This window comes from Streptomyces sp. NPDC001020, from assembly GCF_053599115.1.
Genome location: NZ_JBSFLQ010000008.1, coordinates 169,840 through 257,310 on the forward strand (window position 1 = coordinate 169,840; position 87,471 = coordinate 257,310).

At 70.6% G+C, this 87,471-nt stretch carries 78 protein-coding genes; 43 read left to right on the forward strand and 35 right to left on the reverse strand.

Features of this window, described 5'->3' with window-relative positions:
• Window positions 1-17: 17 nt before the first annotated feature.
• Window positions 18-794, reverse strand: coding sequence for a TrmH family RNA methyltransferase (locus ACWDEX_RS10085; protein WP_450462793.1), 777 nt, complete (start codon window positions 792-794; stop codon window positions 18-20).
• 380 nt (window positions 795-1,174) lie between these two features.
• On the opposite strand from ACWDEX_RS10085, the gene ACWDEX_RS10090 reads away from it, so the two are divergent.
• A complete protein-coding gene (locus ACWDEX_RS10090) occupies window positions 1,175-2,032 on the forward strand; it encodes a glycosyltransferase family 2 protein (protein ID WP_450462871.1) in 858 nt (285 codons plus the stop codon).
• 46 nt (window positions 2,033-2,078) lie between these two features.
• Here ACWDEX_RS10090 and ACWDEX_RS10095 read toward each other — a convergent pair whose 3' ends face one another.
• The gene (locus tag ACWDEX_RS10095) at window positions 2,079-3,776 is read right to left on the reverse strand and encodes a bifunctional 3'-5' exonuclease/DNA polymerase (RefSeq protein ID WP_450462794.1); all 1,698 of its coding nucleotides are present in this window, start codon (window positions 3,774-3,776) and stop codon (window positions 2,079-2,081) included.
• Window positions 3,777-3,921: 145 nt separating this feature from the next.
• Here ACWDEX_RS10095 and ACWDEX_RS10100 point away from each other — a divergent pair, with 145 nt between their 5' ends.
• On the forward strand, window positions 3,922-5,040 hold the full coding sequence (locus tag ACWDEX_RS10100; protein WP_450462795.1) for a DUF2786 domain-containing protein: 1,119 nt from the start codon (window positions 3,922-3,924) through the stop codon (window positions 5,038-5,040).
• A gap of 6 nt (window positions 5,041-5,046) precedes the next feature.
• Here ACWDEX_RS10100 and ACWDEX_RS10105 read toward each other — a convergent pair whose 3' ends face one another.
• Window positions 5,047-5,556, reverse strand: a complete 510-nt coding sequence (locus ACWDEX_RS10105; protein ID WP_450462796.1) for a DUF4232 domain-containing protein — start codon at window positions 5,554-5,556, stop codon at window positions 5,047-5,049.
• Window positions 5,557-5,698: 142 nt separating this feature from the next.
• On the opposite strand from ACWDEX_RS10105, the gene ACWDEX_RS10110 reads away from it, so the two are divergent.
• Window positions 5,699-7,885 (forward strand): FUSC family protein, encoded by a 2,187-nt coding sequence (locus ACWDEX_RS10110; protein ID WP_450462797.1) that lies wholly within the window; start codon window positions 5,699-5,701, stop codon window positions 7,883-7,885.
• A 14-nt stretch (window positions 7,886-7,899) separates the two neighbouring features.
• Here the strand turns inward: ACWDEX_RS10110 and ACWDEX_RS10115 are convergent, their stop codons facing one another.
• On the reverse strand, window positions 7,900-8,406 hold the full coding sequence (locus ACWDEX_RS10115) for a hypothetical protein (protein ID WP_450462798.1): 507 nt from the start codon (window positions 8,404-8,406) through the stop codon (window positions 7,900-7,902).
• Window positions 8,407-8,780: 374 nt separating this feature from the next.
• Here ACWDEX_RS10115 and ACWDEX_RS10120 point away from each other — a divergent pair, with 374 nt between their 5' ends.
• Entirely contained in the window at window positions 8,781-9,038 is a 258-nt protein-coding gene (locus tag ACWDEX_RS10120) for a DUF397 domain-containing protein (protein WP_450462799.1), read from the forward strand.
• Between the two features lie 23 nt (window positions 9,039-9,061).
• On the opposite strand, the gene ACWDEX_RS10125 is transcribed toward ACWDEX_RS10120, so the two are convergent.
• Window positions 9,062-9,589 (reverse strand): ATP-binding protein, encoded by a 528-nt coding sequence (locus tag ACWDEX_RS10125; RefSeq protein WP_450462800.1) that lies wholly within the window; start codon window positions 9,587-9,589, stop codon window positions 9,062-9,064.
• Between the two features lie 321 nt (window positions 9,590-9,910).
• Here ACWDEX_RS10125 and ACWDEX_RS10130 point away from each other — a divergent pair, with 321 nt between their 5' ends.
• The 3 genes from ACWDEX_RS10130 to ACWDEX_RS10140 all read left to right on the forward strand — a co-directional run bounded on the left by ACWDEX_RS10130 (window position 9,911) and on the right by ACWDEX_RS10140 (window position 13,074).
• Window positions 9,911-10,747 carry a helix-turn-helix domain-containing protein gene (locus ACWDEX_RS10130; RefSeq protein WP_450462872.1) on the forward strand — a complete coding sequence of 279 codons (837 nt, stop codon included), beginning with the start codon at window positions 9,911-9,913 and terminating at the stop codon, window positions 10,745-10,747.
• A gap of 152 nt (window positions 10,748-10,899) precedes the next feature.
• The gene (locus ACWDEX_RS10135) at window positions 10,900-12,360 is read left to right on the forward strand and encodes an aldehyde dehydrogenase family protein (protein WP_450462801.1); all 1,461 of its coding nucleotides are present in this window, start codon (window positions 10,900-10,902) and stop codon (window positions 12,358-12,360) included.
• A gap of 174 nt (window positions 12,361-12,534) precedes the next feature.
• On the forward strand, window positions 12,535-13,074 hold the full coding sequence (locus ACWDEX_RS10140) for a DinB family protein (RefSeq protein ID WP_450462802.1): 540 nt from the start codon (window positions 12,535-12,537) through the stop codon (window positions 13,072-13,074).
• A gap of 55 nt (window positions 13,075-13,129) precedes the next feature.
• Here the strand turns inward: ACWDEX_RS10140 and ACWDEX_RS10145 are convergent, their stop codons facing one another.
• Window positions 13,130-14,542 (reverse strand): glutamate decarboxylase, encoded by a 1,413-nt coding sequence (locus ACWDEX_RS10145; RefSeq protein ID WP_450462803.1) that lies wholly within the window; start codon window positions 14,540-14,542, stop codon window positions 13,130-13,132.
• Between the two features lie 161 nt (window positions 14,543-14,703).
• Here ACWDEX_RS10145 and ACWDEX_RS10150 point away from each other — a divergent pair, with 161 nt between their 5' ends.
• A complete protein-coding gene (locus ACWDEX_RS10150) occupies window positions 14,704-15,465 on the forward strand; it encodes a MerR family transcriptional regulator (RefSeq protein WP_450462804.1) in 762 nt (253 codons plus the stop codon).
• 45 nt (window positions 15,466-15,510) lie between these two features.
• Here ACWDEX_RS10150 and ACWDEX_RS10155 read toward each other — a convergent pair whose 3' ends face one another.
• Complete coding sequence (locus tag ACWDEX_RS10155) at window positions 15,511-15,876, reverse strand: YbjQ family protein (protein ID WP_450462805.1); 366 nt, start codon at window positions 15,874-15,876, stop codon at window positions 15,511-15,513.
• 156 nt (window positions 15,877-16,032) lie between these two features.
• Between ACWDEX_RS10155 and ACWDEX_RS10160 the strand changes: the two genes are divergently transcribed.
• Window positions 16,033-17,163, forward strand: a complete 1,131-nt coding sequence (locus ACWDEX_RS10160; protein ID WP_450462806.1) for a DedA family protein — start codon at window positions 16,033-16,035, stop codon at window positions 17,161-17,163.
• Window positions 17,164-17,185: 22 nt separating this feature from the next.
• Here ACWDEX_RS10160 and ACWDEX_RS10165 read toward each other — a convergent pair whose 3' ends face one another.
• Both ACWDEX_RS10165 and ACWDEX_RS10170 read right to left on the reverse strand, forming a co-directional pair.
• A complete protein-coding gene (locus tag ACWDEX_RS10165) occupies window positions 17,186-18,883 on the reverse strand; it encodes a threonine/serine exporter family protein (RefSeq protein WP_450462807.1) in 1,698 nt (565 codons plus the stop codon).
• A gap of 133 nt (window positions 18,884-19,016) precedes the next feature.
• The gene (locus tag ACWDEX_RS10170; protein ID WP_450462808.1) at window positions 19,017-19,508 is read right to left on the reverse strand and encodes an inorganic diphosphatase; all 492 of its coding nucleotides are present in this window, start codon (window positions 19,506-19,508) and stop codon (window positions 19,017-19,019) included.
• A gap of 79 nt (window positions 19,509-19,587) precedes the next feature.
• On the opposite strand from ACWDEX_RS10170, the gene dacB reads away from it, so the two are divergent.
• The 6 genes from dacB (at window position 19,588) to folE (ending at window position 27,421) form a co-directional block, all read left to right on the forward strand.
• The gene (dacB, locus tag ACWDEX_RS10175; RefSeq protein ID WP_450462809.1) at window positions 19,588-21,246 is read left to right on the forward strand and encodes a D-alanyl-D-alanine carboxypeptidase/D-alanyl-D-alanine endopeptidase; all 1,659 of its coding nucleotides are present in this window, start codon (window positions 19,588-19,590) and stop codon (window positions 21,244-21,246) included.
• Window positions 21,247-21,332: 86 nt separating this feature from the next.
• Window positions 21,333-22,457 carry a zinc-dependent metalloprotease gene (locus ACWDEX_RS10180; RefSeq protein WP_450462810.1) on the forward strand — a complete coding sequence of 375 codons (1,125 nt, stop codon included), beginning with the start codon at window positions 21,333-21,335 and terminating at the stop codon, window positions 22,455-22,457.
• A gap of 192 nt (window positions 22,458-22,649) precedes the next feature.
• Window positions 22,650-23,669, forward strand: coding sequence for a tRNA lysidine(34) synthetase TilS (tilS, locus tag ACWDEX_RS10185; protein ID WP_450462811.1), 1,020 nt, complete (start codon window positions 22,650-22,652; stop codon window positions 23,667-23,669).
• A gap of 219 nt (window positions 23,670-23,888) precedes the next feature.
• Window positions 23,889-24,449 carry a hypoxanthine phosphoribosyltransferase gene (hpt, locus tag ACWDEX_RS10190; RefSeq protein WP_450462812.1) on the forward strand — a complete coding sequence of 187 codons (561 nt, stop codon included), beginning with the start codon at window positions 23,889-23,891 and terminating at the stop codon, window positions 24,447-24,449.
• A gap of 216 nt (window positions 24,450-24,665) precedes the next feature.
• A complete protein-coding gene (ftsH, locus tag ACWDEX_RS10195; protein WP_450462873.1) occupies window positions 24,666-26,693 on the forward strand; it encodes an ATP-dependent zinc metalloprotease FtsH in 2,028 nt (675 codons plus the stop codon).
• Between the two features lie 122 nt (window positions 26,694-26,815).
• Window positions 26,816-27,421 (forward strand): GTP cyclohydrolase I FolE, encoded by a 606-nt coding sequence (gene folE, locus ACWDEX_RS10200; RefSeq protein WP_450462813.1) that lies wholly within the window; start codon window positions 26,816-26,818, stop codon window positions 27,419-27,421.
• Window positions 27,422-27,431: 10 nt separating this feature from the next.
• On the opposite strand, the gene ACWDEX_RS10205 is transcribed toward folE, so the two are convergent.
• The 6 genes from ACWDEX_RS10205 to ACWDEX_RS10230 form a co-directional block, all read right to left on the reverse strand.
• Window positions 27,432-27,929 carry a DUF3180 domain-containing protein gene (locus ACWDEX_RS10205; RefSeq protein WP_450462814.1) on the reverse strand — a complete coding sequence of 166 codons (498 nt, stop codon included), beginning with the start codon at window positions 27,927-27,929 and terminating at the stop codon, window positions 27,432-27,434.
• A gap of 80 nt (window positions 27,930-28,009) precedes the next feature.
• Entirely contained in the window at window positions 28,010-28,621 is a 612-nt protein-coding gene (gene folK, locus ACWDEX_RS10210) for a 2-amino-4-hydroxy-6-hydroxymethyldihydropteridine diphosphokinase (protein ID WP_450462815.1), read from the reverse strand.
• Window positions 28,618-28,977 (reverse strand): dihydroneopterin aldolase, encoded by a 360-nt coding sequence (gene folB, locus ACWDEX_RS10215; protein ID WP_450462816.1) that lies wholly within the window; start codon window positions 28,975-28,977, stop codon window positions 28,618-28,620. The genes folK and folB overlap by 4 nt, the downstream gene beginning before the upstream one ends.
• Before the next feature lie 242 nt (window positions 28,978-29,219).
• Entirely contained in the window at window positions 29,220-29,726 is a 507-nt protein-coding gene (locus ACWDEX_RS10220; RefSeq protein ID WP_450462817.1) for a nuclear transport factor 2 family protein, read from the reverse strand.
• Complete coding sequence (gene folP / locus ACWDEX_RS10225) at window positions 29,723-30,583, reverse strand: dihydropteroate synthase (RefSeq protein WP_450462818.1); 861 nt, start codon at window positions 30,581-30,583, stop codon at window positions 29,723-29,725. Before folP ends, ACWDEX_RS10220 begins: the two co-directional genes overlap by 4 nt.
• Window positions 30,584-30,707: 124 nt before the next feature.
• Window positions 30,708-32,558, reverse strand: coding sequence for a phosphatidylglycerol lysyltransferase domain-containing protein (locus ACWDEX_RS10230; RefSeq protein WP_450462819.1), 1,851 nt, complete (start codon window positions 32,556-32,558; stop codon window positions 30,708-30,710).
• A 206-nt stretch (window positions 32,559-32,764) separates the two neighbouring features.
• Here ACWDEX_RS10230 and ACWDEX_RS10235 point away from each other — a divergent pair, with 206 nt between their 5' ends.
• Together ACWDEX_RS10235 and ACWDEX_RS10240 are read left to right on the forward strand one after the other, a co-directional pair.
• Window positions 32,765-33,892 (forward strand): alpha/beta hydrolase, encoded by a 1,128-nt coding sequence (locus ACWDEX_RS10235; RefSeq protein ID WP_450462820.1) that lies wholly within the window; start codon window positions 32,765-32,767, stop codon window positions 33,890-33,892.
• 451 nt (window positions 33,893-34,343) lie between these two features.
• Window positions 34,344-35,420, forward strand: coding sequence for a hypothetical protein (locus tag ACWDEX_RS10240; protein ID WP_450462821.1), 1,077 nt, complete (start codon window positions 34,344-34,346; stop codon window positions 35,418-35,420).
• A 91-nt stretch (window positions 35,421-35,511) separates the two neighbouring features.
• On the opposite strand, the gene ACWDEX_RS10245 is transcribed toward ACWDEX_RS10240, so the two are convergent.
• Both ACWDEX_RS10245 and ACWDEX_RS10250 read right to left on the reverse strand, forming a co-directional pair.
• On the reverse strand, window positions 35,512-36,846 hold the full coding sequence (locus ACWDEX_RS10245) for a PH domain-containing protein (protein ID WP_450462822.1): 1,335 nt from the start codon (window positions 36,844-36,846) through the stop codon (window positions 35,512-35,514).
• The gene (locus ACWDEX_RS10250) at window positions 36,843-37,334 is read right to left on the reverse strand and encodes a PH domain-containing protein (protein WP_450462823.1); all 492 of its coding nucleotides are present in this window, start codon (window positions 37,332-37,334) and stop codon (window positions 36,843-36,845) included. The genes ACWDEX_RS10245 and ACWDEX_RS10250 overlap by 4 nt, the downstream gene beginning before the upstream one ends.
• A gap of 31 nt (window positions 37,335-37,365) precedes the next feature.
• Here ACWDEX_RS10250 and ACWDEX_RS10255 point away from each other — a divergent pair, with 31 nt between their 5' ends.
• Window positions 37,366-38,517 carry an NADH-quinone oxidoreductase subunit D gene (locus ACWDEX_RS10255; protein WP_450462824.1) on the forward strand — a complete coding sequence of 384 codons (1,152 nt, stop codon included), beginning with the start codon at window positions 37,366-37,368 and terminating at the stop codon, window positions 38,515-38,517.
• Here ACWDEX_RS10255 and ACWDEX_RS10260 read toward each other — a convergent pair.
• Entirely contained in the window at window positions 38,482-39,507 is a 1,026-nt protein-coding gene (locus ACWDEX_RS10260; protein WP_450462825.1) for an SAM-dependent methyltransferase, read from the reverse strand. The two genes, ACWDEX_RS10255 and ACWDEX_RS10260, sit on opposite strands and share 36 nt — an antisense overlap.
• A 238-nt stretch (window positions 39,508-39,745) precedes the next feature.
• Here ACWDEX_RS10260 and ACWDEX_RS10265 point away from each other — a divergent pair, with 238 nt between their 5' ends.
• A complete protein-coding gene (locus ACWDEX_RS10265) occupies window positions 39,746-40,954 on the forward strand; it encodes a sensor histidine kinase (protein WP_450462826.1) in 1,209 nt (402 codons plus the stop codon).
• Window positions 40,955-41,019: 65 nt separating this feature from the next.
• On the forward strand, window positions 41,020-41,691 hold the full coding sequence (locus ACWDEX_RS10270) for a response regulator (protein ID WP_450462827.1): 672 nt from the start codon (window positions 41,020-41,022) through the stop codon (window positions 41,689-41,691).
• Between the two features lie 39 nt (window positions 41,692-41,730).
• Here the strand turns inward: ACWDEX_RS10270 and ACWDEX_RS10275 are convergent, their stop codons facing one another.
• Window positions 41,731-42,837, reverse strand: coding sequence for a DUF5937 family protein (locus tag ACWDEX_RS10275; protein WP_450462828.1), 1,107 nt, complete (start codon window positions 42,835-42,837; stop codon window positions 41,731-41,733).
• Between the two features lie 126 nt (window positions 42,838-42,963).
• Entirely contained in the window at window positions 42,964-44,145 is a 1,182-nt protein-coding gene (locus ACWDEX_RS10280) for a threonine aldolase family protein (protein ID WP_450462874.1), read from the reverse strand.
• Between the two features lie 194 nt (window positions 44,146-44,339).
• Between ACWDEX_RS10280 and ACWDEX_RS10285 the strand changes: the two genes are divergently transcribed.
• The 10 genes from ACWDEX_RS10285 to ACWDEX_RS10330 all read left to right on the forward strand — a co-directional run bounded on the left by ACWDEX_RS10285 (window position 44,340) and on the right by ACWDEX_RS10330 (window position 52,802).
• Window positions 44,340-45,260, forward strand: a complete 921-nt coding sequence (locus tag ACWDEX_RS10285; RefSeq protein ID WP_450462829.1) for a Rossmann-like and DUF2520 domain-containing protein — start codon at window positions 44,340-44,342, stop codon at window positions 45,258-45,260.
• Window positions 45,257-46,276: a pantoate--beta-alanine ligase gene (gene panC, locus ACWDEX_RS10290; protein ID WP_450462830.1), complete on the forward strand. Its 1,020-nt coding sequence runs from the start codon at window positions 45,257-45,259 to the stop codon at window positions 46,274-46,276. Before ACWDEX_RS10285 ends, panC begins: the two co-directional genes overlap by 4 nt.
• Entirely contained in the window at window positions 46,273-48,045 is a 1,773-nt protein-coding gene (locus tag ACWDEX_RS10295) for an L-aspartate oxidase (RefSeq protein ID WP_450462831.1), read from the forward strand. The genes panC and ACWDEX_RS10295 overlap by 4 nt, the downstream gene beginning before the upstream one ends.
• A 5-nt stretch (window positions 48,046-48,050) precedes the next feature.
• Complete coding sequence (gene nadC / locus ACWDEX_RS10300) at window positions 48,051-49,031, forward strand: carboxylating nicotinate-nucleotide diphosphorylase (RefSeq protein WP_450462832.1); 981 nt, start codon at window positions 48,051-48,053, stop codon at window positions 49,029-49,031.
• A gap of 8 nt (window positions 49,032-49,039) precedes the next feature.
• Entirely contained in the window at window positions 49,040-49,837 is a 798-nt protein-coding gene (locus tag ACWDEX_RS10305; protein ID WP_450462833.1) for a type III pantothenate kinase, read from the forward strand.
• Window positions 49,838-50,050: 213 nt separating this feature from the next.
• A complete protein-coding gene (locus ACWDEX_RS10310; RefSeq protein ID WP_450462834.1) occupies window positions 50,051-50,701 on the forward strand; it encodes a hypothetical protein in 651 nt (216 codons plus the stop codon).
• A 100-nt stretch (window positions 50,702-50,801) separates the two neighbouring features.
• Window positions 50,802-50,978, forward strand: coding sequence for a hypothetical protein (locus tag ACWDEX_RS10315; RefSeq protein ID WP_450462835.1), 177 nt, complete (start codon window positions 50,802-50,804; stop codon window positions 50,976-50,978).
• Between the two features lie 181 nt (window positions 50,979-51,159).
• Complete coding sequence (locus ACWDEX_RS10320) at window positions 51,160-51,675, forward strand: BlaI/MecI/CopY family transcriptional regulator (RefSeq protein WP_450462875.1); 516 nt, start codon at window positions 51,160-51,162, stop codon at window positions 51,673-51,675.
• A gap of 9 nt (window positions 51,676-51,684) precedes the next feature.
• Window positions 51,685-52,218, forward strand: a complete 534-nt coding sequence (locus tag ACWDEX_RS10325; protein WP_450462836.1) for an amino-acid N-acetyltransferase — start codon at window positions 51,685-51,687, stop codon at window positions 52,216-52,218.
• A 248-nt stretch (window positions 52,219-52,466) separates the two neighbouring features.
• Window positions 52,467-52,802 (forward strand): histone-like nucleoid-structuring protein Lsr2, encoded by a 336-nt coding sequence (locus ACWDEX_RS10330; RefSeq protein ID WP_450462837.1) that lies wholly within the window; start codon window positions 52,467-52,469, stop codon window positions 52,800-52,802.
• Here ACWDEX_RS10330 and ACWDEX_RS10335 read toward each other — a convergent pair.
• Entirely contained in the window at window positions 52,781-53,446 is a 666-nt protein-coding gene (locus ACWDEX_RS10335) for an SCO3374 family protein (RefSeq protein WP_450462838.1), read from the reverse strand. The two genes, ACWDEX_RS10330 and ACWDEX_RS10335, sit on opposite strands and share 22 nt — an antisense overlap.
• A gap of 430 nt (window positions 53,447-53,876) precedes the next feature.
• On the opposite strand from ACWDEX_RS10335, the gene ACWDEX_RS10340 reads away from it, so the two are divergent.
• Window positions 53,877-56,405 carry an ATP-dependent Clp protease ATP-binding subunit gene (locus ACWDEX_RS10340; protein WP_450462839.1) on the forward strand — a complete coding sequence of 843 codons (2,529 nt, stop codon included), beginning with the start codon at window positions 53,877-53,879 and terminating at the stop codon, window positions 56,403-56,405.
• Window positions 56,406-56,484: 79 nt separating this feature from the next.
• Here the strand turns inward: ACWDEX_RS10340 and ACWDEX_RS10345 are convergent, their stop codons facing one another.
• On the reverse strand, window positions 56,485-59,604 hold the full coding sequence (locus ACWDEX_RS10345) for an NACHT domain-containing protein (RefSeq protein WP_450462840.1): 3,120 nt from the start codon (window positions 59,602-59,604) through the stop codon (window positions 56,485-56,487).
• A 323-nt stretch (window positions 59,605-59,927) separates the two neighbouring features.
• On the opposite strand from ACWDEX_RS10345, the gene ACWDEX_RS10350 reads away from it, so the two are divergent.
• Complete coding sequence (locus tag ACWDEX_RS10350; RefSeq protein ID WP_450462841.1) at window positions 59,928-60,647, forward strand: M23 family metallopeptidase; 720 nt, start codon at window positions 59,928-59,930, stop codon at window positions 60,645-60,647.
• An 8-nt stretch (window positions 60,648-60,655) separates the two neighbouring features.
• Here the strand turns inward: ACWDEX_RS10350 and ACWDEX_RS10355 are convergent, their stop codons facing one another.
• Complete coding sequence (locus tag ACWDEX_RS10355; RefSeq protein WP_450462842.1) at window positions 60,656-61,252, reverse strand: TetR/AcrR family transcriptional regulator; 597 nt, start codon at window positions 61,250-61,252, stop codon at window positions 60,656-60,658.
• Between the two features lie 165 nt (window positions 61,253-61,417).
• Here ACWDEX_RS10355 and ACWDEX_RS10360 point away from each other — a divergent pair, with 165 nt between their 5' ends.
• Window positions 61,418-62,992: an MDR family MFS transporter gene (locus ACWDEX_RS10360; protein WP_450462843.1), complete on the forward strand. Its 1,575-nt coding sequence runs from the start codon at window positions 61,418-61,420 to the stop codon at window positions 62,990-62,992.
• 76 nt (window positions 62,993-63,068) lie between these two features.
• On the opposite strand, the gene cseC is transcribed toward ACWDEX_RS10360, so the two are convergent.
• The 5 genes from cseC to ACWDEX_RS10385 form a co-directional block, all read right to left on the reverse strand.
• Entirely contained in the window at window positions 63,069-64,412 is a 1,344-nt protein-coding gene (gene cseC, locus ACWDEX_RS10365) for a two-component system sensor histidine kinase CseC (protein ID WP_450462844.1), read from the reverse strand.
• An 8-nt stretch (window positions 64,413-64,420) separates the two neighbouring features.
• Window positions 64,421-65,125 (reverse strand): two-component system response regulator CseB, encoded by a 705-nt coding sequence (gene cseB, locus ACWDEX_RS10370; protein WP_450462845.1) that lies wholly within the window; start codon window positions 65,123-65,125, stop codon window positions 64,421-64,423.
• 9 nt (window positions 65,126-65,134) lie between these two features.
• Entirely contained in the window at window positions 65,135-65,797 is a 663-nt protein-coding gene (locus ACWDEX_RS10375) for a hypothetical protein (RefSeq protein ID WP_450462846.1), read from the reverse strand.
• On the reverse strand, window positions 65,785-66,324 hold the full coding sequence (locus ACWDEX_RS10380) for a SigE family RNA polymerase sigma factor (RefSeq protein WP_450462847.1): 540 nt from the start codon (window positions 66,322-66,324) through the stop codon (window positions 65,785-65,787). The genes ACWDEX_RS10375 and ACWDEX_RS10380 overlap by 13 nt, the downstream gene beginning before the upstream one ends.
• A gap of 359 nt (window positions 66,325-66,683) precedes the next feature.
• A complete protein-coding gene (locus ACWDEX_RS10385; protein ID WP_450462848.1) occupies window positions 66,684-67,622 on the reverse strand; it encodes an A/G-specific adenine glycosylase in 939 nt (312 codons plus the stop codon).
• 257 nt (window positions 67,623-67,879) lie between these two features.
• Here ACWDEX_RS10385 and ACWDEX_RS10390 point away from each other — a divergent pair, with 257 nt between their 5' ends.
• Window positions 67,880-68,689 (forward strand): hypothetical protein, encoded by an 810-nt coding sequence (locus ACWDEX_RS10390; RefSeq protein ID WP_450462849.1) that lies wholly within the window; start codon window positions 67,880-67,882, stop codon window positions 68,687-68,689.
• A 46-nt stretch (window positions 68,690-68,735) separates the two neighbouring features.
• Here the strand turns inward: ACWDEX_RS10390 and ACWDEX_RS10395 are convergent, their stop codons facing one another.
• From ACWDEX_RS10395 to radA, 3 genes are all read right to left on the reverse strand, one after another.
• Window positions 68,736-69,095, reverse strand: a complete 360-nt coding sequence (locus ACWDEX_RS10395; RefSeq protein ID WP_450462850.1) for a DUF6204 family protein — start codon at window positions 69,093-69,095, stop codon at window positions 68,736-68,738.
• 103 nt (window positions 69,096-69,198) lie between these two features.
• Window positions 69,199-70,323: a DNA integrity scanning diadenylate cyclase DisA gene (disA, locus tag ACWDEX_RS10400; protein WP_450462851.1), complete on the reverse strand. Its 1,125-nt coding sequence runs from the start codon at window positions 70,321-70,323 to the stop codon at window positions 69,199-69,201.
• Window positions 70,324-70,405: 82 nt separating this feature from the next.
• Window positions 70,406-71,815 (reverse strand): DNA repair protein RadA, encoded by a 1,410-nt coding sequence (gene radA / locus ACWDEX_RS10405; RefSeq protein WP_450462852.1) that lies wholly within the window; start codon window positions 71,813-71,815, stop codon window positions 70,406-70,408.
• Between the two features lie 271 nt (window positions 71,816-72,086).
• Between radA and ACWDEX_RS10410 the strand changes: the two genes are divergently transcribed.
• Window positions 72,087-73,814 carry a BACON domain-containing protein gene (locus tag ACWDEX_RS10410; protein ID WP_450462853.1) on the forward strand — a complete coding sequence of 576 codons (1,728 nt, stop codon included), beginning with the start codon at window positions 72,087-72,089 and terminating at the stop codon, window positions 73,812-73,814.
• 59 nt (window positions 73,815-73,873) lie between these two features.
• Here the strand turns inward: ACWDEX_RS10410 and ACWDEX_RS10415 are convergent, their stop codons facing one another.
• Window positions 73,874-74,716 carry a hypothetical protein gene (locus ACWDEX_RS10415; protein WP_450462854.1) on the reverse strand — a complete coding sequence of 281 codons (843 nt, stop codon included), beginning with the start codon at window positions 74,714-74,716 and terminating at the stop codon, window positions 73,874-73,876.
• Between the two features lie 71 nt (window positions 74,717-74,787).
• Here ACWDEX_RS10415 and ACWDEX_RS10420 point away from each other — a divergent pair, with 71 nt between their 5' ends.
• The 3 genes from ACWDEX_RS10420 (at window position 74,788) to ilvD (ending at window position 78,728) form a co-directional block, all read left to right on the forward strand.
• Window positions 74,788-75,720 (forward strand): Ppx/GppA phosphatase family protein, encoded by a 933-nt coding sequence (locus ACWDEX_RS10420; RefSeq protein ID WP_450462855.1) that lies wholly within the window; start codon window positions 74,788-74,790, stop codon window positions 75,718-75,720.
• Window positions 75,721-75,889: 169 nt separating this feature from the next.
• Window positions 75,890-76,714: a sugar phosphate isomerase/epimerase family protein gene (locus ACWDEX_RS10425; protein ID WP_450462856.1), complete on the forward strand. Its 825-nt coding sequence runs from the start codon at window positions 75,890-75,892 to the stop codon at window positions 76,712-76,714.
• A gap of 160 nt (window positions 76,715-76,874) precedes the next feature.
• Window positions 76,875-78,728 carry a dihydroxy-acid dehydratase gene (gene ilvD, locus ACWDEX_RS10430; protein WP_450462857.1) on the forward strand — a complete coding sequence of 618 codons (1,854 nt, stop codon included), beginning with the start codon at window positions 76,875-76,877 and terminating at the stop codon, window positions 78,726-78,728.
• A gap of 243 nt (window positions 78,729-78,971) precedes the next feature.
• Here ilvD and ACWDEX_RS10435 read toward each other — a convergent pair whose 3' ends face one another.
• On the reverse strand, window positions 78,972-81,107 hold the full coding sequence (locus ACWDEX_RS10435; RefSeq protein WP_450462858.1) for a protein kinase domain-containing protein: 2,136 nt from the start codon (window positions 81,105-81,107) through the stop codon (window positions 78,972-78,974).
• A 177-nt stretch (window positions 81,108-81,284) separates the two neighbouring features.
• Between ACWDEX_RS10435 and ACWDEX_RS10440 the strand changes: the two genes are divergently transcribed.
• From ACWDEX_RS10440 to proC, 4 genes are all read left to right on the forward strand, one after another.
• The gene (locus ACWDEX_RS10440; protein WP_450462859.1) at window positions 81,285-81,611 is read left to right on the forward strand and encodes an SH3 domain-containing protein; all 327 of its coding nucleotides are present in this window, start codon (window positions 81,285-81,287) and stop codon (window positions 81,609-81,611) included.
• Window positions 81,612-81,702: 91 nt separating this feature from the next.
• Window positions 81,703-82,194: an EamA/RhaT family transporter gene (locus ACWDEX_RS10445; protein WP_450462860.1), complete on the forward strand. Its 492-nt coding sequence runs from the start codon at window positions 81,703-81,705 to the stop codon at window positions 82,192-82,194.
• Window positions 82,195-82,327: 133 nt separating this feature from the next.
• Window positions 82,328-83,098: a class I SAM-dependent methyltransferase gene (locus ACWDEX_RS10450; protein ID WP_450462861.1), complete on the forward strand. Its 771-nt coding sequence runs from the start codon at window positions 82,328-82,330 to the stop codon at window positions 83,096-83,098.
• Window positions 83,099-83,287: 189 nt separating this feature from the next.
• Window positions 83,288-84,100, forward strand: coding sequence for a pyrroline-5-carboxylate reductase (gene proC / locus ACWDEX_RS10455; protein WP_450462862.1), 813 nt, complete (start codon window positions 83,288-83,290; stop codon window positions 84,098-84,100).
• Window positions 84,101-84,123: 23 nt separating this feature from the next.
• Here the strand turns inward: proC and ACWDEX_RS10460 are convergent, their stop codons facing one another.
• Window positions 84,124-84,708 carry a cysteine hydrolase family protein gene (locus ACWDEX_RS10460; protein WP_450462863.1) on the reverse strand — a complete coding sequence of 195 codons (585 nt, stop codon included), beginning with the start codon at window positions 84,706-84,708 and terminating at the stop codon, window positions 84,124-84,126.
• A 75-nt stretch (window positions 84,709-84,783) separates the two neighbouring features.
• Here ACWDEX_RS10460 and ACWDEX_RS10465 point away from each other — a divergent pair, with 75 nt between their 5' ends.
• Window positions 84,784-85,788 (forward strand): GlxA family transcriptional regulator, encoded by a 1,005-nt coding sequence (locus ACWDEX_RS10465; protein ID WP_450462864.1) that lies wholly within the window; start codon window positions 84,784-84,786, stop codon window positions 85,786-85,788.
• On the opposite strand, the gene trpS is transcribed toward ACWDEX_RS10465, so the two are convergent.
• Complete coding sequence (gene trpS, locus ACWDEX_RS10470; RefSeq protein WP_450462865.1) at window positions 85,728-86,753, reverse strand: tryptophan--tRNA ligase; 1,026 nt, start codon at window positions 86,751-86,753, stop codon at window positions 85,728-85,730. The genes ACWDEX_RS10465 and trpS overlap by 61 nt on opposite strands.
• Window positions 86,754-87,471: the final 718 nt, after the last annotated feature.

An 87,471-nucleotide genomic window follows, 5' to 3' on the forward strand; every position in this document is an offset into this window, starting at 1 on the left:
CACGGGCATGCGGTCCCTCAGCGCCGCCGCGACGCCATGCGTTGCCGTACGGCCTCGTAGGTGAAGAGGGCCGCCGAGACCGCGACGTTCAGCGAGTCCACCTGACCGAACATCGGGATCTTCGCCTTGGTGTGGCTGCCCGCGAGCCACTGGTCCGACAGCCCGTACTTCTCGCTGCCGACGAGGATGGCCGTGGGCCCGGTCATGTCGAGGTCCGCCATCAGGACATCCGTGTCGGGAGTCGTGGCGACGACGTTGACCTGGTGCTCGGCCAGCCAGTTCATGACCTCTTCGGAGCCGGCCGAGGCGATCGGGACGGCGAACACCGTGCCCTTGCTGGCCCGGATCACGTTGGGGTTCCCCCAGTCGGTCACGGGATTGGCCGAGATGACGGCGGTGACACCGGCCGCGTCCGCGGTACGCAGCATCGAGCCCAGGTTGCCGGGCTTCTCGACGCTCTCGCAGACGAGGAAGAGGGCCCGGTCGTCGACCTCGATGCGGGAGAGGTCGGTCTCGATGTCCGGCACGACGGCGAGCCAGCCGTCCGGGCCCTCGCGGTAGGCGGCCTTGTCGAAGGCCTGCCGACTGAGGCTGTAGAGGGCGGCTCCCTGTTCGGCGGCACGGGCCAGGACGTTCCTCGGGTCCGATCCGTCGGTCAGCGCCGGGCAGAAGTACAGCTCGCGGGGGCGGACACCGGCGCGCAGGGCGAGGTCCAGTTCCTCATAACCCTCCACGAGGGTCACTCCGGAGTTCTGCCTGTTCCGCCGGCGGCGGAGGGCGGCGAGTTCCTTCACGTGGGGGTTGCTCGGGCTGGAGATTTCCTTGGGCGAACCAACCCGTGGGATGGACGGCATCGGCGGTGGGAATCACGGCGCCTTTCGGGCTCCGATCCTCCGCCCCCTTTCTCTGGTGCACTGCTCGCGGTCGTGGCCAGGGTACATGCGGGTCTCGCGCGGGGACCGCCCGCGCGGCGGCGTGCACGTCCTGCCGGTAGGCGTCGGAAAACCACCGGCCGTCCGGCGTTCGTCCCGGGTGGCGTGAAGCGGCGAACACCAAGCGTCCTCCCGGTGAACGGCTAGCATCGCCTGCACAGTCGTCGGCCGTGGATGAGGTGGAAGTCGTGTCACAGCCGGAGCCGCAGCCCGGGCCCCGTATCGCCGTCGCCGTGGTGACCATGGGCAACCGGCCCGCCGAGGTCGACGCCCTCCTCCTGTCCGTGGCCAAGCAGGACCTCCCCGCCTCCCGCATCGTCATCGTCGGGAACGGCTGCCCCTTGCCCGAGTTCGCCGAACGCCTCGGCCTTCCCGGTGATGTCACCCGCATCGAGCTCGACGAGAACCTCGGCTGCCCCGGTGGCCGCAACGTGGCCCTCGCTAAGCTGCGGGAGTTCGGGGACATCGACGTCGTGGTCGAGCTCGACGACGACGGACTGCTCGTGGACACCGATGTGCTGCGACGGGTACGCGACCTGTACGCGGCCGACCCCCGGCTCGGCATCGTCGGGTTCCGTATCGCCGACGAGCACGGCGAGACCCAGCGCAGGCACGTGCCGAGGGTCGGCGCCGCCGACCCGATGCGCGGCGGGCCGGTGACCGGGTTCCTCGGTGGTGGGCACGCGCTGTCCATGGCCATGCTCGCCGAAACAGGCGACTGGCCCGCGGAGTTCTTCTTCGCACACGAGGAGACCGATCTCGCCTGGCGGGCCGCCGACGCCGACTGGACCGTCCTGTACGCGCCCGAACTGCTGCTCCAGCACCCGAAGACCTCGCCCGCCCGCCACGCCATCTACTACCGGGTCACGGCGCGCAACCGGGTGTGGCTCGTACGGCGGCGACTGCCCCTTCCGCTCGTCCCGGTGCACCTCGGGGTGTGGATCGCCGTCACCCTCCTGCGGACGCGGTCGGCCGGTGGGCTGAGGGCCTGGTGGGGTGGGTTCGCGGAGGGGCTGCGGACCTCGGGCGGCGAGCGACGGCCCATGCGCTGGCGCACGGTGTGGCGGCTTACCCGGCTCGGTCGGCCACCGGTCATCTGATACCACGGTTAGTGCCTGCCGCGGCGCTAACGGTGAACCGCCGCCCTCACTTCGCGTCCGCGTAACACTCCACCACCGCCGTCGTGAATGGAATCCGCGCCGGTGTCTCGCCGAACGTCAGCCGCATCGCCAGGTCCGAGGCCTCCTGGATCGCCGCGACCACCGTGTCCGCCTCCTCGGCCGGGCAGTGCACGATCACCTCGTCGTGCTGGAAGAAGACCAGCTCGGCGGCGAGGTCCGCGCAGGCCCGGCGGAGGGCGGCGAGCAACAGCAGAGCCCAGTCTGCGGCGCTGCCCTGCACGACGAAGTTGCGCGCGAAGCGGCCGCGGGCGCGGGTGTTCGTGGAGGCGTAGCCCGGTATCCACTGCTCCGGTTCCCCGGACGGCACCGGCAGGCCGTCCTCCTGTGGAATGCCCGCCTCGTCCGTCGCCTCGTCGGACGCCCCGGCCGCCGGCGGGGACGTCCGCCCGAGCCAGGTCCGTACGAGTCGGCCCTCCTCTCCTGCGCGGGCCGCCTCGTCGACGTAGGCGATCGCACTGGGGAAGCGGCGGCGCAGCGCGGCGAGGTTCTTCAGGCCGTCTCCGGAGGTCTGACCGTAGATCGCGCCGAGCACCGCGAGCTTGGCCTGGGCGCGGTCGCCGGAGAAGGCGCGGTCCGACACCGACTGGTAGAGGTCGGTCGTACGGCCCGCGACCTCCATGAACGCCGGGTCGCGCGAGATCGCGGCGAGGACGCGCGGCTCCATCTGGGCCGCGTCGGCCACGACCAGCCGCCAGCCGGGGTCAGCGACCACGGCCCGCCGGATGACCTTGGGGATCTGCAGGGCGCCGCCGCCGTTGGTGACCCAGCGGCCGGTGACCGTGCCGCCCGGCAGGTACTCGGGCCGGAAGCGGCCGTCGCGCACCCAGTCCTGGAGCCAGGACCAGCCGTGGGCGACCCAGATGCGGTACAGCTTCTTGTATTCCAGCAGGGGCTTCACGGCGGGGTGGTCGATGGACTCGATCTCCCAGCGGCGGGTGGAACGCACCCGGAGCCCGGCCCGCGTGAACGCCTTGACGACATCGGCGGGCAGGTCGGGGCGGACGCGGCGGCCGAAGGCGGCCGACACCTCGTCCGCCAGCTCCGCCAGCCGCCGGGGCTCGCCGCCGCCCGCGTACCGCTCGCCGAGCAGGTCGTGCAGGACCTTGCGGTGGACGTCCGCGCTCCATGGCAGCCCGGACCGGTTCATCTCCGAGGCCACCAGCATGCCGGCCGACTCGGCGGCGGTGAGCAGCCGCATACGGCCCGGGTGTGTGGTGGCGTCGTGCCGGCGTTGCTGGTCCGCGTACACCGCGACGAGGTCGTCGAGGGGTACGTGGACGGGGGAGGGCTCGAAGAGGGAGGACTGCGCGCCGGGTTCGGCGGAGCGTGTCGGGGGATCCGGTGGTACGGGGCCGCCGCGCAGCCGGGCCAGCGCGGCGGCGGCCGACCGGGGCTCACCGAGGCGTCCCTCATGACCCAGGAGGAGGGTCTCGGCGGCCTCGACGTCGTAGCACCGCTCCACGCGCACCCCCGCGGCGAGCAGACGGTGCTGGACATGGGCGGTGGACCGCCACACCCACCGGGTGACCTCGGGTCGTGCCCGTACGGCCTCGACGAGATCCGCCTCCCTGACCACGGGCCCCGCGCGCAGCCCGTCCGGGCCGAGGGCGGCGACTTCCACGCCATTGTCCCCGGCCGGAGCGAGAGCCCAGCGTCCGGTCATGCCGCGAGTGTGGCAGGAGGGTCTGACAACGGGCACGGACGGCTGGCCGACCCGGCGGCCGGACTCACTGAAGGCGAGTCCGGACATTGTCAACCAATGGTTGACGTTAGGCGGGCCTACCCGCTTCCGTGTCACGATCGAACGCGTGAGTACGACGACCACCGTGGACCGCGCCTTCCGGGCCGCCCTTTACGACGACGCGGACACGGCCCTCGACACCGGCGCCTCGCTGCTCGCCGCCGACCCGTCGGCCGACGCCGAACTCTGGTGGCGGGGCGAGCAGTTCGTCGCCGCGGCCTGGCGGCGCGGCTGGCAGCCTGCCGATGTCGTACGCCTGGTGCGCCGCGAGCTGGACGACCTGCATGTCCGCCTCGTGTCGGCGCTGATCCGCAAGGAGGCGGGACAACGGCCGTCCCCCGGCCCGCGCTGGGCCGCCCAGCTCCAGGACCTCGACGCGGAACCTCCGCGGGCCCCCGACCGCTTCTCCTACGCCACCGCGGCCCTGGAGACGTACCGCCTGCTGCTGCGCCTGCCCGCCCTCGAACCCCTCGACGCGCCCCGGCGGTCCGCCGCCCCGCGGCAGCCGGAGTCCCGCATGCTCACCCGCATTCGCGCCCTGCTCGCCAAGGCGGAGGCGACCGGGTACCCGGAGGAGGCCGAGGCACTCAGCGCCAAGGCGCAGGAGCTGATGGCCCGGCACAGCATCGACGAGGCGCTGCTCGCGGCCCGCACGCACGCCGAGGACGCGCCCGGCGCCTGCCGCATCGGCGTCGACCCGCCGTACGAGACGGCCAAGGCCGTACTCCTGGACGCGGTGGCGGCCGCGAACCGCTGCAGGGCCGTGTGGCACGAGGCGATCGGCTTCTCCACGGTGGTCGGCTTCGAACCCGACCTGGAGGCCGTCGAACTGCTCTACACCTCGCTGCTGGTGCAGGCCACCGCCGCGATGACGACGGCGGAGGCGGCGCAGCGCAAGAGCGGCCGGAAACGTACGAAGACGTTCCGGCAGTCGTTCCTGGCCGCGTACGCGCACCGCATCGGCGACCGGTTGCAGGCCGCCGCCGAGGGTCAGACGGCCGGGAACGAGGGGGAGCTGCTGCCGGTGCTCGCGGCCCGGGACGTGGCCGTCGCGCAGCGAACGGAGCTGCTGTTCCCGGACACGGTCACCACCCGGCTGCGCGGGATCAGTGACGCGGCCGGATGGGAACAGGGGGCCGCGGCCGCCGACCGGGCCCAGGTCGCGGCACGGCGGCGGCTTCCCTGACGCGACTCAGTCGCCGGCGACCTGGATCGGGCCCACCGACGCGTCGGGGGTGTGCGCGTCCTTGAGCGCCACCTCCCCGTACGACCAGGGGTAGCTCCGGGCGTCACCGGCGCCAGGAACGGTGATCTTCAGGGACTTGGCCGGGGCGCTGAGCGAGCCGTTGGCCTTCCCTCTGACGTATGTGATGGTGAAGGTCGCCGTTTCGTTCTTCTGCAGCGTCACCTTCGCCGGCTTCACGTCCTTCTCGTCCGCGACGGTCCATGAGGTCTTGCCGTCGTTCAGTTCGATGCCGGGGAAGCCCTCGAAGGCGCACTCGTCGCTGCCGCTGTTCGTGATGGTGACCGGGACGTTGCCCGTGTCGCCGGCGGTGGTGGCCGCGTTGCCGGGGCCCACCTTGACGGTGATCGGGCACTTGGGGCTCTTCTCGGCGTCGTCGCCGCCCTTGCCCTCGCAGGCGGTCAGAGTCAGGGTCGCGGCGAGGGCGGTGAGGGCAAGGGGGACGCGAAGCGTACGCATGAGGGTCCTCTGAAGTCGAGACGGTCTTCCTGGATCATCACGCAGGCGGGAGGCCGTGTGGGGCGCGCCCCCCTGAACACCGCGTGCGCCGTCCGCCGGGGACGCAGAGATTTATCCCGTATGCCTCCCTTACGCTGACGGAATGAGCTGGATGCCGGCGCTGAAGGCGGCCGTGCGTTCCGGGCTGAGGATCGAGCGGAAGCGACTCGAACCGCTGGTCGCGGTGCGCGGTGCGGCAGGGCTCGCGCTGGTGATCGCGGCGAGCCTGTGGCTGTTCGGGCCCGTGGCGGCGGCAAGTTCGGCGTTGGGCGCGTTCCAGGCGGCGATCGCGACCTTCCAGCGCAGTTGGCGCCCGCGCCCCGAACTGGCCCTTGTCTCCGGCACGACTCTCGCCGTCTCAAGCTTCCTCAGTTACCTCACCGTCTCCCGTCTGCCGCTGTTCCTGGCGCTGCTCGTCGTCTGGACCTTCCTGGCCGGGTTGTGCTGGGCGGTGGACCCGACGGCCGGTCTGATCGCCTCCTCGAACGTCGCGATCATGCTGGTGACGGTGACCCTGCCGACGTCCGTGACACAGGCCGCGGAGCATTCCGCGATGATGATCGTCGGCGGTCTGGTGCAGGCCGCGCTGGTCGTGCTGTTCCCGGTACGACCCTGGGGCGCCCACCGCGACGCGCTCGCCGACGCGCTGGCCGCCGAGGCCGACTACGCGCGCCGGCTGCGCCACGACCCGGTCGCGCCCTTCGACCCGCTGCCGCTGATGGAGGCCCGTGACGCGGCCGCCGTCACCTCGCGCCAGGCCCGCCGCCGTCCCGCCCAGCTCCATGGCGCCCGCGGCCTTGCCGAGCGAGTCCGGCCGGTGCTCGCCTCGCTGGCCGACCCGGCCGTCGGCGTTCCGCCCGAGGGCCCGGCACGTGAGCGCGTGCGCGAACTGCTCGCCGCCACCGCCGACATTCTCGACGCCGGGGCACGCGCCATCCGCCACGGCACCCCGCTCGCACTGCCGCCGCACGCGGTGGCCGCCCTCAGGAGCCCGGACACGGAAGCGATCCTCACGGGATCCGGATACCGGGCGGCGGAGAGGCTGCGGATTCTGCTCCAGGACGTGCTGGAGGCGGCCGGGGGCACCCAACGCGAGAAGAGGGCCGTCAGCGGGGGCGCCCCACCCCCGTACCGCGTGCGCCCCGGTCTCTTCCACCTGGTCCCCGCCTTCCTGCGCACCCTGCGCGGGGCACTGCGCCCCGGCTCCCCGATCGCCCGCCACGCGGCCCGCGTCTCGGTGGTCGTCGCCGTGGGGTACGCCCTCGGCGACGTGCTTCCCCTCGGACATGGCTACTGGGCCCCGCTGACCGCGGTCATGGTCATGCGTCCCGACTTCTCCCAGACCTACAGCCGTGCCGTCGCCCGATTCGGCGGCACCCTCGTCGGCGTGGTCCTCGCCACCGGCGTCGTCCGGCTGTGGCCCGCAGACCCGGTCGTCTCGGGTGCCCTCGCCGTACTTGCCGCCGCGTCGATGTACCTGATCAGGCGCACCGGACAGGTCGCGGCCCAGGCCTGTATCGCCGCGTACGTCGTCTTCCTGCTCGGCATGGCAGGCCAGCGGTGGACCCAGACCGTGCCCGAACGCGTCCTGCTCACGCTGGTCGGTGGTCTGCTCGCCATGCTGGCGTACGCGGTCTACCCGGCCTGGGAGACCCCGCGGCTGCGGGGCCGCCTGGCCGACTGGCTGGCCGCACAGGGCCGGTACGCCGCCGCCGTCATCCGCCGCTACGCCGAACCCGTGGGCACGAGCGCCCCCGATGTCCGCGAGGCCCTCCTCGGCTCGCGCACCGCACGCGCCGCCTGGCAGATGGCCGTGGACCGGGCCCGCAGCGAGCCGGTGCGCCACCGGGGGCTGTCCCGGACCGCTGCCGACCAGGCCGAGGACGCGCTCGCCGAGACGGGCCGCGTCGCCATGCTGCTGGAGGCCCACCTCCCGGACCGCGGCGCCGTCCCCGTCCCGGCCGCGGCCCGCTTCGCGGACACTCTGCGCACCGCGACGGAACAGGGCGCCAAAGCCGTACGGGGACGCCGTCCGCCGTCGTGGGACACCATGCGCGAGGCGCTCCGGGCGTGGGAAGCAGAGGAGGAAACGGGGGGCGACGATGTCTCCGGCGCGCTCGTCAGGCGAGGCGCGAGAATGATCCTTCGGTCCCTGGAGGACCTCACCGAGGCCCTCGACACGGCCGTGCCTTCGAAGGTGGCGGACGGAAACACACGGGAGTCCGCGCCCGCCGCACGGCCCGGACCCGCCGACGGACCACGGAAACCCGGGGGCTCCACCGCCCGTTGAGCTGGTGCCCCAGGTCAGGAGCCGAGGCTCGGCAGACCGCTCGGCAGCTTGCCGCCCTCGGACTTGGTGTACGTCTCCGCGCCGAGGCCGCCCTCCCACGTCACCTTCATGCTCGTGGAGTCCACGGAGTCGACCATGCCGGTTCCTCGGTCCTTGCTGCCGTTCGTGCAGTTGAGGTGGATCATCTGCATGCCCGTCTCCTCGCCGGCGGTCCCGCTGCACACGGTGCCGCCCGTCACGAAGAGCGCGGCCTGCTTACCGGTGATCACCAGCGCCACGGCCTTGCCGTCCTTCGTGGCCAGCCAACTGCCTTCCAGCTTCCCGGCCTTGGCGTCCGGTGCGCCGGAGCCGCCGCCGGTGTCCGCCGTAGCAGTGGACGTGGACGTGGGCGTGCTCGGTGTCGAGTCCGCGCCGTCCCCGGAGTCGCTGCTGCAACCGGTCAGCAGGAGCGCGGTCGAAACACCTGCGGCCGCGAGCGCGATGCGAGCCTGTCGGCGTGTGACATGGGTTGCCGAAGTCACTGGAGTCCCCCCAGGGTGCTGATGACGTCGTCCGGACGATCGCAGCAAGCTACCAGGAGGACGTGTGACGCCGGACGGCGTACGCGTGCCTCATGACCTTTACCCGGAGTGTGGAACACGAAGGCCGTCGTACGCGTCTCTTCCAAGAGCACGAAGGACCGGGCCGGGCGGCCCGGCGCAGTCGACGCTTCACCGGCGGTAGTCAGCACATGGTCAGGCGGTGGCCAAGCGACTGCAAAAGCTGTAACCGCGGGACCACCCCTCGTGCACGTGCATCTGCCCATGCAGATGCACGTGAACGACGTTATGATCCGGGTCAGTTGACTATTGCATCAATGGCCACACCAGCCACAGCACCATCCGGGGAGCGACCTGTGGACCACGACGTGTACGACGTGGACGACGTGTACAACGGCATGGCTGCGACCGAGCTGCACGGAGTGGCCTGGCAGAAGAGCCGGCACAGCAACTCACAGGGGGCGTGCGTGGAGTTCGCCCGGCTGCCCGGAGGGGACGTGGCGGTACGCAACTCCCGCTTCCCCGAGGGGCCCGCGCTGGTCTACACCCGCGCGGAGATCGAGGCGATGCTGCTGGGCATCAAGGACGGCGAGTTCGATCATCTGATCGTGTGAACCCGCGGAGGACGGCGGCGTCCTCAGAAAGCGTCGCGGGGTGTTTCCGTGCACACCGGTGTGGACGGCAGCCGGAACAGCGCCCAGACAGCCTTGCCGCTCAGCGTGCCCGCCAGTGGGTGCCAGCCCCAGCTGTCGGCGAACGAGTCCACCAGGAAAAGCCCGCGGCCCGACTCCGCGGAGAAGTCCTCCGAGTCGCCGGCGACCGGGCCCTGGTGGCTGGGGTCGCGCACAGCGCACACCAGGCGTGCGGTCCAACGCATCAGATGCAGCCGGACCGGCGGATCCTGGTCCTCCGCGAGCATGGTGGTCGCGGGAAGGGCGTGCCGTAGCGCGTTCGTCACGAGTTCGGAGACCACGAGGCAGACGTCGTCGAAGCGGTCGCCCACATCCCACTGGCCGAGCGTGCTGCGGGTGAACTGCCGTGCGTCGCGTACCGCTTCGAGGCGGGCGGGCAGGGCGCAGGAGGCGGCGCTGGACACGGCCGCGGGGTCGAGCGGCGGAAGTCCCTGCCGTAAGGGCTCGAGCATGGTCGATCCATTCGTCCCCATGCGAGGCACTCCCGGGTGTTCGCGGTCGTGGCGATGCAGCGGTGGCGCGGGACCATGGTTTCGGATGCGCCAAGCAGATGCAAGGGCAGATGCACGTGCACGCGCCGGAATTGGCCCTTGCCGTACAGCTTTCTGGCCGTTTCTTCTGCCAGTTTCTTCTCTCTTGCTCGCCCTTCCCGATCCTTTCCACGTGTCTCAACTTGACTGGTTCCTCTGTCTGTAACCGAACGAGTACTGCTCGAAGTGTTTTAGTGGCAGACTGCGCGGTCGAGGACGTTGGGGAGGCGGACGGAAGTGAGCGCTGGGGACTCGAGTGGGTCGGTGGTGCGGCGCATTCTGCTGGGATCCCATCTCAGGCGCCTGCGGGAGGCGCGCGGCATCACCAGAGAGGCGGCCGGCTACTCGATCCGGGCCTCGGAGTCGAAGATAAGCCGCATGGAGTTGGGACGGGTTAGCTTCAAGACGCGCGATGTCGAGGACCTGCTGACGTTGTACGGAATCACCGACGAGGCCGAACGAACCTCCCTGCTCTCCCTCGCCAAGGAGGCCAACGTCGCGGGGTGGTGGCACAGCTACTCGGACGTCCTGCCGAGCTGGTTCCCGACGTATGTCGGCCTGGAGGGTGCGGCGCACCTGATCCGGTTGTACGAGGTCCAGTTCGTGCACGGCCTGCTGCAGACCGAGGCGTACGCGCACGCGGTCGTGTCCCGGGGCATGAAGGGTGCAGACGCCGCCGACATCGACCGACGGGTGGCGCTGCGGCTGGAGCGGCAGAAGTGCCTGGTCTCGGAGAACGCCCCGGAGTTCCACGTGGTTCTCGACGAGGCCGCCCTGCGCCGCCCCTATGGCGACCGGGCGGTGATGCGCGGCCAGTTCCAGCATCTGATCGACGTCTCGGAGCATCCGAACGTACGACTTCAGGTCATGCCGTTCAGCTTCGGCGGACACTCGGGCGAGAGCGGCTCCTTCACGATCCTGAGCTTCTCCGAGTCCGACCTGTCCGACGTGGTCTACCTGGAACAGCTCACGAGCGCGCTCTACCTGGACAAGCGCGAGGACGTCAGCCAGTACGAAGTGGCGCTGAAGCAGCTGCAACAGGACAGCCTCGGGCCGGCCGAGAGCCGCGATCTGCTGCGGGGGCTGCTCCAGCTCTCCTGAGGATCACCTCTCCCGAGGGCCTTCACGAAGTGCCCCGAGACGATCTCCAACTCGCCCTGCACACAAGTACGATGACGTCCGATCAGGTCACGGCGTGATCACACGTGCGTGGAACGGGTGCCTGCTTCGGCTGCAAGGGATTGAGGGATCACATGTCGTCCTACTTCACCGATCTTGCTCAGCAGTACATCGGCGGCGAGTGGCGCCCGGGCAACGGCTCTTGGGACATCATCGACGTCAACCCGTACGACGGCGAGAAGCTGGCGTCGATCACGACGGCCACGGTCGACGAGGTCGACGAGGCGTATCGGGCCGCCGAGGCCGCCCAGAAGGAGTGGGCCGCCACCAACCCGTACCTCCGTCGCGCCGTGTTCGAGAAGGCGCTCAGGATCGTCGAGGACCGCGAGGCCGAGATCACCGACGTGATCATCGCCGAACTGGGCGGCACGCGCCTGAAGGCCGGCTTCGAGCTGCATCTCGTCAAGGAATTCCTGCGCGAGTCGATGCAGTGGGCGCTGCGTTCCGAGGGCAAGATCCTCCCGTCGCCGGTCGACGGCAAGGAGAACCGTCTCTACCGCGTGCCCGTCGGGGTCGTCGGCGTGATCAGCCCGTTCAACTTCCCCTTCTTCCTGTCGATCAAATCCGTCGCCCCGGCGCTGGCGCTCGGCAACGCGGTGGTTCTCAAGCCGCACCAGGACACGCCGATCCTCGGCGGCACTCTGATCGCGAAGATCTTCGAGGACGCGGGGCTGCCCGGCGGCCTGTTGAACGTCCTGGTCACGGACATAGCGGAGATCGGCGACGCGTTCCTCGAGCACCCGATTCCGAAGGTCATCTCCTTCACCGGTTCCGACAAGGTCGGCCGCCACGTCGCCACCGTCTGCGCCTCGCACTTCAAGCGGTACGTCCTCGAACTCGGCGGCAACAGCGCGCTGGTGGTGCTGGACGACGCGGACATCGACTACGCGGTCGACGCCGCCGTCTTCAGCCGGTACGTGCACCAGGGGCAGGTCTGCATGGCCGCCAACCGTGTCCTCGTGGACCGTTCGATCGCCGACGAGTTCACCGGGAAGTTCGTCGCCAAGGTGAAGTCGCTGAAGGTCGGGGACCCGCGCGACCCGCAGACGATCATCGGCCCGGTGATCAACTCGGCTCAGGCGAGCGCGGTGTCCGGCGTGGTCGAGCAGGCGATCGCCGAGGGCGCGACGGCGCTGGTGCACGGCACGACCACCGACAACCTGGTCGCTCCGTCCGTCCTGACGGATGTGCCCGCCGACTCCGCCCTGCTCGAGCAGGAGGTCTTCGGCCCGGTCTCCTTCCTCATCGCGTTCGACGGCCAGGAGGAGGCGGTCCGGATCGTCAACGAAACCCCGTACGGCCTCAGCGGCGCGGTCCACACGGGCGACATCGAGCGGGGCGTCGCCTTCGCCCGGCAGATCGACACGGGCATGTTCCACGTGAACGACGGCACGGTCCACGACGAGCCGCTGGTCCCCTTCGGCGGCCAGAAGCACTCGGGCATCGGCCGCCTGAACGGCGAGACGACGATCGAGGCGTTCACCTCGCAGAAGTGGATCTCGGTGCAGCACGGGCGGAGCCGCTTCCCGTTCTGAGTCTCCTGGGCGTGAAGGTCGGGCCGGCTCGGGCGCCGGCCCGAACTGCCCCGGCTCGGCCGAGGTCAGCCGTCGAAGGAGGCGGGCCATTGCGGCCAGCGTCTGACCTATATGACCCCTAGCGTCATGGTCGTCAGCGGGAGACCCGATGAACCCGACGAAAGGCGGCCGGTCGTGGTCACTCATGTGCGAGCCGAGGAACAGGGCGACGAGCGTGGCGCACTGCTGGCGTTCCTCGAGGAGCAACGCGGCGCGCTCCGACGGGCGGTGCTCGGGCTGACCGAGGAACAGGCCCGGATGCGCCCGAGCGCGAGCGAGTTGTCCCTCGGTGGGCTGGTCAAGCATGTTGCCGAGACCGAGCAGGGCTGGATCGCCCGGGCGCGTCAGGAGCCGCCGGCGGTCAAGCGCGACCAGTCGAACTGGCACGAGTGCTTCCTGCTCGGTGGCGACGAGACCGTCGCCTCGCAACTGGAGTACTGGGAGAAGGTCGCCGCTGGGACGGAGGCGTACGTCCGGTCGGTGCCGAGCCTCGACGACACCTTCCCGCTGCCGAACGACCCCTGGTTCCCGCCCGCCGAGCGCGTCTCGGTGCGCTGGCTGTGTCTGCACCTGATCCGGGAGACCGCCCGGCACGCCGGCCACGCCGACATCATCCGCGAGTCGCTGGACGGGAAGACGGCGTTCGAACTGGTGGACATGGAGCGGGCGGACTGAGTTCCGGCGAAGACCCGGAGCCCGTCGGTCCCGCCGGCCGTACGACGCGGTGGCGTCAGTGGTGGAAGCTCGTGGCCGCCACCTTGTCGCGGGTCAGCGGATGCTCCTGCCGCCGCAGGTCGGGCAGCAGTCGGGTCAGGTCGTCGACGAACAGATCGGCGAGGTCCGTCGAGAAGCCGTTGCGGCACACGATCCGCAGCACGGACAGATCCTGGCGGTTGGCCGGGAAGGTGTAGGCGGGTACCAGCCAGCCGTGCTCGCGCAGGCGCCGGGACACGTCGAAGACGTCGTACGCCGTCACGTCCGGTGCGGTCGTGAAGGCGAAGACCGGCAGTTCGTCGCCGCGGGTGAGGAGGCGGAAGTCGCCCAGCGCCTCCACCCGCTCGGCGAGCGTACGCGCGACGTTGCGCGTCGTCTGCTGGACCGCCCGGTAGCCGTCGCGGCCCAGTCGCAGGAACGTGTAGTACTGCGCGACGACCTGGGCCCCGGGCCGGGAGAAGTTCAGCGCGAACGTCGGCATGTCGCCGCCCAGGTAGTTGACCCGGAAGACGAGTTCCTCGGGGAGGGCCTCCCCGTCGCGCCACAGCACCCAGCCCACGCCCGGGTAGACCAGTCCGTACTTGTGGCCGGAGGTGTTGACCGACGCGATGCGCGGCAGCCGGAAGTCCCACACCAGGTCCTCGTCGAGGAACGGCGCGATCATCGCCCCGGACGCGCCGTCCACGTGCACGGGGATGTCCAGGCCCGTGCGCTCCTGAAGGGCGTCCAGCGCCGCGCACAGGTCGGCGATCGGCTCGTAGGACCCGTCGAACGTGGAGCCGAGGATGCCGACGACCCCGATCGTGTTCTCGTCGCACAGGTCGGCGGCGGCCTGCGGGTCCAGGTGGAACCGGTCGCCCTCCATGGGCACCTGACGTGCCTCGACCTCCCAGAAGTTGCAGAACTTCTCCCAGCAGACCTGGACGTTCACCCCCATGACCAGGTTCGGGCGGGCGTCCCTGGACGGGTAGCGGTCCGCGTTGCGCTGGGCCCAGCGCCGCTTCAGCGCCATCCCGGCGAGCATGCACGCCTCGCTGGAGCCGGTGGTCGAACAGCCCACGGCGGAATCGGGGTCCGGGGCGTTCCACAGGTGGGCGAGCATCGCCACACAGCGGCGCTCGAGTTCGGCGGTGCGCGGGTACTCGTCCTTGTCGATCATGTTCTTGTCGCGGCACTCGTTCATCAGCACCGTGGCCTGGTCCTCCATCCACGTGGTGACGAAGGTGGCGAGGTTCAGCCGCGAGTTGCCGTCCAGCATCAGTTCGTCATGGACCAGTTGGTACGCGGTCGAGGGCAGCCTGGGCCCCGAGGGCAGCCGGTTCTTGGGCGGCGCCTCGGTCATCTCCTCGACCGGGTTCGCCTCTCCGAAGAAGGGGTTGATCGACGTGGGGCGCTCGTCGTGCTTCCTCGGGCCTGTCTGGAGCGGCATGGTCTCTCGTCTCCCATCGCGTCGACGGTGCGTGCGGCTACCGTCTCACCGGACCCGCGGTCTCCACCGGTTCACGGCGTCCGGCGTTTCGCAGGAGTTCGGCTTGCACCTCACGTGGCGTGAGGCCCCAGCCTTGAGCGCGTACCCAGAAGGGAGCGGAAGTGAATTACTCGGTGGGACAGGTCGCCGGTTTCGCCGGAGTGACGGTGCGCACCCTGCATCACTACGACGAGATCGGCCTGCTCGTCCCGGGCGGGCGCAGCCACGCAGGTCACCGGCGCTACGACGACGACGACCTCGACCGGCTGCAGCAGATCCTGTTCTACCGGGAGCTCGGCTTTCCGCTCGACGAGGTCGCGGCGCTGCTCGACGACCCGGACGCGGACCCCCGCGCGCACCTGCGCCGGCAGCACGAACTGCTGAAGGTCCGGATCGAGCAGCTGCAGAAGATGGCCGCGGCCGTGGAGCAGGCCATGGAGGCACGAAGGATGGGCATCAATCTCACGCCCGAGGAGAGGTTCGAGGTGTTCGGGGACAAGGACCCCGATCAGTACGCCGAGGAGGCTGAGCAGCGCTGGGGCGGCACGGAGGCCTACGCCGAGTCGCAGCGCCGCGCCGCCCGCTACACCAAGGAGGACTGGAAGCGGCTGCAGGCCGAGGTCGACGACTGGAGCGAGCGCTACACCGCCCTGGTGGCCGCCGGTGAGCCCGCGGCCGGCCAGGCCGCCATGGACATGGCCGAGGAACACCGGCAGCACGTCAGCCGTTGGTTCTTCGAGGTTCCCTACGAGATGCACCAGTGCTTCGCGGAGATGTACGTCTCCGACGAGCGCTTCAAGGCGTACTACGACGCGATGCGCCCCGGACTCGCCGAGCATCTGCACGACGCGATCGTGGCCAACGCCGCCCGCCACGAGGGATGACGGTGAGGGGCGCCGGCCACGAGCCGGCGCCCCTCACCGGTCGGGCTACTGCTGGACGACGACCACGGCCGTCCCGTACGCGCACACCTCCGTGCCCACGTCGGCCGCCTCGGTCACGTCGAAGCGGAAAGCCAGCACCGCGTTGGCGCCACGCGCGCGTGCCTGCTCGATGAGCCGCTCCATGGCCTGGTTGCGGGTCTGCACCAGCGTCTTGGTGAGCCCCTTGAGCTCACCGCCGATCATCGACTTCAGTCCCGCGCCGATCTGGCTGCCCAGGTGCCGCGAGCGCACCGTCAGCCCGAAGACCTCGCCGACGACCTTTTCCACGCGGTAACCCGGTATGTCGTTCGTCGTCACGACCAGCACGTCCGACTGGGGGGTCTGCCCGCCGCCGTATTCCTCAATGCTCATGGTGGACAGCCTGGCACAGCCCGAACCGTGAGGCCCAGGGCCCTTCGGCACCCATGGAACCGGGGGGAGTACACCATCCGTTGATAGCTTTGTGCGGCAGAACCACGGAGGGCGGAACGCCGCCGTCCGTCCTCACCCCCTCAGGAGCCCGGAACCGTGACGACGCTTGCCCTCGGCCCGAGCTGGCTGGATCCGAACTATCTCCTCGACACGTGGGGTATCTGGGGCCTGCTCCTCATCGTGTTCGCCGAGTCCGGTCTGCTCGTCGGTTTCTTCCTGCCGGGCGACTCCCTGCTGTTCACCTGTGGACTGCTGATCACGTCGGATCAGTTGGACTTCCCGCTGTGGGGAGCCATCGCGTTGATCTGTCTCGCCGCGATCCTCGGCGACCAGGCCGGTTACATGTTCGGCAAGAAGGTCGGTCCCTCGCTCTTCAACCGCCCCGACTCCCGCCTGTTCAAGCAGGAGAACGTCACCAAGGCGCACGAGTTCTTCGAGAAGTACGGCCCCAAGTCCCTGGTCCTGGCCCGCTTCGTGCCCATCGTGCGTACGTTCACGCCGATCATCGCCGGCGTCAGCGGCATGCGGTACCGCTCGTTCCTGGTCTTCAACGTCATCGGCGGCGTCCTGTGGGGCGCGGGCGTGACCCTGCTCGGCTCCTGGCTGGGCAAGATCGACTTCGTCAAGAACCACATCGAGGCGATCCTCATCCTGATCGTCCTCGTCTCGGTGGTCCCGATCGCCATCGAGTTCCTGCGGGCGCGCTCGAAGGCCAAGAAGAACCCCACTCAGACGACGGAGCACCCGGGGGCCGCACCGGCCCCGGAGGCCTGGCAGCAGCCGTCCCCGTGGCAGCAGCCCCAGGTCATGGACGACGCGACGACCCAGTTGCGGCCGGTGGGACCGGCCGACCCGCAGCAGAACCAGGCGTACGGCGACCAGGGCCAGGGAGGCCACGCGCAGGGGCAGCAGCCCTACGGCCAGGACCAGTACGGACGCCAGCAGGCCTACGGTCAGGACCAGGCGGCGTACGGCCAGCAGCAGGCTTACGGCCAGCAGCAGGCTTACGACCGGAACCAGGCCTACGGCTACCAGCAGTACCCTCAGGGCTATCAGCAGCCCGACGGTTACCAGCAGCCCGACGGTTACCAGCAGCCCGACGGTTACCAGCAGCCCGACGGTTACCAGCAGCCCCAGCAGCCGTACGGCGCGGACCAGGACTACCAGGGATACGGTCGGCCCCAGCAGTACCCCGACGGCTACGACCAGGGCTACCGCGCCCAGTAGGGCGCGTCAAAGTCCTTGGGCTTCAGAAGCCCCGGGTGCGCTTGGCGGCCCGCCGGCCCTCGGCGGAGCCGCCCGGCACCTTCAGGAACAGCCGCGAGATCTCCGAGCCCAGGTTCACGCCGATGGCGATGGCCATCGCCAGCGACGCGGCCTTGGCCAGGGACACCAGGCCCTTGTCGACGCCGCCCTGCGCGATCGACAACAGCCCGAAGTAGGTCGCCGAACCGGGCAGCAGCGGCCCGATCGCCGCCGTGGTGTACGGCAGCGCGGACGCGAAACGGTAGCGCGACAGCAGCTGCCCGAACAGGCCCACCAGGCCCGCCGCGACCGCCGTGGAGGCGACCGGCGAGATATGGCCCGGATAGTGCATGGCGCCGAACACGCTCCAGGCGACGCCACCGTTGAGCGTCACCCACAGCACGGTGGAGCGTTCCTGCTGGAGCAGGATCGCGAAGGTCAGCGACAGGAGCATCGACGCCGCGATCTGCACGAGGGGTCGCTGGGTCGGGTTCAGCGCCGTGCCGGGGCTGAGTTCGGCGCCGAGCTTCACACCGAAGTACAGGACCACCAGGACGCCGATGACGATGCCGGCGAAGAAGTACATGACCTCCAGCAGGCGCGCCGCCGCGGTGATGTAGAAGCCGGTCAATCCATCCTGCACGCCCGCCACCAGGGCCCGTCCGGGCAGCAGCGCGAAGAGCCCACCGGTGATCACCGCGGACGCCTTCACGTCCACATTGGCGACCGTCAGCGCGACGCCGATCGCGGCCGGGGGCATCGCGGCCACCGTGAACTGGTAGAACTCCGGCAGTCCACGCCCGGCGCACAGCCACGCCAGCCGGTCGCCGAGCATCGCGCCGAGCGCCGCGGCGAAGAAGACGATGACGTCACCGCCGACGAGCACGGAGGCCGCGCCGGCGAGCAGCCCGCTCGCCGCGGTCAGGACCCAGCCGGGATAGGGGTGCCGGTTACGGCGTATCGCGGCGAGCCGCCGGTAGGCCTCCTCAAGGGAGACATGGGTCTCCGGATCGCTCAGGTCGTCCACGAGCCGGTACACGGTCGCCAGACGCGTGTAGTCCGTGCCGCGGCGGCGTACCGTCCGGGAGGCCGTCACCGGGTCGTCGACCAGGGACGGCTGGTACGAGATGGACAGCAGGGTGAAGGTGGCGGTCGGCTCGCAGCGGTCGAGGCCGTAGGAGTGGCAGACCGCGAACATCGCGGCCTCCACGTCCTCGGCACCCTCGCCGCCCGCCAGCAGCAGTTCGCCGATACGGAGGGTCAGGTCGAGCACGCGCGGCACGGCCGGACCCGCCTCGTCGGCCTTCACGGGCTCCGGGGCGGGCCGCTCGGCCACCGGCATGCGCAGCATCGTGCGCATCCGGTCCTGCCAGGGCGCCTCCGCGGCCAGCCGGACCGCGGGGGTCCCGGTGGCCGGTGTGAACGCGTGCGGGGCCCTGCCCGCGCTGTAGGTGTTCGGCCGGCTGAACGCCGACCCCTCCGACTCCGCGGCGGGCGGCGGCGAGACCTCCAGCCCCTTGGGGACGGCGAACTCCGACGTCGTCTCGGGCTCGACACCCGCCGCCGGTGCCACGTCGAGCCCTGCGGGAACGGCGAACTCGGAGGTCGTCGAGGACTCGCTCTCACCCCTCACCTGGGGCGGATACGCGCTCCTCGCCTCGTCCGACCGTGGCTTGCGGTCTTCCGTGTCCGGCTGCGCCACCAGTTCCGCCTCACTTCTCCTTGCGTGTGTTCTCCCGTACGTACCTCCCGTACGCCCCAGTATGCGCACCGGCACGAAAACGGGCCGCGTCGCCCCCGGGAGGGTGACGCGGCCCGCGAGAGGGCGAGGCGGGTCAGTGACCGCCGTGCTCCTCGAAACGCTTGTACGAACGCTCGATCTCGGCCTCCGCGTCCGTGCGACCCACCCAGTCGGCGCCCTCGACGGACTTGCCGGGCTCGAGGTCCTTGTAGACCTCGAAGAAGTGCTGGATCTCCAGGCGGTCGAACTCGGAGACGTGGTGGATGTCGCGCAGGTGCTCCACCCGCGGGTCCGACGCCGGCACGCACAGCAGCTTGTCGTCGCCACCCGCCTCGTCCGTCATCCGGAACATGCCGATGGCGCGGCACTTGATCAGGCAGCCGGGGAAGGTCGGCTCCTCCAGGATGACGAGCGCGTCCAGCGGGTCGCCGTCCTCGCCGAGGGTGTTCTCGACGAAGCCGTAGTCCGCCGGGTAGCTGGTCGAGGTGAAAAGTCGACGGTCAAGGCGGATACGACCGGTCTCGTGGTCCACCTCGTACTTGTTCCGCGAACCCTTCGGGATCTCGATCGTGACGTCGAATTCCACCGGTGGCTCCTCCATGATCAGCACATAGTTCTGGTGATTAAGTGTCCCTCACGCAGATGTGTGGTCGCGAAAGGGGCTGGTGGTCGTGCCGGAGCTGAGGGCTTGGCGGGCCGCCAGGCCGCATCTTGTGCGCGTCAAGCAGGCCGTGGTGCCGCGCCTGGTTCGGGCGGCCCGAACCGTGAAACCCCGTGCGGTACGGGTCACCGAGGCGGTGAGGCCGCGCGTGACACGACTCACCGGAGTGGTGAAACCGCACGCCGCGCGGGTCGCACGCGCCGTGCGCCCGCGTTCCGGGAGGCTCACGACCCCGCAGTTGACGGCCGTCGCCGCCACAGTGGGCCTGGCACTCGCGGCCGGGGCTGCGACCGCCGCCGGTCCCTGGGACTCCGTCGGCCAGCGTACGGCCGAGCGCGACCGGGCCGAAGCGTGGGGCCGCGAGGGTGGCGCAGATCACGGCGGCAATTCCGGCACGACGCCCGAGGCACCCGCGCCCGCGCCGAGCGCCGCGTCCGTGCTGACCGCCCTCGGCGCCGTCAGGGACACCACCGGATCCGCCCCGGCCGGGCGAGCCCTGGCCGGTGTCCTCGACCCACTCCTGCGTGACGCCTCCCTCGGGTCCCGGCGCGCCGCCGTGGTCGTCGACGTGGCCACCGGCAGACGCCTGTACGGCAAGGGCGCGGACGACGCGCTGACCCCCGCATCCACCACGAAGATCGCAACGGCCGTCGCAGTGCTCTCCGCGGCCGGTCCCGACCACCGTTTCACCACGCGCGCGGTCCTGGAGCCGGGCACCGACAGGCTCGTGCTCGTCGGGGGCGGCGATCCGACCCTGACCGCCCGTAAGAAGGCAGGGGGAGGATGGGCGAGCCTGCGCACCCTTGCCGACGAGACCGCCACCGCCCTGAAGAAGCGGCACCTGGGCTCCGTGTCGCTCTCCTACGACACTTCCCTGTTCACGGGCGAGGCACTGCACCCCATCGGGGTCAACCCCAACCTCGCCCTGATCACCGCGCTGACGGCCGACGAGGGCCGCACGGACGACTCCACGAGCGGCCCGGCCGGGCGTGTCGCGGACCCGGCGGCGGACACGGCCCGCACCTTCGGCAACCTGCTCCGGAGCCACGGGATCAAGGTCTCGGCACCCGGTTCGGCGAAGGCCACGCCTCGCGCGCGGACCGTGGCCTCGGTCCAGTCGCCGCCCCTGTCCGCCGTGGTCGAGCGAATGCTCACCACCAGCGACAACGACATCGCCGAGGTCCTCGCCCGCCAGACCGCGCTCGTCACCGGCGGCCGACCGAGCTTCGACGGGGGCGCGGCCGCGATCGCCACCCAGCTCAGAAGGCTCGGCCTTCCGCTCACCGGCGCGCGGTTCCGCGACGGCAGCGGCCTGAACCGCGAGGACAGGATCACGGCCGACCTGCTGACGGCCCTGCTGGCCACCGCGGGCTCCCCCTCCCATCCCGAGCTGCGTACGGTCCTGACGGGCCTGCCGGTGGCCGGTTTCACGGGCACCCTCAGCGACCGCTACGACAACGCCGCCGAGCGCTCCGGCATCGGCGTGGTACGCGCCAAGACGGGTTCCCTGACGGGCGTCAACACCCTCGCCGGCACCGTGGTCGACACCGAGGGCCGCCTGCTGGCCTTCGCCTTCCTGACGGACGGTTCGATGAACCAGACGACCGCCAGGGCGGCTCTGGACCGCATGGCGGCGGCGCTGGCGGGCTGCGGCTGCCGGTGACAGCGGCACCCCGGGCCCCGTATCCGGGGTGCGATCCGGTGTCGCACCCCTCACCGCACCCGCGCACGACCACGTACCGTTGACGCATGACGAGCATCGGTGGTGCCGAGATGGTCGACTGGAATCTCGCGGTGGCGACCGCGACCCGGCTCCTGCGGCCGGGCCCCGAGGTGAGCCGCGACGAGGCCAGGGCCGTCGTCGCGGAGCTGCGTCGGCACGCGAAGGCCTCGGAGGAGCACGTCCGGGGCTTTACTCGTATGGGCGAACACGGCGCGCACGACACTCCGGTCCTCGTCGTCGACCGCCCCGGCTGGGTGCGGGCGAACGTCGCCGGGTTCCGGGAGATCCTCAGGCCCCTCCTCGACAAGATGCAGCAACGACGCGGGAGCACCCCCGGCGCAGCCGTCCTCGGTTCCGTGGGCGGCAAGGTCACCGGCGTGGAGCTGGGCATGCTCCTGTCGTTCCTGGCCTCAAGGGTCCTCGGCCAGTACGAGACCTTCGCCCCGGCCACCCGCGACCTCCCGGCCGGTGCGAACGGCGGCGGTCGTCTCCTGCTGGTGGCGCCGAACATCGTCCACGTGGAGCGCGAACTCGACGTTCACCCCCACGACTTCCGGCTCTGGGTCTGCCTGCACGAGGAGACGCACCGTACGCAGTTCACCGCGGTGCCCTGGCTGCGCGACCACCTGGAGGGCGAGATCCAGTCCTTCCTGGCGGAGACCGACATCGACCCCATGACCGTCCTGGAGCGCGTCAGGGAAGCCGTCCAGTCGCTCGTCGGCGGCCGCCCGGAGGGCGAGGAGGGCGATGACGGCCACTCCCTCGTGGAACTCGTGCAGACGCCGGCCCAGCGGGAGATCCTCGGCCGGCTGACCGCGGTGATGTCCCTCCTGGAAGGGCACGCCGACTTCGTGATGGACGGTGTCGGTCCGGACGTCGTCCCGTCCGTCTCCGAGATCCGCGAGAAGTTCCAGCAGCGCCGGGCCAGGGGTGCCTCCCGCCTCGACCTCGCCCTGCGCAAACTGCTGGGTCTGGACGCCAAGCTCAGGCAGTACCGCGACGGCGAGCGGTTCGTACGGGCGGTCGTCGAGCAGGTCGGCATGGACGGCTTCAACCATGTCTGGACCTCCCCGAACACCCTCCCGACGAAGGCGGAGATCGCCAAACCGGCGGACTGGGTCGCGCGGGTGCACCGCAAGGCGGAGTCGTGAGCCCGCGCGAGCGCCGTGAAACGAGTCCGGCCGTCGGCAGCAGAACGCCCCGCCAATCACTCGTCCGAGGGACCGTGAGTCATGGATAGGCGTGCGATGCTCGGGGAACGGCCCGTCTCTGTCACCATCGAAACACTCTGAGTGACCGCATCGGGCTCACCCCCCGAAAAAACTTCATGAAGGGAACCGGACATGGGTCCCCATCCTGCGGTCGCGGCGATACGCCTGGCGGTCCGCCGCGTCCTCCACGACATCCTCATCGAGCAGACAACCGACCGGAAAGCCCGCGAGCGCCCCTCCACGCCGCTCGTGCTCGTGGCGTGCTCCGGTGGCGCCGACTCCATGGCGCTCGCCTCCGCCCTCGCGTTCGAGGCCCCCAAACTGGGCATCCGCGCCGGCGGTATCACCGTCGACCACGGACTGCAGCCCGGCTCCGACCTGCGCGCCGAAGAAGTGGTGCTGCGCCTTCGCTCCCTCGCCCTGGCCCCGGCCGAGTCCGTCGCCGTTTCTGTCGGCCGCGCGGGAGGCCCTGAAGCAGCCGCCCGTGACGCGCGCTACGGCGCCCTGGACGCCGCCGCCGAACGCCATGGCGCCGCCGCCGTCCTCCTCGGGCACACCCGCGACGACCAGGCCGAGACCGTCCTGCTCGGCCTCGCCCGCGGCTCCGGCATCCGCTCCCTGTCCGGAATGGCCGCGGTCTCGGGGGCCGGCGGCCGTTACCGCCGCCCCTTCCTGCACCTCGACCGGCAGACCGCACGCAGGGCCTGCATGGTCCAGTCCCTGCCCGTCTGGGACGACCCGCACAACACCGACCCCGCCTACACGCGCTCCCGGCTGCGCCACGAGGGCCTGCCCGCCCTCGAGAAGGCGCTCGGCAGGGGCGTCGTCGAGGCCCTCGCCCGCACGGCGCAGCTCTCCCGTGACGACGCCGACGCCCTCGACGCCTGGGCCGGTCAGGCCGAGACCTCCGTGCGCGACGCCTCCGGCCTGCTGGAATGCGCCAAGCTCTACGTTCTGCCCCCCGCCGTGCGCCGCCGGATCCTGCGGCGCGCCGCCATTGAGGCCGGTGCTCCGGCGGGCTCGCTCTTCGCCCGCCACATCGAGGAAGTCGACCGGCTGATCACCGGCTGGCGCGGTCAGGGAGCCATCAATCTCCCGGGCAAAGTCGTCGCCCAGCGGCAGGGTGGCAGACTTGTGATTCGGCAAGGCTGACAGCGCGCCTCCGGAGGGAGGCGCCCGGTCCCCCTCCGGGGAGGGACCGGTCAGCCACGCGAGCGAGCCGAAGGGCCGCGCCGCCGTCGCAAGGGACGGTGCGCGGGCGTGGGGTGTGGCCGGACACGGCCGCCGTCGCGCGGTCGTCCGGGTACGGGCGACCGCGGAGAGCGGCACCCCGGAGGCGAGCGAGCAACAAGTGCGGGACGACCGAAAGTGATGCGGGTGGACGCGAAAGACATGGGTGCCGACCTCGAGAAGGTGCTCATCACCAAGGATGAGATCGACGCCAAGCTGGCCGAACTGGCCGCGAAGGTCGACGCGGAGTACGCGGGCAAGGACCTGCTGATCGTCGGTGTCCTCAAGGGCGCGGTGATGGTCATGGCCGACCTCGCCCGGGCCCTGTCCACCCCCGTCACCATGGACTGGATGGCGGTGTCCTCCTATGGCGCGGGCACCCAGTCCTCCGGCGTCGTGCGGATCCTCAAGGACCTCGACACCGACATCAAGGGCAGGCACGTCCTCATCGTCGAGGACATCATCGACTCCGGCCTGACCCTGTCCTGGCTGATCTCCAACCTCGGCTCCCGCGAGCCCGCCTCCCTCAAGGTGTGCACGCTGCTGCGCAAGCCTGAGGCCGCGAAGGTCGCCATCGACGTCGAGTGGGTCGGGTTCGACATCCCCAACGAGTTCGTCGTGGGCTACGGCCTCGACTATGCCGAGAAGTACCGCAACCTTCCGTTCGTCGGTACGCTCGCGCCCCACGTCTACGGCGGCTGACCCCTCCCCGGGTTCGGCCGACGGCCGAACCCGGGATCCCGGTCCTCGCAAGACGTTCGGGAACCTCAGCGGGTTTCGCGCCGTTGAGAGGATGCGTGGGCGGTATCGCGGGCAGTCCCCTGCGGCTATGGGCGACAATCCTGGGGTACCGTCAGAAGAACTGTCTTTATCAAACTCACTATGGCAGGAGGGACGGGGCGGCACCGCTCCGTATGGATGGACGTGAAGCGATACTTCCGTGGGCCGGTCATGTGGATCGTGCTGGCCGTCCTCGCCGTGGTCGTGTTGATGCAGGTCGTCGGCTCTTCCGGCGGCTACAAGACGGTGGACACCGGCCAGGTCGTGGCGGCGATCAATGCCAACAAGGTCAAGTCGGCCAAGCTGACCACCGGCGACGAGCAGGTCGTCAAGGTCTCGCTCAAGGACGGCGAGAAGGTCGATGGCAGCTCCAAGATCCAGGCGAGCTACATCGGCGACCAGGGCGTGAACCTGGCCAACACCCTGCAGGACAAGTACCAGCACAAGCAGATCCCCGACGGCTACACGGTGTCGCCGTCCAAGCAGAATCCCTTCGTCGGGATCCTGCTCTCCCTGCTGCCCTTCGTTCTCATCGTGGTCGTCTTCCTGTTCCTGATGAACCAGATGCAGGGCGGCGGCTCCCGGGTCATGAACTTCGGGAAGTCCAAGGCGAAGCTCATCACCAAGGACACTCCGAAGACGACGTTCGCTGACGTCGCCGGCTCGGACGAGGCGGTCGAGGAGCTCCACGAGATCAAGGAGTTCCTCCAGGAGCCGGCCAAGTTCCAGGCCGTCGGCGCCAAGATCCCCAAGGGTGTGCTCCTGTACGGGCCTCCCGGTACGGGCAAGACGCTGCTGGCGCGCGCGGTGGCCGGCGAGGCGGGCGTCCCCTTCTACTCGATCTCGGGTTCCGACTTCGTCGAGATGTTCGTCGGTGTCGGTGCCTCCCGGGTCCGTGACCTGTTCGAGCAGGCCAAGGCGAATGCCCCGGCCATCGTCTTCGTCGACGAGATCGACGCGGTCGGCCGTCATCGCGGCGCGGGCCTCGGCGGTGGTCACGACGAGCGCGAGCAGACCCTGAACCAGCTGCTCGTCGAGATGGACGGCTTCGACGTCAAGGGCGGCGTGATCCTCATCGCCGCCACCAACCGCCCCGACATCCTCGACCCGGCCCTCCTGCGCCCCGGCCGCTTCGACCGCCAGATCGCGGTCGACCGCCCGGACATGCAGGGCCGTCTGGAGATCCTCAAGGTTCACCAGAAGGGCAAGCCGGTCGCCCCGGACGTCGACCTGTCGGCGGTCGCCCGCCGCACCCCCGGCTTCACGGGTGCCGATCTCTCCAACGTCCTGAACGAGGCCGCGCTGCTCACGGCCCGCAGCGACCAGAAGCTGATCGACAACAAGATGCTGGACGAGGCGATCGACCGCGTGGTCGCCGGCCCGCAGAAGCGGACCCGGATCATGTCGGACAAGGAGAAGAAGATCACCGCGTACCACGAGGGCGGCCACGCCCTGGTCGCGGCGGCCTCGCCGAACTCCGACCCGGTCCACAAGATCACGATCCTGTCCCGCGGCCGCGCACTCGGCTACACGATGGTGCTCCCGGACGAGGACAAGTACTCGACCACGCGCAACGAGATGCTCGACCAGCTCGCCTACATGCTGGGTGGTCGCGCGGCCGAGGAACTGGTCTTCCACGACCCGACGACCGGCGCCGCGAACGACATCGAGAAGGCCACGGCCACGGCTCGCGCCATGGTCACGCAGTACGGCATGACCGAGCGCCTCGGCGCGATCAAGTTCGGCGGTGACAACACCGAGCCGTTCCTCGGACGTGAGATGGCTCACCAGCGCGACTACTCGGAAGAGGTCGCGGCGCTCGTCGACGAAGAGGTCAAGAAGCTCATCGAGAACGCGCACAACGAGGCCTGGGAGATCCTGGTCGAGAACCGCGACGTCCTCGACAACCTGGTGCTCCAGCTGCTGGAGAAGGAGACGCTGGGCAAGGAGGAGATCGCCGAGGTCTTCGCCCCCATCGTCAAGCGCCCGCCGCGGCCCGCCTGGACCGGCTCCTCCCGCCGTGCGCCCTCCACTCGCCCGCCGGTGCTCTCCCCGAAGGAGCTGGCACTGACGAACGGAGCGAACGGCGCGACCCCGACGCTCGCCAAGGCGACGGACGCCGCCCCCGCCACGGACGCGGTTCCGGAGGACCGCCGGGAGAGCTGAGTCAGGTCTCACAGGGCCCGGAATTTCTGCCGCGCCCCCTGGGCTCTAGCCTGGGGGGCGCGGCATTTCCGTAGGCCGCGCATGAGACGCGTGATCCGTAAGGCGCAGGAGCGAGGCATCAGATGACCGACCCGGTGACACTGGACGGCGAGGGCACGATCGGCGAGTTCGACGAGAAGCGCGCGGAGAACGCCGTACGAGAACTGCTCATCGCGGTCGGGGAGGACCCGGACCGAGAGGGGTTGCGCGAGACACCGGGGAGGGTGGCGCGTGCGTATCGGGAACTCCTGGCGGGGCTCAGGCAGCAGCCCGAGGATGTCCTGACGACGACGTTCGATCTCGGTCACGACGAGATGGTTCTGGTCAAGGACATCGAGATCGTCAGCCTGTGCGAACACCATCTCCTGCCGTTCCACGGCGTGGCCCATGTCGGGTACATCCCCGCCGAAAGCGGGAAGATCACCGGCTTGTCGAAGCTGGCGAGGCTCGTCGACGTATTCGCTCGTCGTCCCCAGGTCCAGGAGCGGCTCACCACGCAGATCGCCGACTCGCTGATGCGCATCCTCGAGGCGCGCGGCGCCATCGTGGTCATCGAGGCGGAGCACATGTGCATGTCCGTACGCGGCATCCGTAAGCCCGGCGCCAAGACGACGACGTCGGCTGTGCGCGGTCAGCTCCGGGACGCCACGACCCGGGCCGAGGCGATGAGCCTGATACTGGCGCGCTGACCCGAGTCGTTCACCTGGCCGACGGCGCCGTGCCGCCGTTGTGTTCGTTGTGCTCGTCGTCTTCCGGGAGCTTGCAGACTCGTTCCAGGAAGAGTGCCGCCACTATCACCGCGATGGCTGCCAGGACCGAGAAGCCGGCGTAGATGGCCTGGTCGCGGCGGCTGGGGAGGTCCAGGGACTCCAGGAGAACGACGCCCGTGCCGCCGTACAGGCCGGCGACCAGAGCCGCGACCAGGGCGCTGGCCTGGCCGAAGACGACGGCGCGGGCCGCCATCAGCGGGTCGACCCCCTTGGCGTCGGCGCGGCGCTCCCGCTGGGCCTTGAGGCGGGAGCGGAGGGAGAGCGCCGTGGCCAGCAGGACCACGGCGATCAGGGCGAGGACGACGGGTGCGGCCAGGGGAACGCTGGGCAGCGAGCCCACCGCGTTCCACAGGCGGGCGCCCGCCCAGGACAGCACTCCGGCCACCACGAACACCGCTGCCAGTGTCCGGATGCGCAGCTCTTTCACGATGTCCCTTCGTCGGCCCGGCCGCGGGGGCCGCGCATGGTCATGGGCCGGGGAGATCCCGGCCCGGTAGACCTTAACGACTACTCGGGCAGCCGGAGTTCCAGATCGGGGCGGGGCGTGACACCGGCGCGGGTGACGGCGGCGAGCAGGTCGGCCACCGAGCCGTGGCCGGGGAGCTGTGCCTCGGGGTCCAGGTCGTACCACGGCGCGAGGACGAAGGCCCGCTCATGGGCGCGCGGGTGGGGCAGCGTCAGCGCCGGGTCGTCGGAGAGGACACCCGCGTACGTGACGATGTCCATGTCGAGCGTGCGCGCGCCCCACCGCTCGTCCCGCACCCGGTGGAAGGCCTCTTCCACGGCGTGCGCCCGCTCCAGGAGCGACGAGGGGGGCAAGGTCGTCTTCACGACGACCACGGCGTTGAAGTAGGACGGCTGGCTGCCCGGCGCCACGCCCCAAGGCTCCGTCTCGTACACCGGCGAGACGGCCTTGACGCGGACGCCCGGGGTGTCCTCCAGGGCGTCGATGGCGCCCTGGAGCGTCTCCAGGCGGTTGCCCAGGTTCGACCCCAGTGAGATCACCGCGCGCTTGGGGTTCTGCAGGGTCGAGTCTGCGGCGTCGACCCGCTCCACCACGGAGGCGGGTACCGGCTGTACGGTCGGGTCGCCCTGACCTTCGGCGAAGAAAGCTGTCATGCTCGGCTCCGGGTGATGGTGACGGTCACGTCGTCGAAGGGGACCGTGATCGGTGCTTCCGGTTTGTGGACGCACACCTCGACCTCCTTGACCGGGGCGTGCTTCAGGCAGGAGAGGGCGATGCGCTCGGCGAGCGTCTCGATGAGGTCGACGGGCTCTCCTTCGACGAGTGCCACGACCTCCTCCGCCACGACTCCGTAGTGCACGGTCTTCGTCAGGTCGTCGGTGGCCGCGGCCGGCCGGGTGTCCAGGCCCAGGACGAGGTCCACGACGAAGGTCTGGCCCTCCTCGCGTTCCTCGGGGAACACCCCGTGGTGTCCTCGGGCCTTCAGGCCGCGCAGCGCGACACGATCCACGCGAATCACTCCTGCAATCGTCGGTAGCGGCGGGTACTCACCGAGCGCGGTCGGAACACCACCTCGGACGAATCTACCTGCGAGCACTGACAGCGATAGCCCCCGGAGGCATATGCCGACAAGACGGCCACGACGGTTCATCGGGCGTTTTCCCGGTGAACACGATGGCTCACGGGGAGGCGGCCGCACATACCCATGGGTAGGTGATTCCGGCCACTTCGGGGGAGAGGCCGCCCGCCCGCTCAGGAGGGGAAGTCCTCATCCTCGTCTTCGTCACCGGACTCGGCCAGGACGGGGGAGGCGTGGTGTGCCCAGAGCTTCCAGCCGTCCGAGGTGCGCTGGAACACGTTCGTGGCGACCACCAGTTGACCGACGAGCGGGCCCAGCTCGTCGCTGTCGTCGGGGGCGGGGCCACCGCTGAGGATGTTCTCGGTGCAGGTCACCAGCGCGGTGTCACCGGTCACGGAGACGTGCACGTCGGTGAGGAAGAACTGGATGTAGTCGGTGTTCGCCATGATCAGCGCGTACGACCGGAGGACCTCGCCGCGGCCGGTCAGGGCGGGCCAGCCAGGGTGGACGCAGGAGATCACGCCGGTGTCGGCCGGGTCGTGGTACTCCTCGTCGACACCCAGGTCGGAGGGCGTCAGCCAGAGTGCGGACAGCGCCTCGAAGTCGCCTTGCTCCATGGCCTCGTAGAAGGCGGTGTTGGCCTGTTCGACCTGTTCGACGTCGGTGTGGGCAGCGCTCACCGCGCTCCTTCGATGGCGCGTGCGACGCGCACCGCGTCCGCTGTCGCGTGCACCTCGTGTACGCGTACGGCCCACGCGCCGGCCTGTGCGGCGAGTGCGGAGACGGCGGCCGTGGCGGCGTCGCGTTCCCGCGCGGGTGGTGGTGAGCCGTCCGGACCGGCCAGTACGCGTCCCAGGAAGCGCTTGCGGGAGGCCGCGACCAGCAGTGGGTGGCCCAGGGCGTGCAGGCGGTCGAGGTGGGCGAGGAGCGCCAGGTCGTGCTCGGCCTCCTTGGAGAAGCCGAGGCCGGGGTCGACGACGATCCGGTCGGGGGCGATGCCGCCCTCAAGCACTGCCTCCACGCGTGCGTGCAGTTCGCCGACGACTTCGGCGACGACGTCCTCGTAGACGCCCTTGACGCCGTCTCCCTGCAGGATGCCGCGCCAGTGCATGACCACGAAGGGGGCGTCGGCCGCCGCGACGACCGGGATCATCGCGGGGTCGGCGAGGCCGCCGCTGACGTCGTTGACGAGGGCGGCGCCGGCGGCGAGGGCCTGTTCGGCGACGGAGGCGCGCATGGTGTCGACGGAGATCGTGACACCCTCGGAGGCGAGGCCGCGGACGACGGGGACGACACGCCGGAGCTCCTCGGCCTCGTCGACGCGGGTGGCGCCGGGGCGGGTGGACTCGCCGCCTACGTCGATGAGGTCGGCGCCCTCGGCGACCAGATCGAGGCCGTGCTTGACGGCGGCGGTGGTGTCGAACCAGCGGCCGCCGTCGGAGAAGGAGTCGGGGGTGACGTTGACGACCCCCATGACCGCGCAGCGGTCCCATGTCGGAAGGCCTGCCACGTGGCCCCGCCCGGTCTTCGTGCTCATGTGTTCAGCGTAGGCCCCCGCCGGTCCCGCACCCGGCTCGCGGGGTGGGGCAGCGGAGCCGGGGCCTGACGGAGGCCCCGGCTGTGCACGGCAGGGAAGCGGGTTGTGGACCGCCCCGCTTCCGTCAGGCCCTGATCGTGGCTTCCATCCCCCGTTCCGCTCGCCCGTGCGCGCACGGCCGGGCGGAACGGGACCTGCGGCGCAGGAAGCGCGGGAGCGCCAGGTTCACGAAGCCCTCCGCCTGCATGGCCGCCAGCCCGATGCGCGGGAGGTCGCGGGAGGACGCGTAGACCACGAAGCGCGGCTCCCAGCGGGGCTGGAACTTCGCGTTGAACTTGTACAGCGACTCGATCTGGAACCAGCGGGAGAGGAAGAGCAGCAGGCCCCGCCACGCCCGCAGCACCGGGCCCGCGCCGATCTTCTCGCCGCGTGCCAGCGCCGAGCGGAAATTCGCGAAGTTCAGCGAGACGTGTTCGATGCCGAACTTCGGGGCGGCCTGGAGCGCGGCCACGATCAGCAGTTCGTTCATGCCCGGGTCCGCCGAGCGGTCGCGGCGCATCAGGTCCAGGGAGACCCCGTTCGTGCCCCACGGAACGAAGTGCAGCACGGCTTTCAGGTCGCCGTAAGGGCCCGCTTCCGCCGTGCCCTGCCCGTCCATCCGGTGGGCCGTGGCGATCAGGCAGTCACCGTCGGCCGGGTCGCCGAGGCGGCCGAGCGCCATGGAGAAGCCGCGCTCGGTGTCTGTACCGCGCCACTCCTCGGCGGCGTGCCGTATGCGTTCCAGCTCGCCCTCGCCGAGGTCACGGATGCGCCGTACCCGGGTTTCGTATCCCGCGCGCTCGATGCGCTTCACCATCTGGCGCACGTTGCGCATCGCGCGCCCGGTGAGCGAGAAATCCGCTACGTCCACCACCGCCTCGTCGCCCAGCTCGAGGGCGTCCAGGCCGGTCTCGCGGGTCCACACCTCGCCGCCCGTCTCCGAGCAGCCCAGGACCGCCGGTGTCCAGGAGTGGGACTTCGCCTCGTCCATGAAGCGCTCGATGGCGCCGGGCCACGCCTCCACGTCACCGATCGGGTCGCCGCTGGCCAGCATCACGCCTGACACGACGCGGTACGTCACCGCCGCCTTGCCGCTCGGCGAGAAGACGACCGCCTTGTCCCGGCGGAGCGCGAAGTGGCCGAGGGAGTCCCGGCTGCCGTGCTTCTCCAGCAGGGCGCGCAGGTGGGCCTCGTCCTGCTCGGTGAGCTGGGCGGCCGGGTGCTCGGGGCGGAAGGCGAGGTAGATCGTCGTGACCGCGGTCAGCAGGCCGAGTGCGCCGAGCGAGAAGCCCACGGTCCAGGAGGTGTTGCCGGTGTAGTCGACCGGGCCCTCGAAACCGAAGAGGCCGTACAGGACGTGCGCGATGCGGTCGGACAGGCTCGGGTCGCCGACCACGCGGTGCGGGTGGACGCTGACGATGATCAGGCCGAGGCCCAGCGAACTCGCGCCCATGAGGACGAAGTTGGCGAGCGCCCGCCAGCGGCTGCGTGGATCGGGCAGGGCCGCGAACTCACTGCGGTGGCGCACCAGCGGCAGCAGCAGCGCCAACGAGATGAGTGCGCCGATGACCGAGTGGCGGTAGGCGAACTGCGCCACCGCACCCGCCGGAAGGAGCACCACGGCGGCGCGCCAGGCCCGGCGCTTGCGCCGCCGCAGCCCGTGCGCGAGGAGCAGCAGCAGGATGCCGGTGCTCAGCGACAGGGCCGCCGCGAAGGGGCCGAGCGCACCGGGCAGGACCTCGGCCATGCGGTGCATACGGCTGTGCCGGAAGCGAGGGAACACACCCGCCGTGATGTCCAGGACACCTACGAGCGTGCACGCCCTGGCGACCAGCGCAGGGACGACCTCTGGGCGCGGGCCGTGGAGTATGCGCCGCACTGCACGCGGCCGCTCCGGAACCTCACCCGACTTTTCCCCATCTATCCTGACAGACATCGCGTTCCGTAGTTCTTCGAGAGACCTTGAGCCTGGTGCCGATTGGGGCATCCGGCGACATTGCGCCCTCTAGGACGGTGTCTCGGGGAGAGAGGTTCACTCCCCATCACAAAGCCGTTTCAAAGCCGAAGAAAAGTCCGGGACAAACCCTCGCGAAGGAGTGGAGGCGGCTCCCGCGGACGGAAAGCGCAGGCAGGGAAGAGCCCATGGGTCTCACGAGCAACAAAGTACTGGCACTGGCGGTCGCGGCCGCCGTGCTGCTGTTCATCGGCACGGTGTGGTACTGGCCGCGGCTTGCGCGGCGGAACTGGTGGGCCGTCGGCGGACGCATCGGTCTTCTGTTCGTCACCCAACTGGCGATCTTCGCGTCCGTCGGGCTCGCCGCCAACCAGGCGTTCGGGTTCTATGCCAGTTGGGCGGACCTGTTCGGCCAGGAGAGCGGTCAGGGCGTGGTGGTCGACCACAACGCCGCCGGGTCGAGCGCCGGCCCGCTGCAGGTGATAGACACCCAGCAGGTGAACGTGGCGGGCGGCGCGCGGCCGCAGGTCGGGGGCCAGATCCAGAAGGTCGACGTCGTGGGCCGCACCACCCACATCGCCTCGCCCGCGTACGTGTACCTGCCGCCGGAGTACTTCCAGCCTCAGTACCGCACGCGGACGTTCCCCGCGACCGTGGTCCTCACCGGCTACCCGGGTACGGCCCAGGCGCTCATCAAGGGGCTGCACTACCCGCAGACCGCGCACGAGCTGGCCAAGACCGGGAAGATGCAGCCGATGATCCTGGTGATGCTGCGGCCGACTGTGGCGCCGCCGCGCGACACCGAGTGCGTGGACATTCCGGGCGGGCCGCAGACCGAGACGTTCTTCGCGAAGGACCTGCCCGACGCGATCGGGGCCCATTACCGGGTGGGCAAGAAGCCCGGCAGCTGGGGCATCATCGGTGACTCCACGGGTGGGTACTGCGCGCTGAAGCTGGCGGTGCACCACCCGAACGCGTACGCCGCCGCGGTGGGTCTGTCGCCGTACTACAAGGCGCCGATCGACCCGACCACGGGTGACCTCTTCCACGGGGACACGGCACTGCGGAACCGTGCGGACCTGCGCTGGTACCTCAAGTACATGCCGGCGCCCGACACCTCACTGCTCGTCAGCAGCAGCAGGGTCGGCGAGACCGACTACAAGGCCACGCTCAAATTCATAGAGCAGGTGCAGGCCAAAGGGCTGACGCGGATCTCGTCGATCATCCTCGACAGCGGCGGCCACAACTTCAACACCTGGCGACGGGAGATCCCGGCAGCGCTGCAGTGGCTGAGTGGGCGGCTGAGCGACCGCTGAGCGGGAGAATGCGCGGAAGAGCACGGTGAATTCCGCGCAATCCGAAGGAGGTCGGCCCTCTCGTGGGTCGGCCTCCTTCGACGTTGTCGTGGGTCCCTTCGGTGCTGTCGCAGGCGGACGTGAATTCCGGGGGACGGACAGCCCTGAGAGCCTTTCGGAGCCGGGTGGGCAGGGGCTGGAGAGCGAGGCCGGCCGACTGGCGAGAATTGACCTCGTAAGCGGTCGTCACGGTTCTCGGCAGGGCCCTGCGGAGCGTCAGAAGCCCTGCGCTGTGGCGACGATGTGGTGCTCGGGCGTCCGTGCCCCCTCCGCGTTCGAGGGAATTGCGCCGGATTCGGGACGCGGATGTTCCGTTTCCGGTACTCGTCAGGGGCGTGTGAAGGCTTCGACTCGCCCGTGTTTTTACCAGGTGGGGCACCATCATTCGCCTACGCGCGGTAAGTTTCTGGCCATGCCACGTGGACGTCACCGCCATTCTCCGCCCTTGCACAGGACGCTGCCTCCTTCGGTGATCGCCGGCGTCTCGATCGTCTGCGCCGTGGGGCCCTGGCTGTTCACGGAGCCACTGCTGCTCCGTGGGCTGGCCGCGGGTGTCGCGGTGACGACGACCGTCGGTGCTTTCGTCATGCGCCGTTGGGACCTGGCTGCGGGTAAACGCGTCGCCGATCTCACGCGCGCGCGGGCAAGCGACGAGTGGCGCCATGAGGAACGGGTCGCCGAACTGGAGACCGACCTGGAGGAGTCGCGCGAACTGCGCACCAAGCTGGAGAACAAGCTGCGGGCCAAGCGCACGGAGCTGGCGAAGCTGCGCAACGAACACGCGGCGCTCCTGCGGCGGTACGCCACGGCGGAGACCGAGCGGGCCAGCGCCCTGGAGGGTCGCCGCCTGCTGGCCATAGAGACGACTGCTCCGGTCAGGGCGCTGCCGTCGGCGGAGACCGGGGCGCAGGGTGCGCGGGAGACGGCCGATGCCGCCCGGGACACGGCTGCCGGGGCGGACGTCGAGAAGGGCACCGGGTCCGGGTCGTCGGCTCCGCGTGCGTTCACCGCGGAGGGCGCATCGCTCTTCGCGCGGGCCGACTCGGCGCTGGCGCGGCTTGCCGGGCGCGACGCCGGCGTGACGCCTGAGCCCGGTATCGAGGCGACGGACGACGCCGTGGAGGCGAGTGCTTCCGTGCAGGCGGACGACGCCAAGGAGACGGACGCTCCCGAGTGGAGGAACGCTCACTCCACCGTGCCGGCCGCCGTGGCCGTCGTACCGGCGGCTCCGCGACGGCGCCCGGCCGTAGCGGGCGGTTTCGACTACTTCGGCACGCAGAAGTCGAAGGAGGCCCTGGACGCCGTGCAGAACGAGGACCTCGCGGACGTCGTCGGCCAGGAGGCGCTCGCCGTGCACAAGGCGGAGTCCGAGTGCGGCGTCAAGCCCGCGGACCCGCAGACGCGCGCCGTGAGCCAGGTCATCGACCTGACGGCCCATGACGAGACGGAACGCATCGACATCCAGGGGCTGCGCACCGCGGCGTCCTGAGTCCGGCCGGTACGGGTGAGGGGCGGCGGCACATCACGTGCCGCCGCCCCTCACGCGGTTGGGCCCGTCCTTGCCCACCGGATGCGGGCCGTCATGCCATCCACCGGTCAGGCCGGGCGGCCCGCCGCCCCGTACGCGACCGGTCGGCCTGGGCGTACAGCAGCGCCGCCGCCTCCTCGGCGTCCCGTAGACGCGCCGTCACCGTCTTGTTGGCGCCGGTGTCCACGTGCACGTCGGCGACCCGCAGGAGCCGCTTCCACGGCCCCTGGGTCAGCCGTACGCTCTGGACCTTCGCGTGCGGTACAAGGGCGAGGCTGCGGCGCAGCAGGCCGTGCCGGGCGGCGAGGACCATGTCGGTGACGGCGAGCCGGTGGCCGCGCCACCAGAGCGGCACGCACCAGCCCGCACGGCGTGGCGGCCGGGGCAGGGACGCGGGCACGGTCACCCCCGGCAGCACCCGGGCGATCACCGCCTCGGCGGCCTCGCGCGGGGCGACCGGTATCAGAACCGAGTGGGCGGAGCCCGCCACGTCCAGTTTGACCTGTACCCAGCCGAGCCGCCGCCACAGGAGCGGCTCCACGATGTGCACGGTCTGCACCCGGCCGGGAGGCACGGTCTCATGGACGCGGTCGAGCAGTCCGTGGTCGATGCGCAGTCCGTCCGGCGATTCGCCGACCGTCCAGTCGTAGGCCTGAACGAACCTTCCCACGCTCCTGGTGGCCGCTCCGCCGAGCAGCGGCAGCCCGATCGCGAACACCGTCCACAGGCTGTGGGCGTTGAACCACAGCACCGACGGAATGACGAGCGCGGCGAGCAGCGAGCCCCAGGTCGCGCCGGTGAGCAGCAGGGAGAAGGCCAGCACGCCCGGGGGCACGCGCAGCAGCCGCCGGGCGGGCGCCTCGCCCACCTCGTGGGCCGTCTCGGGAGCGAAACCGGCGGCGCGGGCGAGGAGTTCGGCCCGCAGCTCCCGCGCCTCGCCCTCACCGATGAAGGCGAGTTCGTCCTTCTTGTCCGTGCCGATGATGTCGAGCTTCAGCTTGGCGACGCCCGCGACCCGGGCCAGCAGCGGCTGGGTGACGTCGACGGCCTGCAGCCGGTCCAGACGGATGTGCGCGGTGCGGCGGAAAAGCAGGCCCGTACGGATGCGCAGTTCGGTGTCGGTCACCGCGAAACGCGTGAACCACCAGCTCAGGAAGCCGTACAGGGAGGCGGCCGCGACGAGGATCGCGAGGCTCGTCAGAAGGGTGGTCGCGGTCAGCCTCGTCAGCTGTTCGTGGGCCTGGCTGGGGTTGTGCACCGCCCATCCGGCGATCAGGGTGACCGGCGCCCAGCCCCGCCGCAGGGGGGTCACGGGGTGCAGACGCCGTCCCGCGACCTCCTGCCCGGTCTCCTTCTGCCCCTCGGGCTGCTCCCCGGACGTGCTCACAGCCCCGCCGATCGGGCCTCGCCCAGTTCGGTCAGCCGGTCGCGCAGCCGTGCCGCCTCGGCCGGGTCGAGGCCCGGGATGGTGGCGTCCGTCGCCGCGGCCGCGGTGTGCAACTGGACGCTCGCCAGCCCGAAGTGCCGCTCCAAGGGCCCGGAGGTGACCTCGACGAGCTGCATGCGCCCGTAGGGGACCACGGTCTCCTCACGCCACAGCACGCCCCGGCTGATCAGCAGGTCGTCGGCCCGCTCGGTGTACCGCCAGGAGCGCCAGTTCCGGCCCAGCAGCACCCAGCCCCACGGCAGCACCGCCGGCGGCAGCAACGCGAAGAGCGCCCAGCGGGGCCCGGCGAGCAGGCCGAGCAGCAGCCCCACCGCGACGGCCAGAAGCCCCAGCCACACCACCAGCAACAGCCGCCGCATCCGCAGCAGGCCCGGCGGCAGCCCCGTCCAGACGCGCTCGCCGCTCCCCGCCCCAGTCCCCGTATCCATCCCGCAAGCGTACGTACGAGAGACTGGGGTCATGACTCCTACGACGGAGACCATGGTCGGGATCGGCGGTGCCGCGGAGAGCACCGACATGGTGCTCAACATCGGCCCCCAGCACCCTTCCACGCACGGCGTGCTGCGGCTGAGGCTCGTGCTGGACGGGGAGCGGATCGCGCACGCGGAGCCCGTCATCGGCTATATGCACCGCGGCGCGGAGAAGCTCTTCGAGGCGCGGGACTACCGCCAGATCATCATGCTCGCCAACCGCCACGACTGGCTCTCCGCCTTCTCGAACGAGCTGGGTGTGGTCCTGGCCGTCGAGCGGATGCTCGGCATGGAGGTCCCCGAGCGCGCGGTGTGGATGCGTACGCTCCTCGCGGAGCTGAACCGGGTGCTGAACCACCTGATGTTCCTCGGCTCTTACCCGCTGGAGCTGGGCGGCATCACACCGGTGTTCTACGCCTTCCGGGAGCGCGAGGAACTCCAGAACGTCATGGAGGAGATCTCCGGCGGGCGCATGCACTACATGTTCAACCGCGTCGGCGGCCTCAAGGAGGACCTGCCCGCCGGCTGGACCACGCGCGCGCGGGGCGCTGTCGCCGATGTGCGCTCCCGGATGGACCGGTTCGACGACCTGGTGCTCGGCAACGAGATCTTCCGCGGCCGCACGCGGGGCGTGGGCGTCCTCACGCCCGAAACCGTGCACGCCTACGGCGTGAGCGGGCCGATCGCGCGCGGCAGCGGCGTGGACTTCGACCTGCGCCGGGACGAGCCGTACCTGGCGTACGGGGAGCTCCAGGACACGCTGCGGGTCGTCACCCGGCGGGAGGGCGACTGCCTGGCCCGCTTCGAGTGCCTGCTGGAGCAGACGCACAATGCGCTCGACCTGGCGGACGCGTGCCTGGACCGGCTGGCGGAGCTGCCGCCCGGCCCGGTCAACCAGCGGCTGCCGAAGGTGCTCAAGGCCCCCGAGGGCCACACGTACGCCTGGACCGAGAACCCGCTCGGCATCAACGGCTACTACCTCGTCAGCAAGGGCGAGAAGACCCCGTACCGGCTGAAGCTGCGCTCGGCCTCGTACAACAACATCCAGGCCTTGACCGAACTGCTGCCGGGGACCCTGGTGGCGGACATGGTGGCGATCCTGGGGTCACTGTTCTTCGTGGTCGGGGACATCGACAAGTAGCTCCCCGAGTGAGACGTCCGCGATCCCGACGGGCTGCAGCAGCCAGCCGAAGTCACCTAGGCCGCCCGCCGCGATGAGTTCCGCGGCGGCCCCGGCGTGCGCGAGGGCGCGTACGTATGCCGCGGGGTCGGCGGAAGCGAGTGCGAGCCGCGGGCGTGCGCCGGTGATGCCCAGCGCGCGCAGGGCGGCGCGCTGGGTCAGCAGGCGGGCACCCGGCAGGGCGCACGCGTCCAGCGCCACATGTGCCGTGATGTCGCACGAGCCGTCGGGCACGGGTACGGTCTCCCGGCCCGCGCGGAATCCGGTGAGCGTTCCGAAGGGCGGCCGGGTGTCCGCACGGTGCGCGTAGTCGGCGGCGACGGCGAGCCCGCGGTCGACGGTGGCGACGGCGGCGGCCCAGGCGGCGTCCCTGGGCAGGCCGATCTCGGCACGCATTCCCTCGGCCAGCAGCGGCCACCAGCGTGCCAGCCACTCCGCCTCCGGGCCCGTGACCGGATCACCGAGGCGCTCGGTCCCGTCCTCCCGTACGAGGACCAGGCGCGGTACGCCGTCGGAGCCCGCCTCCGCGACCTCGACCGGCACGTTGTCCAGCCACTCGTTCGCGAACAGCAGCCCGGTGATCCGCCCGGGAGGCGCGTCGAGCCATTCGATCCGGCGATCGAGGCCCTCGGGGCGGTCGGCGATCTCGACGGCGTACACGCGCACCCGGGCGCTGACGTCCGGAGGCAGTGCGTCGAGCACGCCGGTGGCCAGCTCGCCGCGACCGGCCGCCATGTCGACGAAGGCAAGCTCGGCGGGCCGTCCCAGTGCCTCGTCGACCCGGCACAGCAGCCGTGCCACGGAGGCGGCGAACAGGGGCGAGGCGTGCACAGACGTACGGAAGTGCCCCGCGGGCCCCTCGGGCCGCCGGTAGAACCCGGCCGCCCCGTACAGCGCCTCCCGGGCAGCCGCCCGCCAGCCACGCCAGTCACCGTTCGCCTCGTCTGCCACGGGGTCAGGCTAGGCCTGGTGGACGAGGGGCGGGGAAGCGGAGGGGCGGTGGCGCGGGCGGGGGAGTGGGCGTGCGCGGTGAGCGGTGCGTGCCCGGAGCCCGGCTCTCGTGATCTCCTCCGGTGCGCCCCTCACCGCTCGGGATCAGGGAGCATCCACCTTGCGGAGTATGCGTGTGCGCCCCGGATCGGCCCTCCGGTTGACCCCGCACACGCTGCACTTCCCTACGCTGGGTTACGTGCAGCGCCTCTATGACTTCCTCCGCAGACACCCGACGTGGGTCGACGGCTTCTGGGCCGCCATCCTGTTCGGGCTTGCCTGCGTGAGCGCGACGAACATCAACGGGGCGCCGGACCGCCATGGGTCGCTGCCGGGCGGGATAGCGATCTCGGTCGTCCTGTCCCTGGTAGTCGCGCTGCGCCGCCGCATGCCCGAGAAGATGCTCCTCGCGGCCGTGGCGGCCGGGCTGGCGCAACTGGTGCTGGACGAGCAGTCGACGATGATCGCGGACTTCGCGATGCTGGTGATCATCTACACGGTCGCCGCTGTCGGCGCCCGCTGGGCCTCCCGCGTCGCCCTGATCGGCGGCCTGTGCGCCGGCACACTCGCGCAGATGCGCTGGCCGCATGAGGACACGAGTGCTCTGGGCAATGTCGCGATAGCGCTGTTCCAGACCGTCCCCTTCGCCCTCGCCTGGGTCCTCGGCGACTCCCTGCGTACCCGCCGTGCCTACCTCGCCCAGCTGGAGGAGCGCGCCTCCCGCCTGGAGAAGGAGCGCGAGGCGCAGGCCAAGGTCGCGGTCGCCGCGGAACGCGCCCGCATCGCCCGTGAGCTGCACGACGTGGTCGCGCACAACGTCTCGGTGATGGTGGTGCAGGCCGACGGCGCCGCCTACGTCCTCGACGCCGCGCCCGACCAGGCGAAGAAGGCCCTGGAGACGATCTCGGGGACCGGCCGACAGGCCCTCGCCGAGATGCGCCGCCTGCTCGGCGTGCTGCGCACCGGCGAACACAAGGAGGCCGGCGAATACGTCCCGCAGCCCGACGTCGAGCAGATCGACGACCTCGTCGAGCAGTGCCGCAACGCGGGCCTGCCCGTCGACTTCAGGGTGGAGGGCACTCCCCGCCCGCTGCCCAGCGGTGTCGAGCTGACGGCGTACCGCATCGTCCAGGAGGCGCTCACCAACACCCGCAAGCACGGGGGTCCCAACACGGGCGCGAGCGTACGGCTGGTGTACTTCGACGACGGCCTCGGACTGCTCGTCGAGGACGACGGCAGGGGCGCCCCGCACGAGCTGTACGAGGAGGGCGGCGTCGACGGCCAGGGTCACGGCCTGATCGGCATGCGCGAGCGCGTCGGCATGGTCGGGGGCACCCTGGACGCGGGTCCCCGCCCCGGCGGGGGCTTTCGCATCAGTGCCCTGCTGCCGCTGAAAGCGGCCCCCTGACACGTGCCCCTGTCCGCGACACGACCCAGCCACCCGACCCAAGCCCGACTGTGAGGACCCCCGCCATGCCGATCCGCGTGATGCTCGTCGACGACCAGGTGCTGCTGCGCACCGGGTTCGGGATGGTGCTGGCAGCCCAGCCGGACATGGAGGTCGTCGCGGAGGCGGGCGACGGCGTCGAGGCCCTTCAGACGCTGCGCTCCACCCAGGTCGACGTGGTCCTCATGGACGTCCGTATGCCGAAGCTCGACGGCGTGGAGGCCACCCGCCTCGTCTGCGCGGAGCCCAATCCGCCGAAGGTGCTGATCCTGACCACCTTCGACCTCGACGAGTACGCCTTCTCCGGGCTCAAGGCGGGCGCCTCCGGCTTCATGCTCAAGGACGTGCCGCCCGGCGAGCTGCTCGCCGCCATCCGCTCCGTGCACAGCGGTGACGCCGTGGTCGCGCCCTCCACCACCCGCCGGCTCCTCGACCGTTTCGCGCCCATGCTGCCGAGCGGCGCCTCGGAGCCCCGGCACAAGGAGCTGGCACGGCTCACCGACCGTGAACGCGAGGTCATGATCCTGGTCGCACAGGGCCTGTCGAACGGCGAGATCGCGGCGCGGCTCGTGCTCTCCGAAGCGACCGTCAAGACGCACGTGGGCCGCATCCTGACCAAGCTGGGGCTCAGGGACCGGGTGCAGGTGGTCGTCCTCGCCTACGAGACCGGTCTGGTGCGTGCGGGCGGGCACGGTTGAGTCGAGGACGCCCTGACGCGCATCCGCTTCGGCCGACGGCTATCTGAGGATCCCTTCCAGGAAGTCGCTCCCCAGCCGGGCCACCGCGGAGACGTCCAGCTGGTGCAGCACATACCGGCCGCGGCGGCGGGTGGTGAGCAGGCCCGCCTTCTTCAGGGTGCTCAGGTGCCGGGATATCTCGGGTGCCGTCATGCCGTGCACCTGGGCCAGCTCGCCCGTGGTGAACGCGCTGCGGGCGAGACTGCGGCACATACGCATCCGTACCGGGTGGGACAGGGCGGCCATCCGCAGGGTCAGCTGCTCCACCGACGGCGGGGCCGCGGGCTCCGGGGAGCTGACCGGGTAGTGCAGCACCGGCTGCCAGCCGTAGCGGTGGAGCACCATCAGGTGCGGCCACCCCAGACTCGTGGGCACGAGCAGCAGGCCGCCGTCCAGCGTGGCGGTGCGGCCCTCGCCGAGCTTGTCGACGGTGATCCGGTCCGCGGTCCGGTCGAGCGTCACAGCGGACGACACCGACGCCAGTGCCTCGGCGAGGCCTTTGCGTCGCAGGAGGTCCGTCTTGTGCCGGGCGTCCGCCGCCAGTTGGTGGCGCAACCGGGACCAGGTGCCGGCGAAGAACGCCTCGTCGCAGTCCTGGAGGAACTGCCGCAGCCAGGCCCGGATGCGCGGTGGGTCGGCCAGCAGCCGCTCACTGAAACGCAGTTGCTGGGGGCCGCGCGCCGCGGCCAGCTCCAGGGCGCGCCGACGGGTACCCGCGTCGGTGAGCGCGTCGGGACCGGGTGCGCTGTACGGCAGCGCGCACGTGAACTCAAGCGCCGTGTCCACGAACTGTTCGTCGTTGAGCTTGTCCAGCAGGTCCAGCTCCTCGCCGAGCGTGGCACCGGGGAGCGTGTCCCGGCCCGGTAGGCCCGCGCACGGCAGGAAGAGGTCCGAGAACGTGGTCCGCCACAGGAAGTCCGCCTCGCACATCCGGTCGGCCAGGTGCGAGTCGAGGCCCGCGGCCACGGTGGTCGCCCAGCCCTGCAGCCCGGGATGGTGGCCGGGCTCGGCCAGCGCGTGCAGGGCCATCCCGAGCTCGGCCAGCGGCGAGGGCACGACAGCGATCCTTTCCTGCCGCAGCCCGGTGACGTCGATCTCCACGCTCATGGCCTTCATGGTGCACCCCGCCACCGACAACGCCGCCGACGATTGACGACGGCCGTCAATCGGGACGACGCACGGCCGGGGCGGGGACAGGCTGGAGCACCGCTGCCCGGCCGTCACCCGCACCCCCTATTGCCCCGGCAGCCGCCCCACGAACTCCGTCACGGCCGCCTTCACGTCGTCCGCCGTCCACAGCAGCCCATGGGCCTTCACGGAGACCTCCGTGAAGGCCAGTCCGGGGCCGCCGCGGTCCCATGGGTTGGCGAACAGCAACGTCCCCGTCTCCTCCGCCTGCCGGATCGCGGCCTGTTCGAGGACCTCGGCGTCGTACGGCAGCCAGACCTGGAACTCGTGCGTGTGCGGCTCTGCGGGGTGCAGGTGCGCCCACGGCACCCCAGCCGCCGCGAAGCCCTCGCGCAGCGCGGCGGCGACCACGCGCGCTTGGCGCACGTACTCCGGCAGCCGGGGCAGCTCCCGCTCCAGGCCGACGAGGGCCGACAGCGCGGCCGGGAACTGCTGGAAGGCCAGGCCGCCATAGCGGTGCCGCCAGGCCTTCGCCTCCTGGACGAGCGCCCCGGGACCCGCGAGCGCGGCGCCGCCGTACCCGTCGAGGGACTTGTAGAACGACACGTAGACGCTGTCCGCGAGATCCGCGATCTCGTCCAGGGGGCGGCCGAAATGGACGGTGGTCTCCCACAGGCGTGCGCCGTCGAAGTGCACCACCGCGTCGCGCTCACGCGCGGCCTGTACGACCTCGGTCAGTTCCTCGAAGGAGGGCAGGACGAAACCGGCGTCCCTGAGGGGGAGTTCGAGCATCAGCGCCCCGAAGGGCTCCTCGAACCCGCGCACCTCGTCCGCGGTCGGCAACCGGGGCTCGCTCGTCACGTGCACCGGCCGCAGTCCGCCGACCTGGCTGAGCGCCTTCCGCTCATGGACTTCGGGGTGGGCGAGCGCGTGCAGGGCCACCGTGGGGTTCCCCGTGCGGCCCGCCCAGCAGCGCAGCGCCACCTGCTGGGCCATGGTGCCCGTCGGAAAGAAGGCGGCGGCCTCCTTGCCGAGCAGCCCGGCGACCTTCTCCTCCAGGGCTTCCACGACCCCGCTCCCGTAGATGTCCCCGGTCTCGTCCAGGTCGTACACGTCCTGCGCGTCGTCCAACAACGCCAGCCGCTCCCGGAGCGTTCCCAGGAAGCCCGGGCGTGCCAGGACGCGCTCCGCGCGCCGGTAAGCGGCGATCCGGTGCTCCCTGCGCTGGCGCCACCCCTCCTCGTAGGCCGCCGTCGGCTCCTCGCCCTGTCCCGTCGTCTGCGCCATGTCCCCCTCCGCCCTCGTGTTCATGCCCGGATCATGCCGCCCGGCCGTCGCCTTGGCACCCACCTTCCGCATCCCCGCGGTCTGTGGCAGCCCACAGCCTGTGGACAGCCGGCCGACCTGTGACCCGATCGCGTTAACATGACGAGAAATCGTCCGGTACCCAGAGCGGACTGGAACGGGAAGGCCACCGTCGAGTGAGTACATTCCAGCAACCTGACCCCAGGGACCGCCCCGCGCGGCTCAGAGTGGGCGTGGTCGGAGCCGGCCGGGTCGGCCCCGCGCTCGCCGCGTCCCTGCAACTCGCCGGGCACCGACCGGTCGCCGTCTCCGGGGTCTCCGACGCGTCCAGACGGCGGGCGGCGCTGATGCTCCCGGACGTTCCCCTCGTCCGGCCTGCCGAGGTACTGGAACGCGCGGAACTGGTCCTGCTGACCGTTCCTGACGACACGCTGCCGGGCCTCGTGGAGGGCCTCGCCGAGACAGGCGCCGTACGACCGGGACAGCTACTGGTGCACACCTCCGGGCGGTACGGCGCGAAGGTGCTCGACCCCGCCCTGCGCGCCGGAGCGCTGCCCCTCGCCCTGCACCCGGCGATGACCTTCACCGGCACCCCTGTGGACGCCCAGCGCCTGGCCGGATGCTCCTTCGGGGTCACGGCGCCCGAGGAGCTGCGGCTGGCCGCCGAGGCCCTCGTGATCGAGATGGGGGGCGAGCCCGAGTGGATCGCCGAGGAGATGCGGCCGCTCTACCACGCGGCCCTCGCCCTCGGCGCCAACCACCTGGTCACCCTGGTCGCCCAGTCCATGGAGCTGCTGCGCGCGGCGGGCGTCGAGGCCCCCGACCGCATGCTCGGCCCGCTGCTCGGCGCCGCCCTGGACAACGCCCTGCGCTCCGGTGACGCGGCCCTCACCGGCCCCGTCGCGCGCGGGGACGCGGGCACGGTCGCCGCGCATGTGGCCGAGTTGCACAGGCACGCCCCACAGACCGTCGCCGGCTATCTGGCGATGGCCCGCGCGACCGCCGACCGGGCCCTGGCCCACGGACTGCTCAAGCCGGAGCTCGCCGAGGAACTTCTCGGGGTACTCGCCAACGGGACCGAAGGGGAGCCCCGATGACCACCGTTCTGCTGCGCACCGCCGACGAGCTTCACACGCGCGTGAAACACGGCCGCCGTGCAGTCGTGATGACCATGGGCGCCCTGCACGAGGGCCACGCCACCCTGATCCGCGCCGCCCGCCGGATCGTCGGGCACGGCGGCGAGGTCGTCGTCACCGTCTTCGTGAACCCGCTCCAGTTCGGCAAGGACGAGGACCTCGACCGCTATCCGCGCACCCTGGACGCCGACCTGAAGGTCGCCGAGCAGGCGGGTGCGGACGCCGTGTTCGCCCCGGCCGCGGACGAGGTCTACCCCGGCGGCGAGCCCCAGGTGCGGATCACCGCGGGGCCCATGGGCGGGCGCTTCGAGGGGGCTTTCCGCCCCGGCCACTTCGACGGCGTGCTCACCGTCGTAGCCAAGCTGCTGCACCTCACCCGGCCCGATGTGGCCCTGTTCGGGCAGAAGGACGCCCAGCAGGTCGCCCTGATCCGCCGAATGGTGCGCGACCTGAACTTCGGCGTGGAGATCGTCGCCGTGCCCACCGTGCGCGAGGACGACGGCCTGGCCCTCTCGAGCCGCAACCGCTACCTCTCGCCCCAGGAACGGCACACCGCGCTCACCCTCTCCCGCGCCCTGTTCTCGGGCCGAGACCGGCACGCAGCCCAGGAGGCCCTGCGCGCGAGGGCCCGTGAGGTGCCCGCCACGCACGCGCGTGCCGAGGCCCTCAGCGCGATAGGCGAGTCGCGCGCCGCCGCCGACGCGCATGCGGTCGCGAAGGCCGCCCCCGGTGGTCCCACCGCCGTCCGTGCCGCCGCCCAGCTCGTCCTCGACGAGGCCGCCCACCTGGATCCGCCCCTGGTCCTCGACTACCTGGCGCTGGTCGACCCGTCGGACTTCACCGAGATCCCCGACGACTTCACCGGCGAGGCGGTCCTCGCCGTCGCCGCCCGGGTCGGAACGACCCGGCTCATCGACAACATTCCCCTCGCCTTCGGAGTCCCCGAACCCGTCGACCCGTACGGAGCCGCCTCGTGAACCAGCGCAGGCACACCAGCACCGGCATACGACTGCACGCGCCCGCTCCGGGCTGGTCCCTCTCCGCGGACGTCGTGGTCGTCGGCTCCGGCGTCGCCGGCCTCACCGCGGCCCTGCGCTGCGAGGCCGCCGGCCTGAGGACGGTCGTCGTCACGAAGGCCCGCCTCGACGACGGCTCCACCCGCTGGGCGCAGGGCGGCATCGCGGCGGCCCTGGGCGAGGGAGACACCCCCGAACAGCACCTGGACGACACGTTGGTGGCGGGCGCGGGCCTGTGCGACGAGGAGGCCGTACGCCTTCTGGTCACCGAGGGTCCGGACGCCGTACGCCGGCTCATCTCCACCGGCGCGCAGTTCGACACCGACGACGAGGGCGGCATCGAGCTCACCCGCGAGGGCGGCCACCACCGCCGCCGTATCGCGCACGCCGGCGGCGACGCGACCGGTGCGGAGATCTCCCGCGCGCTCGTCGAGGCGGTCCGCGCACGCGGGATGCGGACGGTCGAGAACGCGCTGGTCCTGGATCTGCTCACGGATGCCGAGGGACGTGCCGCGGGCGTGACCCTGCACGTCATGGGCGAGGGCCAGCACGACGGCGTGGGCGCCGTGCACGCGCCCGCCGTGGTCCTCGCGACCGGCGGTATGGGCCAGGTCTTCTCCGCCACCACCAACCCGTCGGTGTCCACAGGTGACGGCGTGGCGCTCGCCCTGCGCGCCGGTGCCGAGGTCAGCGATCTGGAGTTCGTGCAGTTCCACCCGACCGTGCTGTTCCTCGGACCGGACGCGGAGGGCCAGCAGCCGCTGGTCTCCGAGGCGGTACGCGGCGAGGGCGCCCACCTGGTGGACGCGGACGGGGTGCGCTTCATGGCCGGGCAGCACGAGCTGGCCGAGCTGGCGCCCCGGGACATCGTCGCCAAGGGCATCATGCGCCGCATGCAGGAGCAGGACGCCGAGCACATGTACCTCGACGCCCGCCACTTCGGCGCCGACATGTGGGAGCACCGCTTCCCGACGATCCTCGCCGCCTGCCGGGCCCACGGCATCGACCCGGTCACCGAGCCCATCCCCGTCGCCCCGGCCGCCCACTACGCCTCCGGCGGCGTCCGCACCGACTCCCACGGCCGGACGACCGTGCCCGGCCTGTACGCGTGCGGGGAGGTCGCCTGCACCGGCGTCCACGGCGCCAACCGGCTCGCCTCCAACTCCCTCCTGGAGGGCCTGGTCTACGCCGAGCGCATCGCCACCGACATCGCGGCGGGCCGGACGGAACACGGCCTGCCCGCGCGCGTGCCCGAAACCGTTCCGTACCCCGAGCAGCCCGCGCACCCGCTGCTCGCTCCCGAGGACCGGTTCACGATCCAGCGGATCATGACGGACGGCGCCGGCGTGCTCAGGTCCGTGCAGTCGTTGCGGAAGGCCGCGGACCGCCTCCAGCGGCTGGACACCGACGCGCGGGACTGCCTCGACGAGAACGGCAAGACCTCCGAGCCCGGCGTCGACACCTGGGAGACCACCAATCTCCTCTGTGTGGCCCGGGTCCTGATCGCCGCCGCCCTGCTGCGCGAGGAGACCCGCGGCTGCCACTGGCGCGAGGACCACGCCGGGCGCGACGACACCGCATGGCGCCGCCACGTCGTCGTACGGCTGAATCCGGACCGATCGCTGGCCGTACGCACCACCGACACCGCAGACTTCCCCCCGACCGTCCCCCAAGCTCTCGGCTTCGCCCGAGCGGGGGATACACCCGGCCCGTGCCCTCAGGAGCAGTGACAGAAGTGAGTACTCCCGACCTTCCCCTCGTCCCGAGCGACGGCTGCGGCGACGGCTGCGCCTGCGGTGCCGACGGCGACCAGGACGCGTACATGGAGTGCGGGCTCGATCCCGCTCTCGCTCAACTGCTGGCGGACGCCGGACTCGACCCGATGGAGGTCGAGGACATCGCCAACGTCGCCATCCAGGAGGACCTGGACCACGGCGTGGACGTGACGACGGTCGCGACGATCCCCGAGGACGCCGTCGCGACGGCCGACTTCACCGCCCGTGAGGCGGGCGTGGTGGCGGGCCTCAGAGTCGCCGAAGCGGTCATCTCGGTGGTCTGCACGGACGAGTTCGAGGTCGAGCGCCATGTGGACGACGGTGAGCGGGTCGAGGCCGGACAGAATCTCCTGTCCGTGACCACCCGCACCCGCGACCTGCTCACCGCCGAGCGCAGCGCGCTGAACCTGCTGTGCCGCCTGTCGGGTATCGCGACGGCCACACGCGCGTGGGCGGACACCCTGCAGGGCACCAAGGCACGTGTACGGGACACCCGCAAGACCACGCCGGGCCTGCGTTCCCTGGAGAAGTTCGCCGTCCGCTGCGGCGGCGGCGTCAACCACCGCATGTCCCTGTCGGACGCGGCGCTGGTGAAGGACAACCACGTTGTGGCGTCCGGCGGTGTGGCGGAGGCCTTCGAGGCGGTCCGCGCGATGTTCCCGGGTTTGCCGGTGGAGGTCGAGGTCGACACCCTGCACCAGTTGCGCGAGGCCGTGGACGCGGGCGCGGACCTGATCCTCCTGGACAACTTCACGCCCGGCGAGTGCGAGGAGGCGGTGGCCATCGTCGACGGCCGCGCCCTGCTGGAGGCGTCGGGCCGGCTGACCCTTCAGAACGCCAAGGCGTACGCGGACACGGGCGTCGACTTCCTGGCGGTCGGAGCGCTGACGCACTCCGCCCCGATCCTGGACATCGGCCTGGACCTACGAGCGGCGGAGTAGGTAGAACCATGCTGCTGACCATCGACGTAGGCAACACGCACACGGTCCTCGGCCTGTTCGACGGTGAGGACATCGTCGAGCACTGGCGCATCTCCACCGACGCGCGCCGCACGGCGGACGAGCTGGCGGTGCTCCTTCAGGGCCTGATGGGCATGCACCCCCTCCTCGGCGAGGAGCTGGGCGACGGCATCGACGGCATCGCGATCTGCTCGACGGTGCCGTCCGTCCTGCACGAACTGCGCGAGGTCACCCGCCGCTACTACGGCGACGTACCCGCGGTCCTGGTCGAACCCGGCATCAAGACCGGCGTCCCGATCCTGATGGACAACCCGAAGGAGGTCGGCGCCGACCGCATCATCAACGCGGTGGCGGCCGTCGAGCTCTACGGCGGCCCGGCGATCGTCGTGGACTTCGGCACGGCGACGACGTTCGACGCGGTCTCGGCACGCGGCGAGTACGCGGGCGGCGTCATCGCACCCGGCATAGAGATCTCCGTCGAGGCCCTCGGCGTCCGCGGCGCCCAGCTCCGCAAGATCGAACTGGCCCGTCCGCGCGCGGTGATCGGCAAGAACACCGTCGAGGCGATGCAGGCGGGCATCGTGTACGGCTTCGCGGGCCAGGTCGACGGTGTGGTGAGCCGCATGGCCCGCGAGCTGGCGGACGACCCGGACGACGTCACGGTCATCGCGACGGGCGGCCTGGCCCCGATGGTGCTCGGCGAGTCCTCGGCGATCGACGAACACGAGCCGTGGCTGACCTTGATCGGTCTGCGCCTGGTGTACGAACGAAACGTGGCACGTATGTGAGGAGGCTGGGCCCAGACCGGGGGCGCGGTCCCGCGAAGCGGTGGGCCTGCGGCACGGGGGCGCGAGTAAAGGCACACGAGAGCCGCACGCGTCGTCGATCCGGCACCGCCAGGGCGAACCGGCGTGCGTACATCGCCCCCACCTGAGGGAACCCGGCGGCGACACGGCACCCCAACGAGGTCGGTTTTGTCCGATTAGCGGTAGCGTCCCCGCATGCCCACGCCACACGGATCCCGCGGCGGCCTGGCGTTCGGCGCGGAGGAGCTGCGTGTGCTCCGCCGTGCCCTCGCCCTCGCCCTCCAGCCCCGTACCGCCTCCGCCGAGGACGTCCAGGACTGCCTACGCCTCGCCGAGTCCGTCGACGCGGCGGTGCGCGAGGGCGCCCGTCTCAGGGCCTTCCTACTGGCCGACCTCGCCCGCTACCGTGCCACCCTCCCGGGCGCCGCAGCCGGCTACTTCGCCCTCCTGGAGGAGGCTCTGGGCGTCGGTTACCAGCCCGTCCCGGACGACCTCGCGGCCCTGGGCGCCCTGCGCGGCACTCCTGCCGCCGCCGCCCTCCTCGACCGCTGCCGCGCCCTCGCCGGACGCGACGCGCGCGCGGTGCTGCGTACGGCCAATATCCCCGCATCCCGGGCCCGTCTCACGGCGCTTCCGGGGGGCCTTGCGGCCGCGGCGGACCCGCCCCGGGAACCGGCCCGCAAACCCGCCGAGAAGCCGGCCGAGAGGCCCGAAAGGCCCGGCCCCCGGCCGGAACCGCAGAGTCCGCGTCCGTCGCGCCCCATTCCGACCCCCGGCGAGGTCTTCCCTCCGAAGCGGAAACCGGCCCCTCCCGCGCGTTCCGTGCAGCGGCTCGCCGCGGTCTGACCCGGCGGCGGGCGGCGCCGAACCCGCCCGTACCTGCCCCAATCCGGTAATGCCCACCCGAGGGGGACCCCTCCGGGAGGCCCTGGCTACTCTGGGACACATGGACTACGTCTCCGCGCTCGTGCCGCCGGTCGTGATGGCCGCGTTCTTCATCGGGCTGATCAGGGTGATCGTGAAGACCCAGGGCGGTGCCAACAAGGCCAAGGAGGACGCGGTCGTCGACGCCCTCGCGCGCTCCGAGGACAACCGCCCGTCCGCCCAGGACGCAGGGGTCTGACCCAGGGGCGGGCTTCACCGACGCCCGCGCCATCCGGCGTACGACTCACATGCTTTTCGAGTCGTACGCCCTTTTTGTTGCCGTTTCACGGTGAAAGTGCACGTTCGGCAGGCCGTGAGTGAGATCTCCCACTATTCTGCTGAGCGTGCCTCGCCCATTGGGAGAACTCGAAGACGCGGTCATGACGCGGGTGTGGAAGTGGAACCGCCCGGTGACCGTTCGAGAAGTCCTGGAAGATCTCCAGCAGGAACGGTCCATCGCGTACACCACCGTGATGACCGTTTTGGACAATCTCCATCAGAAGGGCTGGGTCCGTCGTGAGGCGGAAGGCCGGGCCTATCGATATGAGGCGGTCTCCACCCGCGCCGCCTACGCCGCCGCTCTGATGAACGACGCATGGTCGCAGAGCGACAACCCGGCCGCGGCACTCGTCGCCTTCTTCGGGATGATGAGCGACGAACAGCGGCAGGCGTTGCGTGACGCTGTACGCATCGTCCAGGGACCGCAGGGCGTCCGTGAGTCCGAAGGCGGCGAATCGAGGGCCGCACCCGAGGCGGAATCCCCTGAATCAGGTGCACCTTCCGAAGGCCCGACCACGGACCCCGGCGAGAAGGCCGAGGGGAACCCACGGGAGAACGCCGCGGAGAAGGGCGACGAGAACAACCCCGCTCCGACCGAGGACCGCTCTGGGCGATAGCGTCCGCTCATGCCAGCACAGAGTCCGGAAGCCGCCGCAAAAGCCCTCACCGTCCGACGGGCGAGGACGAGTGATGTCCCGGCGGTGCGCCGCCTCCTCGATGCCTACGTCCGGCGCGGCATCCTGCTCGACAAAGCGACGGTCACGCTTTACGAGGACATCCAGGAGTTCTGGGTGGCGGAACGCGACGACAACGGCGAGGTTGTGGGCTGCGGTGCGCTGCACGTCATGTGGGAAGATCTCGCGGAAGTCCGCACTCTTGCGGTGACGTCCGAGGCCAAGGGTCTCGGTGTCGGACACCAGTTGCTGGAGAAGTTGCTGCAGACCGCCCGCTGGCTCGGGGTTCGCCGTGTTTTCTGTCTGACCTTCGAAGTCGACTTCTTCGGGAAGCACGGGTTCGTCGAGATCGGTGAGACTCCCGTCGACACCGATGTGTACGCCGAGCTGATGCGTTCCTATGACGAGGGCGTGGCGGAGTTCCTCGGTCTCGAACGAGTGAAACCGAACACCTTGGGCAACAGCCGGATGCTTCTGCATCTGTGATCGTCGGCGGATCGCCCGGACTATTCGGCCGCCTTCAGTCGGACACGCTTGCCTCGCGTTCCCTATGTCCGAAACGCGCATGTTTCCGGTCTTCCTCTGCCCTCGGTCTCTCCCTAGGGGTTTGTGTTTTTCCGGCAAAAGCGGTTTGCTTTCCGACGTACTGCAGTACTGCATATAACAGGGGCGCGAAACAAGCGGACACAGCCCGCGTACCCCGGCCCCTGAAGTTATCGATGAAAGGAAATCCGGTGGCACAGAAGGTTCAGGTCCTTCTTGTCGATGACCTCGACGGCGGCGAGGCGGACGAGACCGTGACGTTCGCGCTGGACGGCAAGACGTACGAGATCGATCTCACGACCGCCAACGCGGACAAGCTCCGCGGCCTTCTCGACCCCTACTTGAAGGGCGGTCGTCGTACCGGAGGGCGTGCGTCGGGCGGGCGTGGCAAAGCTCGCGCCGCTTCCGGAGGCAGCCAGGACACCGCGCAGATCCGCGCCTGGGCGAAGGAGAACGGTCACGAGGTCAACGACCGTGGTCGTGTTCCCGCGAAGATCCGTGAGGCCTACGAGAAGGCGAACGCCTGAGCACTCGGGCGTCGCAGCCGGATCCGGTGGCAGTGCGTCGCCATCGTGGCGACCAGCCGCGCCAGATCGGGGGCGTCCCCGGCGCCCCCCAGGGTCGACAGTGTCGGCAACTGGAATTCGACCTCGCACCCCGGCTCAGGGGGCCGCAACCAGACGGCGGCCCCCTGTGAACCGAGGAAATCGATCCTGCCCGGAAGAAGCGGCGGGAACCCCGGGGTGTCGGCCGGCCTCTCGGGACCAGGAGCCGGGGCCCATCCCGGCGGCAGGGGTGCCTCGACGCATCCGCCCGCGCCGTTCGCTGTGAGATCCAGGGCGAGATCGCCCCACTCCAGCCAGTCGAGCAGCCCTGGCAGCTCCTCCGCGCTGCCCGCGGCCACCAGCAGCCGCATCCGTCCCGCGTGCAGCGCCACCGGGGACGCGGGCCGCAGATGACGCAGCCCGGCGAACCCGGCCTCCGCGGGGACCTCCAGGACGTCGAAGCGCTCTCCCGTGACCAGTCGCACCGGCTTGCCCGGCACGGTCGCCCAGCCCAGTCCGCTCTCGTACCACTGCCGCACCGCGTCGCTCGGGTCGAGCGGCCTTCGCGCCGGGAGTACCCCGGCGGACGCGGGCGGGAAGGGGCAGTCGGGTGACGGGCGGAGCATGCCAGGAGCAACAGCCGGAGTCGATTCCGAGTTACGCTGGGTTGGGTAGCGAGTGCACAGAGTGTCGGAAAAGGGGGCGTGCGGGGGTACGCGGAGGCGCAAGGTTGTTCGCCCGTAGCGGAGGAAACCGGTGCGCGCGGCATGGAGTGTCCGTGCGGACGGGTAAGACATCCCTAGTGGGAGGGGGCGACACGCAGGATGGGTCGTCTCGCGTTCGCCATGGGCGTACTGGCGAGTGGGATATCTGCCTGGCCTGCGGGAACATCGTCTCGCACCATCGGGTTGGAGCAGATGTCGGCGTTCGGGGTCAGGAGGCCAAGGACGGTGTCGGCAGTTGGAATGAGCGGTCCCCGCTTGCGGGACTAAGCTGCGGAAGGACAGGGAGGGGAGCGTCCCCTTACTGCCTGACCGCTCTGAGGAGCGATTAACGATGTTCGAGAGGTTCACCGACCGCGCGCGGCGGGTTGTCGTCCTGGCTCAGGAAGAAGCCCGGATGCTCAACCACAACTACATCGGCACCGAGCACATCCTCCTGGGCCTGATCCACGAGGGTGAGGGTGTCGCCGCTAAGGCCCTGGAGAGCCTCGGGATTTCGCTCGAGGCGGTCCGCCAGCAAGTGGAGGAGATCATCGGCCAGGGCCAGCAGGCCCCGTCCGGGCACATCCCCTTCACCCCCCGTGCCAAGAAGGTCCTGGAGCTGTCGCTCCGCGAGGCCCTGCAGCTGGGCCACAACTACATCGGCACGGAGCACATCCTGCTCGGCCTGATCCGTGAGGGCGAGGGCGTCGCCGCCCAGGTCCTGGTCAAGCTGGGCGCAGACCTCAACCGTGTCCGCCAGCAGGTCATCCAGTTGCTGTCGGGCTACCAGGGCAAGGAGGCCGCCACCGCCGGCGGCCCGGCCGAGGGCACCCCCTCGACCTCGCTCGTCCTGGACCAGTTCGGCCGGAATCTCACGCAGGCCGCTCGCGAGTCCAAGCTCGACCCGGTCATCGGGCGCGAGAAGGAGATCGAGCGGGTCATGCAGGTGCTGTCCCGCCGTACGAAGAACAACCCGGTCCTCATCGGCGAGCCCGGCGTCGGCAAGACGGCGGTCGTCGAGGGGCTGGCGCAGGCCATCGTCAAGGGCGAGGTGCCCGAGACCCTCAAGGACAAGCACCTCTACACCCTCGACCTGGGCGCGCTGGTCGCCGGCTCCCGCTACCGCGGTGACTTCGAGGAGCGCCTGAAGAAGGTGCTCAAGGAGATCCGAACCCGCGGCGACATCATCCTGTTCATCGACGAGCTGCACACGCTGGTCGGTGCGGGTGCCGCCGAGGGCGCCATCGACGCGGCCTCGATCCTGAAGCCGATGCTGGCCCGCGGCGAGCTGCAGACCATCGGTGCGACCACGCTGGACGAGTACCGCAAGCACCTGGAGAAGGACGCGGCCCTGGAGCGCCGCTTCCAGCCCATCCAGGTCGCGGAGCCGTCCCTGCCGCACACCATCGAGATCCTCAAGGGCCTGCGCGACCGCTACGAGGCGCACCACCGTGTCTCCATCACGGACGAGGCCCTGGTCCAGGCCGCCACCCTGGCCGACCGGTACATCTCCGACCGCTTCCTGCCGGACAAGGCGATCGACCTGATCGACGAGGCCGGTTCACGGATGCGCATCCGTCGGATGACCGCACCGCCGGACCTGCGCGAGTTCGACGAGAAGATCGCGGCCGTCCGCCGGGACAAGGAGTCGGCGATCGACTCCCAGGACTTCGAGAAGGCGGCTTCCCTCCGTGACAAGGAGAAGCAGCTGCTGGCGGCGAAGGCCAAGCGGGAGAAGGAGTGGAAGGCCGGCGACATGGACGTCGTCGCCGAGGTCGACGGCGAGCTGATCGCCGAGGTCCTGGCCACCGCCACGGGCATCCCGGTCTTCAAGCTCACCGAGGAGGAGTCCAGCCGGCTGCTGCGCATGGAGGACGAGCTCCACAAGCGGGTCATCGGCCAGGTGGACGCCGTCAAGGCGCTCTCGAAGGCGATCCGGCGTACGCGTGCGGGCCTGAAGGACCCGAAGCGTCCGGGTGGCTCGTTCATCTTCGCGGGCCCGTCCGGTGTCGGTAAGACCGAGCTGTCCAAGGCGCTGGCGGAGTTCCTGTTCGGTGACGAGGACGCGCTGATCTCCCTCGACATGTCGGAGTTCAGCGAGAAGCACACGGTGTCGCGTCTCTTCGGTTCGCCCCCCGGATACGTGGGCTACGAGGAGGGCGGCCAGCTGACGGAGAAGGTGCGCCGCAAGCCGTTCTCGGTCGTCCTCTTCGACGAGGTCGAGAAGGCCCACCCGGACATCTTCAACTCGCTGCTGCAGATCCTGGAGGACGGTCGCCTGACCGACTCCCAGGGCCGGGTCGTGGACTTCAAGAACACGGTCATCATCATGACGACCAACCTCGGCACCCGGGACATCTCCAAGGGCTTCAACCTGGGCTTCGCCGCCGCGGGCGACACGAAGACCAACTACGAGCGCATGAAGAACAAGGTGTCGGACGAGCTGAAGCAGCACTTCCGGCCCGAGTTCCTCAACCGTGTCGACGACGTCGTCGTCTTCCCGCAGCTGACCCAGGCGGACATCCTGGCGATCGTCGACCTGATGATCGGCAAGGTGGACGAGCGGCTCAAGGACCGGGACATGGGCATCGAGCTCGCCCAGTCCGCGAAGGAACTGCTGGCGAAGAAGGGCTACGACCCCGTGCTGGGCGCCCGGCCGCTGCGCCGCACGATCCAGCGCGAGATCGAGGACACGCTCTCCGAGAAGATCCTCTTCGGCGAGCTGCGTCCGGGCCACATCGTGGTCGTCGACACGGAGGGCGAGGGCGAGTCCAAGACCTTCACCTTCCGCGGCGAGGAGAAGTCGGCCCTGCCGGACGTCCCGCCGATCGAGCAGGCGGCCGGCGGTGGCGCGGGCCCGAACCTGAGCAAGGAGGCGTGAGCGCTCGGCGCTCGGCCTGAACGGAAGGGGCTGCCCCGGGACTTCGGTCCCGGGGCAGCCCCTTTTGCCGGTGTGCCGTTCAGAGCACGCTGTCGGTCCTCTCCACGACAGGAGGAACAGGGAAGAGATCGAGCAGGTGTTCCGGTATGTCGGGCGCGTCCGGGGCGAGGTGAACGGTGATGGCACGGACCCCGGGAAAGAGGGTGCCCAGTGTCGAGAGGTCCTCGTTCCCGGTGAACTTGTTCAGACGGAGCTCGGTGACACGGGGCAGAACCGGGCCCTCCTCCCATCCCGTGGCATTCCAGTTGAGACGCAGGGCCTCCAGTGCGGGCATGGCGGCGATCTCCTCGAAGTCCTCCGGGGTGAGCTTCTGGGGAAGTGAGCCGAGGCTGAGCTTTTTCACGGTGCCCATGCGCCGCATACCGCGCAGTCCCGTGAGCCGGAGAGCGTTTCTGGTGAACCGGAGGTATTCCAGGGGCAGCTCGCGGGGGAGTGCGGCGTCGACGGAGTCGCCGTGCAGCGGGATACCGAGGTCGAGGGAGTTCAGGGTGGCCGAGGCGCCGAGCGGGGCCAGGGCACCCGGCCTGTCCAGGCCGGACATGCTGTCCAGTGACAGCCAGGTGAGCGGCAGCGCGGCGAGCGCTGTCACGTTGTCCACGTGTGGGTTGAAGCCGCTGAAGTCGAGGTGGGTGAGCCGCCCCTGATCCGACAGAAAGCCCAGGTCGTTCAGGGCGCGATTGTCGCGTACGTAGAGCTCCTCCAACTGGTCGGGGAAGAGCGCCGCGCGGATGTCGGCCGAGGTGATGTCGCCGACGAGCTGGAGCCAGGACGGTGCGCCCAGCTCCCGCAGGACATGGAGTGCGGCCGCCGAATGCGCCGTGAAGTACAACCCCTCCGTCGGTAGATGCGCGATCACCTCCTCCGCGTACCGCTCGGTGTCGAACCGGTGCCAGGTCCAGGTCAATTGCGCCCGCACCGAGAGGGCGGGGTGCGAGCGGAAGCGGGCCAGGACCGCGATGGCAGCATCCGTGCCGATCAGTGAGGCGGTGATGACGACCGCACGGGCCTCGGCGTCGGTGAGTCCCTCCGGGCCGGGCAGCAGCTCCAGGACGAGGGGCCCGGCCTCGGCGAGCGCCCGCGCCTCCGCCGTCGTACGCGGCGGGATGAGCGCGGCGGCGTGGGCCTCCACCCGGGTGCGGATACGGGGATCGAGTTCCGTCGCTTGTTCCAGCGAGGCGAGCGCGAGGAGCCGTATGCGCGTACCGGCCGCTCCTTGCGTCCGGTCGGCCGACTCGTTCAACCCGGTCAACAGCTCGGCCCGCTCCCGCGGCCGCGCGTGCGCCACCGCCATCCGGATCACATCCGCCCACTGCTCGTCCGCGGCGCCCCGCACCAGCAGACCGAGGTCGCCGTCCTCGACCGCCGCCTTCGCGCCCAGGTGGTCCTGAAAGGTGCGGTGGACGAACTCGACCGTCCCGAGGGCGGGTTCGCGGAGCAGACCGCTGCGGACGAGGAGATGGCGCAGGATCTGCCCGGCGTCACCCTGGGCCGCCGCGGACGGCAGCGACGGCAGGGCGTCGGCGATGATCCGTTCCGCGCGCTCGCGGTCCATTTCGGACTGGTTGTTGCGGATCAGCCAGTACGCGAGGCGCTGCAGTAGCTGGATCTGCGGTGTCTCGGTGAGGTGGATGCCGTCCTGCTGGACGAACATGTCCCGCTCCTCGTCCCGGCGGGCCAGAAGCATCGACAGCGCCGCCTCGTACAACTCCCGCCTGCCGTGCGGCAGATATCCGCGCCGGTCCCGGTGGAGGGCGCAGATCAGCCCGCACATCAGGGGGTTGGTGGCGAGCCGCCCCAGGTCCGGTTTGGTGCGTACGGCGTCCAGGAGCGAACGCTCGTAGTCGTCCAGGCGATCGGTGTCGGCGGCGTCGATACGGGCGGCGGTGTGCCAGCGGTGGACGAACGCGGCGACGTCGTCGCCGCTCATGGGGGAGAGCGCGAGTTCGGTGAAGCCGTCGGGGACGAGCCAGTTCTCGCGAACGGCGGAGGGGCGGGAGGTCACCAGCCACTGGTTGCCGGGATAGACGTCGAGCAGCTCGCGCAGCCGGCGCCGGGTGCGCTCCCGGTCGCGCTCGGGGATCTCGTCGATGCCGTCGATGAGCAGGAGGGCACGGCCGGCGGTGAGGACGCGGTCGGCCCAGCCGGGCGGCTGGGCGGAGTGGAAGGGCACGCGGACCGCTTCGAGGAATCCGTCGGGCGCGGGGAGGCCGCCTGGGCGACGTATGAGGGTGCGCAGGGGCAGGACGAACGGGACCCGGTCGCCGCGCTCTCCGCGGGCCGCGGTCACGGCGAGCCACTGCACCAGCGTGGTCTTGCCGGAGCCGGCAACCCCGCGCAGCAGCACCCGGTCGTGGTCGGCGAGGACCTGTTCGGCGGGGAGCGCCGCGGCGGCGGTGGCGATGCCGGCCGTGGTCTCCCCGTCCTCCGCGGGCCGCAGCGCCTGGAGACTGAGGTAGGCGGCGTCGAGGGGCCAGCGTTCGGGGGAGTTGGCGAGGTCGATGCCGTAGATCGTGAGATGGCTGTGCCTGGTGGCGATATAGGCGAGATAGCGCTGTTCGAAGGCGGGGTCGGTGCCACCCGTGGGCGGGGTCCTGGCGATCAGCTCGTCGACCTTCGCGATGAGATCAGCCTGCCGACGGGTCTGTTCGACCAGGGCGCGGGGGACGAAGGCGGAGCGCTGGGTGAAGAAGTGCAGGATGTGCAGACAGGCGACGTCGAGGACGCGTTCGTAGAAGACGGTGGCGTCGAGGGAGAGGTGGCGGTCGGGGTTGCCGCCGGCCGCGCGCAGTTGCCGGGCGAGGGCCCGGTGACCGAGTTGCACGGCCTGGACGTCGGTCATGTCGAGGTCGCCGAGGGCGTGCAGCGTGTGGGCGAGGGCGAGAACCACGGCGGGTGTCTCGTCCTCGGGCAGCGGGCGTTCGCCGTCCGCTGTGACGGCCCGCGCGACCAGCGCCGCGGCGAGCTTGTGGAGGTCCTTTTCGGTGAGGCCGCGTTTCTCGCCGCGGAAGGAGACGTACTCCGAGACGCGCACCGGCTTGTCGACGAGCCCTGCCCCGGGCCCCTCCGTGACGAAGAGCCGCTTCACAAGCGGGGCCACCACGCTGGAGGCCACTTTGACGCCCATGGCCGCTGGATCCATCTTGCTCCCCCGTAGCCGGTCCGTAACCCATGGTCAGCCTAGCGGGGGGCTGCCGTGAGGTGCCGCACAGGCGAAAAGGGGGGTACTAGGCGAGCTAGTGAAGCAAGCCGCCGGGGCGCAAGGGGCGTTCCTCGAAGATCCTGGGGCGAAATCAATACCCAAAATCTGCCTGTTCAGGGGGAGTGTCCGAATTAGTGGTACCTGAAAAACATCAGTCATCTTGGGGGTGATGTACTAGAAAACGTCGTAGGTCACATATTTGAGTGATCTGGGCGGGTCGGGTTACCAAGGATGAGCCAAGTCCCCGACTCCCTGAGGTCTTCATGTTCAACCGCGTCACGTCCCGCTCCTTCCGTACGGCCCGTATCCGTAACCGGGCCGCCATGCTGGCCGCCGGTGCCGGAGTCACGGCCGTGCTGGGAGTCGGGGTCGCGCACGCCGCTGGTTCGCATGCGGCTCCGAAGGCAGCGAGCTCTGCTTCGCAGGAGGCCGGCTCCAGCACGAAGGCGGCCGGCTCCGGCACGAAGGCGGCCGGCTCCGGCACGAAGGCGGCCAGCCCTGCTATGGAGCCGGTCAGCGCCAATAAGAAGGTCGCCGGCCCCAGCATCAAGGCAGTCAGTGCCGCGGGCTGGGTCAGCCCGGTCAAGCAGTACGCGCTCTCCGCGAGCTTCGCCCAGGCCGGCGGCATGTGGGCACACAAGCACAGCGGTCAGGACTTCGCCATCCCGAGCGGGACGGCCGTCCATGCCGCGAGTGCCGGCACCGTCGTCAAGGCCGGCCCCAACGGTGCCGGTGACGGGCCCGCGTACGGCAACGCCGTCGTCATCAAGCACCCGGGTGGCACGTACACCCAGTACGCCCACCTCTCGCGGGTCGACGTGCAGGTCGGCCAGGCCGTCGGCGCCGGGCAGCACATCGCGAAGTCCGGCAACACCGGTAACTCCAGCGGTCCCCACCTGCACTTCGAGGTCCGGACGACCCCCAACTACGGGTCTGCCGTCAACCCCGTCGACTTCCTGCGCGCCAAGGGTGTGACCCTCTGACGCGCTCCCTATGACGCAGGCGTGCCGGTGTGCGCCTGCGTCACCAGATCGATCGCGACCTCCAGGACAGCCTTGCGCTTGTCCTCGGGGTCGCATTCGGTTTCCTGGAGGACGAACATCCCCGCGTGCATGGTGAACAGCGCGCTGACGCAGCGGACCTGGTCGGTCAGGGACGCGTCCGGGTCCCTGATGATGTCCCGCATCTCCAGCATGCGGTCCTTGAACTGGTGGCCGATGCTCAGTTCCCGCATCGTGGCCTGGTTCTCCTGCATGAAGCGGAAGAGCGGAGCCGCGCCGGTCAGGGCCTCGCTGTAGCGGCGCAGCACCTCCTGCTTGGTCTCCAGGCTGTGCGGCTGCGCCTTGCCCCACTCGATCAGCTCGTCCATGGGGCGGGTCAGATCCTCGAAGATGCCGACCAGGATCTCTTCCTTGGTCTTGAAGTGGTAGTACAGCGCTGCCTTGGTGACGTCCAGACGCTCGGCAATCTCACGCAGCGAGGTCTTCTCGTACCCCTGCTCGGCGAAGAGCTCGAGCGCCACGTCCTGGATGCGCTGGCGGGTGTCCCCGCGCCGCTGTCGCTTGGTGCCGCCCATGGTGCCGTTCATTCTCGCACTCCTCGCACTCACGGAAATACCTGCCGGCCGGCCGAGGCGCAGGCCCACGAAACTTACTTGACGCCCGGCTAGTTGCGGGGCTATTTTCCAGTCTAGACAACTAGCCGGTCGGCAAGTAAGTGTCGGACGGCGAGCAGTACCAGGGAAGTGGGGGCCATGGCGGACAGCGCGGCACCAGTCGGAAGCGGCAAACAACCACGGAGCGTGCGGGTCGTCCTGCTCGCGCTGATGATCACGATGATGCTCGCGATGCTCGACAACATGATCGTGGGCACGGCGATGCCGACGATCGTGGGCGAGCTCGGCGGGCTGCAGCACCTGTCATGGGTGGTGACCGCCTACACGCTCGCGATCGCCGCCTCCACCCCGCTGTGGGGCAAGCTCGGTGACATGTACGGGCGCAAGGGCGCCTTCATGAGCTCGATCGTGATCTTCCTGATCGGGTCGGCGCTCAGCGGCATGGCGCAGAACATGGGCGAGCTCATCGGGTTCCGGGCCCTGCAGGGTCTCGGCGGCGGCGGCCTCATGGTCGGCGTCATGGCCATCATCGGCGATCTGATACCGCCGCGGGAGCGCGGCAAGTACCAGGGCATGATGGCCGGCGTCATGGCGCTGGCCATGATCGGCGGACCGCTGGTCGGCGGCACCATCACCGACCACTGGGGCTGGCGCTGGGCGTTCTACATCAACCTGCCGCTGGGCGTCGTCGCCCTCCTCGCCATCAGTGCCGTACTGCACCTGCCGAAGAAGCGCTCCAAGGCCCGTATCGACTTCCTCGGCGCCGCGCTGCTGACCGTCGGCATCACCTCGATCGTGCTGGTCACCACCTGGGGCGGCACCGAGTACGCCTGGACCTCCCCGCGGATCATGGAGCTGATCGGGGTCGGCGTCGTCACGCTCGTCGGGTTCGTACTCTGGCAGGCCAAGGCCGCCGAGCCGGTCATGCCGCTGCACATCTTCCGCAACCGCAACTTCACGCTGATGTCGTTGATCGGCTTCATCACCGGGTTCGTGATGTTCGGTGCGACGCTGTTCCTGCCGCTGTACCAGCAGGCGGTGCAGGGCGCGTCCGCGACCAACTCCGGACTGCTGCTCCTGCCGATGCTCGGCGCGATGCTCGTCGTGTCGATGATCGCGGGACGGGTCACCACCAACAGCGGACGGTACAAGGCCTTCCCGGTGGTCGGCAGCGTGCTGATGGTCGTCGGCCTGTTCCTGCTCGCTCAGATGGACACCGGCACCAGCCGGTTCACCTCGGGCGTGTACATGGCGGTCGTGGGTGCCGGGATGGGCTGCCTGATGCAGATCACCATGCTGGTCGCGCAGAACAGTGTGGAGATGAAGGACATGGGCGTCGCGTCCTCGTCCACGACCCTCTTCCGTACGCTCGGCTCCTCCTTCGGTGTCGCGATCATGGGTGCCCTGTTCAACAACCGGGTGCAGGACGTGATGGCGCAGCGGGCGGGTGCCCTCGGGTCCAAGATGACCGAGCAGTCCACGACGCTGGACGCGAAGAGCCTGGAGAAGCTGCCGGCGATGGCCCGTGAGGCCTACCAGCACGCGGTGTCGGCGGGCACGCACTCCGCGTTCCTGCTCGGCGCGGTGGTGGCCGTGGGGGCGCTGGTGGCCGCGGTGTTCGTGAAGGAGGTTCCGCTGAAGGGAGCGGGGCCGGACAAGCGGGCGACCGAGGACGCCGTGGATGCGCAGCCGACGGTCGCAGAGGCCGTCTGACTCGCGCCCGACCCCGGTCCGAAGGCCCCCGACGACGTCCGCCGGGGGCCTTCGCCCGTCCGCACCCCCGGTTTCCTCACTTCCCCGACGGCGGCAGGATCGGGAAGCTGCCCGTGCTCGTCGGGGAGTGCTCCGGCAGCCACAGTACGGCGACCGCGCCCTCGGCCGGTATGTGCTTCGGGGCTCCGGTGGGGCGTACGTTGCGGAAGGTCAGGCGGGCGCCCATGACCCGTGCCTGGCCCGTCGCGATCGTCAGGCCCAGGCCATGACCGCGCCCCGAGCGGTCCGAGCTGCCCGTGCGGAAACGGCTCGGACCCTCGGCGAGCAGGTCCTCGGGGAAACCGGGGCCGTGATCCCGTACGCGGATCACCCGGCCCTCGACCGAGACCTGGATCGGCGGTTTTCCGTGCCGGGCCGCGTTCGCCAGCAGATTGAACAGCACGCGCTCCAGACGGCGGGGATCCGTGGTGACCTCCGACTCATGGATCACCCGGACCTCGATGTCCGAGTCCTTCGCGGCCACGCGTCGGCTCACGAACTCGCCGAGCATGATGTCCTGCAGCTCTGCCCGCTCGGAGGCGCTGTCCAGACGCGCGACCTCCAGGACGTCCTCCACCAGTGTGCGCATGGCCTTCGCGCGGTCCAGCACCAGCTCGGTGGGGCGACCCGGCGGCAGAAGTTCCGCGGCCGTCAGCAGACCGGTGACCGGGGTGCGCAACTCGTGCGCGATGTCCGCCGTCACCCGGCGCTCCGCCTCAAGACGCTCCTGCAGCGCGTCCGCCATCGCGTCGACCGCGCGCGCCAGATCGTCCGTCTCGTCGCGCACCACGCCGCCGATCGCGTCCCGTACCCGCACATCGGTCTCGCCCTGCGCGACCCGGTTCGCCGCTGCCGCCGCCTTGCGCAGACGCCGCGAAAGCTGCCCCCCGATCAGCACACCGAGCGCCGAGCCCCCGAGGACCACCGAGATCGAGCCGATGATCAGCGCCTGGTCGAGGTCCTGCATCACCTCGGCGCTGTGGTCCGTGAAGGGAGTGTGCAGGGACAGCACCCGGCCGTCCTTGAGCGGTACGGCGGCCCAGATGTCCGGTACACCGTGCGGGCCCTCGGACACATAGGTGGCGCGCCGGCCCGCCATGATCTTCTCCAGCAGGTCCCGCGGTATGGCCGGGTCGTCGACCTTGACCCCGAGGGTCCGGGTGCGCCCGGACTCGTACATCCGCTGGGCGAGCTGTACGCGCGAGTCGGCGACGTCACGCGCGCTGTTGAGCATCGACACGCGCGCCGCGCTGTGCACGACCAGGCTCAACGCGATCGCGACCAGCGCGCCGACCATGGCGATCGCCGCGCTGAGCTTCCAGCTGAGATTGGTCCGTATGGCCGCGTCGTCCGGGACCAGACGCCTGAGAATCCGCCGCATACCCCTGTTCAGGCCTTCAGCTTGTAGCCGAAGCCACGGACGGTCTCGATCCGGTCCTGGCCGATCTTCGTGCGCAGCCGCTGGACGTGCACGTCGACGACGCGGGTGTCACCGCCCCAGCCGTAGTCCCACACGCGCTCCAGCAGCTTGTCGCGTGACAGCACCGTGCCCGGCGCCGACGAGAACTCCAACAGCAGCCGCATCTCGGTCGGCGTGAGCCCTACCGGCTGCCCCGACCGTCGTACCTCCATGCCCTCGGTGTCGATCTCCAGGTCACCGAAGGTGAGCACTCCGCTGTCCCCTGAAGAGGTGTCCTCGGCCAGTCGGTGGGGGCCGCTCGCGTGTCCGAAGCGGCGCAGCACGGCGCGGATGCGTGCGACCAGTACGGCGCCGTCGAACGGCTTGGTCACGTAGTCGTCGGCGCCCGCCTCCAGGCCGAGCACGACATCGATCGAGTCGGCACGCGCGGACAGCATGATCACTGGCACGGTCGACTCGTCGCGGATGCGGCGGCACAGGCTGACACCGTCGAGGCCGGGGACCATCACGTCCAGCAGGGCGATGTCCGGACGGTCGGCGCGGAACGCCTCCAGGCCCGACAGCCCGTCGGGCATGGCGGTGACCGCGAAGCCGTCCCGCTCCAGCGCGAGCTGGGTGGCCTCGCGGATGACGTCGTCGTCCTCGACGAACAGGACGTGGGTCTGCTCTGCCATCCGATGCCCTCAGTTCCCGGTCGGGGCGGCCGTGGCGCCGTTGCCCACCGCGTTGCTGTACTCGTTGTGCGTGCGGGACTCCTCGGTGAAGCGCTTCGACGTCCAGCGGTAGGTGATCACATCCTCGCTGGAGGGGTAGGCCACCGAGTCACCCTTGCCGTACACCTGCTGTGTCACCACCAGGTCACCACGGTCGATCTCCGCGTAGACCGGCGGCTGCTCGGCCGTGAACACATTCTGGTACCTGTGGCCCGCCATCCGGTACACGTACGAGCCCACACCCACGCCCACGGCATCGCCGCAGGTCATCACGTTGACCACGATGTCGTTCGCCGAGCCGTGGGTCAGATCTCCGTAGGACACGTCGACCGGGTACTCGTCGGCCACGCACGGCTTCAGCTCGTCCTTGACCGTTTTCGAGACCTCGGGGTCGTCCTTGACCATCCTCACCACGTCCATGCGCGTGGGTTCCTTGGTGGTCGGCGACGAGGAGGGAGCGGGGGTGGCCGTCCGCACCGGCTTGTTGCTCGCCGGCCCCTCGTCGCGTGCCCCCGTGCCGCCGGTGGCGCACGCGGAGGCGAAAAGGCCGAGGGCGGCGATCGTGGCCAGCGCCGCGATCGCCGCCTTGAGGGCTCCGCTGAACCGTATGGCTCCCGTGCCTAGGCCGCGCAACGCTCCCGCTCCTCACGCTCCAGCGCGCGTGCGTCCAGGTCGCGCGCCTCCAGCTCCTCGCGGAGCCGGGCGAGCGCCCGATGCAGCGTGCTCTTGACCGTTCCGGCCGACATGCCGAGGGCGGCGGCCGTCTCCTCTGTGGACATCTGCTCCCAGTGTCGCAGCACGACGACACTGCGCTGCTTCGGAGCGAGCACTTTCAGGATGTCCATCAGCAGGGCGCGGTCGGCGTGCTGTTCGGTGGAGTCCTCGACACGCGCGTCGGGAAGCTGCTCGGTGGGGACCTCCTCCAGCTTGCGGGCCCGCCACCACTCGGTGCGCGTGTTGATCATCACCCGGCGCAGGTAGGCGTCCGCCAGGCGCTTGTCCGCGATGCCGTCCCAGCGGCCGTAGGTGCGCACCAGTGCGGTCTGCAGCAGGTCCTGGGCGTCGGTCGGGTCCGGAACCAGCCGACGGGCACTGCGCAGCAGCGCGTCCTGCCGGGTGCGTACGTACTCCTCGAATGCAAGCACCTCGCCGTGCGCCATTCCAACCGCCTCCGTTCCCCGTTTTCGATCCGGTATCCGGCTGCGTCCCACAGCCGGATACCGGGTCTCCTAACCTGCGCGCCGCGCCGTACGCGGTACGCATATGAAGCTACGGAGGGCTTGTCACGGGGTTGTCCGAGGCAGCCTGCGGGAAGCGCTCGGCTGTCCGTCGGTTGTGTAACGGAAGTAGGAACGGGGTAAGGCCAAGCGGGAGTTGGGGATGGTATGGGGGGATTTGCCTCACTGGGACTGGGGGGAGCTGTTACAGGGCGAGGCGCGGGCTGTGGTCGCGCTGAGAAGTCCCTGTGCGTGATCCGCCCGGGCGCCATGGGGTGGCGGGCGCCCGAGCGGTGGCACTACTAGGTGAGCGGTAGGCGGTAGAGGCCCCCGGGGAGGGGCTCCACCAGGCCGTCGGAGACCAGTCCGTCCAGGGCGCGGGCGCGCTGCACCGGCTCGTCCCAGACGCGGTCGAGGACCGACTGCGGAACCGGGTGCGTAGCCTCCCGCAGCACGGCCAGGAGCCGACCACGCACCTGGCGGTCCGTGCCCGCGTACGTCTGGCCGCGGCGCGGCGGGCCGTCGTGTTCCGGCTTCCCGGCCAGCTGCCAGGCGCACTGCCCGGCGATCGGGCAGCGGTGGCACGTCTCGTTCTTCGCGGTGCACACCAGCGCGCCGAGCTCCATGGACGCGGCGGCCCAGCGGGAGGCGGTGCTCTCGTCCTCGGGCAGCAGTGCGCGGGCGAGCTTGCGCTCGGCGGCGGTGGTGGCGTTGGGCGGGTACTGCACACCGGTGACCGCGCGTGCCAGGACGCGGCGCACATTGGTGTCGAGGACCGCGTGCCGCTGGCCGTACGCGAAGGAGGCGACGGCCGCGGCCGTGTACTCGCCGATGCCGGGCAGCGCGAGCAACTGGGTGTGATCGGTGGGCACGTCGCCGCCGTGCCGCTCCGCTATGGCGACGGCGGCGCCGTGCAGGCGCAGGGCGCGGCGCGGGTAGCCGAGGCGGCCCCAGGCGCGGACGGCCTCGCCGGGCGGTTCCTTGGCGAGGTCGGCGGGGCGCGGCCAGCGGGCGAGCCACTGCTCGTAGACGGGCAGGACGCGGTTGACCGGCGTCTGCTGCAGCATGAACTCGCTGACCATCACGCCCCAGGGCCCGGCCTCCGGGCGTCGCCAGGGCAGGTCGCGGGCGTGCTCGTCGAACCAGGCGATGACGGGGGCGTGCAAGGCCCTGCCGGAAGCTTGGCCGGTGGGGTCATCGGCGGGGGCGGGGGCGGGAGGGGAGCTGGTGGGTGCAGTCATGACGCCTTCGATCCTGCCACGGGAGGGGTGGGGGGGTGGGGGATCGGCTCGGGGTGAGGTGGTTGTGTCGGCCGACGGCCGCCATGCGGGCATGCCGCCGCACGGCGGATGAGCGGGCATCCGTGTTCCGTAGGTGCAGGCCCGCCGGCTCCGGGAGCGGGAAGCCCGGTGCCGTGCGGGATGATGATCCGGAAAAGTTGGGGCTACGGCGGCGGGTGGGGCAAGGCGAGGCTCCGATCTCTCGTACAGTTTGGGCCGTGGGATCTCTGCGCAATCCGGTCGGGCCGCTTCCCTCCTCCATCTACTGGCGACGGAGGGCCGTACTGCTGTCCATGGTCGCCCTGTTGGCGTTGCTCGTCGTGTGGGCGGTCATCTCCTCCGGCGGCGGCAGCGGGAAGAACAACGCGGGCGGTTCCAACGGGAAGCACCCCACGTCGTCGATCACGCCGGGGCCGTCCGGTAGCGGGCCGGCGATCAGTCAACACCCGGGCGGACGCGACGAGTCGAGCGGCGGGGACGGTTCCGGTACGTCCGGGCCGTCGGGATCCGAGGACTCCTCCGGTGTCTCGGGCACCGGATCCGACGGGGCGGACGAGGGAGCCAACGGCGGTGACGGCAAAGGCTCTTCCGGCGGACTGCTGGAGGCGGGTGCCGCCACGGCCCTGCCCAACTGCACAGCGAAGGCAGTGAAGTTGACGCTGCGGAGCGTCCACAACACCTACGCGCCCGGGGACACCCCCGCCTTCGAGCTGACCGCCGAGAACTCCTCCGGCAGCGACTGCAAGGTCGATCTCGGCCCGAAGAGAGCAGTGCTGACGATCACTCAGTCGGACAGCGACAAGACCATCTGGTCCTCGGCCGACTGCCCGAGCGGCTCCGGAAGCGTGCTGTACCGCGTGCCCGCGGGCGGCCACGCCACGTACACGGTGAAGTGGGACCGCAAACCGAGCGCCCCGAAGTGCGCCACTCCCCCCGCGGGCTCGGCGTCCGCGGGCACATACCTGGTGGAGGCGAAGGCCTCGGGCTTCCCGAAGGTACCGACGTCGTTCGTGCTTTCGAAGGATTAGTGCCCGTCGAACACGCAGGCGTCCGGCACGGGCTTCAAGGTCCCGCTCAGGAGGACGCCCCCCTCATGGCCCGGCGCTGCCGCTTGCCGAGCGGCGCCTGGGAGAGGTCCTCAGCCGTGGAGCGAAGGTTCTTGTAGCCGTATCCGCGTTCGGCGAGCCAGGCCTGTGCGGCTTCCTCGGCGCGTTCCGTCGCCGCCAGGATGTCCTCCTCGGCCTCGCCCGAGTCCAGGAAGCGGAAGGTGAAGGCGGGGCGGGCGGCGAGGTCGTAAGTGAGGTGGCCCTCCGGGGTGAAGGCCGCGCGCAGTACGTCGTGCTCCGCGGCCCGCTCCAGGAGTTCGGCCCGTTGTCCGTCGTCGAGGCCGTCGAAGACGCCGCGGACCATGATGCGGAAGGTACGGATACTCATCCTGCGAACGTAGTCGCGGGGGCCGGGGTGTCTCCACCGGGTTTCCGGCGGCGGCGCGACATCAGGCGACCGGGAGTCCGGGAGTGGCCGCCGCTCTGCAGCCTCAGACGTACCGCTCCAGGATCGACGACTCCGCCAGCCGTGACAGCCCCTCGCGTACGCTGCGGGCCCGCGCCTCGCCGACGCCGTCCACTGTCTGCAGGTCGTCGACGCTCGCGGCGAGCAGTTTCTGGAGGCCGCCGAAGTGTTCCACCAGCCGGTCGATGATCGCGCCGGGCAGCCGCGGGACCTTCGCCAGCAGGCGGAAGCCGCGCGGCGACACCGCCGAGTCAAGGGTCTCGGGGGAGCCGGTGTAACCCAATGCGCGGGCCACCGTGGGCATTTCGAGGAGTTCGCCCTGGTGCAACGCGTCCAGCTCGGACAGCGCCTCCTCGACCGTGCGGGAGCGCTTCGCGGTCGGCTCGGGCACGTAGTCGCGCACCACCAGCTCCCGCTCGGGCTCCACGCCCGCGATCAACTCGTCCAGCTGGAGGGAGAGCAGACGGCCGTCCGTGCCCAGCTCGACCACGTACTCCGCGATCTCGGTGGCGATACGGCGGACCATCTCCAGTCGCTGTGCCACGGCCGAGACGTCCCGGACCGTCACCAGGTCCTCGATCTCCAGCGCGGACAGCGTGCCCGCCACCTCGTCCAGGCGGAGCTTGTAGCGCTCCAGGGTGGCAAGGGCCTGGTTGGCACGGGACAGGATGGCCGCCGAGTCCTCCAGGACGCGGCGCTGACCATCGACGTACAGCGCGATCAGGCGCATCGACTGGGAGACGGAGACCACGGGAAAACCGACCTGCTTGCTCACCCGGTCCGCAGTGCGGTGGCGCGTGCCCGTCTCCTCCGTCGGGATCCTGGGGTCGGGCACCAGCTGCACTCCGGCTCTCAGGATCTTCGACAGGTCCGAGGAGAGCACGATGCCGCCGTCCAGCTTGCACAGCTCCCGCAGCCGGGTGGCGGTGAACTCGACGTCCAGGACGAAGCCGCCCGAGCACATCGCCTCGACGGTCTTGTCGGAGCCGAGCACGATCAGACCGCCGGTGTTGCCGCGGAGCACCCGCTCGAGGCCGTCACGCAGGGCCGAACCGGGCGCCACGGCGCTCAGCGAGGCGCGCATGAGGCCATCGGCGCCGGAACTCCCACCGGACTTTCCGGGAGCTGCTGCCCGGTCGTTGGCTGCCACTGCACTCCTCCGGTCGCAGGTTCTGGGGGCGCTCCCGTGTCGCACACTCGGTTCGTACGGACGGGCGAGACCAGGGCAAAGTCTACCGGCGGTCCTCCGCCTCCCGTGGGGCCTCCCGGCGGCGGGAGCGCGGAAGGACCCGCAGCGCGTCCCCCATGTCCGCGACTTCCAGCACCTTCATCCCGGACGGGACCTTGCCCGGATCGACCGGTACGAGCGCGTGTGTGAAGCCCAGGCGATGGGCCTCGGACAGCCTGCGCTGGACGCCCGTGACCCGTCTGACCTCGCCCGCGAGGCCCACCTCGCCGATCGCGACGAGGTTCTTCGGCAGTGGGGTGTCACTCGCGGCGGAGGCGAGTGCGAGTGCGATCGCGAGGTCCGCGGCCGGCTCCGAGAGCCGAACGCCGCCCACCGTCGCCGAGTAGATGTCCTGCTTCCCGATCGCCTTGATCCGGCCCCGCTGCTCCAGTACCGCGAGCATCATCGAGACGCGTGAGGTCTCCAGACCGGACGTCGTGCGGCGCGGGGACGGGATCTGCGTGTCCACCGTGAGCGCCTGCACCTCGGCCACCAGAGGGCGGCGGCCCTCCAGGGTGACGGTCAGGCAGGTGCCGGGGACCGGCTCGTCGCGGCGGGTCAGGAACAGGCCACTGGGGTCCGTGAGGCCCGTGATCCCCTCGTCGTGCAGTTCGAAGCAGCCGACCTCGTCCGTCGCGCCGTACCGGTTCTTGACGCCCCGGACCAGACGCAGTCGTGCGTGCCGGTCGCCCTCGAAGTGCAGGACCACGTCCACGAGGTGTTCGAGCAGGCGCGGGCCCGCGATCGCGCCGTCCTTGGTGACGTGGCCCACCAGGAGGGTGGCCATGCCGCGCTCCTTGGAGGCACGGATCAGCGCCCCGGCGACCTCGCGCACCTGGGCCATGCCGCCGGGGGCGCCGTCGATCTCCGGGGAGGCGATGGTCTGCACGGAGTCGAGGATGAGGAGCGAGGGTTTCACCGCGTCCAAGTGGCCCAGTACGGCGGAGAGATCCGTCTCCGCCGCCAGGTAGAGGTGGTCGTCGATGGCCCCGATGCGGTCGGCGCGCAGGCGCACCTGGCTCGCCGACTCCTCGCCGGTCACGTACAGCGTGCGGTGCGCGTCGCTCGCGGCCTTGGCCGCGACGTCCAGCAGGAGCGTGGACTTGCCGACCCCGGGCTCGCCGGCGAGCAGCACGACCGCGCCGGGCACGAGCCCGCCCCCGAGGACGCGGTCCAGCTCGGGCACGCCGGTGGAGCGGGCGGTGGCCTGGCGCCCGTCGACCTGGCCGATGGGCAGGGCGGAGGTCGTCACCCGGCCCGGCGTCGTGGTCCGCACCGCGGGTGCGCCGTACTCCTCGACCGTCCCCCAGGCCTGGCACTCCGGGCAGCGGCCGAGCCACTTCGCGGTCTGCCAGCCGCACTCGGTGCAGCGGTAGGACGGCCGGTCCTTGGTGGTCTTTGTACGGGCAGCCATGGACGAAACCGTAGCCGAGGCCACTGACATCCCGGGGCCCGCGCCGGGGGCACGGGCCCCGGAGGCCGCCCGACCCTTGGCCACCTACGCCGGGATCGAGCCCTGTCGGTGACCGTCACCCTGGCTCGGGCGGTCTTTCGTTCCCCTCCGGCCGGAGAGGACGGCGCAATCGACCGCTCTTATCGTCCTATGGAAGATCGTTTCACCCGTACGGAGTAAATGTGCGCAAGGGAGCAGAAGGTGCGACCCCGCGGCGCCTACGGTCGCACAGGTGATGAGCAGCAGGCCGGAGACCTCCACGTACGCCACCGGCGCTCACCCGGCGCGCGGGGACGCACGCAAGCGGGGGAGCGCGCCTCGTGGTGCGAACTCCCGCACCGCGGCACAGGGCCCGCCTGCGCGCTATGAGCCGTACCTGGACGGCCTGTTCACCTACTGCCTCTCCGTGCTGTGTGATCACGACGCGGCGACCGCCGCCCTGGGGGACGCCCTGGCGCTCGCCTTGCGCCGTGGCACGCGCGCCCCGGGAACCCCCGACGAACAGCGCGCCTGGCTGTACGCCCTCGCCCGCTGGTCCTGCCTGCGCAGGCTCGCCGAGGCCCGGCGGCGCCGCCCCGCCGGCCATGCCGCCGGGCGTGACCATGCGCACAAGGAGTCGGCCGACCGGCGTGCCGCCGAGGCTGTCGGTGCCGCGCCGGTGTCCGAGGAGGTTCAGGAGCTGCGCAGGCAAGAACTCGCCCGGCTCGCCTGGCCAGAGGCCGCCGGTACCACCCCCGAGCAGCGTGAGGCGCTGGAGCTCGCCGTACGCCACCAGCTCGACACCCATGAGGTCGCCGCCGTGCTCGGCCTGGACCTGGCCCCCGCGCGCGAGCTCCTCGCTTCGGCCGCCTGCGAGGTCGAGCGCACCCGCGCCGCCCTCGCCGTCGTCGAGGCCGGCACCTGTCCGAGCGTCGCCGGCCTCACCGACGACCCCCGGCTCGTCCTCAGCGCCACCCTGCGCCGTGAGCTGGTCCGGCACGTCGACGACTGCCCGCGTTGCCGCCGCACCGCCGAGCGAGCCGTCCCCGGTAGCTGGCCCGGCACCAGCGTCACACCCGCCGCACTGCCCGTTCTGCAGGCCCCGAAAGCGGCCTTGCGGACCGCTATGGCGCACGCCCCCCGCGCGCGGAGCTGCGTCCCCCACTTCGACCGGCGCGGCTTCCCCATTGACCCGAAGGACCATGCGGCCCGCCGTGACCGCCTGCGCGCGCGTGCCGTCACGACGACCGTGGTCGCCACCGTGATCGCGGCCCCCGTCCTCGCCATGTGGGCCGCCTACCGCGGTGCGCCCCTCACCGGCGAGGCCACCGACGGCCGCACCGCCACGACACACGAGGCGCACGGCCCGGGCAGCCTCGGTGGTGAGGGCTCGGGAGGCTACGAGAACGCGGGCAACGCCAGGACGAAATCCGACCCCCGCCTCGACCGGAACGGCCACGTGCCGGACGTCTCCGTCGAGGTCACCGGCGTAAAGACGGGTGCCCCAGGGGAAGGGCACCTCGCGGTGTCCGCCGGGCACGACGGCACCACGACACTCATCACCCTGACTGCCTCCGGGGACTCACCCGTCCCCTGGTCCGTGTCCACGAGCGCCTCCTGGCTCTACCCGAGCCAGTCCTCGGGGACGCTCGCCCCAGGCGAATCGTTCACGGTCAGGGTGTACGTCGACCACCTTCGCGAGCCCACCGGCGCCTGGCACGCACGCCTGGCAGTGGCCCCCGCGGGCGCCGTGGTCTCCATCGACGGGTACGGCCCCGCGGCCCCGTCCGACCCGCGCCCCACTCCCACGCGTTCCGTGTCGTCCCCTCCCGTGCCGAGCGGTCCGCCGTCGACAAGCCCGGACCCGACGCCGGGCGACCCGACCCCGACAGAGCCCACACCCACGAGTCCGCCTTCCTCCGACCCGCCGCCCTCGACCCCGACGCCCCCCGGCAGCGTCACACCGAGCCCGTCCTCGTAAGGCTCGCGGCACAGCAGCGGGCGCCCCTGCGAGGGGTGCGAAGGTGGCGGGTTGCCATTTCAGTCCACCGGGTCCGCGGGGTGCGGAGCCACCAGCGGCAACTGCGAGGCCAGCCGCTGCTCGCACAGCTCGACCAGGCGGTCGTACCCCGCCTTGCCCATCAGCTCGGTCAGCTCGGCCCGGTACGAGACATAGACCGGATCGCCCGCGCCGTGCGCCGACGTCGCCGACGTGCACCACCAGTGCAGATCATGGCCGCCCGGTCCCCAGCCCCGGCGGTCGTACTCGCCGATCGACACCTGAAGGATCCGGGTGTCGTCGGGCCGCTCGATCCACTCGTACGTCCGCCGGATCGGCAACTGCCAGCAGACGTCCGGCTTGGTCTCCAGCGGTTCGCGGCCCTCCCGCAGCGCGAGGATGTGCAGCGAGCAGCCGGCCCCGCCCGGGAAACCGGGCCGGTTCTGGAAGATGCACGAGCCCTGGTACGGGCGGGTCTGCCGAGAACCCTCGTCGTCCTCCGTGATCCAGCCGGTCTCCACGCCCACGTCATGGTTCTGCCAGATTTCCGGTGTCAGCCGTGCCACGTGCTCGGCCACTCGCTTCTCGTCGTCCTCGTCCGAGAAGTGCGCCCCCAACGTGCAGCACCCGTCGTCGGCGCGGCCCGCCTGGATGCCCTGGCAGCCGCTACCGAAGATGCAGGTCCAGCGCGAGGTCAGCCAGGTCAGATCACACCGGAAGACCTGCTCGGCGTCGGCTGGATCCGGAAACTCCACCCAGGCGCGCGCGAAGTCGAGGCCCTTCTCGTCGCTCGCCCTGGCGCTCCTCGCGGACGCCTTCGCCTGCGAAGAATCCTTGGACTTCTTGGAGGATTTGTCGGCCTTCGCCTTTTTCGTCTTTGGCACGATTCCAGGGTAAGTGGCCCGGGACCGCGCTGAGGAATGAGGACCGTCCAACGGGCAGTAGCGTTCCGTCCATGAGACTCGGTGTCCTCGACGTGGGATCGAACACGGTGCATCTGCTGGTGGTGGACGCGCACCCCGGCGCACGCCCGCTGCCCGCGCACTCGCACAAGGTGGAGCTGCGGCTTGCCCAACTCCTCGACGACAGCGGGGCGATCGGTGCCGAGGGGATCGACAGACTGATCACGGTCGTTCTGGACGCCCTCCAGGCCGCCGAGGACAAGGGCGTCGAGGACCTGCTGCCCTTCGCCACCTCCGCGGTGCGCGAGGCGAGCAACGCCGACGACGTGCTGGCCCGGGTCGAGGAGGCGACGGGCGTCCAGTTGCAGGTGCTGGCCGGCGCGGAGGAGGCCCGGCTGACCTTCCTCGCGGCCCGCCGCTGGTTCGGTTGGTCGGCGGGCAAGCTGCTCGTCCTCGACATCGGCGGCGGCTCGCTGGAGATCGCGTACGGCATGGACGAGGAGCCCGACGCGGCGGTGTCGCTGCCGCTCGGCGCGGGCCGGCTCACGGCGGGCTGGCTGCCCGGGGATCCGCCGGACCCGGCCGATGTGAAGGCGCTGCGCCGTCATGTGCGGGCACGGATCGCCCGCACGGTCGGCGAGTTCAGCCGCCTCGGGGCGCCCGACCATGTCGTCGCCACCTCCAAGACGTTCAGGCAGCTCGCCCGGCTCGCCGGGGCGGCGCGCTCCGCCGAGGGGCTGTACGTGCAGCGCGAGCTGAAACGGGAGTCGCTGGAGGCGTGGGTGCCGCGGCTGGCCGCGATGACGGCTGGTGAGCGCTCGGACCTCCCCGGCGTCTCAGCGGGCCGCGCGAGTCAGCTCCTTGCCGGGGCCCTGGTCGCGGAGGGCGCCATGGACCTGTTCGGTGTCGAGGTGCTGGAGATCTGTCCGTGGGCGCTGCGGGAGGGCGTGATCCTTCGGCGGCTGGACCACATGGGTCCGCTGTAGGACCGGCCGGGCGCGGAACGCCGCCCGGCCGCACGCCGGTCACTGATCGCGGAACGGGACGCCACCGGTCGTCCCCTGTTTCCCGGGCGCCCGCGAGACGCCCCAGTCGGTCGTTCCCGGCCCACCGTTCCCGGCCCAACCGCCGAAGGTACCCCGTACCCTGTCCCTCGTGGCAGAACCAGCGGTGCGCGTCCCGGATGCGAAGGTCGCCCTGTCGACGGCCTCCGTCTATCCGGAGTCGACGGCGACGGCCTTCGAGATCGCGGCGCGGCTCGGGTACGACGGGGTCGAGGTCATGGTGTGGACCGACCCGGTCAGCCAGGACATCGAGGCGCTGCGCCGACTCAGTGACTACCACCAGATGCCCATTCTGGCCGTTCACGCACCCTGTCTGCTGATCACGCAGCGCGTCTGGTCCACCGACCCGTGGGTCAAGCTGCAGCGCGCTCGTGCCGCCGCCGAGAGACTGGGGGCGGGCACCGTCGTCGTCCATCCGCCCTTCCGCTGGCAGCGGCAGTACGCGCGCGACTTCGTCGACGGCATCTGGCGCATGGCGAACGAGACCGATGTGCGGTTCGCCGTCGAGAACATGTACCCGTGGCGCTACCGGGACCGCGAGATGCTCGCGTACGCCCCCGACTGGGACGTCACGAAGGACGACTACCGGCACTTCACGATCGACCTCAGCCACACCGCGACGGCCCGCACCGACGCGTTGCGGATGCTCGAGCGCATGGGCGACCGCCTGGGCCACGTCCACCTCGCCGACGGCAACGGCTCCAGCAAGGACGAGCACCTCGTCCCCGGCCGTGGCATCCAGCCCTGCGCCGAGGTCCTGGAGCGGCTGGCGCTCACCGGCTTCGACGGGTACGTCGTCGTCGAGGTCAACACCCGCCGTGCCATGTCCAGCGCGGAGCGCGAGGCCGACCTCGCGGAGGCGCTCGCCTTCACGCGGCTTCACCTGACCTCATCCGTCAGGGTGCCGCGCGGGTGACCGCGGGGGCATCCGGCAGCCTCCTGACGGCGCCGGGGTTCCTCGAACCGGCCCTCACGCCCGAGACACCTGTCCCGTATTCCGGACACTTGCGTCCAGTCCTTGGAGCACCGGCGTACGCTCGACATGAGTCAAGAACCCTCCGAAGGAGCGAGCGAGGATGCCCGAGCTGAGGTCCCGCACTGTCACTCACGGCCGCAACATGGCGGGCGCCCGTGCCCTGATGCGCGCCTCCGGTGTACCCGGTGCGGACATCGGACGGAAGCCGGTCATCGCCGTGGCCAACTCCTTCACGGAGTTCGTGCCGGGCCACACCCACCTCCAGCCGGTCGGACGGATCGTCAGCGAGGCGATCAAGGAGGCCGGCGGCATCCCGCGCGAGTTCAACACGATCGCGGTGGACGACGGCATCGCCATGGGCCATGGCGGCATGCTCTACAGCCTGCCCTCCCGCGACCTGATCGCGGACAGCGTGGAGTACATGGTCGAGGCCCACTGCGCCGACGCCCTGGTCTGCATCTCCAACTGCGACAAGATCACCCCGGGCATGTTGATGGCGGCGCTGCGCCTGAACATCCCCACGGTCTTCGTCTCCGGCGGCCCCATGGAGGCCGGTCGCGCCACCCTGGTCGACGGCACGGTCCGCACGCTCGACCTGATCGACGCGATCGCGGACGCCGCCAACGACAAGGTCTCCGACGAGGACATCCTCCGCATCGAGGAGAACGCCTGCCCGACCTGCGGTTCCTGTTCCGGCATGTTCACGGCCAACTCGATGAACTGCCTGACCGAGGCGATGGGCCTCTCCCTCCCCGGCAACGGCTCGGTCCTGGCCACGCACACGGCCCGCCGGGCGCTGTACGAGAACGCGGCCCGCACGGTCATGGACCTGACCCGCCGCTACTACGAGCAGGACGACGAGACGGCCCTGCCGCGCAGTATCGCCACCTTCCCGGCCTTCGAGAACGCCATGGCCCTCGACATCGCGATGGGCGGCTCGACCAACACGATCCTGCACCTGCTGGCGGCGGCGCAGGAGGCGGGCGTTCCCTTCGGGCTGGCGGAGATCGACCAGGTCTCGCGCCGGGTCCCGTGCCTGGCGAAGGTGGCACCGAACGTCGCCAAGAACCGCACGTACTACATGGAGGACGTGCACCGTGCCGGCGGCATCCCCGCCCTCCTCGGCGAACTGCACCGCGCGGGCCTGCTGAACGAGGACGTGCACGCGGTCCACAGCCCGTCCCTCGCGGACTGGCTCAAGACGTGGGACGTCCGCGGCGGCTCCCCGTCCGCCGAGGCGGTGGAGCTGTGGCACGCGGCGCCCGGCTGCGTGCGTTCGGCGGAGGCCTTCTCCCAGTCCGAACGCTGGGAGGCACTGGACGAGGACGCCGAGAACGGCTGCATCCGCTCGGCCGAACACGCGTACTCCAAGGACGGCGGCCTGGCGGTCCTCAGGGGCAATCTCGCGGTCGACGGCTGCGTGGTGAAGACGGCGGGCGTCGACGAGTCGATCTGGACGTTCGAGGGCCCGGCGGTCGTCTGCGAGTCGCAGGAGGAGGCCGTCGAGAAGATCCTGACCAAGCAGATCAAGGAGGGTGACGTCGTCGTCATCCGCTACGAGGGCCCCAAGGGCGGTCCGGGCATGCAGGAGATGCTCTATCCGACCTCGTATCTGAAGGGCCGTGGCCTGGGCAAGGCCTGTGCCCTGATCACGGACGGCCGTTTCTCCGGCGGCACCTCGGGCCTGTCGATCGGCCACGCGTCCCCGGAGGCGGCATCCGGTGGCACGATCGCGCTCGTCGAGGACGGCGACCGCATCCGCATCGACATCCCGAACCGCTCGATCGACCTGCTGGTGTCCGACGAGGAGCTGACCACCCGCCGCGCCGCCCTGAACGGCGTCTACGCCCCCGCGGGCCGCGATCGCAAGGTCTCCGCGGCCCTGCGCGCCTACGCCGCGATGGCGACGAGCGCGGACAAGGGCGCGGTGCGGGACGTGACGAAGCTGGGCTGAGCCGTACCGGTAACGACCTGGGGGGCAATAGGGAGCGGGTGAAGGAGCGGCGTCCGGTGCGGTCGATCGCAAGGCGCCGGAAGGTCCTCGTAGCGGAGCTACTAGGGCATTTCGGCAACGCCGCTGGGGGTCCCCCCTGCTCGAAGAGCTTGGGGGAGGCCGTGCCGGGCGTCGCGACGCCGCTCCCTATTGCCCCCCAGGTCGTAAGGGGGCCGTTCCTGCGGGGGCGGCCCCCTCGCCATGTCACCAGTTCGCCGGTCGGCCCGCGTCGAGGGCGAACAGGGAACCGTCGGGTGCGGCGGCGTACACCTTCCCGTCGGCCGCGACCGGCGCCGGCAGCGCGGGCATCAGGGAGCCTTGGTCGCCGCCGGGCCGAGCCTTCGTCTGACCCAGGAGTTTCCCCCGCGCGGTGTCGACGGCGAACAGCCGCCCGTCCGCCGCGCTGAAGTAGAGCCGCGTGCCGGTCACCACGGGCTTCGAGGCGTTGGTGACGGCGGTCTCGAGCCGCCACCGCTGCGCCGAGGTCCGCGTGTCCAGGGCGACGAGCGCACCGCCGTACCCGAGCAGATAGACCGTGTTCCCCCGCACGACCGCTTCGGCACTCTGCAGCGGGAAGCGCAGCGCGACGCGGCGAACCCTACGGGTGGCGACGTCGTAGCGCACGACGGCGTCCGTGTACGACTGTGCGTCGTACGAGGTGAACCACATCGATTCGTCGTGCGCGCCCACCAGGCCCAGAGAGCCGTCCAGCCGTCGCTGCCAGAGCGTGGCGCCGGTCTCCGGATCCACGGCGGTCACCCGGGTGCCCGACCCGGCCGCGCTCACGGCGTACGCCGGCCCGTTCCCGTACGACTGGAAGGCCGGCCGCGGCTGCCCCGCAATCGCGTGGTGCCACTTCTCCTCGCCGGTGGCGGCGTTCAGTGCGGTCACCCTCCCGTCGGCGCCGGTGAGCAGGACGGTCCCGGCGGCGTGGGCGACACGGCCGTCGTACGGCGAGATGTCATGGGACCAGCGGGTCGTCCCTGTCGCCGGATCGAGCGCGGTCAGACGTTCGCCGCCCTGGCCCACGACGTGCAGCAGCCCGCCCGAGAGCACGGGCGGGCGCACGCTGCCGTCATCGCGTTGCGCCACGCCGCCGCGAACCCACCGGGCCTTTCCGGTGGCCGCGTCGACGGCGGCGGCCAGGACGCCCGGCCGGGTGCAGTAGAGCGTCCCGGGCGTGTAGGCGCACCGCGCCATGCCGTCGGCCGTGACATCGGTCGAACTCAGCTTGGTGGTCCAGCCGTGGAAGGCAGGCGTGGAGGACACCGCGGCGGGCGTGCCGGCCACGGTGCCGTCGGAGCCGACATAGACGAGGGTGCCGGTGAGGACGGAGAGGACCGCGACGGCAGGCAGCCACAGCCGCCGTACGCGGCTCCTCCTCGGGGAGGGCGGAGACTTGGGGGCGGGCTCCTGCGGCCTGAGCCGGTGGTGGGTCGTGTCGTCCCGGCGGTCCGGCCGGGAGCCAGCCCGGTCGCGCTGCTGCGGTATGAACGCCTGTGTGTCGTACGAGGCGGACACCGATCGCAGCTCAGCCATCAGTTCGTCCGGGGTGGGCCGGTCCTCCGGCTCCTTGGCGAGGCAACGGGCCACGAGCGGCACCAGCTCCTGCGGTACACCTGTCAAGTCGGGTTCGTCATGGACGACTTGATACGCCACCAGGTAGGGGCTGTCGGAGCCGAAGGGCCCGCTGCCGGTCGCCGCGTGGACGATGACGGACCCGAGCGCGAAGACGTCCGCGGCCGGTCCGACCTCCCGTGGCCTGCGGAACTGTTCCGGAGCCATGAACGGCGGTGTGCCGATCAACTTTCCGGTCTCGGTACGCAGTTCACTGTCGAACGGGCGGGAGATCCCGAAGTCGATGACTTTCGGACCGTCTTCGGCCAGCAGTACGTTGCTGGGTTTGAGGTCGCGGTGCACGACCCCGGCCCGGTGGATGTCCCGCAGGGCCTCGGCCAGTCCCGCCATGAGGTGCCGCAGTCGTGCCGTGGGCAGCCCACCGTTCCGCTTCACATGTTCGGCAAGGGTGGGGCCCGGGATGAAAAGGGTCGCCATCCAGGGGGTGTCGGCCTCGGGGTCGGCGTCCACGACAGGTGCGGTGAAGGCGCCGCTGACTCGCCGTGCGGCCGCGACCTCCTGCCTGAATCGCCCCCGGAACTCGGGGTCTTGGGCGAACTCGGCGTGTACCACCTTGACCGCGAGCCGTAGTCCGGAGGCGGACCGTGCGAGATGCACGACCCCCATGCCGCCGGATCCGAGCCGGGTCTCCAGAAGGTACTGCCCGGCATATCGCGGAAGTTCCGCTTCCGGGTCGGTACCGGCGCTGCGCGGTGGCAGCATCACTCACCCCCCGAGCGTTCGTCCGCGTGTGCGACGCGCCGAGCCTAGTCGATGCTTCGTACGAAACAGCGGCGGCTTGCTAGCCTGCGCTCCACACGTATTTGGCGTGAACTAATCGGAACTGTTCCGAACATGTCCATGGGGGAACTGTTCGGATGATCAGCGGGGGAGGCCGACATGGCGACGGAGGACATCGCGACCGAGGGCGCCGCGCAGGAGGAGACGGCGCAGGCCGCGCCGGTGGCGGCGGAGACGGTCCGTACGTACCCGGTCGCACCGGGAGTCCAGCTCAATGTCCGCAGCGGCCCCGGCACCGGGTACAGCATCATCCGGACCCTGGCGGCGGGCGTGAGCGTGCCGATCTACTGCCAGCGGCCGGGAACGACGGTGACGGGACCGTACGGCACGTCGAACATCTGGGACTGCATCGGGACCTCGGCCTACGTCTCGGACGCGTACGTACGCACGGGCAGCGACGGGTACATCGCACCGCGCTGTTCCTGACCCTGCTGACGGGCCGCCGCACAGGCGCGCGGCCCGTCCCCCGAGGCGGAGGCGGTAGGGGCTCGGTCGCGGCCGGAGCGATAATCGACGCGTGAGCGACGAGAACGGCACTCCGGGCACACCCACGGGCCCCCGCCCCGAACCGATCCGCTTCTTCGGTACCACCTGGGTGGACCACGACGGCGGCTACCGGGCCCGCCGCGCCGCCGTGGCGGCCGGCTCGCTGGTCGCCGCAGCGGCCGCCTGCCTGGTCCTGCGTCTCGCCTACCAGGGCCTGCAGATCGCCGACGTCGGCACAGCGGTGAACCTGCTGCTCGTGGTCATGTTCGCGGTCTGCAGTGCGCTGGCGTTCGGCCACACCTGGGGAGCCTTCACCAAGCGTCCCGACCCGCAGCGCCAGGCCTCCCTCCGTGGCCTCCTGGCCATCGGGTTCATCGGCTCGCTGCTCGCGTACTTCGTGCGCTCGCTGAGCGAGGCTCCCGGAGAGAAGCTCCACCGCGAGGAGTACGAGACGGCCCGCGCCGCCCACGAGAAACGCGCGTCCCGCCGCACTCGCAACCCCTCCCGCAGGCGCCGCTCCTGAACCAGGTGGCCATCGCCCCTCCCCACGAAACGGCCGACGCTGCCCGGACCACCACTCCCGCAGCCCTGAACGTCGTCCCTCCCCTGTCGGAAACCCGCTGTCCCCGGTACCCGCGGCCCGCCAGCATGGACGTATGACGGCCACATCCCGCGCCACCCGAGCCCACTCCTTCAACAGCGCCGCGGCCCAGTACGCCGCGAACCGCCCCTCCTACCCGCCCGCCCTTTTCGACGCCCTGGAAGACCTCGCCGCCCGCCCCCTCACCGGCTCCCGCGTCGCGGACATCGGCGCCGGCACCGGTATCGCCACCGCGCTCCTCAGGGCCCGGGGCGCACGGGTCGTCGCCGTGGAGCCCGGCGAAGGCATGGCGGCCCAGTTCCGCCGCGCCCTCCCCGACGTCCCGCTGCTGCGCGGCGACGGCAACGCCCTGCCCCTGGCCACCGCCTCCGCCGACTTCCTCACCTACGCCCAGGCCTGGCACTGGACCGACCCCGCCCGCTCGGTCCCGGAGGCCCTGCGCGTGCTGCGCCCGGGTGGTGCGCTCGCGCTGTGGTGGAACAGGGACGCCCAGGACGTCCCCTGGATCGCCGAGCAGGCGGACCGCGTCAAGCGGTTCGTCGGCGCCGAGCACGCCACCAAGAGCGGCGCCATCCGTACCGAACTCGCCTTCAAAGGCGCGCCCGAGGCCCCGGCCCACACCCACCGGGTCGTCCGCTGGAGCCGCACGGTCCCGGTCGAGACCCACCTCGCCAACATCGGCAGCCACTCGGTCTTCCTCGTCCTCGGGGAGAAGAGGGCGAACGCCTTCCTGGCCGAGGAGCGCAAACACCTCCTCGACGCCTTCCCGGACGGCATGGTCGAGGAGGTGTACGACGTGTTGCTGATCGTGGCGACGCGGCCGTGACCCATGCCGGCGGTAGGCGGCACGGACGGTCCGATCCGCGCGACCGCGCCCGGGGGTCCGGTCCGCCATGACACCACCCACCGTGCGACCCGTGTGACCCTTGTCCCGCTCCCCGGACACCGAAGCAGCCCCACCGCGCCCGGTGCGAGGATGAAGCGGACGACGCAACCCCCGGAGGGCACCCGCACCATGACCCAGAAAGTCGCAGTCCTCGGCACCGGCAAGATCGGCGAAGCCCTGCTCAGCGGAATGATCCGAGCCGGCTGGGACCCCGCCGACATCCTGATCACCGCCCGCCGCCCGGAACGGGCCGAAGAGCTCCGCACCCGTCACGGCGTCACCCCGGTCACCAACATCGAGGCCGCGAAGACCGCCGACACCCTGATCCTCACGGTCAAACCCCAGGACATGGGCACGCTCGTCGACGAACTCGCTCCGCACATCCCCGCCGACCGCCTGGTCATAAGCGGAGCCGCCGGTGTCCCCACCGCCTTCTTCGAGGAACGCCTCACCGCAGGCACACCGGTCGTCCGCGTCATGACGAACACCCCCGCCCTCGTCGACGAGGCCATGTCCGTCATCTCCGCCGGCAGCCACGCCACCACCGAACACGTCGCCCTCGCCGAGGAGATCTTCGGAGCGGTCGGCAAGACACTGCGCGTCCCCGAGTCCCAGCAGGACGCCTGCACCGCCCTCTCCGGCTCCGGCCCTGCCTACTTCTTCTACCTCGTCGAAGCCATGACCGACGCCGGCATCCTTCTCGGCCTGCCCCGCGACAAGGCCCACGAACTGATCGTCCAGTCCGCGATCGGCGCCGCGGTGATGCTCCGAGACAGCGGCGAACACCCGGTCAAGCTCCGCGAGAACGTCACCTCGCCCGCCGGCACCACCATCAACGCCATCCGCGAACTGGAGAACCACGGCGTACGGGCCGCCCTCATCGCCGCCCTCGAAGCCGCCCGCGACCGCAGCCGCCAGCTGGCCTCCGGCAACAAGGACTGACCCGGCCCCAGGAGGGCGGCGGGTCACGCCGTCGCGTCCACGATCTCCTTCGTGGTCACCACGCGAGCGAAGCCGCCCCCGTGCAGGGACACCGCCGACGCCTGCGCCACCTCGTCCGCGCTGCGCCGCCAGCCGAACGGCCCCTCCAGGTCGAACGTGTACGTGGCGTCGTACGCCACCAGCACGTCGTACCCGAGATTCCCGCCCATCCGGGCCGTCGTCTCCACACACATGTTGGTCTGGATCCCGGCCACCACGAACTGCGAGATCCCGTTCTCCGTCAGCCAGGCCCCCAGGTCCGGGGTCCCGAGGAACGCCGAGTTCACGGTCTTCGTGACGAACAGCTCGGGACCGCTCCCCTTCCCTCTTCTCTCCTGCACGTACTCCTTGAGGTCGTTCCCCTCGTACCCAAGTTGCAGCGGTGACCCGGGTTTCAGCGAGTCATGCCGTACGAAGACGACCGGCCGCCCCGTCGCCTGCCACGCGTCGATGAGCGCCGCGATGTTGTCATCGGCCCCCGGATTGTTCCGGGACCCCCAGAAGCCGGCCTCGTCGAAGCACTTCTGCACGTCCACGACCACCAGTGCCGCGTTCTCTGCGATCTCCATGCTCACGATCCTGCCGCTGGGAGCAGAGCCGTCCCAGCGGGTGAAAAGCCAGCGATCGATGGTTTACTGCCAGCCATGGAGCCAGAGCACGTCCACCGCGTCGCCCTCCTCGCCTTCCCCGGCATCCGCGCCTTCGACGTCTCCGTCATCACCGAGGTCTGGGGCACCGACCGCACCGACCGCGGCGCCCCCGCCTTCGACCTGCGCAGGGTCGCCACCGACACCACTACCCCCATCGCCATGCGCGGCGGCCTCGCCCTCCAGCCCGACCGCACCCTCACCTGGCTGAACCGGGCCGATCTCATCGTCGTCCCCGGCCTCGACGACCACCTCACCCCCGCACCCGCCCCGGTCCTCGACGCCCTCCGCCGCGCCCACGCCCGCGGGACCACCATCGCCGCCCTCTGCGGCGGCGCCTTCACCCTCGCCCAGGCGGGTCTTCTCGACGGCCGCCGCGCCATCACCCACTGGAACCTGGTCGGCCTCCTGCGCGCACACCACCCCCGGATCACCGTCGTCCCCGACGCCCTCTTCATCGAGGACGACAACATCTGGACCGCCGCCGGCACCGCAGCCGGCATCGACCTCTGTCTCCACCTCGTCCGCAGGGCCCACGGCGCCGAGGCGGCGGCCACGATCGCCCGCGCGATGGTCACCGCCCCCTTCCGCACCGGCACCCAGGCACAGTTCGTGGAACACCCCATCCCACGGGCGGACCGGGACGCCGACACCCTCGCCACCGTCCAGGAACACGCCCTGCGCCATCTGCACGAACCGCTCACGGTCGCCGACCTGGCCGCCCACGCGGGCATGTCCGCGCGCTCCTTCGCCCGGCACTTCACCGCCGCCACCGGCACCACACCGCTGCGCTGGCTGCTGGACCAGCGCATCGCCGCGGCCCAGAAGCTCCTCGAGCGCACCGACCTGCCCATGCCCGAGGTCGCCCGCCGCGCGGGCTTCGGCAGCGAGGTCACGATGCGCCAGCACTTCGCATCGCGCCTCGCCACCAGCCCCCGCGCCTACCGCACGGCGTTCAGCGCGGGCTCCGCCACCGGCGGCAGCAGCCCGATCGCCCGGTAGGCGGCATCGACGGTCGGCCGCGCCATCGCCCGGGCCTTCTGCGCGCCACGCCGCAGCACCTCCTCCACATATCCCGGGTCGGCGCACAGTTCCTTGTGCCGCGCCTGCACGGGCCTGAGGGCTTCGACCACCGCGTCCGCGGTGTCCTTCTTCAGCGCCCCGTACGACTCGTACGCACCGCCCAGCGCCCCGGGGTCCCCGCCCTGGCACGCGGCGAGGATCTCCAGCAGATTGGCGACCCCGGGCCGCGCCTCCCGGTCGTACACGACGTCCGTACCGCTGTCGGTGACCGCTCGCAGCACCTTCTTCCGCACCACGTCCGGCTCGTCGAGCAGGTAGATGATCCCCGGGCCGGAGTCATCGGACTTCCCCATCTTCGACGTGGGGTCCTGCAGATTCATGACCCTCGCCGCCACCTTCGGAGGCGTTGCCTTCGGCACCGTGAACGTGTGCCCATAGCGATGGTTGAACCGCACCGCCAGGTCCCGCGCCAGTTCCACGTGCTGCGTCTGGTCGTCCCCGACCGGCACCTCGTCGGTCCCGTAGGCCAGGATGTCCGCCGCCATCAGCGCCGGGTACGTCAGCAACGACAGCCGGACGCTTCCGCCGCGCGCATGCTCACGCGCGGCCTTCTCCTTGTACTGGATCATGCGTCGCATCTCGCCGTCGGTCGCGACGCACTCCATCACGTACGACAGCCGCGCGTGCTCGTCCACATGACTCTGCACGAACACGGTGCACAGCTCCGGGTCGAGCCCCGACGCCAGCAACAGGGTCGCCGCCTGCCGACTGATCCTGCGCACCCGCGCAGGATCATGGTCGATCGTCAGCGCGTGCAGGTCCACGACGCAGAACAGCGCGTCGGCCTGGTGCTGGTCCACCTCGGCCCACTGCCGCATGGCTCCCAGGTAGTTCCCCAGCGTCAGATGCCCGGTCGGCTTGATCCCGCTGAAGACCCGCTTCATCTCTCCACCTCCTGGTCGAGGCCGCCGTCCCCGGCCGGCCGACCCTCTGGAGGGAGATACGAGAACGGCCGCCGAGGCGGCGGCCGTTGTGTGCGTACGTGAGCGCGGCCGCCGTCAGGCGGCCCACCACAGTTGGGTGCACGTACGCGTAGTCATGTCGCACAGAGTACGCCTCAGCGGTGCCGTCCGGGCAAGAGTTGACACACCCCCGCCCCATCCGTATGGTTCTCCGGGTTGTCCGACGTGAGCGCCGACTACGGTCGGTCCCCGGACAGCCATTCCGCAAGCACCAACCACTGCTCGACGATCAGTCTGTCTGGCGTCGCTTCATTGGCATGTGTATTTGCGAAATGAGGAATCCACGTTCGAAAGGACGCGGCCCCGATTAGCGTCGGAGGCCGGGAATCCGCTAAAGTCTCACTCGTCGGAACGGCCCAGCGGCCGGGAAGACTAACCCCGCTGACGGGGAATCAGGGCCGAAAGGATCTGATAGAGTCAGAACCGCCGGAAAGGGAAACGCGAGAGCGGGAACCTGGAAAGCACCGAGGAAATCGGGTCGAGAAAAGATCTGATAGAGTCGGAAACAGCGAAGGGAAGCGCCCGGAGGAAAGCGCGAGAGTGAGTCTCTCGGGTGAGTACAAAGGAAGCGTCCGTTCCTTGAGAACTCAACAGCGTGCCAAAAATCAACGCCAGATATGTTGATACCCCGTCTCCGGCC

What these genes read in the sequence shown, in the direction of transcription:
- hpt (WP_450462812.1), top strand. Translation starts at nt 23,889, where the DNA reads ATGCGGGTGGACGCGAAAGACATGGGTGCCGACCTCGAGAAGGTGCTC.
- cseB (WP_450462845.1), bottom strand. Translation starts at nt 65,125, where the DNA reads ATGGCAGAGCAGACCCACGTCCTGTTCGTCGAGGACGACGACGTCATC.
- folE (WP_450462813.1), top strand. Translation starts at nt 26,816, where the DNA reads ATGACCGACCCGGTGACACTGGACGGCGAGGGCACGATCGGCGAGTTC.
- ACWDEX_RS10230 (WP_450462819.1), bottom strand. Translation starts at nt 32,558, where the DNA reads ATGTCTGTCAGGATAGATGGGGAAAAGTCGGGTGAGGTTCCGGAGCGG.
- ACWDEX_RS10270 (WP_450462827.1), top strand. Translation starts at nt 41,020, where the DNA reads ATGCCGATCCGCGTGATGCTCGTCGACGACCAGGTGCTGCTGCGCACC.
- ACWDEX_RS10380 (WP_450462847.1), bottom strand. Translation starts at nt 66,324, where the DNA reads ATGGCGCACGGCGAGGTGCTTGCATTCGAGGAGTACGTACGCACCCGG.
- ACWDEX_RS10110 (WP_450462797.1), top strand. Translation starts at nt 5,699, where the DNA reads ATGAGCTGGATGCCGGCGCTGAAGGCGGCCGTGCGTTCCGGGCTGAGG.
- trpS (WP_450462865.1), bottom strand. Translation starts at nt 86,753, where the DNA reads ATGAAGCGGGTCTTCAGCGGGATCAAGCCGACCGGGCATCTGACGCTG.
- ACWDEX_RS10275 (WP_450462828.1), bottom strand. Translation starts at nt 42,837, where the DNA reads ATGAGCGTGGAGATCGACGTCACCGGGCTGCGGCAGGAAAGGATCGCT.
- ACWDEX_RS10435 (WP_450462858.1), bottom strand. Translation starts at nt 81,107, where the DNA reads ATGCTGCCACCGCGCAGCGCCGGTACCGACCCGGAAGCGGAACTTCCG.
- ACWDEX_RS10315 (WP_450462835.1), top strand. Translation starts at nt 50,802, where the DNA reads ATGGACTACGTCTCCGCGCTCGTGCCGCCGGTCGTGATGGCCGCGTTC.
- tilS (WP_450462811.1), top strand. Translation starts at nt 22,650, where the DNA reads ATGGGTCCCCATCCTGCGGTCGCGGCGATACGCCTGGCGGTCCGCCGC.
- ACWDEX_RS10180 (WP_450462810.1), top strand. Translation starts at nt 21,333, where the DNA reads ATGACGAGCATCGGTGGTGCCGAGATGGTCGACTGGAATCTCGCGGTG.
- ACWDEX_RS10250 (WP_450462823.1), bottom strand. Translation starts at nt 37,334, where the DNA reads ATGGATACGGGGACTGGGGCGGGGAGCGGCGAGCGCGTCTGGACGGGG.
- ACWDEX_RS10095 (WP_450462794.1), bottom strand. Translation starts at nt 3,776, where the DNA reads ATGACCGGACGCTGGGCTCTCGCTCCGGCCGGGGACAATGGCGTGGAA.
- panC (WP_450462830.1), top strand. Translation starts at nt 45,257, where the DNA reads ATGACCACCGTTCTGCTGCGCACCGCCGACGAGCTTCACACGCGCGTG.
- ACWDEX_RS10450 (WP_450462861.1), top strand. Translation starts at nt 82,328, where the DNA reads ATGACGGCCACATCCCGCGCCACCCGAGCCCACTCCTTCAACAGCGCC.
- ACWDEX_RS10420 (WP_450462855.1), top strand. Translation starts at nt 74,788, where the DNA reads ATGAGACTCGGTGTCCTCGACGTGGGATCGAACACGGTGCATCTGCTG.
- proC (WP_450462862.1), top strand. Translation starts at nt 83,288, where the DNA reads ATGACCCAGAAAGTCGCAGTCCTCGGCACCGGCAAGATCGGCGAAGCC.
- ACWDEX_RS10465 (WP_450462864.1), top strand. Translation starts at nt 84,784, where the DNA reads ATGGAGCCAGAGCACGTCCACCGCGTCGCCCTCCTCGCCTTCCCCGGC.
- ACWDEX_RS10385 (WP_450462848.1), bottom strand. Translation starts at nt 67,622, where the DNA reads ATGACTGCACCCACCAGCTCCCCTCCCGCCCCCGCCCCCGCCGATGAC.
- ftsH (WP_450462873.1), top strand. Translation starts at nt 24,666, where the DNA reads ATGGACGTGAAGCGATACTTCCGTGGGCCGGTCATGTGGATCGTGCTG.
- ACWDEX_RS10145 (WP_450462803.1), bottom strand. Translation starts at nt 14,542, where the DNA reads ATGCCGCTCCAGACAGGCCCGAGGAAGCACGACGAGCGCCCCACGTCG.
- ACWDEX_RS10335 (WP_450462838.1), bottom strand. Translation starts at nt 53,446, where the DNA reads ATGCTCCGCCCGTCACCCGACTGCCCCTTCCCGCCCGCGTCCGCCGGG.
- ACWDEX_RS10305 (WP_450462833.1), top strand. Translation starts at nt 49,040, where the DNA reads ATGCTGCTGACCATCGACGTAGGCAACACGCACACGGTCCTCGGCCTG.
- ACWDEX_RS10360 (WP_450462843.1), top strand. Translation starts at nt 61,418, where the DNA reads ATGGCGGACAGCGCGGCACCAGTCGGAAGCGGCAAACAACCACGGAGC.
- ACWDEX_RS10395 (WP_450462850.1), bottom strand. Translation starts at nt 69,095, where the DNA reads ATGAGTATCCGTACCTTCCGCATCATGGTCCGCGGCGTCTTCGACGGC.
- ACWDEX_RS10355 (WP_450462842.1), bottom strand. Translation starts at nt 61,252, where the DNA reads ATGAACGGCACCATGGGCGGCACCAAGCGACAGCGGCGCGGGGACACC.
- ACWDEX_RS10325 (WP_450462836.1), top strand. Translation starts at nt 51,685, where the DNA reads ATGCCAGCACAGAGTCCGGAAGCCGCCGCAAAAGCCCTCACCGTCCGA.
- ACWDEX_RS10310 (WP_450462834.1), top strand. Translation starts at nt 50,051, where the DNA reads ATGCCCACGCCACACGGATCCCGCGGCGGCCTGGCGTTCGGCGCGGAG.
- ACWDEX_RS10105 (WP_450462796.1), bottom strand. Translation starts at nt 5,556, where the DNA reads ATGCGTACGCTTCGCGTCCCCCTTGCCCTCACCGCCCTCGCCGCGACC.
- folK (WP_450462815.1), bottom strand. Translation starts at nt 28,621, where the DNA reads ATGACAGCTTTCTTCGCCGAAGGTCAGGGCGACCCGACCGTACAGCCG.
- radA (WP_450462852.1), bottom strand. Translation starts at nt 71,815, where the DNA reads ATGGCTGCCCGTACAAAGACCACCAAGGACCGGCCGTCCTACCGCTGC.
- ACWDEX_RS10135 (WP_450462801.1), top strand. Translation starts at nt 10,900, where the DNA reads ATGTCGTCCTACTTCACCGATCTTGCTCAGCAGTACATCGGCGGCGAG.
- ACWDEX_RS10255 (WP_450462824.1), top strand. Translation starts at nt 37,366, where the DNA reads ATGACTCCTACGACGGAGACCATGGTCGGGATCGGCGGTGCCGCGGAG.
- ACWDEX_RS10235 (WP_450462820.1), top strand. Translation starts at nt 32,765, where the DNA reads ATGGGTCTCACGAGCAACAAAGTACTGGCACTGGCGGTCGCGGCCGCC.
- ACWDEX_RS10240 (WP_450462821.1), top strand. Translation starts at nt 34,344, where the DNA reads ATGCCACGTGGACGTCACCGCCATTCTCCGCCCTTGCACAGGACGCTG.
- ACWDEX_RS10340 (WP_450462839.1), top strand. Translation starts at nt 53,877, where the DNA reads ATGTTCGAGAGGTTCACCGACCGCGCGCGGCGGGTTGTCGTCCTGGCT.
- cseC (WP_450462844.1), bottom strand. Translation starts at nt 64,412, where the DNA reads ATGCGGCGGATTCTCAGGCGTCTGGTCCCGGACGACGCGGCCATACGG.
- ACWDEX_RS10125 (WP_450462800.1), bottom strand. Translation starts at nt 9,589, where the DNA reads ATGGGGACGAATGGATCGACCATGCTCGAGCCCTTACGGCAGGGACTT.
- ACWDEX_RS10280 (WP_450462874.1), bottom strand. Translation starts at nt 44,145, where the DNA reads ATGGCGCAGACGACGGGACAGGGCGAGGAGCCGACGGCGGCCTACGAG.
- ACWDEX_RS10350 (WP_450462841.1), top strand. Translation starts at nt 59,928, where the DNA reads ATGTTCAACCGCGTCACGTCCCGCTCCTTCCGTACGGCCCGTATCCGT.
- ilvD (WP_450462857.1), top strand. Translation starts at nt 76,875, where the DNA reads ATGCCCGAGCTGAGGTCCCGCACTGTCACTCACGGCCGCAACATGGCG.
- ACWDEX_RS10155 (WP_450462805.1), bottom strand. Translation starts at nt 15,876, where the DNA reads ATGAGCATTGAGGAATACGGCGGCGGGCAGACCCCCCAGTCGGACGTG.
- ACWDEX_RS10440 (WP_450462859.1), top strand. Translation starts at nt 81,285, where the DNA reads ATGGCGACGGAGGACATCGCGACCGAGGGCGCCGCGCAGGAGGAGACG.
- folP (WP_450462818.1), bottom strand. Translation starts at nt 30,583, where the DNA reads ATGAGCACGAAGACCGGGCGGGGCCACGTGGCAGGCCTTCCGACATGG.
- ACWDEX_RS10320 (WP_450462875.1), top strand. Translation starts at nt 51,160, where the DNA reads ATGACGCGGGTGTGGAAGTGGAACCGCCCGGTGACCGTTCGAGAAGTC.
- ACWDEX_RS10345 (WP_450462840.1), bottom strand. Translation starts at nt 59,604, where the DNA reads ATGGATCCAGCGGCCATGGGCGTCAAAGTGGCCTCCAGCGTGGTGGCC.
- ACWDEX_RS10090 (WP_450462871.1), top strand. Translation starts at nt 1,175, where the DNA reads ATGGGCAACCGGCCCGCCGAGGTCGACGCCCTCCTCCTGTCCGTGGCC.
- ACWDEX_RS10460 (WP_450462863.1), bottom strand. Translation starts at nt 84,708, where the DNA reads ATGGAGATCGCAGAGAACGCGGCACTGGTGGTCGTGGACGTGCAGAAG.